The 115,343-nt window shown below is 46.8% G+C and carries 111 protein-coding genes, 1 tRNA gene and 3 pseudogenes (2 of these 115 running past the window's edge); 95 read left to right on the top strand and 20 right to left on the bottom strand.

Annotation, left to right across the window (positions count from 1 at the left end; genetic code table 11):
* The 39 genes from AC5W14_RS00890 to hfq form a co-directional block, all read left to right on the top strand.
* Window positions 1-4,149, top strand: partial view of a PolC-type DNA polymerase III gene (locus tag AC5W14_RS00890; protein WP_496059478.1) — the 3' portion only. 150 nt of this gene lie to the left of the window's left edge; only the last 4,149 of its 4,299 coding nucleotides appear in the window; its start codon lies beyond the left edge, outside the window; its stop codon occupies window positions 4,147-4,149.
* Between the two features lie 260 nt (window positions 4,150-4,409).
* Window positions 4,410-4,880 carry a ribosome maturation factor RimP gene (gene rimP, locus AC5W14_RS00885; protein WP_496059479.1) on the top strand — a complete coding sequence of 157 codons (471 nt, stop codon included), beginning with the start codon at window positions 4,410-4,412 and terminating at the stop codon, window positions 4,878-4,880.
* A gap of 31 nt (window positions 4,881-4,911) precedes the next feature.
* Window positions 4,912-6,015 (top strand): transcription termination factor NusA, encoded by a 1,104-nt coding sequence (gene nusA / locus AC5W14_RS00880; protein WP_496059480.1) that lies wholly within the window; start codon window positions 4,912-4,914, stop codon window positions 6,013-6,015.
* A gap of 26 nt (window positions 6,016-6,041) precedes the next feature.
* Window positions 6,042-6,314 carry an RNase P modulator RnpM gene (rnpM, locus tag AC5W14_RS00875; protein WP_496059481.1) on the top strand — a complete coding sequence of 91 codons (273 nt, stop codon included), beginning with the start codon at window positions 6,042-6,044 and terminating at the stop codon, window positions 6,312-6,314.
* Window positions 6,311-6,613 carry a YlxQ family RNA-binding protein gene (locus AC5W14_RS00870; RefSeq protein WP_496059482.1) on the top strand — a complete coding sequence of 101 codons (303 nt, stop codon included), beginning with the start codon at window positions 6,311-6,313 and terminating at the stop codon, window positions 6,611-6,613. Before rnpM ends, AC5W14_RS00870 begins: the two co-directional genes overlap by 4 nt.
* Before the next feature lie 18 nt (window positions 6,614-6,631).
* Window positions 6,632-8,734: a translation initiation factor IF-2 gene (gene infB, locus AC5W14_RS00865; RefSeq protein WP_496059483.1), complete on the top strand. Its 2,103-nt coding sequence runs from the start codon at window positions 6,632-6,634 to the stop codon at window positions 8,732-8,734.
* Window positions 8,731-9,009, top strand: a complete 279-nt coding sequence (locus tag AC5W14_RS00860) for a DUF503 domain-containing protein (protein WP_496059484.1) — start codon at window positions 8,731-8,733, stop codon at window positions 9,007-9,009. The genes infB and AC5W14_RS00860 overlap by 4 nt, the downstream gene beginning before the upstream one ends.
* A gap of 15 nt (window positions 9,010-9,024) precedes the next feature.
* Entirely contained in the window at window positions 9,025-9,378 is a 354-nt protein-coding gene (gene rbfA / locus AC5W14_RS00855; protein WP_496059485.1) for a 30S ribosome-binding factor RbfA, read from the top strand.
* Between the two features lie 141 nt (window positions 9,379-9,519).
* Window positions 9,520-10,434: a tRNA pseudouridine(55) synthase TruB gene (gene truB / locus AC5W14_RS00850; RefSeq protein WP_496059486.1), complete on the top strand. Its 915-nt coding sequence runs from the start codon at window positions 9,520-9,522 to the stop codon at window positions 10,432-10,434.
* A 31-nt stretch (window positions 10,435-10,465) separates the two neighbouring features.
* A complete protein-coding gene (locus AC5W14_RS00845) occupies window positions 10,466-11,443 on the top strand; it encodes a bifunctional riboflavin kinase/FAD synthetase (RefSeq protein ID WP_496059487.1) in 978 nt (325 codons plus the stop codon).
* 137 nt (window positions 11,444-11,580) lie between these two features.
* Window positions 11,581-11,850 (top strand): 30S ribosomal protein S15, encoded by a 270-nt coding sequence (rpsO, locus tag AC5W14_RS00840; RefSeq protein WP_252313781.1) that lies wholly within the window; start codon window positions 11,581-11,583, stop codon window positions 11,848-11,850.
* A 154-nt stretch (window positions 11,851-12,004) separates the two neighbouring features.
* Window positions 12,005-14,101, top strand: a complete 2,097-nt coding sequence (locus AC5W14_RS00835; RefSeq protein WP_496193491.1) for a polyribonucleotide nucleotidyltransferase — start codon at window positions 12,005-12,007, stop codon at window positions 14,099-14,101.
* A 119-nt stretch (window positions 14,102-14,220) separates the two neighbouring features.
* Window positions 14,221-15,483, top strand: a complete 1,263-nt coding sequence (locus tag AC5W14_RS00830) for a M16 family metallopeptidase (protein WP_496059489.1) — start codon at window positions 14,221-14,223, stop codon at window positions 15,481-15,483.
* A gap of 98 nt (window positions 15,484-15,581) precedes the next feature.
* Complete coding sequence (gene asd, locus AC5W14_RS00825; protein WP_496193490.1) at window positions 15,582-16,637, top strand: aspartate-semialdehyde dehydrogenase; 1,056 nt, start codon at window positions 15,582-15,584, stop codon at window positions 16,635-16,637.
* 20 nt (window positions 16,638-16,657) lie between these two features.
* Window positions 16,658-17,881 carry an aspartate kinase gene (gene dapG / locus AC5W14_RS00820; protein ID WP_496059491.1) on the top strand — a complete coding sequence of 408 codons (1,224 nt, stop codon included), beginning with the start codon at window positions 16,658-16,660 and terminating at the stop codon, window positions 17,879-17,881.
* A gap of 68 nt (window positions 17,882-17,949) precedes the next feature.
* Complete coding sequence (gene dapA / locus AC5W14_RS00815) at window positions 17,950-18,819, top strand: 4-hydroxy-tetrahydrodipicolinate synthase (protein ID WP_496059492.1); 870 nt, start codon at window positions 17,950-17,952, stop codon at window positions 18,817-18,819.
* A 216-nt stretch (window positions 18,820-19,035) separates the two neighbouring features.
* Entirely contained in the window at window positions 19,036-20,703 is a 1,668-nt protein-coding gene (locus AC5W14_RS00810) for a ribonuclease J (protein ID WP_496193489.1), read from the top strand.
* Window positions 20,704-20,895: 192 nt separating this feature from the next.
* A complete protein-coding gene (locus tag AC5W14_RS00805) occupies window positions 20,896-23,247 on the top strand; it encodes an FtsK/SpoIIIE family DNA translocase (RefSeq protein WP_496193488.1) in 2,352 nt (783 codons plus the stop codon).
* A gap of 18 nt (window positions 23,248-23,265) precedes the next feature.
* A complete protein-coding gene (yfmF, locus tag AC5W14_RS00800; protein ID WP_496059495.1) occupies window positions 23,266-24,540 on the top strand; it encodes an EF-P 5-aminopentanol modification-associated protein YfmF in 1,275 nt (424 codons plus the stop codon).
* The gene (gene yfmH / locus AC5W14_RS00795) at window positions 24,541-25,830 is read left to right on the top strand and encodes an EF-P 5-aminopentanol modification-associated protein YfmH (RefSeq protein WP_496193487.1); all 1,290 of its coding nucleotides are present in this window, start codon (window positions 24,541-24,543) and stop codon (window positions 25,828-25,830) included.
* Entirely contained in the window at window positions 25,823-26,554 is a 732-nt protein-coding gene (gene ymfI, locus AC5W14_RS00790; protein WP_496193486.1) for an elongation factor P 5-aminopentanone reductase, read from the top strand. Before yfmH ends, ymfI begins: the two co-directional genes overlap by 8 nt.
* Window positions 26,555-26,636: 82 nt before the next feature.
* Window positions 26,637-27,410 carry a DUF3388 domain-containing protein gene (locus AC5W14_RS00785; RefSeq protein ID WP_252313772.1) on the top strand — a complete coding sequence of 258 codons (774 nt, stop codon included), beginning with the start codon at window positions 26,637-26,639 and terminating at the stop codon, window positions 27,408-27,410.
* Between the two features lie 17 nt (window positions 27,411-27,427).
* Window positions 27,428-28,273, top strand: a complete 846-nt coding sequence (locus AC5W14_RS00780; RefSeq protein WP_496059498.1) for a helix-turn-helix domain-containing protein — start codon at window positions 27,428-27,430, stop codon at window positions 28,271-28,273.
* Window positions 28,274-28,523: 250 nt separating this feature from the next.
* On the top strand, window positions 28,524-29,102 hold the full coding sequence (gene pgsA, locus AC5W14_RS00775) for a CDP-diacylglycerol--glycerol-3-phosphate 3-phosphatidyltransferase (RefSeq protein ID WP_496193485.1): 579 nt from the start codon (window positions 28,524-28,526) through the stop codon (window positions 29,100-29,102).
* Between the two features lie 20 nt (window positions 29,103-29,122).
* Window positions 29,123-30,373 carry a competence/damage-inducible protein A gene (locus tag AC5W14_RS00770; protein ID WP_496193484.1) on the top strand — a complete coding sequence of 417 codons (1,251 nt, stop codon included), beginning with the start codon at window positions 29,123-29,125 and terminating at the stop codon, window positions 30,371-30,373.
* Window positions 30,360-31,976: a DEAD/DEAH box helicase gene (locus AC5W14_RS00765; RefSeq protein ID WP_496059501.1), complete on the top strand. Its 1,617-nt coding sequence runs from the start codon at window positions 30,360-30,362 to the stop codon at window positions 31,974-31,976. Before AC5W14_RS00770 ends, AC5W14_RS00765 begins: the two co-directional genes overlap by 14 nt.
* 241 nt (window positions 31,977-32,217) lie before the next feature.
* Window positions 32,218-33,264, top strand: coding sequence for a recombinase RecA (recA, locus tag AC5W14_RS00760; protein ID WP_496059502.1), 1,047 nt, complete (start codon window positions 32,218-32,220; stop codon window positions 33,262-33,264).
* 135 nt (window positions 33,265-33,399) lie between these two features.
* Window positions 33,400-34,449, top strand: coding sequence for a 2,3-butanediol dehydrogenase (locus tag AC5W14_RS00755; protein WP_496193483.1), 1,050 nt, complete (start codon window positions 33,400-33,402; stop codon window positions 34,447-34,449).
* A 450-nt stretch (window positions 34,450-34,899) separates the two neighbouring features.
* Window positions 34,900-36,465, top strand: a complete 1,566-nt coding sequence (gene rny, locus AC5W14_RS00750) for a ribonuclease Y (protein ID WP_496059504.1) — start codon at window positions 34,900-34,902, stop codon at window positions 36,463-36,465.
* Window positions 36,466-36,539: 74 nt separating this feature from the next.
* On the top strand, window positions 36,540-37,334 hold the full coding sequence (locus AC5W14_RS00745) for a TIGR00282 family metallophosphoesterase (RefSeq protein ID WP_496059505.1): 795 nt from the start codon (window positions 36,540-36,542) through the stop codon (window positions 37,332-37,334).
* Between the two features lie 152 nt (window positions 37,335-37,486).
* Window positions 37,487-37,747 (top strand): stage V sporulation protein S, encoded by a 261-nt coding sequence (locus AC5W14_RS00740; RefSeq protein WP_496059506.1) that lies wholly within the window; start codon window positions 37,487-37,489, stop codon window positions 37,745-37,747.
* Between the two features lie 219 nt (window positions 37,748-37,966).
* The gene (locus AC5W14_RS00735) at window positions 37,967-39,640 is read left to right on the top strand and encodes an ABC-ATPase domain-containing protein (RefSeq protein WP_496193482.1); all 1,674 of its coding nucleotides are present in this window, start codon (window positions 37,967-37,969) and stop codon (window positions 39,638-39,640) included.
* Between the two features lie 98 nt (window positions 39,641-39,738).
* Complete coding sequence (miaB, locus tag AC5W14_RS00730; RefSeq protein ID WP_496193481.1) at window positions 39,739-41,340, top strand: tRNA (N6-isopentenyl adenosine(37)-C2)-methylthiotransferase MiaB; 1,602 nt, start codon at window positions 39,739-39,741, stop codon at window positions 41,338-41,340.
* Window positions 41,341-41,342: 2 nt separating this feature from the next.
* Entirely contained in the window at window positions 41,343-41,771 is a 429-nt protein-coding gene (locus AC5W14_RS00725) for a YlbF/YmcA family competence regulator (RefSeq protein ID WP_496193480.1), read from the top strand.
* 198 nt (window positions 41,772-41,969) lie between these two features.
* Window positions 41,970-44,570 (top strand): DNA mismatch repair protein MutS, encoded by a 2,601-nt coding sequence (mutS, locus tag AC5W14_RS00720; RefSeq protein WP_496059510.1) that lies wholly within the window; start codon window positions 41,970-41,972, stop codon window positions 44,568-44,570.
* An 18-nt stretch (window positions 44,571-44,588) separates the two neighbouring features.
* Window positions 44,589-46,430, top strand: coding sequence for a DNA mismatch repair endonuclease MutL (gene mutL, locus AC5W14_RS00715; RefSeq protein ID WP_496059511.1), 1,842 nt, complete (start codon window positions 44,589-44,591; stop codon window positions 46,428-46,430).
* 248 nt (window positions 46,431-46,678) lie between these two features.
* Window positions 46,679-47,458 (top strand): class I SAM-dependent methyltransferase, encoded by a 780-nt coding sequence (locus tag AC5W14_RS00710; protein WP_496193479.1) that lies wholly within the window; start codon window positions 46,679-46,681, stop codon window positions 47,456-47,458.
* Between the two features lie 3 nt (window positions 47,459-47,461).
* Window positions 47,462-48,457: a tRNA (adenosine(37)-N6)-dimethylallyltransferase MiaA gene (gene miaA, locus AC5W14_RS00705; RefSeq protein ID WP_496193478.1), complete on the top strand. Its 996-nt coding sequence runs from the start codon at window positions 47,462-47,464 to the stop codon at window positions 48,455-48,457.
* Window positions 48,444-48,683, top strand: a complete 240-nt coding sequence (gene hfq, locus AC5W14_RS00700) for an RNA chaperone Hfq (RefSeq protein WP_496059514.1) — start codon at window positions 48,444-48,446, stop codon at window positions 48,681-48,683. Before miaA ends, hfq begins: the two co-directional genes overlap by 14 nt.
* A gap of 40 nt (window positions 48,684-48,723) precedes the next feature.
* Here the strand turns inward: hfq and AC5W14_RS00695 are convergent, their stop codons facing one another.
* Window positions 48,724-49,701, bottom strand: a complete 978-nt coding sequence (locus AC5W14_RS00695; protein ID WP_496193477.1) for a tyrosine-type recombinase/integrase — start codon at window positions 49,699-49,701, stop codon at window positions 48,724-48,726.
* 53 nt (window positions 49,702-49,754) lie between these two features.
* Between AC5W14_RS00695 and hflX the strand changes: the two genes are divergently transcribed.
* From hflX to glnA, 4 genes are all read left to right on the top strand, one after another.
* Complete coding sequence (gene hflX / locus AC5W14_RS00690; protein ID WP_496059516.1) at window positions 49,755-51,008, top strand: GTPase HflX; 1,254 nt, start codon at window positions 49,755-49,757, stop codon at window positions 51,006-51,008.
* A gap of 15 nt (window positions 51,009-51,023) precedes the next feature.
* Complete coding sequence (locus AC5W14_RS00685) at window positions 51,024-52,289, top strand: methionine gamma-lyase family protein (RefSeq protein ID WP_496193476.1); 1,266 nt, start codon at window positions 51,024-51,026, stop codon at window positions 52,287-52,289.
* Window positions 52,290-52,398: 109 nt separating this feature from the next.
* Window positions 52,399-52,788, top strand: coding sequence for a MerR family transcriptional regulator (locus AC5W14_RS00680; RefSeq protein WP_496059518.1), 390 nt, complete (start codon window positions 52,399-52,401; stop codon window positions 52,786-52,788).
* A gap of 74 nt (window positions 52,789-52,862) precedes the next feature.
* A complete protein-coding gene (glnA, locus tag AC5W14_RS00675) occupies window positions 52,863-54,215 on the top strand; it encodes a type I glutamate--ammonia ligase (RefSeq protein ID WP_496059519.1) in 1,353 nt (450 codons plus the stop codon).
* 50 nt (window positions 54,216-54,265) lie between these two features.
* Here glnA and AC5W14_RS00670 read toward each other — a convergent pair whose 3' ends face one another.
* On the bottom strand, window positions 54,266-54,388 hold the full coding sequence (locus AC5W14_RS00670; RefSeq protein WP_496193475.1) for a hypothetical protein: 123 nt from the start codon (window positions 54,386-54,388) through the stop codon (window positions 54,266-54,268).
* Between the two features lie 240 nt (window positions 54,389-54,628).
* Entirely contained in the window at window positions 54,629-55,087 is a 459-nt protein-coding gene (locus tag AC5W14_RS00665; RefSeq protein ID WP_496059521.1) for a hypothetical protein, read from the bottom strand.
* A 291-nt stretch (window positions 55,088-55,378) separates the two neighbouring features.
* On the opposite strand from AC5W14_RS00665, the gene AC5W14_RS00660 reads away from it, so the two are divergent.
* The 7 genes from AC5W14_RS00660 (at window position 55,379) to AC5W14_RS00630 (ending at window position 59,569) form a co-directional block, all read left to right on the top strand.
* The gene (locus AC5W14_RS00660; protein ID WP_496059522.1) at window positions 55,379-55,639 is read left to right on the top strand and encodes a metal-sensitive transcriptional regulator; all 261 of its coding nucleotides are present in this window, start codon (window positions 55,379-55,381) and stop codon (window positions 55,637-55,639) included.
* Window positions 55,640-55,708: 69 nt separating this feature from the next.
* On the top strand, window positions 55,709-56,491 hold the full coding sequence (locus tag AC5W14_RS00655; RefSeq protein ID WP_496193680.1) for a sulfite exporter TauE/SafE family protein: 783 nt from the start codon (window positions 55,709-55,711) through the stop codon (window positions 56,489-56,491).
* 103 nt (window positions 56,492-56,594) lie between these two features.
* Entirely contained in the window at window positions 56,595-57,155 is a 561-nt protein-coding gene (locus AC5W14_RS00650) for a sulfurtransferase TusA family protein (RefSeq protein ID WP_496193474.1), read from the top strand.
* A 14-nt stretch (window positions 57,156-57,169) separates the two neighbouring features.
* Window positions 57,170-58,300 (top strand): MBL fold metallo-hydrolase, encoded by a 1,131-nt coding sequence (locus AC5W14_RS00645; RefSeq protein WP_496193473.1) that lies wholly within the window; start codon window positions 57,170-57,172, stop codon window positions 58,298-58,300.
* A 19-nt stretch (window positions 58,301-58,319) separates the two neighbouring features.
* Window positions 58,320-58,547 (top strand): sulfurtransferase TusA family protein, encoded by a 228-nt coding sequence (locus AC5W14_RS00640; RefSeq protein ID WP_496059525.1) that lies wholly within the window; start codon window positions 58,320-58,322, stop codon window positions 58,545-58,547.
* Window positions 58,548-58,563: 16 nt separating this feature from the next.
* A complete protein-coding gene (locus AC5W14_RS00635) occupies window positions 58,564-59,049 on the top strand; it encodes a DsrE/DsrF/DrsH-like family protein (protein WP_496059526.1) in 486 nt (161 codons plus the stop codon).
* Between the two features lie 349 nt (window positions 59,050-59,398).
* Window positions 59,399-59,569, top strand: coding sequence for a hypothetical protein (locus AC5W14_RS00630; RefSeq protein ID WP_496059527.1), 171 nt, complete (start codon window positions 59,399-59,401; stop codon window positions 59,567-59,569).
* A 31-nt stretch (window positions 59,570-59,600) separates the two neighbouring features.
* Here the strand turns inward: AC5W14_RS00630 and AC5W14_RS00625 are convergent, their stop codons facing one another.
* Window positions 59,601-59,846, bottom strand: a complete 246-nt coding sequence (locus AC5W14_RS00625) for a hypothetical protein (RefSeq protein WP_496059528.1) — start codon at window positions 59,844-59,846, stop codon at window positions 59,601-59,603.
* A gap of 205 nt (window positions 59,847-60,051) precedes the next feature.
* Between AC5W14_RS00625 and AC5W14_RS00620 the strand changes: the two genes are divergently transcribed.
* A complete protein-coding gene (locus AC5W14_RS00620; protein ID WP_496059529.1) occupies window positions 60,052-60,297 on the top strand; it encodes a hypothetical protein in 246 nt (81 codons plus the stop codon).
* A gap of 30 nt (window positions 60,298-60,327) precedes the next feature.
* Here the strand turns inward: AC5W14_RS00620 and AC5W14_RS00615 are convergent, their stop codons facing one another.
* The 3 genes from AC5W14_RS00615 to lexA all read right to left on the bottom strand — a co-directional run bounded on the left by AC5W14_RS00615 (window position 60,328) and on the right by lexA (window position 61,649).
* The gene (locus AC5W14_RS00615; protein WP_496059530.1) at window positions 60,328-60,540 is read right to left on the bottom strand and encodes a hypothetical protein; all 213 of its coding nucleotides are present in this window, start codon (window positions 60,538-60,540) and stop codon (window positions 60,328-60,330) included.
* A 189-nt stretch (window positions 60,541-60,729) separates the two neighbouring features.
* Window positions 60,730-60,891 (bottom strand): hypothetical protein, encoded by a 162-nt coding sequence (locus tag AC5W14_RS00610; protein WP_496059531.1) that lies wholly within the window; start codon window positions 60,889-60,891, stop codon window positions 60,730-60,732.
* A 128-nt stretch (window positions 60,892-61,019) separates the two neighbouring features.
* A complete protein-coding gene (gene lexA / locus AC5W14_RS00605; RefSeq protein WP_120192174.1) occupies window positions 61,020-61,649 on the bottom strand; it encodes a transcriptional repressor LexA in 630 nt (209 codons plus the stop codon).
* 160 nt (window positions 61,650-61,809) lie between these two features.
* On the opposite strand from lexA, the gene AC5W14_RS00600 reads away from it, so the two are divergent.
* The 8 genes from AC5W14_RS00600 (at window position 61,810) to AC5W14_RS00565 (ending at window position 70,193) form a co-directional block, all read left to right on the top strand.
* Window positions 61,810-62,025: a hypothetical protein gene (locus AC5W14_RS00600; protein WP_496059532.1), complete on the top strand. Its 216-nt coding sequence runs from the start codon at window positions 61,810-61,812 to the stop codon at window positions 62,023-62,025.
* Between the two features lie 29 nt (window positions 62,026-62,054).
* Entirely contained in the window at window positions 62,055-62,708 is a 654-nt protein-coding gene (locus tag AC5W14_RS00595; protein ID WP_496059533.1) for a YneB family resolvase-like protein, read from the top strand.
* Between the two features lie 143 nt (window positions 62,709-62,851).
* Window positions 62,852-63,094 (top strand): DUF896 domain-containing protein, encoded by a 243-nt coding sequence (locus tag AC5W14_RS00590; RefSeq protein WP_496059534.1) that lies wholly within the window; start codon window positions 62,852-62,854, stop codon window positions 63,092-63,094.
* Window positions 63,095-63,413: 319 nt separating this feature from the next.
* Window positions 63,414-65,417 (top strand): transketolase, encoded by a 2,004-nt coding sequence (gene tkt, locus AC5W14_RS00585; protein ID WP_496059535.1) that lies wholly within the window; start codon window positions 63,414-63,416, stop codon window positions 65,415-65,417.
* Window positions 65,418-65,592: 175 nt separating this feature from the next.
* Window positions 65,593-65,862, top strand: a complete 270-nt coding sequence (locus AC5W14_RS00580) for a YneF family protein (protein ID WP_120192169.1) — start codon at window positions 65,593-65,595, stop codon at window positions 65,860-65,862.
* 137 nt (window positions 65,863-65,999) lie between these two features.
* Entirely contained in the window at window positions 66,000-67,766 is a 1,767-nt protein-coding gene (locus AC5W14_RS00575) for an ABC transporter transmembrane domain-containing protein (RefSeq protein WP_496193472.1), read from the top strand.
* On the top strand, window positions 67,750-69,555 hold the full coding sequence (locus tag AC5W14_RS00570) for an ABC transporter ATP-binding protein (RefSeq protein WP_496193471.1): 1,806 nt from the start codon (window positions 67,750-67,752) through the stop codon (window positions 69,553-69,555). The genes AC5W14_RS00575 and AC5W14_RS00570 overlap by 17 nt, the downstream gene beginning before the upstream one ends.
* Window positions 69,556-69,677: 122 nt before the next feature.
* On the top strand, window positions 69,678-70,193 hold the full coding sequence (locus AC5W14_RS00565; RefSeq protein WP_496059538.1) for a CcdC family protein: 516 nt from the start codon (window positions 69,678-69,680) through the stop codon (window positions 70,191-70,193).
* Between the two features lie 15 nt (window positions 70,194-70,208).
* On the opposite strand, the gene AC5W14_RS00560 is transcribed toward AC5W14_RS00565, so the two are convergent.
* Window positions 70,209-70,673, bottom strand: coding sequence for a DUF2621 family protein (locus AC5W14_RS00560; RefSeq protein WP_496193470.1), 465 nt, complete (start codon window positions 70,671-70,673; stop codon window positions 70,209-70,211).
* Between the two features lie 108 nt (window positions 70,674-70,781).
* Between AC5W14_RS00560 and AC5W14_RS00555 the strand changes: the two genes are divergently transcribed.
* From AC5W14_RS00555 to ppc, 3 genes are all read left to right on the top strand, one after another.
* Complete coding sequence (locus AC5W14_RS00555; protein ID WP_496193469.1) at window positions 70,782-71,207, top strand: DUF1694 domain-containing protein; 426 nt, start codon at window positions 70,782-70,784, stop codon at window positions 71,205-71,207.
* 44 nt (window positions 71,208-71,251) lie between these two features.
* Window positions 71,252-71,443, top strand: coding sequence for a hypothetical protein (locus tag AC5W14_RS00550; protein WP_496059541.1), 192 nt, complete (start codon window positions 71,252-71,254; stop codon window positions 71,441-71,443).
* A 214-nt stretch (window positions 71,444-71,657) separates the two neighbouring features.
* On the top strand, window positions 71,658-74,411 hold the full coding sequence (gene ppc, locus AC5W14_RS00545) for a phosphoenolpyruvate carboxylase (protein WP_496193468.1): 2,754 nt from the start codon (window positions 71,658-71,660) through the stop codon (window positions 74,409-74,411).
* 70 nt (window positions 74,412-74,481) lie between these two features.
* Here ppc and AC5W14_RS00540 read toward each other — a convergent pair whose 3' ends face one another.
* Window positions 74,482-74,679 (bottom strand): hypothetical protein, encoded by a 198-nt coding sequence (locus AC5W14_RS00540; protein WP_496059543.1) that lies wholly within the window; start codon window positions 74,677-74,679, stop codon window positions 74,482-74,484.
* A 229-nt stretch (window positions 74,680-74,908) separates the two neighbouring features.
* On the opposite strand from AC5W14_RS00540, the pseudogene AC5W14_RS00535 reads away from it, so the two are divergent.
* The 3 genes and pseudogenes from AC5W14_RS00535 to AC5W14_RS00525 all read left to right on the top strand — a co-directional run.
* Window positions 74,909-75,487 (top strand): annotated as a pseudogene (locus tag AC5W14_RS00535) (peptide-methionine (S)-S-oxide reductase MsrA); the annotation flags it as partial.
* Between the two features lie 198 nt (window positions 75,488-75,685).
* On the top strand, window positions 75,686-76,675 hold the full coding sequence (locus tag AC5W14_RS00530; protein ID WP_496059544.1) for an ATP-binding cassette domain-containing protein: 990 nt from the start codon (window positions 75,686-75,688) through the stop codon (window positions 76,673-76,675).
* Complete coding sequence (locus AC5W14_RS00525) at window positions 76,672-77,514, top strand: ABC transporter permease (protein ID WP_496059545.1); 843 nt, start codon at window positions 76,672-76,674, stop codon at window positions 77,512-77,514. The genes AC5W14_RS00530 and AC5W14_RS00525 overlap by 4 nt, the downstream gene beginning before the upstream one ends.
* A gap of 70 nt (window positions 77,515-77,584) precedes the next feature.
* On the opposite strand, the gene AC5W14_RS00520 is transcribed toward AC5W14_RS00525, so the two are convergent.
* Window positions 77,585-78,958: a glycoside hydrolase family 30 protein gene (locus AC5W14_RS00520; protein ID WP_496193467.1), complete on the bottom strand. Its 1,374-nt coding sequence runs from the start codon at window positions 78,956-78,958 to the stop codon at window positions 77,585-77,587.
* 313 nt (window positions 78,959-79,271) lie between these two features.
* Complete coding sequence (locus AC5W14_RS00515) at window positions 79,272-80,384, bottom strand: N-acetylmuramoyl-L-alanine amidase family protein (protein ID WP_496193466.1); 1,113 nt, start codon at window positions 80,382-80,384, stop codon at window positions 79,272-79,274.
* A 322-nt stretch (window positions 80,385-80,706) separates the two neighbouring features.
* On the opposite strand from AC5W14_RS00515, the gene AC5W14_RS00510 reads away from it, so the two are divergent.
* Window positions 80,707-82,239 (top strand): FAD-dependent monooxygenase, encoded by a 1,533-nt coding sequence (locus AC5W14_RS00510; RefSeq protein WP_496059548.1) that lies wholly within the window; start codon window positions 80,707-80,709, stop codon window positions 82,237-82,239.
* 45 nt (window positions 82,240-82,284) lie between these two features.
* Window positions 82,285-82,497 (top strand): hypothetical protein, encoded by a 213-nt coding sequence (locus AC5W14_RS00505; protein ID WP_496059549.1) that lies wholly within the window; start codon window positions 82,285-82,287, stop codon window positions 82,495-82,497.
* 43 nt (window positions 82,498-82,540) lie between these two features.
* On the opposite strand, the gene AC5W14_RS00500 is transcribed toward AC5W14_RS00505, so the two are convergent.
* Window positions 82,541-82,927 (bottom strand): IDEAL domain-containing protein, encoded by a 387-nt coding sequence (locus AC5W14_RS00500; RefSeq protein ID WP_496059550.1) that lies wholly within the window; start codon window positions 82,925-82,927, stop codon window positions 82,541-82,543.
* Between the two features lie 118 nt (window positions 82,928-83,045).
* Window positions 83,046-83,459, bottom strand: a complete 414-nt coding sequence (locus AC5W14_RS00495) for an RrF2 family transcriptional regulator (protein WP_496059551.1) — start codon at window positions 83,457-83,459, stop codon at window positions 83,046-83,048.
* Window positions 83,460-83,550: 91 nt separating this feature from the next.
* Here AC5W14_RS00495 and AC5W14_RS00490 point away from each other — a divergent pair, with 91 nt between their 5' ends.
* The 4 genes from AC5W14_RS00490 (at window position 83,551) to AC5W14_RS00475 (ending at window position 85,321) form a co-directional block, all read left to right on the top strand.
* Window positions 83,551-83,727, top strand: a complete 177-nt coding sequence (locus AC5W14_RS00490; RefSeq protein WP_496059552.1) for a hypothetical protein — start codon at window positions 83,551-83,553, stop codon at window positions 83,725-83,727.
* A gap of 9 nt (window positions 83,728-83,736) precedes the next feature.
* Window positions 83,737-84,141 carry a hypothetical protein gene (locus AC5W14_RS00485; RefSeq protein WP_496193465.1) on the top strand — a complete coding sequence of 135 codons (405 nt, stop codon included), beginning with the start codon at window positions 83,737-83,739 and terminating at the stop codon, window positions 84,139-84,141.
* The gene (locus AC5W14_RS00480; protein ID WP_496193464.1) at window positions 84,086-84,457 is read left to right on the top strand and encodes an energy-coupling factor transporter transmembrane component T family protein; all 372 of its coding nucleotides are present in this window, start codon (window positions 84,086-84,088) and stop codon (window positions 84,455-84,457) included. The genes AC5W14_RS00485 and AC5W14_RS00480 overlap by 56 nt, the downstream gene beginning before the upstream one ends.
* Before the next feature lie 207 nt (window positions 84,458-84,664).
* The gene (locus AC5W14_RS00475; RefSeq protein WP_496059555.1) at window positions 84,665-85,321 is read left to right on the top strand and encodes a DUF4352 domain-containing protein; all 657 of its coding nucleotides are present in this window, start codon (window positions 84,665-84,667) and stop codon (window positions 85,319-85,321) included.
* Between the two features lie 86 nt (window positions 85,322-85,407).
* Here the strand turns inward: AC5W14_RS00475 and AC5W14_RS00470 are convergent.
* A tRNA-Sec gene (locus AC5W14_RS00470) sits at window positions 85,408-85,504 on the bottom strand.
* Between the two features lie 211 nt (window positions 85,505-85,715).
* Between AC5W14_RS00470 and selB the strand changes: the two genes are divergently transcribed.
* Together selB and AC5W14_RS00460 are read left to right on the top strand one after the other, a co-directional pair.
* Window positions 85,716-87,617, top strand: coding sequence for a selenocysteine-specific translation elongation factor (selB, locus tag AC5W14_RS00465; protein WP_496193463.1), 1,902 nt, complete (start codon window positions 85,716-85,718; stop codon window positions 87,615-87,617).
* Complete coding sequence (locus tag AC5W14_RS00460; protein WP_496193462.1) at window positions 87,614-88,651, top strand: glycosyltransferase family 4 protein; 1,038 nt, start codon at window positions 87,614-87,616, stop codon at window positions 88,649-88,651. Before selB ends, AC5W14_RS00460 begins: the two co-directional genes overlap by 4 nt.
* A gap of 65 nt (window positions 88,652-88,716) precedes the next feature.
* Here the strand turns inward: AC5W14_RS00460 and AC5W14_RS00455 are convergent, their stop codons facing one another.
* A complete protein-coding gene (locus AC5W14_RS00455) occupies window positions 88,717-89,607 on the bottom strand; it encodes a selenium metabolism-associated LysR family transcriptional regulator (RefSeq protein WP_496193461.1) in 891 nt (296 codons plus the stop codon).
* A 126-nt stretch (window positions 89,608-89,733) separates the two neighbouring features.
* Between AC5W14_RS00455 and phnD the strand changes: the two genes are divergently transcribed.
* The 3 genes from phnD to phnC are packed head-to-tail and all read left to right on the top strand — an operon-like array spanning window position 89,734 to window position 92,224.
* On the top strand, window positions 89,734-90,639 hold the full coding sequence (phnD, locus tag AC5W14_RS00450; protein WP_496193460.1) for a phosphate/phosphite/phosphonate ABC transporter substrate-binding protein: 906 nt from the start codon (window positions 89,734-89,736) through the stop codon (window positions 90,637-90,639).
* Window positions 90,640-90,672: 33 nt separating this feature from the next.
* The gene (gene phnE / locus AC5W14_RS00445; RefSeq protein WP_496059560.1) at window positions 90,673-91,434 is read left to right on the top strand and encodes a phosphonate ABC transporter, permease protein PhnE; all 762 of its coding nucleotides are present in this window, start codon (window positions 90,673-90,675) and stop codon (window positions 91,432-91,434) included.
* A 16-nt stretch (window positions 91,435-91,450) separates the two neighbouring features.
* Window positions 91,451-92,224 (top strand): phosphonate ABC transporter ATP-binding protein, encoded by a 774-nt coding sequence (gene phnC / locus AC5W14_RS00440; RefSeq protein WP_496193459.1) that lies wholly within the window; start codon window positions 91,451-91,453, stop codon window positions 92,222-92,224.
* An 18-nt stretch (window positions 92,225-92,242) separates the two neighbouring features.
* On the opposite strand, the gene selD is transcribed toward phnC, so the two are convergent.
* A complete protein-coding gene (selD, locus tag AC5W14_RS00435) occupies window positions 92,243-93,295 on the bottom strand; it encodes a selenide, water dikinase SelD (RefSeq protein ID WP_496193458.1) in 1,053 nt (350 codons plus the stop codon).
* Window positions 93,296-93,447: 152 nt separating this feature from the next.
* Here selD and AC5W14_RS00430 point away from each other — a divergent pair.
* From AC5W14_RS00430 to AC5W14_RS00365, 14 genes and pseudogenes are all read left to right on the top strand, one after another.
* Window positions 93,448-93,642, top strand: a pseudogene (locus AC5W14_RS00430) (Rdx family protein); the annotation flags it as partial.
* Window positions 93,643-93,659: 17 nt separating this feature from the next.
* Window positions 93,660-95,063 carry an L-seryl-tRNA(Sec) selenium transferase gene (gene selA, locus AC5W14_RS00425; RefSeq protein WP_496193457.1) on the top strand — a complete coding sequence of 468 codons (1,404 nt, stop codon included), beginning with the start codon at window positions 93,660-93,662 and terminating at the stop codon, window positions 95,061-95,063.
* Window positions 95,064-95,260: 197 nt separating this feature from the next.
* A complete protein-coding gene (acnA, locus tag AC5W14_RS00420; protein ID WP_496059564.1) occupies window positions 95,261-97,999 on the top strand; it encodes an aconitate hydratase AcnA in 2,739 nt (912 codons plus the stop codon).
* Window positions 98,000-98,157: 158 nt separating this feature from the next.
* Window positions 98,158-98,649 carry a VanZ family protein gene (locus tag AC5W14_RS00415; RefSeq protein WP_496059565.1) on the top strand — a complete coding sequence of 164 codons (492 nt, stop codon included), beginning with the start codon at window positions 98,158-98,160 and terminating at the stop codon, window positions 98,647-98,649.
* 99 nt (window positions 98,650-98,748) lie between these two features.
* Window positions 98,749-101,085, top strand: a complete 2,337-nt coding sequence (locus AC5W14_RS00410; RefSeq protein ID WP_496193456.1) for an AAA family ATPase — start codon at window positions 98,749-98,751, stop codon at window positions 101,083-101,085.
* Entirely contained in the window at window positions 101,086-101,511 is a 426-nt protein-coding gene (locus tag AC5W14_RS00405; RefSeq protein WP_496059567.1) for an acyl-CoA thioesterase, read from the top strand.
* Window positions 101,512-101,520: 9 nt separating this feature from the next.
* Window positions 101,521-101,835 carry a hypothetical protein gene (locus tag AC5W14_RS00400; protein ID WP_496059568.1) on the top strand — a complete coding sequence of 105 codons (315 nt, stop codon included), beginning with the start codon at window positions 101,521-101,523 and terminating at the stop codon, window positions 101,833-101,835.
* Window positions 101,836-101,881: 46 nt separating this feature from the next.
* Window positions 101,882-102,706: an NAD(+) synthase gene (nadE, locus tag AC5W14_RS00395; protein ID WP_496193455.1), complete on the top strand. Its 825-nt coding sequence runs from the start codon at window positions 101,882-101,884 to the stop codon at window positions 102,704-102,706.
* 176 nt (window positions 102,707-102,882) lie between these two features.
* On the top strand, window positions 102,883-103,791 hold the full coding sequence (gene metA, locus AC5W14_RS00390; protein ID WP_496059570.1) for a homoserine O-acetyltransferase MetA: 909 nt from the start codon (window positions 102,883-102,885) through the stop codon (window positions 103,789-103,791).
* 55 nt (window positions 103,792-103,846) lie between these two features.
* Window positions 103,847-105,064 (top strand): EAL domain-containing protein, encoded by a 1,218-nt coding sequence (locus tag AC5W14_RS00385; RefSeq protein ID WP_496193454.1) that lies wholly within the window; start codon window positions 103,847-103,849, stop codon window positions 105,062-105,064.
* 97 nt (window positions 105,065-105,161) lie between these two features.
* Entirely contained in the window at window positions 105,162-108,848 is a 3,687-nt protein-coding gene (locus AC5W14_RS00380) for a dynamin family protein (RefSeq protein WP_496193453.1), read from the top strand.
* Between the two features lie 90 nt (window positions 108,849-108,938).
* On the top strand, window positions 108,939-109,289 hold the full coding sequence (locus AC5W14_RS00375; protein WP_496059573.1) for a cyclic-phosphate processing receiver domain-containing protein: 351 nt from the start codon (window positions 108,939-108,941) through the stop codon (window positions 109,287-109,289).
* 239 nt (window positions 109,290-109,528) lie between these two features.
* Window positions 109,529-109,699 (top strand): hypothetical protein, encoded by a 171-nt coding sequence (locus tag AC5W14_RS00370; protein ID WP_496059574.1) that lies wholly within the window; start codon window positions 109,529-109,531, stop codon window positions 109,697-109,699.
* A 48-nt stretch (window positions 109,700-109,747) separates the two neighbouring features.
* The gene (locus AC5W14_RS00365) at window positions 109,748-110,038 is read left to right on the top strand and encodes an iron-sulfur cluster biosynthesis family protein (RefSeq protein ID WP_496193452.1); all 291 of its coding nucleotides are present in this window, start codon (window positions 109,748-109,750) and stop codon (window positions 110,036-110,038) included.
* Between the two features lie 73 nt (window positions 110,039-110,111).
* On the opposite strand, the gene AC5W14_RS00360 is transcribed toward AC5W14_RS00365, so the two are convergent.
* The 3 genes from AC5W14_RS00360 to AC5W14_RS00350 form a co-directional block, all read right to left on the bottom strand.
* Window positions 110,112-111,107 carry a tyrosine-type recombinase/integrase gene (locus AC5W14_RS00360; RefSeq protein WP_496193451.1) on the bottom strand — a complete coding sequence of 332 codons (996 nt, stop codon included), beginning with the start codon at window positions 111,105-111,107 and terminating at the stop codon, window positions 110,112-110,114.
* A gap of 385 nt (window positions 111,108-111,492) precedes the next feature.
* Complete coding sequence (locus tag AC5W14_RS00355) at window positions 111,493-112,254, bottom strand: hypothetical protein (RefSeq protein ID WP_496193450.1); 762 nt, start codon at window positions 112,252-112,254, stop codon at window positions 111,493-111,495.
* Window positions 112,255-112,410: 156 nt separating this feature from the next.
* Window positions 112,411-112,686, bottom strand: coding sequence for a hypothetical protein (locus tag AC5W14_RS00350; protein ID WP_496193691.1), 276 nt, complete (start codon window positions 112,684-112,686; stop codon window positions 112,411-112,413).
* On the opposite strand from AC5W14_RS00350, the gene AC5W14_RS00345 reads away from it, so the two are divergent.
* Window positions 112,639-112,803 carry a peptidoglycan-binding domain-containing protein gene (locus AC5W14_RS00345; protein ID WP_496193449.1) on the top strand — a complete coding sequence of 55 codons (165 nt, stop codon included), beginning with the start codon at window positions 112,639-112,641 and terminating at the stop codon, window positions 112,801-112,803. The two genes, AC5W14_RS00350 and AC5W14_RS00345, sit on opposite strands and share 48 nt — an antisense overlap.
* Before the next feature lie 524 nt (window positions 112,804-113,327).
* A complete protein-coding gene (locus tag AC5W14_RS00340; protein ID WP_496193448.1) occupies window positions 113,328-113,585 on the top strand; it encodes a hypothetical protein in 258 nt (85 codons plus the stop codon).
* 23 nt (window positions 113,586-113,608) lie between these two features.
* Here the strand turns inward: AC5W14_RS00340 and AC5W14_RS00335 are convergent.
* Window positions 113,609-113,803: pseudogene (locus AC5W14_RS00335) on the bottom strand (YolD-like family protein); the annotation flags it as partial.
* Between the two features lie 689 nt (window positions 113,804-114,492).
* Here AC5W14_RS00335 and AC5W14_RS00330 point away from each other — a divergent pair.
* The 3 genes from AC5W14_RS00330 to AC5W14_RS00320 form a co-directional block, all read left to right on the top strand.
* Window positions 114,493-114,696, top strand: coding sequence for a hypothetical protein (locus tag AC5W14_RS00330; protein ID WP_496193447.1), 204 nt, complete (start codon window positions 114,493-114,495; stop codon window positions 114,694-114,696).
* A 246-nt stretch (window positions 114,697-114,942) separates the two neighbouring features.
* Entirely contained in the window at window positions 114,943-115,149 is a 207-nt protein-coding gene (locus AC5W14_RS00325) for a hypothetical protein (protein ID WP_496193446.1), read from the top strand.
* A 36-nt stretch (window positions 115,150-115,185) separates the two neighbouring features.
* Window positions 115,186-115,343, top strand: the 5' portion of a protein-coding gene (locus AC5W14_RS00320) for a hypothetical protein (RefSeq protein WP_496193445.1). 58 nt of this gene lie beyond the right edge of the window; 158 of the gene's 216 nt are visible here — the first part of the coding sequence; it begins with the start codon at window positions 115,186-115,188; the stop codon falls past the right edge of the window.

Here is a 115,343-nt window from a genome sequence, read left to right as displayed (position 1 = left end):
TTCTACCTTCCTGTGCCGCTTCCCTATGACATATTCGAACTAATTGAAACGAAAATGAATGCAGCATTTACTCATGTAGCATCCACTGCTTTTTCGATTCAATATAAAGAAGAACAGCCATTTGACCGCCTGCCTTCCTATTGGCCGGCCGTAATTAACCGAATCGATGGCATGGCTCCTCATTTACGCCAGCGCTTGAACGGCGGCAGTCCGGTGATTGAAAACAACACCATTACGCTTGCCTGTAAAAATGAAGCGGAAGCGTCCATGATGGAGCGTAAGCTCTCGGATTCCCTTCAGGAAATTATGCCGGGGCTTGGATTTGGCAAGTGCATAGTTAAAGGAGAAGTCAAGAATTCAGAGGAAGAACGGGAAGCATTTGAGGAAAAAAAGAAAGAAGAAGATCACTCCAAAGTAGTAGAAGCCATGATGGAGCGTAAAAAACAAGAAGACCGTTCTAAAAAAGCCGGCGATTCCGGTTCACTGCGTATCGGCTATCCTATTAAAGAAGAGCCCGTGCCGATTGAAACAATCCAGGATGAAGAACGACGGATTGCGATTCAGGGGTATATTTTCGAAGCGGAAACAAGGGAGCTGCGGAGCGGACGGACGCTTTTAACATTTAAAATTACCGATTATACCGATTCCATCAGCGTGAAAATGTTTTCCAGAGACAAAGAGGATCTGCCGATGTACATGGCTCTCAAAAAAGGAATGTGGGTAAAAGTAAGAGGCGGCGTGCAGAACGATACATTTGTACGCGACCTTGTAATGATCGGAAACGATGTCACACAGATTCAGCCGGCAGTAAGAACGGATAAAGCAGATCCTGAAGAAACAAGAGTCGAGCTTCATGCCCACACCAATATGAGCCAGATGGATGCGACAACTACGGCCTCCGCCTATGTAGCAAAAGCAGCCGAATGGGGACATAAGGCTGTGGCTATTACGGATCACGGTGTAGCTCAGTCCTTTCCGGATGCCTACAACGCTTCGAAAAAACATGGTGTTAAAATTCTTTACGGACTCGAAGCCAACCTGGTGGATGACGGAGTGCCCATTGCGTACAACGAAGCAGACCGGGATCTGGCTTCCGGCACGTATATCGTGTTTGACGTTGAAACCACAGGGCTCAGCGTTGTATACGACACGATTATTGAACTGGCTGCCGTGAAAATTATTGACGGAGAAATTGTCGACCGGTTTGAGCGCTTTGCCAACCCGCACCAGAAGCTCTCCGACACGATTATTGATTTAACCGGTATTACAGACGATATGCTTGAAGGCGCACCGGAATTAAGGGACGTGCTTACGGATTTTGAAACATTCATGGGGGACAATATTCTTGTTGCCCATAATGCAAGCTTTGATATGGGATTTTTAAATGAAGGCTACCGGAAAATGGAGCAGGGCAAAGTAGGAAACCCTGTAATAGATACACTGGAGCTGGGACGTTTTTTATACCCGCATTTGAAAAATCACCGTCTGAACTCATTATGTAAGGCATTCGATATTGAATTAGTCAGCCATCACCGGGCGATTTATGATGCGGAAGCCACGGGGTATCTGTTGTGGAAAATGCTCAAAGATGCCATGAATAAAGACATTGCCAACCATAATCAGCTGAACCAGAACATGGGCCAGGGTGACTTTTACCGGCTTCGTCCTTCGCACTGCACGCTGATTGCCCAGACCCAGGAAGGGCTGAAAAATCTCTATACGCTCATTTCCAAGTCCCATCTGGAGTATTTCTTCCGCAACCCGCGGATTCCAAGATCGGTCCTGGAGAAGCACCGGACCGGGCTGATTGTCGGTTCCGGCTGTGACAAAGGGGAAGTATTTGAAACGATGATGCAGAAGTCGGCGGAAGAAGCGAAAGCGGCCGCAGAATTTTATGATTATCTTGAAATACAGCCGCCCGGAAACTACGCGCACCTCGTGGAAAAAGAGCTGCTGAAAGACCAGAATGCGATCTATGACATCACCAAAAAAATAGCCGCTCTCGGTGAAGAACTAGGGAAGCCTGTTATTGCTACGGGAAATGCCCATTATATTGAGCCGGAAGACAGCGTGTACCGGAAAATACTTGTAGCCTCCCAGGGAGGTGCGAATCCTTTGAACCGCCAGACGCTGCCTGCCGTGCATTTCCGGACGACCGATGAAATGCTGGAGGAGTTTTCGTTTCTTGGGGAAGACCTGGCAAAGAAAGTAGTCGTGACGGAATCAAGAGCCCTTGCCGATTCAGTGGAGGAAATCCATCCGATTCCCGACAAGCTGTATACGCCGACGATTGAAGGCTCGGATAAAGAAATCAGGGATATGTGCTATACGAAAGCATCGGAGCTTTACGGCTCGCCGCTTCCTGAAATTGTCGAAAGCAGATTGGAAAAAGAGTTGGCCAGTATTATCGGGCACGGGTTTGATGTTATTTATCTTATCTCCCAGAAGCTTGTTAAAAAATCACTGGATGACGGTTACCTCGTCGGTTCCAGAGGATCGGTCGGCTCTTCGTTTGTAGCCACGATGACCGAAATCACGGAAGTGAATCCGCTGCCGCCCCACTATGTATGTCCATCCTGCAAGCATTCTTATTTCTTTAACGACGGCTCCGTGATGTCGGGCTATGACCTGCCTGACAAAGCGTGTGAAAAGTGCGGGAGCACGTACATTAAAGAAGGGCAGGATATTCCCTTTGAAACGTTTCTGGGATTTAAAGGGGATAAGGTTCCTGATATTGACTTGAATTTCTCCGGTGACTATCAACCGAGAGCCCACCACTACACGAAAGAACTCTTCGGCGAAAAGAATGTCTACCGGGCGGGAACGATAGGAACCGTTGCTGATAAGACGGCCTACGGGTATGTAAAAGGCTACCAAAGCGATCATGACATGCACCTGCGCGGAGCGGAAATTGACCGGCTTGTGTCCGGATGCACCGGTGTCAAGCGGACAACAGGCCAGCACCCGGGAGGTATTATTGTTGTACCAGAGGAATATGATATTCACGATTTCAGCCCGGTGCAGTTTCCAGCGGATGATAAAACGTCGGAGTGGCGCACGACTCACTTTGACTTCCATTCTATTCATGATAATCTGCTGAAACTTGATATTCTGGGACACGATGACCCTACTGTGATCCGTATGCTCCAGGATCTAAGCGGTATTGATCCGAAGACGATTCCGGTGGATGACAAAGAAGTAATGAAAATATTCAGTTCGCCGGAAGTTCTCGGCGTGACACCGGAGCAGATTATGTGTAAAACCGGCACCTATGGCATTCCTGAATTCGGTACAAGGTTCGTCCGGCAGATGCTTGAGGAAACGAACCCAACCACGTTTTCAGAGCTGCTGCAGATTTCCGGACTTTCCCACGGCGCGGACGTGTGGCTAGGAAATGCACAGGAACTGATTCAAAGCGGCACGTGCCAGCTAAAAGATGTAATCGGCTGTCGTGATGATATTATGGTTTACCTGATTTACAAAGGGGTGGACGATGCCCTGGCATTTAAAATTATGGAGTTTGTCCGTAAAGGAAAAGGCCTCCAGGAAGAATGGGTCGAGGAAATGAAAAAGCATGGCGTGCCGGACTGGTATGTGGAATCATGCTTGAAAATTAAATATATGTTCCCGAAAGCCCACGCTTCTGCTTATGTATTGATGGCTGTACGGATAGCTTATTTTAAAGTGCATCACCCAATGTTTTTCTATGCTGCTTATTTCACTGTCCGGGCCGATGACTTTGATTTGAATACGATGATCAAAGGCGGTACGTCCATTAAAAGCCGGATTCAGGAAATACAGGCAAAGGGGTTTGATGCCACGCCAAAAGAAAAAAACATCGTCACCGTGCTCGAACTTGCCCTTGAGATGGTGGAACGGGGTTATTCCTTCCAGAAAGCCGACCTCTACCGCTCCAAGGCATCAGAGTTTATCGTGGAAGGAGATACGCTGATTCCTCCGTTCAACGCATTGGACGGCGTCGGCACAAACGCCGCTGCCAGCATTGTAAAAGCGAGAGAAGGCGGTGAATTCCTTTCCAAGGAAGACCTGCAGCAGCGCAGTAAAGCAACCAAGACGGTGATTGAAAATCTCGATCTGCACGGCTGCCTCCAGGGGCTTCCGGATTCCAACCAGCTGTCTTTATTTTAAAAACAAGCCTGAACGAACAACAGCCGGGTGATAAAACGAACAATAGAAGCTTGTAAGTCGCATGAAAACAAGCTTTGGTTGCATTTCCGGCTGTTTTATGGTAATCTTTTATTCGAAAGCAATGGATATGAAGCGTCGGGAGAAGAGTGGGTAAATACCCACTCTTTCGTTTGTAAAAAAGGGTATTTTGCACTTATTTCATACATGAACAGGCGTAGCGTAAAATAAACAGCTTATCATATAAATCAAGGAGGATGGTTATGAGCGAGCGGGTCAAAGATACCGCCAAACGACTTGTTCAGCCCATCTTGGAAGATTTAGGGCTAGAACTAGTTGAAGTGGAATATAAAAAAGAAGGAAAAAATTGGTTTCTGCGTGTGTATATAGATAGTCCAAAAGGAATAGCTATTGAAGACTGTGGGACCGTAAGTGAAAAACTGAGTGAAAAACTTGATGAACAGGATCCAGTAAACGAAAATTATTACCTTGAAGTATCTTCGCCGGGTGCCGAGCGTCCGCTTAAATCGGAAGAAGATATTAAGCGTGCAGTAGGGAAGTATATTAACATTACGACCTACAAGCCTTTAAATGGTGATAAAGTCTTCGAAGGAACGCTTCTCTCTTTTCAGGATGGCATTCTTGAAATCAGCCAGAAAGAAAAGCAGAAGAAAGTCCGAATGGAAGTTCCTTATAAAAAAGTAGCAAAAGCAAGACTGGCCATCGAATTTTAAGAGGTACCGATAACAAGGGGGAGGATAATTCGTGAATACAGATTTTATGGATGCACTAAATTCACTGGAAAAAGATAAAGGTATTGAAAAAGAAATCATTCTGGAAGCGATTGAAGCTGCATTAATTTCAGCGTATAAGCGTAACTTTAACCAGGCCCAGAATGTACGGGTGGATGTAAGCCGTGATAACGGAAGCATCCGCGTGTTCGCAAGAAAAGAAATAGTCGAAGAGGTATTTGATCCAAGACTGGAGATTTCGCTTGCAGAGGCCCGGGAAATGTACTCGGAATATGAGCTGGACGACGTCGTAGAACTTGAAGTGACACCAAAAAACTTCGGTCGTATCGCGGCGCAGACAGCAAAACAGGTCGTGACCCAGCGGGTACGTGAGGCAGAAAGAAGCATTATTTATTCTGATTTCATCGACCGTGAAGAAGACATCATGACAGGTATCGTTCAGCGTCAGGATCACCGGTTTATTTACGTGGATCTTGGAAAAGTAGAGGCGCTTCTTCCCCAGGGAGAGCAGATGCCCAATGAAAATTATAAGCACAACGACCGGATTAAAGCATATATTACGAAAGTGGAAAAAACGACAAAAGGTCCGCAGATCGTTATTTCCAGAACCCATCCCGGTTTGTTAAAAAGACTATTTGAATTAGAAGTGCCGGAAATATATGATGGTACTGTAGAGATCATTTCGGTTGCACGAGAAGCTGGAGACCGTTCGAAAATATCGGTTCATGCAGAAGACCCGGAAGTAGATCCGGTAGGTTCCTGTGTCGGCCAGCGCGGCCAGCGTGTGCAGGCTATTGTTGATGAATTAAAAGGCGAAAAAATTGATATTGTCGAATGGTCCACGGATCCATTTGAATATGTAGCAAACGCCTTGAGTCCTTCTAAAGTTCTTGATGTGCAGGTGGATGATGATAACAAAAGCACGCTCGTTATTGTGCCTGATTATCAATTATCGCTTGCGATCGGCAAAAGAGGACAGAACGCCCGTCTTGCTGCAAAGCTGACTGGATGGAAAATAGATATTAAAAGCCAGACAGAAGCAGAAGAGCTCGGCCTTTACACCCCGAAAGAAGAAACAGCAGAAGAAGCCTGGGACGACAGCTTCGAAGAGTCATGACAGCACGTTAAAAGGAGCGAGAAGAGTTGAAACGCAAACCTCCTATTAGAAAATGCATCGTAAGCGGAGAATCCGGCACAAAAAAAGAGCTCGTCCGCATTGTGCGTGATAAAGAAGGCTGGGTAAGTGTTGATTTCAGCGGCAAAAAAAACGGCCGCGGCGCTTATTTGACGAATGAGGAATCCGTGTTTATGGAAGCAAAGAAACGCGATGCTGTCTCCCGTCACCTGAAAGTCTCTCTTACGCCGGATGACTATGACCGCTTACTGCAGGAAAGAAACAAAGGGAAAAAAGTATGAATGATAAATTTTATTCACTGCTCGGACTTGCTGCGAGAGCCGGGAAAGTAAAAACCGGTGACACAGCTGTCTTAAAAGATATCCGCAGCCAAACGCTCCGGCTTGTCATTGTAGCCGGAGATGCGTCGGAAAACACGCAGAAGAAATTCAACGACAAATCCAGCTATTATCGTGTGCCGTACAGAATTGCCGGAACCCGCGAAACACTGGGACATGCGCTCGGCAAAGGGGAACGGGTAACCGTAGGGATTACCGATGAAGGATTCGCGAAAAAGCTAATCTCATTGCTGGATAATTAGAAGGTGGAGGTTAGGCTTATGAGCAAAATGAGGGTGTACGAATATGCCAAGCAGGTGGACAAGTCCAGTAAAGACATTGTCCAGGCTCTTAAAAGCAAAGGCGTAGAAGTTACTAACCATATGTCGATTATTAGCGATGAGGATATTAAAAAAATCCAGGCACCGGCAAAGCCGGCTGCAGAAGCCCCAAAAGCTTCTACTAATAAAAAAACAGAAAATGAGGGAAAGAAAAATACAAATATGAATAATACTAAAAATAACTCGAAACCAAATAACCGAGGCAACCAATCCAATCCACGAGGCAGAGGAAAAAGAAGAGGCAGCTCCCGTCAGCAGAGCAAGTCGCCACACCAGATTCTGGCTCTTCCTAAAAAAATTACGTTTATCGAATCTTTAACGGTAGGAGAACTGGCTGAAAAACTGCACCGGGACTCTTCCGAAGTCATTAAAAAACTGATGAAGCTTGGTGTAATGGCAACAAAAAACGAATCGCTTGATAAAGAAACAATTGAAATGATCACCGCTGATTACGGCGTGGAAGCGGAAGAAGAAGAAGTAATCGACAAGCTTGACATTGATATTTATACCGACGAAAACGACAGCGAAGAAAACCGCACAGAACGTCCGCCGGTAGTCACTATCATGGGTCACGTCGACCACGGTAAAACAACGCTTCTTGACTCGATCCGCCATACTAAAGTAACAGCCGGCGAAGCAGGCGGCATTACGCAGCATATCGGTGCCTACCAGATCGAAGAAAACAACAAAAAAATTACGTTCCTTGATACCCCTGGTCACGCCGCTTTTACTACAATGAGAGCGCGCGGGGCGCAGGTAACAGATATCACTATTCTTGTCGTTGCCGCAGATGACGGTGTTATGCCGCAGACAAAAGAGGCGATTGCCCACGCGAAAGCTGCGGGAGTGCCGATTATTGTAGCGGTAAACAAAATGGATAAAGAAGGAGCCAACCCGGATCGCGTCATGCAGGAACTGACAGAATTTGAACTGGTTCCGGAAGCATGGGGCGGCGAAACAATCTTTGTTAACGTCTCCGCGATTAAAGGCGAAGGCATTAACGAGCTCGTGGAAATGATCCTTCTTGTAGCAGAAGTAGAAGAGTATAAAGCGAACCCGGATAAACGCGCAACGGGTACGGTTATCGAAGCAGAACTTGATAAAGGAAAAGGACCGGTTGCCACCCTTCTTGTTCAGGATGGAACGATGCACGTCGGCGATCCAATCGTAGTAGGAAACACATTCGGTCGAATCCGCGCTATGGTCAATGACATCGGCCGCCGCGTTAAATCAGCAGCGCCATCCACACCGGTTGAAATCACGGGTCTAAGTGACGTACCGCAGGCAGGCGATCAGTTTGTTGTATTCGAAGACGAGAAAAAAGCCCGCAGCGTTGGGGAACAAAGAGCTGCCAGAGCAAAAGACGAAGAGCGTAACTTAACGAACCGCGTCAGCATTGATGATCTGTTCAGCCAGATTCAGGACGGCAACATGAAAGAGATCAATGTTATTGTGAAAGCAGACGTACAGGGTTCTGTAGAAGCAGTAAAAGGCTCGTTGGAGAAAATTGACGTAGAAGGCGTGAAGATTAATATTATTCATGCTGGAGCAGGTGCCATCGCAGAATCAGACGTTATTTTAGCCTCCGCTTCGAATGCTATTATTATCGGATTTAACGTGCGTCCTGACGTAAATGCCAAGCGTACGGCTGATGTAGAAAAAGTAGACATCCGCCAGCACCGTGTCATTTATGATGCGATCGAAGAAATTGAAGCGGCAATGAAAGGCATGCTTGACCCGATATTCGAAGAAAAAGTTATCGGTCAGGTGGAAATCCGCCAGCTCTTTAAAGTTTCAAAAATCGGTACAATTGCAGGAAGCTATGTAACCGAAGGTAAAATTACAAGAGATTCTACAGTCCGTCTTATCCGTGACGGCATTGTTATCTATGAAGGTGCGATTAACGCATTGAAACGTTTTAAAGATGATGCAAAAGAAGTAAGTGCCGGCTATGAGTGCGGTGTTACATTAACTAAGTTTAATGATCTTCGAGAAGGCGACGTTATTGAAGCGTATGTCATGGAAGAAATTAAACGCACATGATCGGAGCCGTTCATTTTGAATGCCTGATACACAGCGCTTATTCCTTAAAGGATAAGCGCTCTGTGCTTTTGCGGCTGAAAAATAAAATCCGGAAGCACTGCAATGTATCCATTGCGGAAATGGACTATCATGACACATGGAACCTCGCAGCCCTCTCTGCTGTTACCGTAGCCAACTCAAAAAAAGCAGCCGAAAAAGAGCTGGCACACGTTTTAGAATGGGCAGACAGGGAAATGGAGATAGAACGAACAATCACTACGTATGAGTGGCTGTAAGAAGGAGGAAGAACGATGAGTAATATTCGTGCCAATCGGGTCGGGGAGCAGATGAAAAAAGAATTAGCTTCCATGTTTACGAGAGACCTTAAAGACCCAAGAATTGAATTTATTACAGTAACCGGTGTGGACGTGACCGGAGACCTGCAGCAGGCTAAAGTGTTTATTACCGTACTCGGTGACGATGAAAAGAAAAATGACGCACTTCAGGCTTTGACGAAAGCAAAAGGATACATCCGCAGCGAAATCGGCAAGCGGATCCAGCTTCGCAAAACACCGGAGATTATGTTTGAATTTGATGAATCGATCGATTACGGAAATAGAATTGAATCCCTTCTTAAGGAAATCCATCACGAAGAGGATAAATAGAAGATATAAATAGGAAAGAACTGTCCATAAGAAGGATTATTTTCTCAAGAAAATAGAACTTCATTTATGGACAGTTCTTTTTGTTTTACGCTAGTATAGATAAGAAGAGCGAATTGATAATAGATAAGAGGGGCCGTCATTATGAGTATAGAAGGTATTATTCCCGTTTGGAAACCCGCAGGCATCACGTCACATGACTGCGTATATAAGATGAGAAAAATCGCACGCACCAAAAAGGTCGGCCATACCGGCACACTGGATCCAGCGGTAGAAGGCGTGCTGCCGATCTGTATCGAACGTGCGACGAAAATCTCCGATTACATGATGGACCTTCCTAAAAGCTACCGGTGTGTGATGTCACTTGGAAGCAGCACTACAACCGAAGACGCGGAAGGCGAGCTCGTCGAGACGCTCGACCCGGGCGAAGTATCACAACGGGATATCGAAGACACGCTAAAGCAGTTTACCGGGGAGCTGGTGCAGATTCCGCCTATGTATTCAGCGGTAAAAGTGAATGGCAGAAAGTTGTATGAGTATGCCCGCGAAGGAAAAACCGTAGAGAGACCTTCCAAAAATGTAACGATTTATTCCATTACGCTGAACAAAGACAGCCTGTCTTATGATAACGGCGCATTTACATTTGAATGCGACATTGTCTGCAGTAAAGGTACCTACATACGGACGCTGGCTGTTGATATAGGCCGGGCTCTTTCTGTGCCCGCGCATATGAAAAACCTTGTACGCACAGGATCAGGGCCCTTTAGGGAACAGGACAGCTGGACGCTGGAGGAGCTGGCACAGCTGCAGGAGGAACACATGCTTGAAAAGGCTGTTATTCCCATCACCAAAGCACTGGCCCATATTGACAGGCGGGAGGCGGCTGAGGAGGAGCTGGCGCTGATTAAAAACGGGGCTGTACTTCCTTATCAGGAAGACATGCCTTCCCCTTTTATATTTATGACCGGTTCTATACCGCTGGCTGTATACGAAAGACATCCTTCAAAACCGGATAAAATAAAGCCAAAAACTATGCTCTACATCGAAGCCAGATCATAGCAGAAACCGAGGCGATTGGAAAGGTGAGACGATGAAAACTATTTATGTATATCACGACAATATACCAAAGGCCGATGATTTTCCGCCTTTAGTAATGGCCTTGGGTTATTTTGACGGGGTTCACCGCGGCCATCAGGAGGTCATCCGCACGGCAGGAGAAATAGCGGCAAAAAAACAGGCCAAACTTGCAGTAATGACGTTCAGTCCCCACCCTAAAACGGTGCTGTCCCCGGATTATTCCGAGGAAACGATGCGCTACATTACTCCGCTTCCGGTTAAAGAAGAACAAATGAAGAAGCTGGACGTTGACTACCTGTTTGTGGTCCACTTTGACCAGCAGTTTGCAGAGCTGGAGCCTCAGGAATTTGTGGACGCTTATTTAATTGGATCGCGAACGGTCCATGTCGTGGCAGGTTTCGATTTTTCCTACGGCCGGCTCGGGAAAGGCACGATGGAAACACTCCCTTTTCATGCCCGGGGCAAGCTGGACTACACGACGGTAGGAAAAAAAGAATGGGAAAACGAAAAAATCAGTTCTACATTAATCAAACAGTGTATTTTAGACGGGGATGTGGAAAAAGCCTCCGTGCTGCTCGGAAGATTATATGCTGTGAGCGGACTGGTCGTTAAAGGCGAGCAGCGGGGACGTACGATCGGCTTTCCAACCGCCAATGTACTGATAAAAGACCCATATATGGTTCCGGAAACCGGGGTTTATGCCGTATGGTTTACAGTGCAGGGCAGACGCTGGAAAGGGGTCTGTAATATCGGCTACAAGCCTACTTTCCATGATATAAAAGCAGAACGGCCGGAAGTGGAAGTGCACGTATTTGAGATGAATGAGTCCATTTACGGGAAAAAAGTGGAGGTGGAATGGGTCCAGCGCCTGCGCGGGGAAAAGAAATTTTCTTCGGTGGACGACCTTATCGCTCAGCTGCACCTCGACAAAAAGCAGGCGGAAGAAGTACTTGCAGCCGGAGAGCCGCAGAGCCGGTTGGAGGAATTGTGAAAAGTAAGAGGAATGCCTTGCTTTTTCTATGAAAAAAGCGTATTCTATTGAATGTAATCAAGCCGTTGCTTGGCATGCACGTTCCTCCGACGTCCTGCTAGGGAATTGGCGTTAACTAATTGAAGGAGGTGCTTTGGATGGCTTTAACATTAGAAAGAAAAACTGAAATTGTTGAGCAGTACAAAACGCACGAAAATGATACGGGTTCACCAGAAGTACAGGTAGCAATTTTAACGGAGCAGATCAACACACTTAACGAACATTTGCGTACACACAAGAAAGATCACCACTCACGCCGCGGTTTGTTAAAAATGGTTGGTAAGCGTCGTAACCTGCTTACGTACCTTCGTAACAAAGATATTACGCGTTACCGTGAACTAATCAAAAGTCTTGGATTGCGTAGATAAATGTAAGAGAAGCGGGAGGGCAACTCCCGCTTTTTTTGCCATTTTTAAGAAATTATTACAGCCTGCGGGCTGAACTATATAATTGTTTTACATGAACATATGTACGAAGGCAGCACTCTGGCAGTGCGCACTATAGAAACAGGAGGATACCCTATTGAGCACAGAACAAGAAAGCAAATCGTTTAGTATAGATTGGGCAGGACGGGAATTAACGATTGAAACAGGGAAATATGCAAAGCAGGCCAACGGAGCGGTAATGGTTCGTTACGGCGATACGGTTGTACTGTCTACGGCTACAGCATCGAAAGAACCGAAAGATCTACCGTTCTTCCCACTGACGGTAAACTATGAAGAGCGTCTTTACGCCGCCGGTAAAATTCCGGGCGGGTTTATTAAACGCGAAGGACGTCCAAGCGAGAACGCTATTTTAACGAGCCGCTTAATTGACCGTCCGATCCGTCCATTGTTTCCGGATGGCTTTCGTAATGATCTTCAGGTTATCAGCATTGTAATGAGCATCGATAAAGACTGCTCGCCGGAAATGGCCGCTATGATCGGTTCTTCAATGGCGCTGAGCGTGTCTGACATTCCTTTTGGCGGGCCGATTGCAGGCGTCCGTGTAGGACGTGTGAACGAAGAATTTGTCATAAATCCTACAATGAAGCAGCTTGAGGAAAGTGACATTGACCTTACGGTTGCCGGTACGAAGAATGCAATTAACATGGTAGAAGCAGGAGCAAAGCAGGTTACAGAAGATGTGATGCTTGAAGCGATTATGTTCGGCCATGAAGAAATTAAAAAGCTGGTCACGTTCCAGGAAAAAATCGTTTCTGAAATGAACGTGAAAAAGCGCGACATTCCATTACGCACGCCTGACGAAGCGCTGACTGTACGAGTGAAAGAAACAGCAGGCACGGACCTGCGCGAGGCTGTAATGGTTAGAGAAAAGCAGGCCCGCGATGTAGCAACTAAAGAAGTATCCGACCGGATTCTTGAATCCTTTACTGAAGAAGAGCATGGTGAAGTCAAAGAAATCATTCAGGGACTTGTAAAAAAAGAGTTCAGAAAATTAATCACAAAAGATAAAATCCGTCCGGACGGCCGGACGTCGGATGAAATCCGTCCATTGACATCAGAAGTTAAGCTGTTATCAAGAACGCACGGTTCCGGTCTGTTCACACGCGGCCAGACACAGGCGCTAAGCGTATGTACACTGGGGCCGCTCGGTGATGTTCAGATTCTGGACGGTATCGGTGAAGAAGAATCCAAGCGCTTTATGCATCACTATAACTTTCCTTCGTTCAGCGTAGGGGAAACAGGCCCGATCCGCGGACCAGGCAGAAGAGAAATCGGCCACGGCGCCCTTGGTGAGAGAGCGCTGGAAGCTATAATTCCGGACGAAAAAGATTTTCCATATACGATTCGTCTTGTGTCTGAAGTGCTCGAATCCAACGGTTCGACTTCACAGGCAAGTATCTGCGCAAGCGCCCTTGCCATGATGGATGCAGGTGTTCCTATTAAAGCACCGGTAGCCGGTATTGCCATGGGTCTTGTAAAAGAAGACGAAGATGTTACAGTACTCACAGATATCCAGGGAATGGAAGATGCTCTCGGCGATATGGACTTTAAAGTAGCAGGCTCTGAAAAAGGCGTTACAGCACTGCAGATGGATATTAAAATTGACGGTATTGACCGTGAAATATTGAAATTTGCACTAGAGCAGGCAAGACAGGCAAGACTGCACGTACTGGACAATATGCTTTCCGCTATCGGCGGATCAAGAGAAGAGCTGTCCACCTATGCACCGAAAATCCTGACCCTTCATATTAAACCGGAAAAAATCCGCGACGTTATTGGACCGAGTGGAAAAACGATCAACCAGATTATTGACGACACCGGCGTGAAAATTGATATTGAGCAGGATGGAACCGTCTATATTTCTTCTACGGATTCCAGTGCCAATGCCGCCGCAAAAAAACGAATCGAAGATCTTGTGCGTGAAGTACAGGTCGGTGAAACGTACCTTGGTAAAGTAAAACGCATTGAAAAGTTCGGTGCCTTTGTTGAACTGTTCAAAGGAAAAGACGGTCTGGTTCACATTTCACAGCTTGCTGAAGAACGCGTGAATAAAGTGGAAGACATTGTTAAGCTCGATGACGAGATTATGGTTAAAGTTACAGAAATTGATAACCAGGGCCGCGTTAACTTATCGAGAAAAGTATTGTTAAAAGAAGAAAGCAGCAATAAATAAGAAAATAAAATCGGATTCCGGCTGGATATACCAATTGAATAGGCACGAATCCGAAAAGCTTGGCTTAGGCCAAGTTTTTCTTATATATGAGGATAAAAGAGGCAAAAAGGAGGAAGCTGTTGATAAACAAAAAAGAACTGGACAACGGAGTGCGTGTTGTAACCGAACATATCCCTTTTGTACGCTCCATCACGATCGGTATTTGGGTCGGCACCGGCTCCCGTTATGAAAAAGCAGAAGAAAATGGAATTTCACACTTTCTGGAACACATGTTTTTTAAGGGAACCAATACAAGAACACCCGCGGATATCGCGGAAAACTTCGACCGAATCGGCGGCCAGGTGAATGCGTTCACGGCAAAAGAATATACATGCTTTTATGCCAAAGTACTTGATGACCACGCCGGGCAGGCACTGGATATTCTCTCCGATATGTTTTTTCATTCAACTTTTGACGAAGAAGAACTGGAAAAAGAGCGAAGTGTTATTTTTGAAGAAATAAAAATGGTTGATGATACACCCGATGATATCGTACACGACTATTTAGAAGCAGTTTCCTACGGAGCCCACTCGCTGGGACGCCCGATCCTGGGCACTACGGATACGGTCGGTTCGTTTACTTCCGAATCGCTGAAAGCCTATATGGACAAGTATTATACAGGCAGCAATATCGTCATTTCAGTAGCTGGAAATACGAACGAAGTGCTTCTGGAAAAAGTAGAAGAAACGTTTTCCGCTCTAAGCCGCCGGGGATCTGAGAATAAATCGGAGAGCCCTGTATTTCTGCCGGGGGAAAGTGTGCATACCAAACCGGCAGAACAAGCCCACCTCTGTCTGGGATTTCCGGGCCTGGAGGCAGGACACGATGATTCGTTTGCACTCGTCCTGTTAAATAATGCCCTCGGAGGAAGCATGAGCAGCAGGCTTTTTCAGGAAATTAGGGAAAAGCGCGGACTTGCCTACTCCGTGTACTCCTATCAATCCGCCTATCGTGACAGCGGTATGCTGACTATATATGGAGGCACAGGATCGGAGCACCTGGATGAAATGTTTGATTCTATGCAGGCTGTTATTAAAGAGCTGGCCCAAAATGGAATCAGCCGGAAAGAATGGGAGAACGGTAAAGAACAGCTTAAAGGAAGTTTAATGCTTGGATTGGAGAGCACGAGCAGCCGTATGAACCGCAACGGCCGCAATGAACTTCTGCTCGGCTACCACCAAAGTCTGGATGATATTGTAGAAAAAATAGAAGCGATTACGCTTGAGGATACAGCACGTACCGCGGACGCACTTTTAGGACAGGATTATTCCATTTCGCTTATCAGCCCTGAAGGCAGCCTGCCGGAAAATCATCTGAAAAAAACAGAAATTTCCCGCCGTTAGGCATTTCCACTGAAATATCTGCAGGCGGCTCGGGATCATTTATGTTAATATAGGTAGAGATAAAATGAATTTGTTATTTTGAAAGGGAGTATAACTCAATGTCAAATGAAACAGGATTCACGGTAGCAGTAGTAGGAGCAACAGGAGCGGTTGGTCAGCAGATGCTGAAAACGCTCGCAGATAAGAATTTTCCCATTAAGGAATTAAAGCTTCTTTCCTCAAGCAGGTCAGCAGGCAAAAAAGTAGACTTTCAAGGAACCGAATATACGCTGGAGGAAGCAAAGCCGGAATCATTCGAAGGCGTTCAGATTGCCCTGTTCTCTGCAGGAGGTTCAGTATCAAAAGAATTAGCTCCGGAAGCAGTAAAACGCGGAGCCATCTGTATCGACAACACTAGCGCATACCGGATGGATAAAGATGTTCCGCTTGTTGTTCCGGAAGTGAACGAAGCCGATCTTCATAACCATAACGGCATTATTGCAAACCCGAACTGTTCAACGATTCAAATGGTTGTCGCTCTAGAGCCCATCCGTAAAAAGCATGGTCTGAAAAAAGTGATCGTTTCTACGTATCAGGCTGTTTCAGGCGCCGGCTGGGCCGCTGTAGAAGAAATGAAAAATCAGTCCCGGGATGTTTTGGACGGAAAAGATGCCGATCCGGAAATTCTTCCTGTCGGCGGAGACAAAAAACATTTTCCGATTGCTTTTAATGCGATCCCGCAGATTGATAAGTTTCAGGACAACGGCTATACCTTTGAAGAGATCAAAATGATGAATGAAACAAAAAAGATTCTGCATCAGGACGAGCTTGAAGTAGCTGCAACCTGCGTGCGCCTTCCGGTTGAAACCGGTCATTCTGAATCAGTATATATTGAAACAGAAAACGGAAATCCAGGCGTGGAAGAGTTAAAGGCGCTTCTCAAAGATTCTGCAGGAATTACACTTAAAGATGATCCTGCCAACCAGGAGTATCCAATGGCACTTGACAGTGTCGGTCTGCCGGACGTATTTGTCGGCCGCATCAGAAAAGACCTGGATCGTGCAAACGCTTATCATTTCTGGGTTGTTTCTGACAACCTTTTAAAAGGAGCTGCCTACAACTCCGTACAGATTGCAGAAAGCTTACTCAAACTTGGGCTTGTAAAGCCATCGTAAAATGATGAACGAGGTGCAGCATGAAAGTTATTGTACAAAAATTCGGTGGAACATCCGTTAAAGATGAAGCAACTAGAGAGCTTGCGGCCGCTCATGTAGCACGTGCGGTAGAAGAGGGGTATAAAGTCGTTGCCGTCGTTTCGGCAATGGGACGGCAGGGAGACCCTTATGCGACCGATACACTGCTTGGGCTGTTGAACCAGAACGGTTCCCAGATCAGCACAAGGGAAAAAGATATGCTTGTAAGTGTAGGAGAGACGATTTCTTCGGTTATTTTTACGGAGCTGCTGCAGTCCAAAAAGCTAAAAGCTTCTGCTATGACCGGCGCACAAGCTGGTTTCCGCACAGATGGACAGTACGGGGCAGCCCGTATTGTCGATATGCAGACGGAGGCACTTGTTAAGCGTCTCGAAGAAACAGATGTCGTCGTAGTCGCCGGTTTTCAAGGGGTATCCGGAGACGGCGAGCTTACTACGCTCGGCCGCGGAGGCAGCGATACGTCCGCGACAGCGATCGGCGCAGCGCTCCAGGCAGAGTACGTAGATATTTTTACAGATGTAGAAGGCATTATGACGGCGGATCCCCGTGTCGTGGAGGAGGCGGAAATTCTTCCGTCCGCTACGTATCAGGAGATATGCAATATGGCTTATCAGGGAGCCAAAGTCATCCACCCCCGTGCTGTGGAAATTGCGATGCAGGGAAAAGTACCAATCCGCATCCGTTCAACGGCATCCGATGCACCAGGAACACTTATATCAGCGATTATCGGCGGTACGGCAGGGTCTGACCGTGTTGAGCGCCAGGTAACAGGGATTGCCCATATTTCCGGCGTCACACAGGTTACCGTGGAGCATGCAGAAGGTGTGGCGCAGCAGGCAGCTGTATTCAAAGAACTGGCTGAAAATGATATATCGGTCGACTTTATTACGATTCAGCCGCAGCGCCTCATCTTTACGGTACCTGATGATAGAAGCCCGGAAGTGAAGATTCTGCTTGATACAAAGCAGCTGGAAGGCACCTTTATTCATAACTGCGCCAAAATATCCGCAGTAGGTGCCGGCATGACGGGGGTGCCGGGCGTGGTGTCCAAAATCGTCGGCGCACTGGCAGAAAAAGAAATATCTATTCTGCAGTCGGCGGATTCGCATACAACGATTTGGACGCTCGTTCACGGGGAAGATATGAATAAAGCCGTACTGGCGCTTCATCAGATGTTTGAATTAGGCCGGCGGGTGAAACAGTAATACAATACAGCATTCTCCATTTTCCTATATGAAAAAAACAAAGTAAAAAGGAAAGGGGGAGGGAGAGCTTGGAATTTGGCCGAATATTGACCGCCATGGTTACTCCCTTCGACAACGAGGGGAAGATTGACTGGCAGGGTGTAGAAAAAGTAGTGGAGCATTTGATTCTGACCGGAAGTGAAGGGTTGGTTATCGCCGGAACGACCGGCGAATCACCGACGCTTACGACCGATGAAAAGTTAAAGCTATTCCAGCGCACAGCTGAAATCAGCGGACGACGCGTGCCGGTTATCGCAGGTACGGGTACAAATGATACCGGGTATTCCACCGCGCTGACGGAAAAAGCCTCGAAACTCGGTATTGATGGAATTATGGCGGTCACGCCATACTATAATAAACCGAGCCAGGAAGGTATGTATGAACATTTTAAAGCGATCGCGTCAGCGACGACCCTTCCTGTCATGGTGTATAACATACCGGGCCGCTGCATCATCAATCTGCAGGCGGAAACGATGATTAAACTCGCGGGCATTCCAAACATTACGTCCGTAAAAGAAGCAAGCGGAAGCCTGGATCAGATTTCGCATATTATTGCTTCAACTCCGGAGAACTTCGCTGTGTACAGCGGGGATGATTCGATGACGCTTCCGATCATGAGTGTAGGCGGATACGGTGTTGTATCGGTTGCGGCTCATATTGCAGGGCACGAGCTCAGAGAAATGGTCCAGGCCTTCTCTGAAGGGTCTGTGGAGCACGCCTCGGCAATTCACCGGTCGCTGCTTCCGAAAATGAAAGCTTGCTTTATTGCCCCGAACCCGGCGCCTGTTAAAGCAATGCTCGAACAGCAGGGAATTATCTCGCGCGATACGAGACTGCCGATGCTGCCGCTGACAGATGCAGAAATTAAACAATTGGAGCAATGGTTCAGCCTGGCCTGATGGCCGGGCTTTTCTTTTTATGAGAGCCGGCTGTTATAACTTGAATACATAAAGAAATGGAACAGAGCCCCTTTTCCGATAGTAAAGAGACCTTGTATTCTTATTTCGACTTGCGTTATACTACAATCAAGTGCTGGACCGGGTATGCAAAGTAAATAGATGACTGCTTCGATCACACTACTACAGAAGAATATAGACTATATAGGAGGAAACACATTGTCAAATCAAAATACAGACAGCATTCGTATTTTTGCCTTGGGCGGCGTAGGCGAAATTGGTAAAAATATGTATGTTGTGGAAACAGAAGAAGATATTCTTATTATTGAAGCGGGGTTAATGTTTCCGGAAGATGATATGCTCGGCGTAGACATCGTTATTCCGGATATCTCGTATCTCGTGCAGAATAAAGAAAAAATCCGCGGGATTATCGTGACACACGGGCACGAAGACCATATAGGAGCTCTTCCTTATATTCTGCGTAAAATTAATGCGCCTGTTTATGGAACAAAGCTTACTATTGCTATCGTGGAAGACCATATTAAAGAAAATGGACTCCGCAAGAAAACGGATCTCCGCTCGTTTGATCCGAAATCACGCCTCACAATTGGCAGTTTGCCTGTAAGCTTTTTCAGAACGACGCACAGCCTGCCGGATTCTATCGGCGTATGCATCGACACCCCGCAGGGTTTGATTGTGCACACCGGTGATTTCAAATTCGACCAGACGCCGATCGACGGCCAGCTCACTGAAATAGGCAAGTTGACCAACTACGGCAAAAAAGGCGTACTCTGCCTGCTTTCGGATAGTATTAATGCCGAAGTGCCGGGAACGACTCCATCCGAAGCAGTGGCCGGTGAGCAGATGATGGATGCCTTTATTGAAACAAAAGGCCGCATTGTCGTTACGACGTTTGCTTCCAACATTCACCGTATTCAGCAGGTTATTAATGCGTCGGAAAAAGAAGGCCGTAAAATTGCGGTAGTCGGGCACAGTATGCTCAAAGCAATCGAAATTTCGCATAAACTCGGCTATCTTCAGCGCCACGAGGATACGTTTATTGAAGCGAACGAAGTGGAAAGCTATGCGCCTCATCAAATAACGATTTTGTGTGCCGGAAGCCAGGGAGAACCAATGTCTGCACTGACCCGTCTTGTAAAAGGCGCAAACCGTCAGCTGTCCATTCAGGAAGGCGATAAAGTCCTGATTGCAGCCAATCCTATCCCCGGCCATGAAAAAACGGTCAGCCGTACGATTGATGCGATCTACCAAGTAGGCGCGGAAGTGGTCTACGGAAAAAACAGCATTCACACGTCCGGCCATGCCAGCCAGCAGGAATTAATGACCATGCTTAATATCGTCAAGCCGAAGTATTTCATTCCGATTCACGGAGAGTACCGGATGCAGTCCGCCCATGGCGAACTCGCTGAAAAAGCCGGCGTTAATCCGGCCAATATCTTTTTAGTCGATAAAGGCGAAGTCGTGGAATTCACGAAACGCAAAGCCCGCCGCGCTGGAAAAGTAGCTTCCGGAAACGTCTTAATAGACGGACTCGGGGTAGGAGACGTGGGAAACATTGTGCTTCGGGACAGACGCCTGTTATCGGAAGACGGTATTCTAGTCGTTGTCGTCACCCTTAACAAAAAAACAGGAACGATTGCTTCCGGTCCCGATATTATTTCGAGAGGATTCGTGTATGTACGCGAATCGGAAGAACTGCTTGAAGAAGCAAACAAAAAAGTGACGGCCACTTTGGAAAAATGCATTGCAGAAAAAGAAAAAGAATGGTCCACGCTAAAAAGCAGCGTCCGCGACGTGCTGAGTCGTTTTCTATACGAAAAAACGAAGCGCCGCCCGATGATCCTGCCTATTATTATGGAAGTGTAATATAAAAATGAAGAAAAGCCCTGCTGATTGGAATCTATGATTCTTCAGCAGGCTTTTTGCATCCGGAAAACGGAAAAATACACGGTGCTGCGCCTTAGCAGCAGAGCCATATGCTATAATAACAACAGGCATACAAGAACAGAGAACGGCTTTAATACAACAGGTGAGAACAGATAATGAGGTGGACAAGAAGTGGCAAAAAAACGGAAACGGACAAAAAAATGGACCAAAAAACGAAAAAGCGAAATGAAAATAGAATGGACGGGACTGGTTCTGCTTACCCTTGCTTTAACAGCGCTGTTTCAGTTCGGGCTGGTAGGCGAACTGCTCGTTTCTTTTCTGCGTTTCTTTGCAGGAGATTTTCACATCGTATTAAATCTAGGCGTTATAGCTGTTGCGGCAGCGTTTATTTTCAAGAAAAAATGGCCGCGTATCAATAAGCGTATCGGCGCCGGCGTATGTATGGGCGGATTGTCTGTGCTGATATTCAGCCATATCGCCTTTATGAATGAGGCCTCCGGACAGGACGAAGCCGGAGGAAGTCTGGCTGTTACATGGAATGCGTTCACGGAGCAGGCGACTGGAGCGGCCAACGCATCGATTGGCGGAGGAATGACGGGAGCTCTTCTTTACGCAGGTACATACACCCTGTTCGGGGTGCCGGGCTCTTATTTGATTGCTGTTCTGCTGGCCATCGTGGCGCTGATGATTATTACCGGCGTAACGCTGCAGGATTTGGCCAATGGTACGAAAACAAAAACAGCACCGGCTGTGAAAAAGACCCAGGCCGTGCTGAACGAGAAATATCAGGCTTCCAAAGCGCAGCGGGAACAGAAAAGACAGGCACGCGCTGCCGAACCGAAAGAGGCAAAAAAGAAACCAGTAGCAAAGACGAAAGAGCCGGTATATGAGCAGCAGGAGCTGGTGGAACAAGAGCCGGAAACGCCGCTTATCTATAATTTCGCTGAAAACGCTTATGAAAAACAGGAGGGACCGGAAAAAACAGAAGCAGCTTCAACGAAAAAAACCGTCGAACCGCCTGTTGAAACCGATGGAACCTCTGAAGGAACAGAAGAAGCCGTACTGGCCTCGTCGGCAGAAGAAGAAAATAAAAATTATATCCTGCCTTCACTCGATTTATTAAATGCACCGGAGCGCAACACCCAGCATGTAGAAAAACGCATGCTGAGCTCGAATGCAAGAAAACTTGAAGAAACTTTGTTAAGCTTTGGTGTGAAAGCAAAAGTAAACGAAGTGCACCTTGGTCCTGCCGTGACTAAATACGAAGTGCAGCCGGATACAGGAGTGAAAGTGAGCAGAATTGTCAATTTAACCGATGATTTAGCGCTGGCTCTGGCTGCGCGTGATATTCGTATAGAAGCACCTATCCCCGGGAAATCAGCCGTCGGCATTGAAATACCGAATCAGGAAGTAGCAATGGTGACGGTCCGGGAAGTACTGGAAACAGGAATGAAGAAAGACAACCATCCACTTGCAGTAGCACTCGGCCGTGATATATCAGGCGAACCCGTGCTGGCCGCCTTAAATAAGATGCCTCATCTGCTCGTAGCAGGGGCTACGGGAAGCGGAAAAAGTGTCTGTATTAATGGCATTATTACGAGCATTCTAATGAAAGCAAAACCGCATGAAGTAAAGCTGATGATGATTGATCCTAAAATGGTGGAACTTAATGTATATAACGGGATTCCCCACCTGCTCGCACCGGTGGTAACAGAGCCGAAGCGGGCCGCACAGGCGCTTAAAAAAGTAGTGGCGGAAATGGAACGGCGCTATGACCTGTTTTCCCATACAGGGACGCGGAACATGGAAGGCTACAATCAGTACGTTAAAAAAGAAAACGAAAAAAGCGGGGACAAACAGCTGGAACTGCCTTACATCGTTGTGATTGTCGATGAGCTGGCTGATTTAATGATGGTCGCTTCAAGCGATGTGGAAGATGCGATCACCAGACTTGCCCAAATGGCAAGAGCCGCAGGGATTCATATGATTATCGCAACCCAGCGTCCGTCTGTTAATGTAATAACAGGAGTAATCAAAGCAAACATTCCTTCACGGATTGCATTTGGGGTTACAAGCCAGATTGACTCCCGCACCATTTTGGACAGCGGCGGCGCTGAAAAGCTTCTTGGAAAAGGAGATATGCTTTTTTCTCCGGTAGGATCCAATAAATCAACGCGTATCCAAGGCGCCTTTATTTCCGATGGAGAAGTCGAAGCAATTGTCGCTTCAGTAATCGCCCAGCAGAAAGCCAATTACCAGGAGGAAATGATTCCTGATGACAAAGTAGAACAAGTTGAAGAAATAGATGACTCTTTATACGATGAAGCAGTAGCTTTTGTCGTAGAAAGACAAAGTGCGTCTGTTTCCATGCTGCAGCGGAAATTCCGCGTAGGATACACGAGGGCTGCACGTCTGATTGATGCCATGGAAGAACGCGGCATTGTAGGACCATACGGCGGAAGCAAGCCAAGAGACGTGATCTCCGCCCCTCCGGCAGCTGAAGAAGAAGCACCAAGGTATTAAGAAAGGGGCTCAAAGCCAATGGTAGAGAAAGAACAGATTAATACAGGGGCAGCGCTTCATCTGCTGCCGACAAAAAAATTCAAAACAACAACGATTCTGCTGCAGATGCTCGCACCGCTTGAAGCGGAAACAGCTACAGAACGTTCCCTGCTTGCCCAGGTGTTAAAAAGCGCCACATCCGACTACCCTTCCCGTAAAAGCATCCGTTCCCACCTGGATTATTTATACGGTGCGGTATTTACAACGGATGTAGCCAAAAAAGGCGATTATCATCTGCTTACCTTCCGGCTCGATATTGCCAATGAGCGGTATATTGAGCATGCAGAACCGCTTTTGGAAGAAGGACTTGCTTTTCTAAAAGGTGCCGTTCTGGCGCCTTATCTGGAAAACGGTGTGTTCTCTGAAAAAATTATGCTGGAAGAAAAACGAAACCTTCAGCAGCGGATGGAAGCTGTGTATGACGATAAAATCCGCTATGCCAACAACCGGATGCTTCAGCATATGTTTCCCGATGATCCTTACAGATTGCAGGCACAGGGAGAACTGGAGCGCCTGGAAGCCATTACGGCAGACAGACTCATGGTGATCTATAACTCTATGATTCAAGAAGACAAAGTGGACATGTATATTATTGGAGATGTGGAAGAAGAACAAGCCGTTAAAGCAGCCTCGGCATTTTCTATTTTTGAAGACAATCTGCAGGTAAAAGAAACAGCGGGCACCGCTTATTCAGTAAGAGAGACCCCTAATTATATAAAAGAAACCGATGATATCCAGCAGGGGAAACTTCATATCGGCTGCCGGGTGCCGGTCTATTTTAAAGATTCTTCATTTGCTGCCATGCAGGTAGCCAATGCGCTGCTCGGTGGATTTCCTCATTCGAAGCTGTTTTTAAACGTGAGGGAAAAAGAAAGTCTCGCTTATTATGCAGCATCCAGATACGACAGCTTAAAAGGCTTTGTCACGATTATGGCCGGGATCGAAACGTCCCAGTACGATAAAGCGCTCGCTATTATTACAGAACAGATTGAGGACATGAAAATCGGACGGTTCACCGAAGACGAAGTAGAACAGACAAAAGGTATGCTTGTAAATCAGCTGCTCGAAACAGCAGATTCTGCCAAAGGCACCGCCGATCTGCTTTATCAGGGTATTGTCGGGGAACGTCAGGTATCTATGGATGAATGGATCAGCCAGGTGAAAGCCGTTACGCTTGAAGAAGTAGCCGACTGCGCAGCAGATATTGTGATAGATACTGTATTTTTTCTTCATGGAGAGAAGGAGGACCAATAAATGAACACGCTCGAAAAAAACACAATTGATGAAACGCTTTACTACGAAGTGCTTGATAATGGCCTGCAGGTATATATTCTGCCGAAAAAAGGCTTCCATAAAACATTTGCAACATTTACAACCAACTACGGATCCATCGATAACCACTTTACGCCGATTGGAAAAAGCGAGCCGGTAAAAGTGCCGGATGGCATTGCTCATTTTCTGGAGCATAAAATGTTTGAAGATGAAGAAGGGGACGTGTTCCAGACATTTGGTAAACAGGGGGCATCGTCAAACGCTTTTACGAGCTTTACGAAAACGGCCTATTTGTTTTCCAGCACGGCCCAGACGGAAAAAAATATCAGCACGCTGCTTGATTTTGTCCAGCACCCGTATTTTACAGAAGAAAGCGTAGAGAAAGAAAAAGGCATTATTGAGCAGGAAATCCGCATGTATGAAGACCAGGCAGACTGGCTTGCCTTTTTCCAGCTTCTCGGCGGCATGTACCATGAACACCCGGCTAAGATTGATATCGCCGGTACGGTAGCATCTATTTATGATATTACAAAAGAAGATTTGTATACGTGCTATGAAACGTTTTACCACCCTTCCAATATGGCGCTGTTTATTGCAGGCGATGCCGATCCGGAAGCATTAATGGCATTAGTTAAAGAAAATCAGGCAGGCAAGGACTTTCCCCCTGCACCCGAGCTGAAGCGTATTCTTCCGGAAGAGCCGGCAGAAGCCGCCTCTCCAAAAAAAATTCTGGAAATGAGCGTTAATACACCAAAAGTTTTGGTGGGCTATAAAGTGCTCCAGGAGAGAACAGGCGAAGAGTTAATGCGCTACGAACTCGCCATGGATCTGCTGATGGATACATTAATTGGTCCCGGGACCACCTTTTACGAATCTCTGTATGAAGAAGGTTTGATTGATGATTCATTTTCCGGTGAGTTTCAGGTAGACCGCTCCTTTACCTTTTTTGTAGCAGGCGGGGATACGGCCGATCCGGATAAACTGCAGAACCGAATCACGAATCTGCTGGAGTCCAAAGATCCATCGGCATTTGATACAGATATGTTTGAGCGCATCAAGCGCCGCAACATCGGCACGTTTCTGCGCCAGTTAAACAGCCTCGAATTTATGGCCAGCCAATATACGAGCTATGCTTTTGCAGGAATGGATATGTTTGATACAGCGGCTGTGCTGGAGTCAATTACGGCAGAAGAATGTCTGGCATTATGGAAACAGCATTTTCACGGACCGGAACGTTCGGTTTCCCAAGTCGTAAAAAAGACTAATGAGTAGCAGACCTTTCGTATTAGTGACAGGGGCAAGCGGAGCAATCGGAAGCGCCGCTGCCGTGAAGCTTGCTGAAGAAGGATATTCCTTGTTTCTGCACTGTCACGAAGCCTCAGACAGCAGGATGAACCAGCTCGCCAACAGATGCCGCGAACTTGGAGGCAAAGCATATATTCTGCGCGCCGACCTATCAAAAGAAAACGGGGCGGAAGTATTACTCCGGCAGGTGCACTCCCCGGTCAGCGGCCTCGTATATGCAGCAGGGGCTTCCCTGTACGGCCTGCTGCAGGATGCACAGCCTGAAGAAATAATGAGCCAGTTTCACTCTCATTTAATTCAGGCAGTGTTTACATGCCAAAAGCTGCTTCCTTATATGATTCAGGAAAAGCAGGGAACCATCGTATTGATTTCTTCTATATGGGCGAGCAGCGGGACCGCGATGGAAACTGTCTATTCTGCGGCAAAAGGGGGAATGGAAGCATTCGTCCGTTCTCTTGCCAAAGAGGCAGCCCCAAGCGGTATCAACGTGAATGCGATCGCTCCTGGAGTTATCGATACACCAATGAACGGTATTTTTTCAACAGAAGAGCAGGAGGACCTGGTGGCACAGATTCCAGCCGGAAGAATGGGCAGGCCGGAAGAAGTGGCAGAAGCAGTTGCTTTTTTGTTTTCCAGCCGCTCTTCGTACATGAATGGACATACTTTACAAATAGACGGCGGTTTTTCGTAAAAAAGCTTTGTGCCGCTTTTAGACAAACGTTACAATAATAGTAACTAATCTATAGGCAGCACAGGAAAGGCAGGCGGAGACAATGGAGCCCAAAGAATGGTATATGGAATATGAAATTCACGAAAACAGACCCGGCCTTCTCGGGGACATTTCTTCCCTGCTCGGTATGCTTTCGATTAACATCGTCACGATCAATGGAGTAGAGCACAGCAGGCGCGGGATGCTGATCCGCAGCCGGCATGATGATTCGGTCGTCAGGCTGCGCAGCATTATGGAAACCATCGATACAATTACGCTGCGGAAAATCCGGGAGCCAAGGCTTCGGGACCGGCTTGCTGTTATGCACGGCCGTTACATTGAACGGGATGCCGATGATAAAAAAACGTTCCGGTTCGTCCGCGATGAATTAGGGCTGCTCGTCGACTTTATTGCCGAACTTTTTAAAAAAGACCGCCATTATTTAGTAGGCATCCGGGGGATGCCGCGTGTTGGAAAAACAGAATCCCTGGTAGCAGCCAGCGTATGCGCCAATAAGCGCTGGACGTTTATCTCGTCCACCCTTCTGCGCCAGACGGTAAGAAGCCATCTGGGGGAAGATGAAAAGGGAGAAGGACACATTTATATTATTGATGGTATTGTCAGCATGATGCGGGCGCCCCAGAAACACAGGGACCTTGTCGATCAGGTTATGAAGCTGCCCTCTGTTAAAGTAGTTGAGCACCCGGATATTTTTATCCGTGAGTCCCATTACACCATCCAGGATTTTGATTGTATTATTGAACTGCGTAATGATGACAGCCAGGTTATTACGTATGATGTAGTGGATTCCGGCTTTTCTTCGTTTGATATTAGTTAGATGGTAGGTGGTACAGCATGTCAGAATTAGGGGCTTTTCTACGTAACAAACGGTTGGATCAAAACATGTCTCTTGATTATCTCCAGGAAGCAACAAAGATTCAAAAGCGTTATCTGCTGGCGATTGAAAACGGCCAGTATGAAGCGCTGCCGGGCGCTTTTTATGCGAAAGCGTTCGTAAAAAGCTACTCCGAAGCACTCGGTCTTGATCCGGACCAGGTTATAGATCAGTATGGAGCGGAGCTTCCAGAAATTCACCACCCGGAAAGCAGGCGTAATTCCCGGATCGATCGTCTCCAGCGCCGCCGGAACTCCTCCAGGAAGTCTTCGGGCAGAACAACGCTTCTGCCTGTATTTGCAGGAATCCTGTTTTTAGGTATTGTCGGCTTCGGCCTGTTTTTAGCTATTCAGGGCCTAAGCGACAGCGGGGATCAGTCGTCCTCTCCCGGGGAAGATCCGGGAGTACAGGTCGAATCGAATGAAGATCCCGGCGAACCGGCTCCTCCGCAGCAGGAAGAAGAACAAGAGGAGCCTGCAGAAACGGACAATGAAAACCAGCCCGAGGAAATATCAAGCGAAGGCATGGTAACCACGTACGACATCTCGGATATGGAATCCCTTGAATTCGAACTGGCATTTACAGGAGACGCTTATATTGATACTCAGGACGAGAGCGGCAGTATTATTGATCAGTATGACGCCACTGCTGATATGGATCCGGTCACGCTTGATTACAGTGACAGGGATTATGTTCTCTTTAACATCGGGAATACGTCCGGTGTGGAAGTAACCATTAACGGTGAGGCATTTGAATGGCCAAGCGATTCCATTCACCAGAACGTTATATTTGAAAGAGCAGAGTAAAAAGCGCCGCAGTTCCGGCGCTTTTTTTCAACTATTGCTTTAGAGGAAGTTACTGAACTTCGAAAAACAGATGAAAAGGGTCTGAGCTTTTCTGAACAAAAAGCGGGAACAAGAGAAAAAAGCCCGGTAAGGCAGTGAAAATCTCCTGGTGTCCGCCGCGGAAAAGTAGAATTATGGTACAATAACAACTAACATCATTTTTTGAGGATGTGCGCTGTTTAGAAAGAAAAAGAAAAGGGGTAAGCGCCTGATGAACCTTCCAAATAAAATCACATTGGCACGAATAGCATTGATTCCCCTGTTTGTGTTCTTTATGTTAATTCCTCCCTGGCTTGGCATGATCGGCTCAGGGACGTACAGTATCCCGGTGTCCCATGTAATAGGCGGCATTATTTTCATCATAGCTGCAGCTACAGACTGGCTTGACGGCTACATTGCCCGCAAGCGTCAGCTGATTACAAGCTTTGGTAAATTCCTTGATCCGCTTGCAGACAAACTGCTTGTGACTGCAGCACTGCTTGTTTTAATTGACCTGCAGCTTCTGCCATCCTGGATGGCGATTGTTATTTTAAGCCGTGAATTTGCTGTAACCGGCATCCGGCTCGTCGCTGCTGCAGAAGGCGACGTTATCGCTGCGAGCGGCCTCGGTAAATGGAAAACCGTTTTTCAAATGGCGGCTATTACCGTGCTGTTATTTCACAACCTGCCGTTTAGTCTTATCGGACTGCCGGTTGGTATGGGACTAATGTGGATTGCCGTTCTGCTGACTATTGTGTCCGGTGTTGATTACTTTATGAAAAACAAGCATGTGATGCTGAAATCCACCTAACAGAAAGAAGGACTGTCTTTATGAACGCAGAAATCATCGCAGTAGGTTCGGAGCTTCTTCTCGGCCAGATAGCAAACACGAACGGACAGCACCTTTCCAAGGAACTGGCGGCGCTCGGGATCAGTATTTTCAGGCATACAGTTATCGGTGATAACACAGCACGGCTTCACGAAGCGATAGCCGAAGCTGAAAAGCGGGCGGATCTCGTTGTACTGACCGGAGGACTCGGGCCTACAGAGGATGACCTTACAAAAGATGTCGTCGCGGAGCATGCTGGACGCAGATTATTGGAACATCCCCCATCTATGCAGAAGCTGACGGCATTTTTTGAGGAGCGGGGCATGGCGCTGACAGAAGCCAATAAACGCCAGGCTCTATACTTAGAAGACAGTTTTGTGCTGCAAAATCACAACGGGCTTGCCTGCGGAGTGGCATTTGCACATAATGATACACATTATATGCTGCTTCCCGGCCCGCCGCATGAAATGAAAATGATGTTTGAAAAAGAAGGAAAGTCATATCTCCTACAGAACAGGAAAGAAAACAAAGTCATCGAATCAAAAATCTTCCGTTTTACGGAAATTGGCGAATCGACGCTCGAAGAAAAGCTGAAGGATATTATCGGTTTTCAATCCAATCCGACTATTGCCCCGCTTGCCTCAGAAGGGGAAGTGATCATCCGTGTGACAGCAGGAGCATCTACGATAGAGGAAGCCCATAAGCTGATCGCTGAAACCGAGCAGCAAATTCTAGAGCGTGCCGGTGAATACTGTTACGCTTTTGGAGAACAGCCTTTGATTGAGCTGACGCTCGACCGGCTCAGAAAAGCGGGCAAAACGATCGCAGCGGCAGAAAGCCTGACCGGCGGATGGTTTGCTAAAAAAGCAATAGACGTAAAAGGTGCCTCCGACGTATATGCCGGGGGAGCCGTCACGTACTCGGCCGCAGCCAAACAAAAACTGCTCGGCGTAAAAGCTGAAACGATCGCCTCTTATGGCACAGTGAGCCGGGAGTGTGCAGAAGAGATGGCTCTTAATGTAAAAGAATACATGCAGGCAGACGTCGGCATTAGTTTTACAGGGGTAGCCGGACCGGATGCGCTTGAAGGATATCCCCCGGGTACTGTCTGGATTGGACTCGCCGTGGACGGCGGTGTCAAAGCCTTTCCGCTGCATTTAAAAGGAAGCAGAAAATTAATCAGACATTCTGCCGTGTTTCACGGCTATCGACTGTTATGGAAAGAAAAGGTGATAAGCAATGACGTTTTTTGATGATTTTTCGATTCGCAGTGAAATAAAGCAGGCCGTAAAAGAAATGGGATTTGAAGAACCTTCTCCTATTCAGGAAAAAGCCATCCCGAAAATCCTGGAAAAGATTGATTTAATCGGGCAGGCACAGACAGGGACAGGAAAAACCGCTGCTTTTGGCATTCCCATTATTAACAGCGTGACAACAGACAAGCATGTTCAGGCAATTATCCTGACGCCGACAAGAGAGCTCGCCATTCAGGTGTCCGGAGAAATACAAAAGCTGTCCCGCCATATAGGTATCCGCACGATGCCTATCTACGGCGGCCAGTCCATAGGCCATCAGATCCGTGCCTTAAAAGAAGGCGTTCAGATTGTAATTGGAACACCGGGCCGCGTACAGGACCATCTCCGCCGCGGCACGCTTGCGCTCGATCAGGTTAAAACAGTAGTTCTGGACGAAGCCGACGAAATGCTTGACATGGGATTTGTAGAGGACATTGAAACTATTTTAAAGAGAGTAAATAAAGATAGGCAGACCCTGCTGTTTTCTGCAACAATGCCTCCGGCAATAAAGAAGCTCTCCCAGAAATACATGGTCAAGCCTCAGGTGGTCTCTATCAATAAAGGTGAAGTAACGGCTCCATCCATTGCACAGGTGTATTATAAAGTATTGGAAAAAAACAAGCAGGATTCTCTCTGCCGGATACTCGACAGCCAGGATCCGGAGCTCGGCATTATTTTCTGCCGTACGAAAAAAGGAGTAGCTGAATTAACAGAAGCGCTTCAGGCCCGCGGTTATCTGGCGGACGGCCTGCACGGAGATCTTAATCAGGCCCAGCGCGATACCGTCATGAAAAAATTCCGCGATGCGTCGATTGAGTTCCTCGTTGCAACCGACGTAGCTGCCCGCGGTATTGATGTACAGAACGTCAGCCACGTAATCAACTATGACATTCCCCAGGATCCGGAAAGCTATGTGCACCGTATTGGACGGACCGGACGTGCCGGTAAAAACGGGCAGGCGCTTACAATTGTAACCCCAAGGGAAATGAAGCACCTGCGCTCGATCGAAGCAGAAATCAAAATGACGATTCCTGCAAACGAAGTGCCTTCCATTGAAGAAGTGGTCGAAAAACAGCAGGAGTCCTGGAAAAAGATGATTACAGATCAGTTCAGCGAAGAGGAGCATTTAAATTTATTTGATGACCTGACCGATGAATTATTAAAAGAATCCGATCCGAAAGACATTATTCGTGCCTTAATGAAAATGAACTTCTCGGGTTCGCTCGGCGGAAACGATGACGCATATAACTTCGGGGAAACCGGCGGAGCTAAAGGAATGACACGTTTCTTTATTAATGTAGGACGAAATGTCAACATGAGTGCTAAAATTTTGATTGAAGAAATATCCGATGCAGTCGGCATCGCCGGAAAAGCGGTCGGACGCATTGATATTTTTGAAAACTTTACGTTTGTAGAGGTACCGGATGATGTGGCGCCGTTCGTGTATGAATCCCTGCGCTATTCCAGAATCAATGGAGCCAGAGTAAATCTGGAGCCGGCAAAGCCGCGCCCAAAACGAACGAATCCATCTCCCCGCCCGCCTGCACGTCAGACAAAATAATACACCAGGCTGCCTGTTTTAAGCGGGCAGCTTTTCTATTGCTGCGCCTTTTTGATTCCTTCTGAAAAAATAATAAAAAAAGCGAATGGATGTTCGCAAATTAGTTGGCAAACAGAAGAAAAAAGGGTATGATGTATTTAGCGATAAAGTGCAGCAGCGATTCACCAGCGTTCCTTCTTTTTTCCGATAAATCGGGGGAGGCATTGGAAAAAAACAGCATTTAATAAAAAGGAGAGATCATATGAATGATAGAAAAGCCGCGCTCGACCAGGCGTTGAAAAATATTGAAAAGCAGTTTGGAAAAGGATCCATAATGAAAATGGGGGAGCAGACAGACCGCCGCGTTTCCACTATTTCAAGTGGTACGCTGGCAGTTGATATTGCTCTTGGAGTCGGCGGGTATCCGCGCGGACGTGTTATCGAAATTTACGGACCGGAATCTTCAGGTAAGACGACCGTTGCCCTTCATGCGATTGCAGAAGTACAGCGCGGCGGAGGCCAGGCGGCATTTATAGATGCAGAGCACGCGCTCGATCCGGCATATGCAGCCAAGCTCGGCGTCGATATTGATGAACTTCTTCTATCCCAGCCGGACACAGGCGAACAGGCGCTGGAAATTGCAGAAGCACTTGTACGAAGCGGAGCGGTCGAGATGATCGTTGTTGACTCCGTGGCAGCACTTGTACCGAAAGCGGAAATTGAAGGGGAAATGGGCGATACCCACGTTGGTCTTCAGGCCCGCTTAATGTCCCAGGCGCTCCGTAAATTATCCGGTGCGATCAGTAAATCGAACTCGATCTGTGTATTTATTAACCAGATCCGTGAGAAAGTCGGCGTGATGTTCGGAAGCCCGGAAACAACTCCAGGTGGACGTGCGCTTAAGTTCTACTCTTCTGTCCGCCTTGACGTAAGACGTGCGGAAACATTAAAGCAGGGAAATGAAATGATTGGTAATAAAACGAGAATCAAAGTAGTAAAAAATAAAGTTGCGCCGCCGTTTAAAGTAGCAGAAGTCGATATTATGTACGGAGAAGGAATTTCCCGTGAAGGATCAGTGCTTGATATTGCAGCCGAACTGGATATCGTTTTGAAAAGTGGTGCCTGGTATTCGTACGAAGGCGAGCGCCTCGGCCAGGGACGCGAAAATTCCAAGCAGTATTTAAAAGAACATCCGGAAATATTGAATGCAATTGAGCGACGTGTTCGAGAACACCACAATCTAACAATAACACCAGAAGAAGATGTGAAAAAAGAAACAGAACCGGCTCTTTCTCTTGAAGACGAGTAACTATATGTTTTTCAAACACTGTCCACGCCGGACAGTGTTTTTTTCATGAGTGTGACCTCCCTCACAGGCAGCAGGCCCCGTATCGGCTACACTAGTAGAAGAACCACTATTTTTATTTCGACAAGGAGGAATAAAATGAAAGCAGCGTTATGGCATAAAGCAAAAAACGTTACAGTGGAAGATGTAGAAGAGCCGACGGCTGGTGCGTATGAAGTTAAAATTAAGGTGAAATGGTGCGGAATCTGCGGCAGTGATCTGCATGAATACCTGGCAGGACCTATTTTTATTCCTGTGGGGGAGCCGCATCCTATCAGCGGAGACAGGGCACCTATTATAATGGGCCATGAATTTGCCGGTGAAGTTATAGAAGTTGGGGAAGGCGTTACCAAAGTAGTCCCGGGCGATCGGATAGCGGTTGAACCTATCCTGGCGCCTCATGAAAAAGGGGCTTATACAGACGAAAAATACAACCTATCTCCTTTATTAGGCTTTCACGGCCTGTCCGGGGGCGGGGGAGGTTTTTCAGAATACACGGTAGTAGGAGAACATATGGTTCACAAACTGCCTGAAGAACTTTCCTACGAACAGGGAGCACTTGTAGAACCGGCGGCGGTAGCGCTCCATGCTGTCCGTCAGAGCAGTTTGAAAGCCGGCGACACGGCCGCTGTATTCGGCACCGGACCTATTGGCCTGCTTGTGCTGGAAGCACTGCGTGCGGCTGGCGTGTCCAAAGTGTTCGCAGTAGAAGTCTCTGAATCCAGAAAAAATATGGCCGCGGACCTCGGGGCCTATGTGATCGATCCGACAGAAACGGACCCTGCCGAAGAAATTCAGCGGCTGACAAACGGAGGTGTAGACGTTTCTTTTGAAGTAACAGGAATACCTAAAGTGTTAAATCAATGCATTAACAGCAGTCACCGTGGCGGGGAAACCGTTATCGTCAGCATCTGGGAATCAGAAGCCTCTATCTCCCCGAATGATCTCGTCATACAAGAAAAAACAGTAAAAGGCATCATAGCTTACCGTCATGTGTATCCAGCTGTGATGGAATTAATGAAGCAGGGATATTTCAGTGGTGAAACAATGATCACAAACAAAATTACGCTTCCCGACGTCGTCGAGGAAGGATTTGAGAAGCTGGCACACGACAAAAGCCAGATTAAAATTTTAGTCAGCCCTGAATAACTGCTGCCGGTTTGGAAAAAAAGGATGCCTCCAGATAAAGGAAGCATCCTTTTTGTACGGTTGTAGGAGAACGTACGATCCTTTTGTCCTTTCATGCATGAAAGAATGATATGGCATACATAAAGGCACGGGTATCGTAAAAACCGTCTGAAATCCTTATAAGATAAGGGTTTCAACGATTACAATATCTTGACATGTATCTTTCATAAGGATACAATTGAGTAGCAGATACCAGATTTAGTAATCTGAAGATGTCTGGTATACATCTTCTGGAAGATTTTTGGTATCTTATCGTTTCATGCAAAAAAGTACGATGAAACGCTTTTTTCTTTTCTGGATAAAAAACAGTAAGAGCATGTCTTTTCGGCATGCGGGGATTGAAATGAAGAAAAGGGCATCCTCCTGGATGTAACAGGAGACAAAACTAGATAGCAAGAGGAGGTGACAAGTATGGATAATATCTTACTCATCTCCATTTTGCTTATTGTCGTTGCAGCTTTAAGTGGATTTGCCGGCTATTTTGTTCGTCGTTCCATTGCAGAAGCTAAGATTTCTAGCGCAGAACAGGCTGCTAAAAATATAGTGGAAGATGCAGAACGAAAAGCAGAAGCCAGCAAAAAAGAGGCTGTATTAGAAGCGAAGGATAAGGCTCATCAGCTTCGCGCTGAGGCGGAACAGGATGTAAGAGACCGACGGAATGAAGTACAGAAACAAGAATCGCGTCTGTTGCATAAAGAAGAAACTCTGGACCGTAAAAGTGAAACCCTGGATAAAAAAGAAGAATCGTTGGAAAGAAGAGAGGAAACTCTCGCTGATAAACAACGACAGGTGGACGATAAAAACAGCAAAGTGGAGGAGATTTTATCTCAACAGCAGGAAGAATTAAATAGAATTTCCGGCTTAACACGTGAAGAAGCGCAGGACATCATACGGCGCGATGTGGAGAAGGAACTGCAGCATGACCTGGCCGTACTCGTCAAAGAGGAAACGGCCCGTGCGAAAGAGGAAGCGAATAAGAAATCCAAGGAAATATTATCGCTTGCCATTCAGCGCTGTGCCGCAGACCATGTCGCAGAAACTACCGTATCCGTTGTGAACCTTCCCAACGATGAAATGAAGGGACGGATCATTGGCCGTGAAGGCCGTAACATCCGTGCTCTTGAAACACTTACAGGAATTGATCTTATTATTGACGATACACCTGAAGCTGTTATTTTATCCGGATTTGATCCTATTCGAAGAGAAATTGCCCGTACGGCGCTGGATAAGCTCGTACAGGACGGGCGTATTCATCCGGCTCGTATTGAAGAAACGGTAGAGAAATCCCGCCGTGAAATTGATGAAATGATCCGGGAGTATGGAGAGCAGGCTACCTTTGAAATGGGTATTCATAACCTGCATCCGGATTTAATAAAAATTCTCGGGCGCCTGCGCTACCGCACAAGCTACGGACAGAATGTGCTCAAGCACTCCATGGAAGTAGCCCATTTAACGGCTATGATGGCTGCAGAGCTCGGAGAAGACGAGCATCTGGCACGCCGTGCCGGCCTGCTTCATGATATTGGTAAAGCGATTGATCATGAAGTAGAAGGAAGCCACGTGGAAATTGGCGTAGAGCTCGCCCAGAAATACCGGGAAAACAGCGTAGTGATTAACAGTATCGCTTCCCACCACGGTGACACGGAAGCTACTTCTGTTATTGCCACGCTCGTAGCCGCAGCCGATGCGCTGTCGGCCGCACGTCCCGGGGCAAGACGCGAGACACTTGAAACGTATATCCGCCGTCTGGAGAAACTCGAGGAAATTTCCGAGTCCTTTGAAGGCGTGGAAAAAACGTACGCTATTCAAGCCGGACGTGAAGTCCGCATCATGGTAAAACCAGATATTGTAGATGATGTGGTAGCCCACCGTCTGGCGCGGGATATAACGAAACGAATTGAAAATGAACTGGATTATCCGGGCCATATCCGGGTAACCGTTATCCGGGAAACAAGAGCAGTAGAGTATGCTAAGTAAAGCGGCGACAGCGCCGCTTTATTTTTTTCGTTAAATCATAACCTGACAGTTTGAAAGAAAAGAGGACGCTTATTATGAAAATATTGTTTGTAGGAGACGTAGTCGGCTCCCCCGGCCGCAAAATGATTACGGAGTACCTGCCGAAATTAAAGAAAAAATTTAAGCCTGCCGTAACAATCGTCAATGGGGAAAACGCCGCCGGCGGCCGCGGAATTACAGAAAAAATATACAAAGGTTTTCTGGAAAGCGGAGCCCAGGCCATTACGATGGGAAACCATACATGGGACAACCGGGAGATTTTTGAATTTATTGCAAACGCACCGAATCTGGTCCGGCCTGCCAATCTGCCGGCGGGAGTACCAGGGATCGGATGCACGTATGTAAAAGTAAACACGCTCGAAGTAGCGGTTATTAATTTAATAGGCCGCACCTTTATGCAGACAAGCGATGATCCTTTTCAAAAAGCAGAAGAGCTGATTGAAGAAGCGAGAGCGAGAACGCCATTTGTATTTGTTGATTTCCACGCGGAAGCAACGAGTGAAAAGCAGGCGATGGGCTGGACGCTTGATGGCAGGGCAACGGCTGTCGTCGGTACGCACACGCACGTGCAGACCGCCGATGAACGAATTCTGCCGGAAGGTACTGCCTATCTAAGCGACGTAGGTATGACCGGTCCGCGCGACGGCATTCTTGGAATGGGCCGGGAAAGCGTTTTGTATAAGTTTAAGACCGGACTCCCAGCAAGGTTTGAAGTGGCAGAGGGACGGGAACAATTAAGTGCAGTCCTTATTGATGCAGACGACAAAACCGGCCGCGCCAAATCGATTAAACGTATTCAAATAGACGAAGATCATCCATTCTTTGAATAAAGCACCTGGGGGGATTTTCCCTCTAGAACAAATTGTCAAAATTATTTGATTTCTAAAAACTATTTCCAGAAAAAGGAGGATTATTCAGCTCTTCTCTTGAATAGTATAACAACAATAGTCCAGGCTATAATTTACACAAGGAGGTACTATTAATGGAAGTATTAAAAGTATCAGCCAAGTCAACTCCAAACGCTGTAGCAGGTGCCTTAGCCGGTGTCATTAGAGAAAAAGGAGCAGCCGAAATCCAGGCCATTGGAGCAGGTGCCATTAACCAGTCGGTAAAAGCTATTGCGATAGCACGTGGATTTGTTGCACCGAGTGGAATTGATTTAGTTTGTGTTCCCGCCTTTACGGACATTGTAATAGACGGGGAAGAGCGGACAGCGATCAAACTTATAGTAGAACCGAGGTAACCAGGAAAACAGGGCGTTCGACGTCCTGTTTTTTTATGTGCCGGCCTTTCATCTGTTTATCATCTGTTGTACAAAAACGGGGAGTCTTGATTTTTTCTGTTCCGGGCTCTATGATGGAAGAACGAGCAAAGTCAGTAACGGAGCCGTATACAACAGGCAGGCACCTGGATATCAGGTGTCTTTTCTATGCCTCTTGTTATTTTAAGGAGGATATATTATATGCAGCAGCTTAAAAAACAGCTACAGCGAATTGATAAAAAAGGTTATAAAGCCTATAACGATATAAAAGGGTCGTACACGTTTGAAGGGTTTACGCTTAAGGTGGATCATGTACAGGCCGATCCTTATGCTTCCCCTTCCAAAGTACGGGTTATCTGCTCTCTGCAGGACCTTGGCATTGGAAAAGAAGAACAATCCACCCCGTCCCGTCAGACAGCGTTGATTGATTATTTCGCCGAGCGCATGATGAAGGAACTTCGCAACGGCAGAGATCAGGGCGGTATTCTGATCGACGGGCCGGGTCAGCAGGTGCTGGATCGAACGGCCGTTAAAATCAACGGCCGCGAACTGGAAGTACGGCTTTCCGTCCATCTTCCAGCCAAAGGACGCACGATTATGGGCAAGCAGGCGGAAGAACGATTAATTGGACGGCTGCCGGCCGCTGTGAAAAAAGCGGTCCACCAGTTTGAAAAGAGCGGTCTGCAGGACGCACTGGAGCTTGCAGACGAACAGGATGATATCCGCCGCTACCTCACAGAAAACCAAGCAGTCAGCTTTATCGCCAATGGGGCGGTACTGCCCCGGGAAAGCGGCATCAGCAGCCGGCCGATGAAACCTGACGAAGCCCGGACCTTTCAATCGCCGGCCTCTCTGGAAGTAACGATCCCCCTTTCCCACAGCACTCCGGTTTCAGGAATGCTTTTAAAAGAAGGCGTGACGCTGATTACCGGGGGCGGCTACCACGGGAAAAGCACCCTGCTGGAAGCGGTGGAAAGCGGAGTATATAACCACCGTAGAGGCGACGGCCGGGAGTATGTCATCACGGCAGCCGACGCAGCAAAAATCCGTGCAGAAGATGGACGCAGCGTGATCCGTACGGATATTTCGATGTTCATCTCCAACCTGCCGAACAAAAAAAATACTGCTCAATTTACGACGGAAAACGCAAGCGGAAGCACGTCCCAGGCCGCAAATATTATGGAAAGCCTGGAAGCGGGAAGCCGCTGTCTGCTGATTGACGAAGACACAAGTGCCACAAACTTCATGATTCGGGACAGCCGGATGCAGGAGCTGGTCCAAAGCAGCAAGGAACCGATTACGCCCTTCGTTTCAAGAGTCCGTCCGTTATATAAAGAACACGGCGTGTCTACTATATTAGTTGTCGGCGGCACGGGCGATTATTTCAGCAAAGCAGATACCGTTCTGATGATGGATGAATATATTCCGTACGATGTAACAGAAAAAGCGCACCGGATCGCAGCGGAAGACCCGAGGGAAGAACCGGCAGAGAGCGCCGCACCGCTTCCAACCGGACGGAAAATAAAGTGGGACAGCTTTGATGCCCGACGCGGCAAAAAGACGAAGGCTGGAGCAAAAGGACGCAGCACTATTTTATACGGAAAAGAAACAATTGATCTTTCCAGCGTGGAACAGATTGTAAATACGAGCCAGACGGAAGCGACCGCGCGGATCATTCAGGCACTCGAGAAGCATTTTGCTTCCAAGGCGGTTTCTTTTGAAGAAGCGTTCCGCTATATCGATAAAGTGTACAAAGAAAAAGGGCTGGATGGATTTTCCATTCATGAAGGTGTACATCCAGGAGAAATGGCAGCTCCGCGGACGATCGAAATTGCAGCAGCTGTTAACCGCTACCTCAGGCTGCGCACAGTGTAGCCTGCCGTTCTATACAGCGCGGCGTTAATATACTACAATGTATAAAGAAGAAAGCTTTAAGCCTTCCTTGAAGGAACAGAAAGAAAGGAGAGGGCGTAATGAACGAAGACCAGAGAAAACAACAGCTCAATGAATCCCCCTCATATAATCATGATAAGAAGGATAAACCGCAGAAAGACTACAGCACCTACTTTGATTTCTCAAGTGCTTCAATAGAGGAAAAAGAGGGGCGCCAGTATATGAAAATCGGCGGTCGAAGCATCCAGATTAATGAACAGCCTGATTTTAAAAAAGGGAAAAAACGAGGCAAAGAAGAAGTGGAAGTTCAGTACGGCTTTAACGTACCTGAAGAGCTCCGCCGCTTGGGCCAGGGCAAAAAATATTTAATCCGGACGTACGGATGCCAGATGAATGTGCATGATACAGAAAATATGTCAGGCATTCTCGAAGAAATGGGCTTTACGGAAACGTCGGAAACGACAGAAGCGGACGTGATCTTTTTAAATACGTGCGCGATCCGTGAAAACGCAGAGAATAAAGTATTTGGCGAACTGGGCCACTTAAAGCCGCTCAAGCTGGAAAAACCGGAACTCATCATCGGTGTCTGCGGCTGTATGTCCCAGGAAGAAACCGTCGTCAACCGGATCCTGCAAAAGCATAACCACGTAGATCTTATTTTTGGTACGCATAACATTCACCGGGTGCCTGAGCTGCTTCAGGATGCTATTCTCGGAAAAGAAATGGTCGTTGAAGTGTGGTCCAAAGAAGGCGATGTAGTGGAAAACATGCCCCGCAAACGTGCCGGGAAAACACAGGCATGGGTTAATATTATGTACGGTTGTGACAAGTTCTGTACATACTGTATTGTGCCTTACACGAGAGGCAAAGAGCGGAGCCGGATGCCGGAGGACATTATTCATGAAGTCCGTGATCTGGCAAGACAGGGGTACAAAGAAATTACGCTTCTCGGCCAGAACGTAAATGCCTACGGAAAAGATCTGGAAGGAAACTACCGTCTCGGTCATTTAATGGACGACCTGCATAAAATTGATATTCCGAGAATCCGCTTTACGACAAGCCATCCCCGCGACTTTGATGACCATTTAATTGAAGTGCTTGCCAAAGGCGGAAACCTCGTCGAGCACATTCATCTTCCTGTGCAGTCCGGAAGCAGTGAAGTGCTGAAGCTAATGGCCCGTAAGTACACGAGAGAACAGTACGTGGAGCTTGCCGGCAAAATTAAGGCGGCTATTCCGCACGCATCGTTTACAACAGATATTATTGTAGGCTTTCCAAATGAAACGGACGCACAGTTTGAAGAAACGATGTCGCTTGTAGAAGAAATGGACTATGATATCGCCTATACGTATATTTATTCGCCAAGGGATAATACGCCGGCTGCAAAAATGGAAGATAACGTACCGATGGAAGTAAAAAAACAGCGGCTGGCCCGCTTAAATAAACTCGTCAACGATATCTCCGCCCGCCGCAACGCCGAGCTTGAGGGCCGGGTAGTCGAAGTGTTAATTGAAGGCGTCAGCAAGAAAAATGAAAACGTCCTTTCCGGACGGACGAGAACGAATAAAATGGTCAATGTAGCCGCTCCGGCCAGCTGTATCGGTCAGGTGATCTACACGAAAATCACAGAAGCAAAAACCTGGTCCCTTAACGGGGAATTAGTAGAAATGGCGGAGGTGTAAACATGGGACAGAACGCAACGAAGGCAGAGGTGCTCGCGAAAGCTAAAGAACTAGGAGCAATGATTGCGGAAACCGAAGAGGTTGATTTTTTCAAACGGGCGGAAGCCCAGATCAATAAAAACCTGCGCGTGCAGGAGCTGATTGGAAAAATAAAAGCAAAACAAAAAGAAGCAGTCAATCTGCAGCACTACCAAAAGCATGAGGCGCTGAAAGAGACAGAGCGCCAGATTGATGAACTGAACGCAGAAATTGAGAGCATTCCGCTCGTCGTGGAATTCCAGCAGAGCCAGACAGAAGTAAACCATCTGCTCCAGCTCGTGTCCACATCTATATCCAATACGGTGACAGATACGATTATTGAGTCAACCGGTGGAGATAAGCTGCAGGGAACGACCAACCATAATCCGTTTATGAATATTACAAAAAAATAACTTTTCCCCATTATAGACAGCAGGCGCCGCGGTAAAAAGCAGCGTCTGTTTTTTTTGCTGCAGAAACACTTTAAGGTATTCAGGTCTTTATAATTTCACAAACCACATTAATTTATAATAAGAGATTCAACCCGTTTAGGAGAAGGAATCAGCTATGCTATAATAAAACAGATACAAAGCGATAGAAGAGCTGGAGGAATGATTTTTGTGACTCAGGAAACACCAATGATGCAGCAATATAAACGAATTAAAGCGGAATATACCGATGCTTTTTTATTTTACCGATTGGGTGACTTTTATGAATTGTTTTTTGACGACGCCGTCCAGGCTGCGCAGGAGCTGGAAATTACGCTCACCAAAAGAGGCAGTAAGGGCGACCACGATATTCCAATGTGCGGGGTACCGCATCATTCAGCAGAAGGGTATATCTCTACGCTGATTGAAAAAGGATACAAAATTGCGGTCTGCGAACAGGTGGAAGACCCAAAAACTGCCAAAGGGGTTGTAAAAAGAGAAGTTGTCAACTTAATTACTCCGGGGACCGTCATGGAAGGGCGCGCCATCCACGAAAAAGAAAATAATTTTATAGCGGCTCATTACCAGGATAAAGACGGGAGTGCCGGCTTTGTTAAAGCGGATTTAACGACCGGGGAAATATACGGAGCCCGGCTGGAAGCAGACCGGCCTGCATGGGAACAGGAAGCATCCAAAGCAAATGTGAAAGAGCTTATCCTGCAGGAATCCCCAAAAGACGGGGAGTGGACGACTTTTCCCGGCACATTTTCCGTCCAGCAGTCAGCTGACATCCCGGAAGAGTTTGCTGTACTCTGCACCCATATAAGCAGTGCTCCGGTTCTGGGGGCATTTGGGCTGTTAAGCAGCTACCTGTCCCGGACACAGAAGCGTTCACTTGATCATCTACAGCCGATTCACCTGTATGAGCCCCGCCAGAAAATGCAGCTGGACCGAAATTCGCGTCGGAATCTGGAGCTTACCGAAACGATCCGGGACCATAAGAAAAAAGGATCCCTTCTCTGGCTGATGGACCAGACGATGACAGCAATGGGAGCCCGCCGGGTGAAAAGCTGGATGGAAGAGCCTCTGCTGCAGGAAAAAGAAATAACGGACCGACAGAGCATTGTACAGTCCCTGCTTGACCATTTTTTCGAACGTGGAGACCTGCGCGACCGGCTTAAGTTTGTGTATGACCTGGAGCGGCTCGCGGGGAAAGCAGCTTTTGGTAATGTGAACGCCCGGGAGCTTGTGCAAATGCGCCGCACGCTGCAGGAACTGCCTGAAATTATTTCGATTTTAAAGCAGATTGATAATTCTCTTCTGCAGAAATGGACCACCCCGCTGGATCAATTTCATGACCTGCTCGAACTGCTGGAAGACGGTCTCGTGGAAGAGCCGCCTGGCCTCATTACTGAAGGCGGGATGTTCCGGCAGGGTTTCCATGACAAACTAGATGAATACAGGGAAGCGAGTACGAACGGCCGGCAGTGGATTTCCGAGCTGGAACGTGATGAGAAGCAGACGACCGGAATTAAATCCCTGAAAGTCGGATTTAACCGTGTGTTTGGTTATTATATCGAAGTGACAAAAGCAAATATTCCTCTTCTGCCTGAAGGCAGGTATGACCGTAAGCAGACGCTGACGAATGCCGAACGCTTCACGACGCCGGAACTGAAAGAGAAAGAAGCATTGATTTTAGGAGCCCAGGAAAAAAGTGTAGAGCTGGAACATACGCTCTTTTTAGAATTAAGGGAAAAAGTAAAAACGTACCTTCGTCCGCTGCAGGAAGCAGCGCTCGTAATCAGCCAGATTGACGTGCTGCAGGGATTTGCGGAACTGAGCGACCGGCAGGGCTATGTCCGGCCGGAAATGAGCAGGGATGGCAGCGTCCATATTAAAAACGGCAGACATCCGGTCGTGGAAAAAATCGTTGGTGCCGGTGAATACGTAGCAAACGATGTCCACATGGAACAAGGCCGAAACATGCTGCTTATTACAGGGCCGAATATGTCCGGTAAAAGTACATTTATGAGACAGGCTGCTCTAATTTCCATCATGTCCCAGACGGGCTGCTTCGTGCCGGCGGAAGAGGCAAAACTGCCTATTTTTGACCAGGTGTTTACAAGAATCGGTGCGGCTGACGACCTGGCTTCCGGACAGAGTACCTTTATGGTGGAAATGCTGGAAACCAACTACGCGCTCTCCCATGCCTCAAAGAACAGTTTGATTCTTCTTGATGAGATTGGCAGAGGTACGTCCACTTACGACGGGATGGCGCTCGCTCAGGCCATTATTGAACACATACATGAAAGCATTGGTGCCAAAACGATGTTTTCGACGCATTACCACGAGTTAACGACGATCGCCGATTCCCTGCCAAACCTTCAAAACGTCCACGTACGGGCGATTGAAGAAGAAGGCCGGATTGTCTTTCTGCATAAAGTTGAAGAAGGCAGCGCGGACGAGAGCTACGGCATTCATGTGGCGAAGCTGGCCGATCTTCCGGATCCCCTGTTAAGCAGAGCAGGGGAGCTGTTAAAGCAGCTGGAACAAAAAGATAAAAATCGCGAAACGGCTGAAGCATCGTCTGTTCGGGAGGCGGCGCCTGCAAAAGAAGAGCCGACCCAGCTGACACTGTTTCAGGAAGAAGAGCAGGCGGCGGCCAAAACAAAAAATGGGAAACTTCATCCCATTCTGGATGATATTCGTAAAACAGATGTACTGCATTTATCGCCAATGGAGGCGCTTGAGAAGCTTTACCGAATGCAGCAGAGACTCCGCTGATGGGGAAAGGAGAAAACGATGGCTAAAATTACGAAACTGCCGGACGATTTATCCAATAAGATCGCAGCGGGTGAAGTGGTGGAGCGTCCGAGTTCTGTCGTGAAAGAGCTGGTAGAAAATGCGATTGATGCGGGCGGCAGCCGAATCCAGGTGGACCTGGAGGAAGGCGGCCTCTCTTTAATCCGTGTGGTCGACAATGGAAGCGGCATGGACCGGGAAGACGCCGACCTTGCTTTTTACCGGCATGCGACGAGTAAAATTACTTCCGAAAAGGATTTGTTTGATATTCATACACTCGGCTTCCGAGGAGAGGCACTGCCAAGTATTGCGGCTGTGTCCCAGCTGGAAATGGAAACCGGCAACGGTCGTGACGCGGGCACGCTTCTTCGCTACCAGGGAGGAAAAAGAATTACGTTGACCTCTTCCAAAAGCCGGAAAGGAACGGATATCAGCGTACGCGATTTGTTTTTTAATACGCCGGCACGACTTAAATATATGAAAACCGTTCACACGGAGGTAGGCAAAGTCAGCGATATTATTAATCGTCTGGCAATGTCGCGCCCTGATATTTCATTCCGGCTGGCTCATAATGGCAAGCAGATGCTTCATACAAACGGGGACGGCCGGCTGCTGACGGTTATTGCCTCCATTTATGGCAGACAGACGGCCAAGTCATTTCTGCCGATTCATCACGAATCCAACGATTATACCGTGACGGGTTATATAGCTAAGCCGGAAATCAACCGGGCCTCCCGTCATTATATGTCTACGTTTTTAAATGAGCGGTTTATTCGGCATTTTCCGCTGGTCAAAGCAATAGAGCAGGCCTATCATACCCTGCTTCCGATCGGCCGTCATCCGATGGCCGTGCTGCATGTTAAGCTTCATCCCACGTTAATGGATGTAAACGTGCACCCATCAAAAATGGAAGTTCGTCTCAGCAAAGAAAAAGAAATGCTGCAGGATGTCGAAAATACGATAAAACAGGCGCTGCAGCAGTTATCCCTTATTCCGGAAGCCGATACGGCGCGGGCGAAGCGCATGCAGTCAGAGGCGCTGGAACTTCCTCTGCAGCAGGAAAAGCAGGAGGTGGCCTCTAAAACGGCTCCCCCGGAGTTTCAACAGGAGCAGGCGGACTGGCAGCGGGCAGAGGCCGTAGCAGAACCGTGGCCGGAACCATCTCAGGAGCCGCCGTCTTTCCAGGAAGAGCCGCCTGCGGTACCGGAAGAAACAGCCATGCCCATGTCTGAGAAAGAGCCGGAACCATATCGGCACAGGGAGCTGTTGGAGCTGGAGCCGATCGGCCAGCTGCATGGCACATATTTGTTGACCCAGAGCCGGGACGGCCTGTATATTATCGATCAGCATGCTGCCCAGGAAAGGATCTTTTATGAATTTTTCCGAGAAAAAATCGGCAGTGTAAACACTGAGATGCAGGATCTGCTGATTCCGATGACGTTTGAAGTAACCAGCCAGGAAAAGCTGGTTATTGCCAACTCCCGCGAGGAACTGGAACAGGCCGGGGTGTACCTGGAAGAGTTTGGAGAAAATACATTCCGCATCCGTTCCCAGCCTACATGGTTTCCGGCTCAGGAGGCGGAATCGGTAATCCGGGAGCTGCTGGAGCAGCTGCAGCAGGAAAAAAATATCAGCATTCATAAAGTCCGGGAAGAAGCAGCAATTTTGATGTCCTGCAAGGCAGCCATCAAAGCGAACCGGCATCTGCGCAAAGATGAGATAGCGGCGCTTATCGAAAAACTCGGCACGTGCAGGGAGCCGTATACGTGTCCGCACGGGCGTCCGATCGTCATTCATTTTTCTTCGTATGATATGGAAAAGATGTTTAAACGGGTGCAGTAAAAAAGCGCTCTCATTTTTTCCCTGTTCTCCGGCTCATGTATGCTATAATAAAAGCAAATATTACATAGCGGGGGGAATCAGTTCATGTCAGCACTTGATGTAGTAGCTATTGGCGGTATTTCATTTTTTATCATTGTAGTAAGTGTCATCATGGCGTATTACTTTTTGAAACGGTCACAGTCCGACAACTAAAAGCGCCGATCCGGCGCTTTTTTCACGTTTAAATAGACAGGCAGGCGACATACAGTATGATTATAACGACAACAAAAGCCGCCGGAAGCAATGCCCGGGAAGAGGCAGGAGCACTTGCTGCCCGCTGGGGAGCAGCTTTTGCGGAACGAAAAAAACAATCCATACAAAAATGGCTGGTTGAAACCGGGGACGCCATTTATGTAGTGGGGGATCAGGCCGACACTTTCCATCCGCCCAACAGCAGCAATGGCTTTTTCTTTCACCCGAGCATGGCAAAACTCAGGGGAAAGAGAGTACTGGACGGAGGCAGGGATCCGCTGATTGAAGCCGGCGGCATTGCTGAAGGTACGAGCGTCCTGGACTGTACGCTGGGACTCGGTTCAGACAGCATTGTTTTGAGCGCTGCGGCAGGGGAAACAGGTCAGGTTCAGGCGCTGGAAAAAACAAAAGAGATTGAAGCCGTCGTAAAAAAGGGCCTGCAGCACTGGAATCTGCAGGAGGCGTTATTAAACGAGGCGATGCAGCGAATTCAAACCGTTCATGCAGATTATTCTGAATGGCTCCGTGAGGCTCCTACAGCTTCATGGGATGTTGTGTACTTTGATCCGATGTTTCATGAAGCCTTGGCTGATTCATCTTCTATGGAGCCTCTGAGAGCGGCTGCAAGCTACGGTGGACTGCAGGCAGTGGATGTTCAGGAAGCGCTTCGGGTGTGCCGGAAGAGAGTCGTGTTTAAAGAGCACAGCAGAAGTCCGGTGTGGAAAGCATTTCCAGAGGCCGGCAGAAAAAAGAGCCATGCAGCATTTGCTTACGGCGTACTGGAAAAGGACGTATAAATAATGACAAAGCAGGAAGTAATAATTATTGTTGGGCCGACCGCCTCGGGAAAAACAGAAGCCGGCCTGATGATCGCGCAGCAAATAGGCGGAGAAATCATAAGCGGCGATTCCATGCAGGCCTATCAAGGGCTTGATATTGGAACAGCTAAGGCATCCGAGGAAGAAAGACAGGCGGTGCCGCACCATGGCATTGACATAAAAACGATTCATGAGGCGTACACTGCGGCAGATTTTAAGGAGAGGGCCGCCGGATGGATTGAAGACATCAGCCGCCGGGGGAAGGTGCCTGTCGTAGTAGGCGGAACCGGCCTTTATATACGGGCTCTGACAAGAAACTTTGATTTTCAAAAAAGCGAAGCCAATCCAGAGTACCGGCTTATGCTGGAAAAGCAGCTGGAAGAACATGGGAAGCAGTGGCTGCACGAACAGCTCCGAATGCAGGACAATGCAGCGGCGGAAAGAATTCATCCGAATAACGCCCGGCGTGTCATCCGTGCACTGGAAATTTTAAAGCAGCAGGGCGGCCGGACGAAAGCATTTTCCGAGCAGGAAGAAGCGGAAAGTCCATATTCGGTCCGGATGATTGGCCTGGATATACAAAGAGAGGTTCTCTACAAGCGGATTAACGACCGGGTCGATCAGATGGCAGAAGCCGGCCTGATAGAAGAAGCGCAGTGGCTGCTGGAAAATGCGGGACCGGATGTTCAGGCAGCGCAGGCAATAGGATACAAAGAATTGTTTCCTTACCTTCGTCAGGAGTGTTCGCTTGAGCAGGCACTGGATACGTTAAAGCAGCATTCAAGAAATTATGCAAAAAGACAGCTGACCTGGTTTCGGAATAAAGAAGATGTGGAATGGATGGATATGACAGATACTTCCAATGCTGCAAAAGAAACAAAACTTCTTTCGTATCTTGAAGGAATCAGGGAGCCTCTGTCGAAAGGTATACAAGCAAGAAGAAAGCGGAGGGGAGATCCAGACGATGAAACATGTTAATATTCAAGACCAATACTTAAATACGCTCCGAAAAGACAAAATTCCCGTGACGGTATTTTTAACGAATGGATTTCAACTCAGGGGCCATATTAAAGCATTTGATAATTTCACCATCGTTCTGGACAGCGATGGCAAGCAGCAGCTTGTGTATAAGCATGCCATATCTACGTTTTCACCGCAGCGTAATGTACCGCTTCAGACGACTCCTGAAACGGATGAATCTTAAACACAAAAGAAGGTCCCCCATCTGCGGGGACCTTCTTTTTTTAGCTTGTTGCCTGATTTACAAAGGAAATATACTTGTTTAATGTTAGAATAGACTGCAGGCCGAGCGTTTCTTTCATACGCTCAGGGCTGGTGCCTTTTTTCAATTCATTCACAATATAGGTGTTCCGGAAATGTTTTGCAGAAAATGCCCGATCAATGCCCGCCCGGCGGCGTTCTTCACGCAGCATTTTCTGAATGGCGACTTCCGTCAGGTTTTTCGGCGCATCATTTTCATAACTCCAGCGGTAGGTTTGGCGCTGGAAATCAAAGGCAACAAATACAGGATGATGAGGATAAGAAGGGCGCACCGGCTCCGGAATCAGCTGGAAATATTGGAAAAACAGCTTTTTTTCAGCGGCGGAGAGCTGGACAATTCGGGGGTTGCCGGTAAATTCCGATATCGCAAGCTCTCCTTTTCCGAGATTAACCTGGCGGTAGGTAAGGGTCGACAGCTCCTGAAGCCGAAGACCGTGCTGCAGGAAAAGCTGAATCATTAACAGATTCCGCGGGGCAAGCATTGGGCGTACGGCAGCCTGCCGGGCAGAGAGTCCAGCGTCGGAGCGAAGCGATTGAAACAGCTTTTTCACTTCCGATGGATATACGAGGTCCTTTTCCTGAAGATGTTCCGTAATGGCCTCTTCAGCTGTAACATCGGCCATTGGATTAGCGGATATACGCTGCGAGCTGTGCAGAAATGAAAAATACCGGAGCAGCACCGTGTGAATCCGTTTGATTGTTTTTGCATGATAGTGTCTGCCCTCAGTAAGCAGGGAAAAGTACCCTTCGAGAAGAGACGGTGTAATTCGTCCGGAAGCGGCCGGGCTGTCCTCGTCAAGTTCAACAGAAATATAGGCATGAAAATCCTGAAGATCATAGCGGTAGCGCCGGATCGTGCTCTCCTTTCTTCCCCGGGAAGCGAGGTAATCCAGAAATAGCGTAACATCCGGTGGTTCAGTTAACAGCTGCTCATGAGCCATAGGGCAGGATCCTTTCTTTTTTATAAACGAATATAGACCAAGGAGGCTTTTCATTGAAAGAAGATGTAATTATTGTAGGTATTATTGATAAAAGCCGTAAAGATTCAAGGTTTGACGCTTCTATTGAAGAATTAAGAGCGCTGGTGGATACTGCAGGCGGTACGGTCGTTGAATTGTTCACCCAGGAACGGTACTCGCCCCACCGCTCCACCTATCTGGGAAAAGGAAAAGTAGAAGAGCTTTATGAAAGAGCCGAAGAACTAAATGTTGATACTATCATTTTTAATGACGAATTGTCTTCCAGTCAAGTTAAACATTTAACAGATGAGCTGGACCGCAAAGTAATGGACCGGACGCAGCTTATTTTAGATATCTTTGCCCGCCGGGCCCGGACGAAAGAAGGTATTATCCAAGTGGAGCTGGCCCAGATGTCCTACCTGCTGCCGCGTCTTTCCGGACAGGGGCAGATGATGTCACGGCTCGGAGGCGGAATCGGTACGAGAGGTCCCGGGGAAACCAAACTGGAAACCGACCGCCGCCACATTCAAAAGCGGATGGACGACCTGAAATCCCAATTAAAAGAGATGATCTCCCACAGAGAAGGCTATCGTAAGCAGCGGAAAAATAACTATGCGATTCAATATGCTCTGGTAGGTTACACAAATGCCGGGAAATCAACCATCATTAATAAATTGACCCAGGCAGACACGATGGAGAAAGATGAACTGTTTGCCACCCTGGACCCGTTGACCCGGAAAATGGACATTCCTTCCGGCCTTTCTGTGTTAATTACGGATACGGTTGGATTTATTGAAGACCTGCCAACAACGTTAATTGCTGCTTTCCGTTCCACATTGGAAGAGGTGAAAGAAGCAGATGTGCTGCTGCATGTCGTTGATGTTTCCCACCCGGACTACCATCAGCATATGAAAACAGTCGATAAACTGCTAAACGAGCTTGATGCCGGAGCGATCCCGGTTCTTACCATCTACAATAAAATAGACCAGGTAACAGACACAGAACTTCTTACCGGGGGGAACAGCCCGTCCATCCGAATTTCGGCACGCGAAGATGCAGACATTGAGCGGCTGCGGGAAGCAATGGAAGACATTTTAAAAGAACAGATGCAGTTTCATAAGATCCGTATTCCAATGTGGGAAGGAAAAGATTTATCCAGCCTGTATGAAAGTACGATCTTAAAGAAAGAAACGTTAATAGAAGAAGACAACATGCTGGAATGGGAAGGGTTTGCTCCGACCGATCACCCGGTAAACGGCATTATTAAAAAATATAAAATGACAGAATAAAGGCAGGGAACGAACGTGCAGGAAACAACAGAACAACTGGGCGGATGGAAAAGAAAAGCCCGGCAGAATATTGCATTGTACACTGAGGAAATAGACGAAACAACGGACCGGAATACAGAAAGGCTTCTTACGCTCTTCCGGGAGGAAAACGTGGGAGCGTTTCACTTTACGCCTTCCACGGGCTACGGATATGACGATATCGGCCGGGAGAAGCTTGACAGTCTTTACGCCGGCGTATTCGGTACGGAAACGGCTTTTGTACGCTCCCAATTTATTTCCGGCACGCACGCCATTACGGCGGCATTATTTGGGGTGCTGCGCCCGGGAGATGAGTTGCTGTATGCGACTGGCATGCCTTATGATACGCTGCGCACCGTGATCGGAATAGAAGGAGAAGCAGAAGGGACGCTTCAGGAGTGGGGCATTACGTATAAGGAATCTCCCTATGAAGCCGGCGAAGAGCTGTCAGCCGAGCGTATTCTTTCTCACGTAACGGAGGCAACAAAAGTCATTGCGATTCAGCGCTCGCGCGGCTATGCCGAGCGGGAATCTGTTTCGATGGACAAAATGGAGCAGGTTATAGCAGCTATCAAGCAGGCGGTACCTGACATGATCGTGTTTGTTGACAACTGCTACGGGGAATTCACTGAAATAAGCGAACCGGGCCATGCAGGCGCCGATCTGCTGGCGGGCTCGCTTATTAAAAACCCCGGCGGCGGCATTGTCAAAACAGGCGGTTATATAGCAGGTCGGCAGGATTTAATTGAAAAAGCGGCATCAAGATTTGCTGCTCCGGGTATAGGGATGGAGGGCGGTCCGACGCTGTACAGCCTGCAGGAAATGTTTCAGGGGCTTTTTCTTGCGCCTCATGTAGTAGGCGAAGCGTTGAAAGGCTCGTTGTATACAGCTGCCCTGCTGGAAGAAGCCGGCATGCAGACGACCCCGTCCTACACTAAGAAGCGTACCGATTTGATTCAGTCAGCAACGTTTGCTTCTAAAGAGCAGATGATCACGTTCTGCCAGGCGATTCAGGAAGCATCTCCGGTAGATGCCCGCGTCACCCCGCAGCCTGCCTACATGCCGGGGTATACATCAGACGTCATTATGGCAGCCGGAACGTTTATACAGGGGGCAAGCATCGAACTGAGCGCAGACGGACCGATCCGGCCTCCATATACGGCCTACGTGCAGGGCGGGCTGACATTTTCCCATGTGAAAATTGCTGTGGAGCATGCTCTGTCCACCCTGCTGGAGAAAGAACTTTTGGTGCTCAAAGACTAAAAGGCATACTTTCAGAAAATTTTGATGTGAAAAAAGCTTACATGGACTTGACTATAAAAGTAACATCAGTTAGGATGAGATTATCTTCCTTAGGGAAGGAGGCCTACTGATGAACGATCATATTAGAAGGAATATGCCTTTATTTCCCATTAGTATTGTCAAAAAACTGACGGAACTGTCCGCCAGGCAGATTCGTTATTACGAAGAATATGGATTGGTTTTTCCATCCAGAACAGAAGGAAATCAGCGCCTGTTCTCTTTTAATGACGTGGACCGTCTCCTTGAAATTAAAAGCCTGCTTGAACGGGGCGTAAATCTTCAAGGTATCCGGGAAATCTTTCTGCTCCGCGAGCACAAAGCGGCCGGAGCTCCTTTAAGAAAAGATGGAGACCTTACCGACCTGGAGCTGAGGCGTCATTTAAAAAATGAGCTTATGCACACAGGCAAGTACGGAAGGCCCTCCTTGATTCAGGGGCAGCTATCGAGGTTTTTTGACTAGCAGCACGGTTTTACCTTCTGCACTGCAGAAGATTATATAATTTTTTGTTCAAAGAAGGAGAGGAGTTTCTACAAATGGCTAACAGTTATTCGAAAAAAGATATCATGAAAATGGCAGACGACGAAAACGTAAAATTTATCCGCTTGCAGTTTACAGATTTACAGGGGATTATCAAGAACGTGGAGATTCCCGTGGATCAGCTTACAAAAGCACTAGACAACCAAATGATGTTTGATGGTTCTTCCATCGAAGGATTTGTACGCATCGAAGAATCCGATATGTACTTATACCCGGATCTGGACACATGGGTTATCTTCCCGTGGACACCGGAAAAAGGTAAAGTAGCGCGTCTTATCTGCGACATCTACGAGCCGGGTAAACCTGGCGACGAGCCAAAACCTTTCGCAGGTGACCCACGCGGTATTTTGAAGCGTGTACTTAAAGAAGCAGAGCAGCTTGGCTTTACTGACTTTAACATTGGGCCTGAGCCTGAGTTCTTCCTTTTCAGAAATGATGAAAAAGGCGAGCCGACGCTTGAGCTTAACGATAAAGGCGGTTACTTTGACCTTGCTCCAACGGATCTTGGTGAAAACTGCCGTCGTGATATCGTACTTGAACTGGAAGAAATGGGCTTTGAAATCGAAGCTTCCCACCACGAAGTGGCACCAGGACAGCACGAAATCGACTTTAAATATGCTGACGCCGTTACAACGTGTGACAACATCCAGACGTTTAAGCTTGTTGTAAAAACAATCGCCAGGAAGCACGGCCTGCATGCTACATTCATGCCTAAGCCGCTCTTTGGTGTAAACGGTTCTGGTATGCACTTGAACATGTCTCTTTTCAAAGGCAAAGACAATGTGTTCTTTGATAAGAAAACGGATTCCCAGCTAAGCGAAACTGCTATGCAGTTTATGTCAGGTATCCTTGAGCACGCACAGGGCTTTACAGCGTTAACGAATCCAATTGTTAACTCGTACAAGCGTCTTGTTCCTGGATTTGAAGCACCAGTTTACGTTGCATGGTCTGCACGTAACAGAAGCCCGCTTGTCCGTATCCCTTCTTCACGCGGCCTGAGCACGCGTATTGAAGTAAGAAGCCCGGACCCATCCGCGAACCCATACCTTGCTATCGCAGCAATGCTGGCTTCCGGCCTGGATGGTATCAAGCGCAAGCTTGTTGCACCAGAACCAACGGACCGCAACATTTATATCATGAACAAAGAAGAACGCAGACAGGAAGGTATCGAAGATCTTCCGGCTGACCTTAATGAGGCAGTAAACAGCCTTCTTGAAGATGATATTCTTGTTAATGCTATTGGACCACACGCAATCGAGCATTTCGCAGAAGCGAAAGAAATCGAGTGGGATATGTTCCGCACGCAGGTTCACCCATGGGAAAGAGATCAGTTCCTACAGACTTATTAATAAACAGAAAACCTACAGCCTCACTGGCTGTAGGTTTTTTTGTATTTTTATTATGCTTCTTCTTCGACTTCCGGGTTTTCAGGCGGTGGATCTTCCGGTGCTTCTTCTTCGCCGCAGGCAGCAGTGACCAATAATACAGTAAAAGCCAGTACCATCCATCCTGTTCGTTTCATTTTTATACCCCCCCTGGTGTGTATTTGTCATAACCAATAATAAATACGGGTGTCTGGGCCGAATATACAATACAAATTAAACGCTGCAGTACTACATTGTTTCCTTGTGGAAGCTAAAGTAAACGTCAAAGTATGCGTTGCGGCATAAAATGAATAAAAAAACCCGGCTGCACTGGTTCACAGCGCGACCGGGTTTTACTATCTATTTATAAACACTTTAAGTGGTACGAAACAAGCCTGTTAATCCATTTCTATATAAGGGGTGAGCATGTGCTCAAATACCGAGTCGGCCATTTCTTTTGTAAACTCGACTTTTCTGCTTGGATCTGCTGACCAGAAGCAGTTCGCGGTATCCACCAAATAAGCACTTTCGTATTTTGGCTGGCCCAGGCTGAAGTTTGCATCATCGATGTATACGGAAAAAGAGGCTTCTGCTTTTCGTCTTGGATTATTCGTCGTATCGATCCGGATTTTTAAAATGGTCTGATCGAAGGTGAAAGACGCTTCATAGTATTCCCGGAAATAGTTCACCTGTACATCTGTCTGTTCGTTAATATCATCTCGAACAGAATTAAAAATAGAGAATAAGTGATCGATACATTCTGTTAATTTTTCATCAGAAATCTCATTTTTTTCTTTGATTTTTTGAATATTTCGTTCCAGTGCGTCTTTTGATACGTGTTCTTTCCAGTCGCTCATATAACAAGACCCTCCTGATTTTACTGCCGGCTCAATGACTTGAGTACAGTAGTAGATGGTTAACAAGCAAAACAGCAGACGGTTAGTGATATACCGCTGTTTCTTTCCACTATATCATACTTAGAAGCTCTGTTAATACGTAGATACCTAAAGAAATCGTACAGGGAACGGCTTTTTTAAACAACGACTATAAAAAAAGAATGAATAAATAGTTGACGAAAAGAAAATAAGCGTTATATAATATACCCCGTAAGGTATTAAAAGAAAACAGTACAGAAAGGGTGCAGCTATATGGATTATTCAACAGAGATGAAGAACCGCCTGAAGCGGGTGGAAGGACAGGTAAGAGGCGTACAGCGCATGATGAGTGAAGAGAAAGACTGCAAAGACGTGGTTTATCAGCTGTCAGCAGCCAGATCTGCGATTGACCGGGCTATTTCTTTTATTGTAGCGGAAAATCTGGAGCAGTGTATTAGAGACCAAATTGAAAAAGGCGAAGATACAGCTGAATTTGTACAGGAAGCCGTTCAGTTATTAGGAAAAAGCAAATAAAAAAATTTTAGTCTTTTATATACCCATAGGGGTAATATAGAAATGGAAGAAGCGGATGAGGTGCTTTTCATGGAACTAACAGTATTTTTTATTTTCATTCTATTTTTAATCGGTTTTATCGGCTCTTTCGTGTCAGGCATGGTAGGAATAGGCGGCTCTATAATAAAGTATCCGATGCTGCTATACATCCCGCCACTATTGGGACTTACAGCATTTACCGCTCATGAAGTAGCCGGCATCAGTGCCGTCCAGGTGTTTTTTGCTACAATAGGCGGCGTCTGGGCGTATAGAAAAGGTGGGTATTTAAATAAATCCCTTATTTTCTATATGGGAATCAGTATTTTGACGGGAAGTTTGATCGGCGCGGTCGGCTCTAATTATATGAGTAATAACGGTGTGAATATGATATATGCCATTCTTGCGACACTGGCTGTAATCATGATGTTTCTTCCGAAAAAAGGAAAAGACGATACCCCGAATGACCTGGTAACGTTTAATAAGCCGGTCGCTGCAGGTTCTGCTTTTCTGGTTGGGATAGGAGCAGGGATTGTCGGTGCAGCCGGAGCGTTTATTCTGGTTCCTATCCTTCTCGTTGTACTGAAGATTCCAACGCGAATGACGATAGCAACGTCTCTGGCGATTACATTTATATCCTCCATCGGTGCGACCGTCGGAAAAATTGCCACTGATCAGGTGCTAATGGGTCCGGCCGCTGTGATGGTAGCTGCAAGTTTAATTGCTGCACCTCTTGGAGTAATGGTTGGAAAGCGTATGAACACGAAGATTCTTCAATGGATCCTTGCTTTACTCATTTTGGCAACAGCGATTAAAATCTGGATGGATATTTTATAGTAGGTTGACAACTTATTTTTTTATTGGTAATATACCCATACAGGTATAGGTTTATTTTTTTGGGATAAATAATACCCCGTAGAGTATAAGAGGAGGAAATGTAATGAAAGTAAATTTAGTAGTAGATGCAAAAGGGCTCGCTTGTCCCATGCCGATTGTAAAAACAAAAAAAGCGATGGATACGATTAATGCAGGTGAAGTAATGGAAGTTCAGGCTACAGACCGTGGCTCTTTAGCCGATATGAAAGGCTGGGCTAAAACGACAGGTCATGAATATATCGGATCCAAAGAAGAGGGAAAGGTACTTTTGCATTATGTTAGAAAAGCCAATCCTGCTGAAGTGAAAGAAACCAAGCCTTATCCGAACGAAGCAACTAATGAAAAACTCGAGGAAGCACTAAACAATGACAATATTACAGTACTGGACGTTAGAGAGCCGGCAGAGTATTCATTTGCTCATATCCCAAGAGCGGTTTCGATACCATTGGGAGAACTGGAACAAAGAACCGGCGAATTGAATCATTCGCATGAAATATATGTTGTGTGCCGAACCGGTAATAGAAGCAGCATGGCAGCATATACCCTGGAAGAAAAAGGATTTACTAAAGTACAAAACGTAAAACCGGGAATGAGCGGCTGGAATGGCCCGACCGAAGATAAATAGAGGAGGAAAAAGGCATGGCTATGAAAGCAATGACTGCTGCTGAACTGGCAGAAATAGTAATAAATAAAAAAGATATATTTATTTTAGATGTTCGCAACGAAGATGCGTTTAAAGATTGGAAAGTAGAAGGGAAAAACGTAGAAATAGTGAATACTCCTTATTTTGACCTTCTGGAAGGAGTTGAATCCATTCTTCCACAGATACCCGAGGACAAACCAGTTATTGTTGTCTGCGCAAAAGAAGGCTCCTCTAAATTTGTGGCTGAGCAGCTGGTGGAAGCTGCAGACCGGGAAGTGTATTACCTGGAGGGCGGAATGAAAACGTGGAGTGAACATCTGGAGCCGGTTAAAGTCGGCGATCTATCTGACGGCGGCGAGTTGTATCAGTTCGTACGGATTGGAAAAGGCTGCCTGTCCTACATGGTAGTTTCCGGAGGAGAAGCTGTGATTATTGATCCTGTGCGTCTAACTGATGTATACACTAATTTCCTGAAAGAAAAAAATGCGGTTCTTAAATATGCTGTAGACACCCATCTGCATGCCGATCATATTTCCGGCGGCAGGCTGCTGGCGGAACAAACGGGAGCGGTGTATTACCTCCCGGAAGCGGATGCTGGAGAAGTAACGTTTTCCTACCAGCCTCTGCACAATAACGATGTGCTGCGTGCAGGAAAAACAGAGGTAGCGGTACAAGCCCTGTATTCCCCCGGCCATACCATTGGCAGCACCTCTTTGATTATTGATAATCAGTACCTGCTTACAGGAGATATTTTATTCATAGATTCCATCGGCCGTCCGGATCTTGCCGGAAAAGCAGAGGACTGGGTAGGAGACCTGAGAAAATCACTTTATGAAACGTATCAGACATTAAAGGATGATCTTTGGGTACTGCCAGCCCACTTTTCAAAAAAAGAAGAGATGGATGATCACGGAAGAGTAATGGAACAGCTGCATGTGCTGTTCAAAGAGAATACCGGACTGCAGGTGACAGATGAGACCGCCTTCCGCAAAATGGTAACCGAAAACCTTCCTCCGCAGCCAAATGCCTACGAGGAGATTCGTCAGACAAACATGGGAAAAGTACAGCCGGAGCCGAAAGACCAGACAGAAATGGAAATTGGGCCGAACCGCTGCGCGGTATCATAAATTAGAAGGAGAGTTTATTATGAATGCAACTAAAACTGTAGACGCCAAAGGCTTGGCATGTCCAATGCCGGTTGTAAAAGCAAAAAAAGCAATGGATACCCTGCAGACAGGGGATGTGCTGGAAATCGTTTCAACAGATAAGGGAGCCAAAGCAGATCTGCCGGCGTGGACCAAATCATCGGGCCACGAGTTACTGGAGCAGGCAGAAGAAAACAATGAATTTACATTCTGGATCAAAAAAGGATAGAGGAGAGAATAAAAAAATGGAAGAAACAAAAAACGGAACAACAATGGTCGTATTTGATGGAGACCTGGATAAAGCAATTGCCAGCTTTATTATCGCTACAGGCGCTGCAGCAATGGGAAAGAACGTAACGATGTTTTTCACTTTCTGGGGATTGAACGTGCTTCGGAAAGATAACGTCATCAGCGGCAGTGATAAATCGATGATGGAAAAAATGTTCGGAAAAATGATGCCGCGCGGTCCGGAAAAACTGGCTATGTCGAAAATGAATTTTGGCGGTATGGGACCGAAAATGATGAAAAAAATGATGAAAAATCATAATGTGTCTTCTTTGAAAGAGATGATTGAAATGGCCCAGGACCTGGATGTAAAAATGGTGGCCTGCACAATGTCTATGGACGTCATGGGACTCAAAGAAGAAGAATTGATTGATGGACTGGATTACGCCGGTGTCGCTACTTACCTGGCAGAAGCAGAAGAGTCCAACATTAACCTGTTTATTTAATACGTATACTGCAGAAAAGAGCCTGTGCCCCTAAGGGAACAGGCTCTTTCTAATATGTAGGGTGGATACGGACTGAACGACAGGAAACCCGGCAGCTGTCAGGCGATGCCGCAGGAAGTGACAGCGCCCATAATACCGGCTATAGCAATTCCTACTATAAATTTTTTCACGTTAGTCCTCCTGTATCTATATATTCATAATTATGGTAAATAGTTTACTTTATTATAGTCGATATTTCCTAAAAAAGGTTGCATTTTATTAGCTTTTTCTATGTATCGGTTTAAAACCGCGAATATGAAGAAAAAATCTTTTATAATAGAAGAAGAAAACAAGAAAGCGGGGAGATAATATGACAGAAGAGTTATACCATGATCTTTTTTTAAAAGATGCGGGGTTTCTTCCAGTCGAAATAGAAAAGTTAATGTTGGAGTATGCCGAAGAATTCCAGCATGCGGAGATTCAGCAGGTTATAAAGCATACAGATGAGCATTATACCGTCGTTACAAAAGTAACAAAATAAAAAAGCTCTCAAGCGTGAGAGCTTTAGATGATTATTTTTTTTGGATTTCAACTGCTTTATGCTCAATTTCATCGTACGAGTTAGTGCCGTTAGCGTAATCTTTTACCATACTCTCAAATGACCGGAATAATCGTTCATCCGCCGGGTCCTGCAGGTTAAGGCCCAATGAATCAGCAACTTCCTTTTGGTCCCGTCGAAAAGCGTCATCGGCTTCAAACGTATTTCCTTCTTTATATTTGTCCATATGATGGTCAACAAACTTTTTAATAATATCCACATGTATCTCTCCTTTGTTTAAATGGTCTCTTTGTTCTCTTCCCGGTTCCCGGGATATCAAAACGATGAAGCAGGAAGAACCGATTTGAAGCACCTCCAGGCAGAAAGCGCACAATTTTAAGATGGAATACAAGGGACAAGGACTCTCCCTTGAAGGATACGGTATACTGTAGGATAATGGCATACGGAAAGGGGATGGAACGAATATGGTAAGTGGAAGAAATACAGAAGATATGATTATGGATTTAGCGAGTCAGCTTTCTATCGAGCAGGCAAGAAACAAAATTTTATGGGATCTTATTCTACGTCATAATGTACTTTCTCAAAAAGATGTTGATAAAGAAGTAGAAAAGCATTATGAAACCTATCGCACCACTTCTTATGAAGAATTAACCGGGTTTAACTTAAGAGAAGACACCAAGCCGGTAAAAGAACCAGAACCAGAAGAATAAAAAAAAGCGTTCCCTGCAGGGGACGCTTTTTTAATGCCTTACGACATCAAGAAATAGAAAAAAGATAGATTTTACTGCGGTAAATACAAGAAGAAAAATGAACACCAGAACCAGTATAGTAAGAGCGAGAGTCTCCTGAAAATGGAGAATATCGATCAAAATTAAGTTAGCAAGCACAGCGGAAATTACGCCGATAAATAATGTACTGTTAAATACACGTTCCATTATATTAGATGCAGCCATTTCAACATCTCCTGATTAGTATAGATTCCGCTCTTGTGAAATAGTGAGCGTTGTTTGCCTTATTCCTATTAAACCGCATTAGAGACGTGAAATCAATGTCTAAAAAGTGACAAAACAGCGAAAAAAATGACTAACTGGTGAACAATAGAAAAAAAGAAGCAAATAAAAATAGAATACCCAGTGGGCATTCTATTTTTCGTATATATCATCGGCAAGCAGCTTAATAGGACTGCCGCACTGAGGGCAATTCTGGTATTCCTGATCAATAGCAGCATCGCTTAGATCAGAAGCCGGCATCTGCACCTCTGCTTTTGTTTCTTTGCCGCATGAATGGCATTTAATATAGAGCAATGGCTTATCTCCTTTCCATGATCATAGCTGTATTTAATTATATATTTGTATACCACAACAGGTTTTTTCAAAACCTCTCAATGAAAAAACGGCTTTCTTCAATAATGAAGAAAGCCGTTTTCTATTCGTTAATGAATGGTGCGGAAAACGCCGATGACTTTACCAAGAACAGTACAGTCATCAAGAATAATAGGGTCCATGGCTGCATTTTCAGGCTGCAGGCGGATATAACCGCTCTCCCTGTAAAAACGCTTTACGGTCGCTTCGAGCTCTTCGGTCATTGCTACAATAATGTCTCCGTTGTTTGCTGTCTGCTGCTGTCTGACAATAACCAGGTCTTTATCGTAAATACCGGCTTCAATCATACTTTCCCCCTGAATAGTAAGGACAAAAACATTCTCATGTTCATTTGCCACCATACGTTCCGGAAGAGGAATGTATTCCTCTATGTTTTCGATAGCTGTAATGGGTTCACCGGCTGTAACTTTACCGAGCATCGGAACGTACACAGCAGAGCTTTCGGATATTTCAGGCGGTGCATCTTCAAAAGACAGCACCTCTATTGCTCTTGGTTTAGTAGGATCGCGTCGAATAAAACCTTTGCTTTCAAGCCTGGATAAATGTCCGTGCACGGTAGAACTGGAAGCGAGTCCCACAGCTTCTCCGATTTCCCGGACAGACGGGGGATAGCCTTTTAGACGTACTTCCCCTTTTATATAGTCAAGTATTTGTTCTTGTCGTTTTGATAATTTAGTCAAAGTCCCGGCACCTCCTGTGCGTGTAATGTTATTTTAAAAAATTGTATCATGAATAATACGAACATGCAAACATCCGTTCTAATTTTACTTGACGGGAACAGAAGTTCTTATTATACTTTTAAAAAAGGGAACGCACATTCTTAAAAACGGGGGAATTACAATGATTTCAAAAATAACGAATGTAACGATGCAGGAATGGATGATATTATTACTATTTGCAGCATCAATTTTATTTCTAATTATAGCCGTCCAGATTAATGCACCAGATGCAGAAGCAGGTTTTGTTTATGAAGACGATATAACGGAGGAAGCAGAAGAGCTTCAGATCGAACAGGAATTAACCGCCTATCAATGGGTGAATTATACCCTGGACTAATGAAAGTAATCAGAAGGTGAAGTGGGACGATGGAGAAGTGCATTATCTACTGCAGGGTGAGTACCGAAAAGAAAGAACAGCAGACTTCTCTGGAGCGGCAGGTGGAGGAATTGACATCTCTTGCCAAGAGAAACAATCTGCCTATTTATAAAACAATCAAAGAAGAACAGAGCGGCTATTCTATGGAAAGAGAAGGGCTGCTGGAGATGCTTGAAGACTTTTCGTCAGGAAAGGCTTCTATTTTGTGCGTGCAGGATGATACGAGACTTGGAAGAGGCCATGCAAAAGTAGCGGTCCTTCACGCCCTCCACAAAAGTGGAGTAACAATTTATTCAGTCCGGGAAAACGGCGTGCTTGAATTATCTGAGTCAGACAGTATGCTGATTGATATACTCTCCATCGTGGAGGAGCATCAGCGCAGGCTGCATAATTTTAAGATCAAGCGCGGAATGAAGCGGGCAGTAGAAAATGGCTACCGCCCCGATAAGAATTTAAAAAACCGGGGCCAGGGAGAGCGTGTAAAAAAAGAAGTGCCGATAGAAGAGATCATCAGGCTCCGTCAGCGGGACCTTCCCTTTTATGATATTGCCGCGACCCTGCGCGGACTCGGATACGATGTATCTAAAGCCACGGTGCACCGGCGCTACCGGGAGCATATGAAAAAAGAAGATGAACAGTCGTAGTGAAGGCTGAGCGCCTTTGATGAGGCCCTATACCTTCCTATCCCTCCAGAACAAAGATGGTTCCGTTTGCATAAAAGCGGGTATATAAGTACCATTAATATAGAAGGATATTCATGGAAACGAACATAAAAGGGGGGAATATCATGTTATCCCAAGACAAAATTGCACGCATTAATGAGCTGTCCCAGCGCGCGAAGACAACCGGCCTGACGGAGTCTGAGAGCATAGAACAGCACGAACTGAGAGAAGAATACCTGCAGAGTTTCCGTTCGTCATTTAAAGACCAGCTTCATTCGGTTAAAGTAGTGGATCCTGAAGGCGCTGACGTTACCCCCGATAAGCTGGACCGATCAAAGAAAGAACGTAAAGTGTACCGCTCCAGATAGCGTGGCACACAAATATATTCTTCATCTGGCGTAATGATATTATATTCGTATATGAGCCGCTGCCCGAAGAGCGGAATCCGGAAGACCATTTTCGTTAAAACAATAGAGGATGGTCTTTTTAACGTGGTTACAACTCCGTTAAACAAAAGGAATTAGAAACAGCGGAGATGGTAGATCCGGCCTGTCAAAAGAAAGCCGGCACGATTTAGAAAAATTCCACGTATTTCGCCGCGATTCTTGTATAATAAAAAGAAAGCGTTTATTATTTATTCATGGATGGACGTTAATTACTAAACAGAGACAAGGGGAGAATACGATTATGGCAGCGCAGACTACAGCGACGCAATTAGAAAATTTAGCTATTAATACGATTCGTACGTTATCGATCGATAGCATTGAACGGGCTAATTCCGGTCACCCGGGATTACCTATGGGAGCGGCACCAATGGCCTTTACTTTGTGGACAGAGTGCATGAATCATAATCCTGGCAACCCGGAATGGTTTAACCGCGACCGTTTTGTTCTATCCGCGGGACACGGCTCTATGCTTTTATACAGCCTGCTTCATCTTACCGGCTATGACCTTTCTCTGGAAGAGCTTCAGAACTTCAGACAGTGGGGAAGCAAAACTCCGGGACACCCGGAATACGGCCATACACCAGGCGTTGAAGCCACCACCGGTCCGCTTGGCCAGGGGCTTGCGATGGCAACAGGCATGGCTATGGCAGAGCGCCATATGGCAGCTACTTACAACAAAAGCAGCTTCCCGCTCGTAGATCATTATACATATGTTCTATGCGGCGATGGGGATATCATGGAAGGGGTCAGTTCAGAGTCCGCTTCTTTAGCCGGTCACCTGAACCTGGACCGCCTGATTGTGCTTTATGATTCCAACGATATTTCGCTCGATGGCGATCTGCACCAGTCATTTTCCGAAAATGTCATGCAGCGTTATGATGCATATGGCTGGCACACCATCCTCGTAAAAGATGGCAATGATACGAAAGCTATTAAAGAAGCAATTGAAGAAGCAAAGCAAGCAGGCAAGCCAACTTTAATCGAAGTCAAAACGACAATCGGTTACGGCTCTCCTAATAAAGGCGGTACCAACGCAGCACACGGTGCTCCGCTTGGCGCTGAAGAAATTACATTGGCCAAAGGAATGTACAAGTGGGAATACGAAGAAGAATTCCACGTACCGGCAGAAGTAACGGCCTTTTTCGCTGAGAAAAAAGCAGCAGGCGCCCGCAAAGAAAAAGAATGGAACGATTTGTTTACGGATTACCAGAAAAAGCACCCAAAAGATGCTGAACAATTCATTAAGGCGCTAAAAGGGGAGCTTCCTGAAGGATGGGAAAAAGAACTTCCCGCCTATACGAATGAAAAGGTAGCTACGCGTGCTGCTTCAGGCGATGCGCTTCAGGCCATTTCCAAGCACGTGCCATCGTTATTCGGCGGCTCGGCTGACCTGGCTTCTTCCAATAAGACATTAATTAAAGAAGAAACAGATTTTACAAAAGATAATTACAAAGGACGTAACATCTGGTTTGGCGTAAGAGAATTCGCCATGGCTTCTGCACTTAACGGTCTTAAGCTGCACGGCGGCGTACACCCATATGCATCCACGTTCCTGGTGTTCTCTGATTACCTTCGTCCGGCACTTCGCTTAAGTGCATTAATGAATCTGCCTGTAACGTATGTGTTCACACATGACAGCATTGCAGTCGGAGAAGACGGCCCAACACATGAACCCGTTGAACAAATCGCTGCTCTTCGTGCAATCCCGGGCGTTCACGTCATCCGTCCAGCCGACGGCAATGAAACATCCGCGGCCTGGAAAGTGGCATTGGAGAGCACAGGCGGCCCAACCGTTCTGTCTCTAACCAGACAAGGTCTTCCTACGCTGTCAACTTCTGCTGAAAGAGCGGAAGAGGGCGTAGCTAAAGGCGCATATATCGTAGAATCTGTTGGTTCACCAGAAGTGCAGCTTCTGGCTACCGGTTCGGAAGTGGCGCTGGCAGTGGATGCCAAAGCCGCACTTGAGCAGGAAGGAATTGCGGCTAACGTAGTAAGTATGCCCGATTTTCTTGCTTTTGACCGCCAGCCGCAAAGCTACAGAGACAGCGTGCTGTTAAAAGGAGTACCAGCTCTAGGTATGGAAATGGGATCAACAATGCCTTGGTACAAGTACGTAGGCACAGAAGGCGCCGTTCTCGGAATTGATGAATTTGGAGCTTCTGCTCCTGGAGATAAAATTATGGAAGAGTATGGCTTTACAACCGAAAATGTAGTATCTATTGTAAAAGACCTGCTTCAAAAATAAAAAGCAAAGCCTGGACGAGATCCAGGCTTCTTTTTTTACGGATCTGGAAATTGAAGCAAATCACTGGGAGGCTCTTTTCATCCGCCTGTTAGTAAGGTATAATGTTAGAGGTCCTTACAGTATCCACGAAGGATAAAAAGGATGTTCACTAGAAATAGAAGGAGGAAGTGCCGGAATGGATTGGCTTTGGTTTGTACTCGTCGGCGTACTGTGTTTAATCGCAGGGGCAGCGCTTGGTTTTTTTATCGCCAGAAAAACAATGATGAACTACTTAAAGAAAAACCCGCCTATTAATGAACAGATGCTGCGGGTTATGATGATGCAGATGGGGCAGAACCCTTCACAGAAGAAAATTAATCAGATGATGAAGGCTATGCAGCGTCAGCAGGATACAAAAGAATCAAAAAAGGAAACAAAAAAAGAGTTGAAAAATGCAAAAAAATAATAGCAGCGCTCTCTAATACAGAGAGCGTTTTTTTATGCTTTTTCTGCGCTTTACGCAGCTCCTTTCTTGAAGGCAAAAAGGGAAATGGCGTATGATAATAAACAATTAGACAAACGAACAAGAAAGCAGGGAGAGACATGCAGATCTTCTGGTCGCTGCGATGGTTTTTTAAAAAAGAATGGCTGGCATACAGCGTGGGGATCGGCATATTAATGCTCGTATCCGCTCTGTCTCTGCTTCCCCCCTACGCGGCAGGAAGGGTAGTAGACCAGATTGCCGAGGGCACGTTGACAGTTGGGGATTTACAGTACTGGGCAGTCCTGCTTCTCGGAGCAGGAGTGTTGATGTATATATTCCGCTACATATGGCGGATTATGATTTTTGGGGCGGCGATCCGCCTCGCCAGGCTTTTAAGAAGCCGGCTGTATAAACATTACACCAAAATGAGTGCTTCCTTCTACAACAGAAGGCGGACAGGTGATTTAATGGCCCACTCCACAAACGATATCAAGGCGGTGGAACAAACGGCCGGCATTGGCGTGTTAACGCTCGTTGATTCTGTTGCAATGGGCGGATTTGTCATAGCCGCGATGGCTTTTACGATCAGCTGGCAGCTGACGCTTTTATGTCTTCTGCCGATGCCGTTGATGGCGGCTGCTACGAGCATTTACGGCAATATTCTGCATCACCGCTTTGGCCAGGCCCAGGCAGCCTTTTCCGAGTTGAACAATAAAGTGCAGGAAAGCGTGTCCGGTATCCGGGTCACTAAAGCATTTGGACAGGAGAAAGCCGAAGTGGCGGCCTTTTCCCGGCAGTCCGATAAAGTTGTGCAAAAAAATGAAAACGTCGCAAGAGTGGATGCATTATTTGAACCGACAATATCACTTGTCGTAGGGGTTTCCTATTTTCTGGCCGTTTTTTTCGGAGCACGGTTTGTGATTGCAGGAGACCTGACGATCGGTGAATTAACAAGCTTTACCGTGTATCTTGGCATGCTGACGTGGCCCATGCTTGCGTTTGGACTGCTTTTTAATATCGTAGAGCGTGGCCGGGCAAGCTATGGACGGATTGAATCACTGCTGGCAGAAAAACAGGATATTACGGATGAACGTGCCGTTTATAACACGGTCCCTACAGGAAACATTGATGTAAATATAGAACGCTGCAGCTACCCGCAGGCCGAACAGCCGGCGCTCCAGCAGATTGCTTTTCATGCAGAGAAGGGAGACACCGTTGGCATTGCAGGGCGTACCGGAAGCGGGAAAACGACTCTTTTGAAACTACTGCTCCGGGAAATGGAGGATCCGTTAAGCCGGATAAATATAGATGGCGCACCGGCTTCCGCTTACCATCTGGATCAGTACCGGCAGGCATTCGGCTATGTGCCGCAGGATCATTTTCTCTTTTCGATTTCGATTGCCGACAACATATCATTTGCCAAGCCGGAAGCATCTCTGGAAGACATTATACATGCGGCGAAAACAGCGCATGTACACGATGATATTATGAGTATGGAATACGGGTATGACACGATCGTAGGCGAACGGGGCGTGACGCTCTCAGGCGGCCAGAAACAGCGGCTGGCGATTGCACGGGCATTAATCACAGACCCGGAAATTCTTATCCTCGATGATTCGCTTTCGGCGGTAGACGCCAAAACAGAAGAATCCATTCTCTCTCACCTGCAGCGGGAGCGGCAGAACAAAACAACGTGGATTGTATCGCACCGCATGAGTGCGATTAAACATGCCGATCAGATTGTAGTGCTTGAAAATGGCCGGCAGACAGAAAAGGGCACGCATCAGCAACTAATGAAGGACCGCCGCTGGTATGCTGATATGTATGACATGCAGCAGCTTGAAAGCTTAGTGGAGAAGGGAGGAAAAGATGGAGCACCAGGATAGAGTATTAAGCAGCAAAGAACAGTGGAGCATTTTTAAACGATTATTAAAAGCGGCTGTGCCGTATAAAAAACAACTGGCCGCTGCCGCTCTTTTCCTTCTGGTTGGCACAAGCGCTGACCTGGTTGGTCCTATATTAGTAAAAGTATTTATTGACGACTATTTGACCCAGAATACCTTTCCGGCCGGCCCTCTCGTAGTTCTGGGGGTAAGCTACGCCGTGCTTCACCTGCTCGGTGTCGTTCTCGGATACTACCAGATTTTCTGGTTTCAGCGGATTGCCCTGCAGATCATCCGGACGCTGCGGATTGACGTCTTTAAAAAATTAGAGCAATCCAGGCTGCGGTTTTTTGACCGGACCGCAGCCGGCGGTTTGATATCGAGGCTGACAAACGATACGGAATCGGTCAAGGAGATGTACGTCGAAGTGCTGGCCGTCATTATTCATAACGGAGTGTTTTTAATCGGCGTCTTTATAGCAATGGCCATTCTGGACGTTCAGCTGGCTCTTCTCTGCCTGGCACTGTTTCCCATCATATTCGTTTTAATATATTACTACCGGAAAAAAAGTGCTGTATTTTTTGGATCCATGAGCGGGCGGTTAAGCATGCTGAACGCAAAAATCAACGAATCCATTCAAGGAATGAATATCATTCAGGTGTTTCGCCAGGAAAAGCGGATGCGCGGTGAATTTGAAGAAATAAATGAAAAACACCGCCGGTCTTCCGTACAGACGATGAAGCTCGACGGTCTGCTGCTGCGTCCGGCAATTGACCTGATCAGTGTGGCCACCCTTGTCCTCGTACTGACATACTTCGGGCTGGCTTCTTTTGAGGGAAGCATACAGCTTGGGGTGCTGTATGCGTTTATTAATTACATTGACCGTTTGTTTGAGCCTGTTAACCAAATTATGCAGCAGCTCTCTAAACAGCAGCAGGCGATTGTATCGGCGGGCCGGGTATTTCAGATCCTGGACCGGACAGAGGATATGGAGCCGGCAGCAGATCATGCCCGGGAGGAAACGTTCATAAAAGAAGGCAGCGTGCGGTTTGACCATGTGTCATTTGGCTATGATCCGGGAAACCCGGTGCTCAAAGATATTTCCTTTCGGGTGAACAAAGGCGAAACGCTGGCTATTGTAGGACACACGGGAAGCGGGAAAAGTTCGATTGTACAGGTGCTCCTTCGTTTCTACGATACGCAGAAGGGATCGATCACCGTGGATGGAAGAAATATTCATGAATACGGAAATAAAGAAATCCGCAGAAATATCGGGCTCGTCCTGCAGGACCCGTTTCTATTCAGCGGTACGGTAAAGGATAATATTATGTTTCATGACCCGAACGTAAGCGAACAAGACATGAAGCGGGCGGCAGAAAAAGTAGAGGCGGCACCTTTTATTGAGAAGCTCCCGGCGGCATATGAAGAGCCGGTCGGAGAACGGGGCAGCTCTTTTTCCAACGGGGAAAAACAGCTGATTACGTTCGCGAGAACAATTGCGAAAGATCCGAAAATCCTTGTGCTGGATGAAGCGACGGCAAGTATTGATTCCGAAACGGAACAGGATATTCAAACGGCGCTGGATCGGATGAAACAGGGGCGGACGACGATTATGATTGCCCACCGGCTTTCCACGATAAAAGACGCAGACCATATTATTGTGCTGCACCAGGGGGAGATAAAAGAAGAGGGCAATCATGAATCCCTCCTTAAGCAAAATGGCTTGTACCGGACGATGTATGAGCTGCAGCAGGGAAAACTGCAGCAGGAAAAAGCCTACACCCCGAAATAGAAGAACAAACGTTGCAAGATAGCGTTTTCACGTTGTAAAATAGAAACATAGCTGTAAGCGCATCAGTGTTTACAGCTCGCCCCGGGCATCTTTAACAGGCTTCGGGGAGGGGAGTGAGTGCAATGAATATAGCTTTACTGGCAACAACCGTCGGCGCGGCCTGTATGGCAATGATAGCGCTCTTTATCCGAATGAGAGCGATAAAAAAGCCGGCCAGCATAAAGAAAATTATACTTCCGCCTTTTTTTATGTCTACAGGAATGCTGATGTTTGTCTATGAGCCGGCCCGGCTGGTGCCGCTTCAAATTATAGAAGCGCTTACCGTCGGTATTATTTTTTCTTTCCTGTTAATGCGTACGACGAGCTTCGAAATACGAAACAGCCGTATTTATATGAAACGATCGAAAGCTTTTGCATTTATTTTAATTGGGCTGTTGATTGCACGTGTTATATTCAAGCTGATTATCGGAGACTCGATTGAAGTAGCGGAGCTTGGAGGCATGTTTTACTTATTGGCTTTTGGAATGATTATTCCGTGGAGAATTTATATGCTGATCCGCTTTAAAGAAATAGAAAAGCGTTACCATGCTTCTATAGGTACGACGGGGCCTCCTTTATCCAAAAAACTGGTTAAATAAAAGCTGCTTTCTCTGTTATTCAGAGGAAGCAGCTTTTTGCTTAAATAAATGTTCATACTCGGTTAAATCGATATTTTTTTCGCGGCATTTTTTACGAAGGAATTTATGATCCCGCTTCGGGGTAGCAAGAATATATCCGCGGATAAGCAGAGGCTCGTCGATCGTTTCGGCTCGTTCTTCTAAAGCAATCCGGCCGATCTCGCCGGCAATCCGTTCTCTCGCTATGTCTCTGAATAATTCAGGGACTGGCTCTACAAGTTCTTCAAGCAGATTCTTCTTGGACTGTGGCCATAAATGACGCGTTTCTTTGAGGTAATAATCCTGCCAGTCCAAAATAGAGCGGCCGTCTTCTTTTGGAAAGCGCTTTAAAAATTTGCGGAACATAAAAAAGCCGCCTATGAACATAAAGACCGTTAAAAAAACCGACCATGCCATAATAAACCACATAAAAGCATCAGAAGGCATCTGAATCCCCTCCATTCATATCGACCATAAAAAATGGTGTCTCATCTTTCCTTATTTTATCATAGATTCAAGTATAGTAGTATAATGAAAAGAAGCGTATAGATAAAATAGGAGTGGTAGAATATGGCTGGAAAACAAGTTAATGAAATACTAAATGAAGGTATTTATGGAAAAAAAGAGCTGCGTCCTGATGAAAAGAGACAATATCTGGGTGTATATCGGGAGCGCATTCTGCTTGTACTAACTAAAAGTCAGGTTATGGAAAAGGGAACCCGGCCGGAAGTGGAAGCTGAAATGAAAAAGCATAAAGATGCAGCGCTTGTGTTAAATGGAAAAATGAGCTACCAGGCTCTTAAAGGCTATCAGCAGATTTCCCGTAAATACGGGGTGGAATACACCAATGTGTCTTCGCTGGAAAATGTGACGGAAGTCGGGCTGGTCCTTGCTAAACCGTATGCGATTCATAAAGAGGAAATTGAAGTGGATGACGAGCAGATCGAAGCCCCTGCTGCTGAAAAAAAACCATGGTGGAAAAGAATTTTCGCTTAATATTGGCCTGCAGTATGAAAAACAAAGGGAAGTGAGGGGAAAAAATGAAGCCTGCTTTTTTTATGATTACGTCCATTGTTATGTTATTTTTAATTGGACCGGAAGCGGCCGCGGCCGCTCCTCCAGCGGAAAACCAGGATATGACGGGTACGTTTATTTTAATAACGATTGCGATGTTTGCAGTCATTATCGCGGTATTCGTCTGGTTTTTAAACAAATACAAAAAAAACAAATAGGCCGGGCAGGCGTTGTTTCGCCGGCTGCCTACTGCTATCTTGTTTAATATGAACAAAAAGTTTTGATTATTTTGCATATTTGATGGTAGTATATATAGATACCTGCTGAAGCGGGTATCTTTTTATAAAAAACAAGGGTCGCAAAACGTCCTTGCGGGACATATAATGACCCAAAAACGATGTGAAGATCGTATCAACCAGGAGGAAATTGACCATGACACAGACAGATAATCAAAGCACCTTACTTCGAAATGATGTAAAGAAACTTGGTACCATTCTCGGGAAGATATTAAAGCATCACGGAGGAGACACACTGTTCAACCAGGTGGAAGAGATTAGAAAATCCACGATTGACCTCCGCCAGAATTTTGATGAAGAAGCGTATAACGAATTAAAACAAAAAATAAGCGGGTTAAAGCCGCCGATGCGCCAGCACGTTATCCGTGCATTTTCCACATACTTCAACCTCGTAAATATTGCTGAACAGAATCACCGGATCCGCAGAAGACGCCAGTATCAGCTCAAAGACGATGGGGTGGCTCAGCCTTTCTCCATTGAGGGAGCGGTAACTTCTATTAAGGACAACAACATTTCCACCGACGTGATTGAAGACGTTCTTCAAAAGCTTTCGTTGGAGCTTATTATTACAGCGCACCCGACAGAAGCAACGAAACGAACGGTGCTGGAAATCCAAAAGCGTATTTCGACTATTCTGCAGCAGCTGGACAGTCCTATCCTGACAAAGCGGGAGCGCAAAAATCTGGATGAGAGCCTGTTTAACGAAGTAACGGCATTGTGGCAGACTGATGAGCTGCGTCACCGCAAGCCTACTGTTATGGATGAAGTTCGAAACGGCCTTTATTATTTTGATCAGACACTATTTGAAGTCCTGCCGGACATTCACCAGGAGCTGGAAGAGCAGCTCGAAGAACATTATCCGGACCAACAGTGGAAAGTGCCTAACTTTCTTACGTTCGGCTCCTGGATCGGCGGAGACCGGGACGGCAATCCAAACGTAACGCCTGAAATTACGTGGGAAACCTTAACAAGACAGCGTGAGCTTGTATTGAAAAAGTACAAAAAAGTAATCGAAGAATCTATGAGACGCTTCAGCCATTCTACGACGCGTACAACGATTGATGAATCTCTCGTCCTGCAGGTAGGCAAAGAAGAAGATACCTATATGCAGCCGGAGGAAATCTGGCCGGTAGCGTCAGAAGTCTACCGCCGCAAGTTTGCCGTCATTTTAAAACGCCTGAGTGAAACAGGAGTATCTGAAGCAGGGTACGAGCATTCCGAAGAACTGGAAGCCGACCTGGACACAATTAAACAAAGCGTTGAAAAACACCAGCCATCGCACCACCGTCTGAAGATGATTAGAAAGCTGATCAGGCAGGTGCAGTTGTTTGGTTTTCACCTGGCCTCGCTTGATATTAGAAACCACAGCGGAGAGCATGAGTCGGCGCTGGCAGAAGTATTAAAAGCTGTTCACATCGCAGAGGATTATGCAGGACTCGAAGAAGCAGAGAAAACAGCAGTGCTGGAAAAGGCACTGAACGATCCGCGTCCGCTTCTGCTATCTAAAGACAGCTATTCCAAGGAAACACAGGAAGTGCTGAAAGTCTTCACAATGATCAAACAGGCCCACGAAGAATTCGGACCCCGTTCGGTTGAAGTATATCTCATCAGCATGGCAGAATCCGCAAGCGATATTCTGGAAGTACTTGTGCTCGCCAAAGAAGCCGGCATATATGCCCAGCTTCCGGACGGCACAGTAAGAAGCGGACTCCACGTGGCGCCGCTGCTGGAAACAATCGATGACCTGGTGGCCGGACCGGCCATCATGAAACAGATGTTTGAAATGGACGTTTACCGAAAGCATCTGGAAGTCAGAGGAAATCACCAGGAAGTAATGCTCGGGTACTCTGACGGAAGCAAAGACGGAGGAACGATGACAGCCAATTGGAAGTTGTTTAAAGCGCAGCAGGAGATCCATGATGTCGCTAAAGACTATGACATCGGCCTTAAGTTCTTCCATGGCCGCGGCGGTTCGCTAGGACGCGGAGGCGGCCCGTTAAACCGCAGTATTTTATCCCAGCCGGCAGAAACGTTGGGCGACGGAGTGAAAATTACAGAGCAGGGCGAAGTGCTGAGCTCGCGCTATCTGCTTGAAGACATTGCCTACAGAAGTCTGGAACAGGGTGCATCGGCGCTGCTGGAATCCACGGCAAAAACATCCCAGGCGTCAGAGCGGGCCAACCACAGAGACAGTACATGGGAGGATGCGATGGAACGCGTATCCAGCTACTCTTTGAAAAAATACCAGTCACTTGTCTTCGGCGATCCGGATTTTCTTACCTATTTCAACGAAGCCACTCCGCTTAACGGGCTTGGAGCCCTTAATATCGGATCCCGTCCCATGAGCCGGAAAAACAGCAGTAAATTTGAAGATCTCCGTGCCATTCCATGGGTATTCGCCTGGACGCAAAGCAGGCAGCTGATTCCGGCCTGGTACGCGGCAGGAACAGGTCTTCATGCATTCGCAGAAGAAAATGACGGTAATTTGGAGCTGCTGAAGAAAATGTATCAGGAATGGCCGTTTTTCCAATCAACGGTAAACAACCTGCAGATGGCATTAATGAAAGCTGATATTAATACAGCAAAAGAATATGCCAAGTTAGTAAACGACCAAAAAATTGCCGATCGAATTTTTAATGATATTACAGAAGAATACAATAAAACACGGCGCATTCTTCTTGAAATTACGAGCAAAGAGGAACTGCTTGACCATACGCCAAACATTCAAGAATCCGTTTGGAGAAGAAATCCGTATGTGGATCCCCTGAACTTCCTGCAGGTGGAGCTTATTAAGATCATGCGCGAAGAAGAGGAACAGTCGGAAGAACTGCTTACAGAAATGCTGCTGACTATCAGCGGTATTGCTGCAGGGCTGAGAAACACCGGCTGATGCCAAAAAGAACCGCCTTCCTGTTGGAGGGCGGTTCTCTGCGTCCTGCACTAAATACAGACGGTAAATGCTAACGGGTGCTCTTATGCTTCTGATAGCTGATAACACGGAGAATAAGATTTGTCAGCGGAAATAAAGCTGCAAGAATTAATAAACTTCCCCAGAGAATATTGCCGGCTATAAAATGAATAAAAGCCAACACAATACAAAGAATAAACAGCAGCACAAGCCAGACAATCTTAAGCTTAAAAGCTGTGGAACCTTTCATGGTAAACACCTCTTTTATAGAATCGTGCAATCTTATCAATTATAGCAAGAGTTCCCCTGGCTTGACCAGCGCCTTCCTTTTGCCCTGGGCCATTTTCTCGTTTACACTAAAAAGAAGATAAAAGAAAGAAGGTGTGGCACACATGCAGGAAAATAACCGATCACCGCAGGATCGATTGGGCCTTACGACGGAACAGGCGATTTTTGGCCTGGGCTGATTCTGGGGACCCGATGCCCAGTTTGGGCAGCTTAATGGAGTAGTTAAAACGAGAGCAGGCTATACCGGAGGCACAAAAGAAGAGCCAACCTACCGGAGGATGGGAGACCATACAGAATCACTGCTGATAGAATACGATCCTGCTTTTCTGAGCTATGAAGACCTGTTAAACATGTTCTGGAGCAGTCACAACCCGCGGAAAAAAAGTCTGTTCCGCGACCGCCAGTACATGTCCCTTTTGGTCTACAGCAGCCAACAACAGTATGAAACGGCGATGGCATCTAAAGATAAATGGGAAAAAAAGCTCGGAGGCCCCATAAAAACGGAATTTCAGAAGACCTCCACCTTTTATCAGGCAGAAGATTACCATCAAAAGTATTTTTTGAAGCGTTTTCCACGAGCCGTAAAAGCACTTGAAGCGGTGTATCCGACGGCTCAGCAGCTGACCGATTCCACCGTTGCCGCAAGAATGAATGGCATGGTGCGCGGCTCCGGGAAAACGGCTGAATTAAAAAAAGAGCTGATGACCTGGAACATTACCGAACAGGAAAAAACCGGACTGCTGCAGGCACTCGATAACGTGCGCTGGTAGGCAGGTTCAAAACAAATAACTATTTTAGACTTCTGTCCGCAGGAGTCTTTTTTATTTTTATAAAATAAACCTTGAAATCAAACGTATGTTCGTATAAAATAGATGTATAATATACTTAATCAGTAGCTGCAGAAGACTATAAAAGTAGACGTGGCGTTTTAATATTCAGAATATTAAAACTAAATAAGGAGGGTTACAATGAACCGGCAGGAAGCGGACAATGAGATTGCCATTAAAGCGAAAGGGCTGGTCAAACGTTTTGGCAGCAAGGCTGCGGTGGACGGCGTGGATTTGTCTATTCCAAAAGGGTCGGTATATGGTTTTCTCGGACCGAACGGAGCCGGAAAAACGACGACGATCCGGATGCTTGCTACACTGCTTGAACCAAGCAGCGGCTCTGCCTCCATTCTCGGATACGATCTAAAAAAAGACGCCCACCACATTCGCGGGAAAATCAGCCTGACCGGACAGTTTGCATCTGTAGACGAGGACCTCACCGGACTTGAAAACCTGGTCATGGTCGCGAGACTCCTTGGTTTCTCATGGAGAGAGGCAAAGAGCCGGGCGATGGAGCTGCTAACGGCATTTGGTCTCAAAGACGCTGCTAAACAACAGGTGAAAAATTATTCCGGCGGCATGCGCAGGCGTCTTGATGTGGCAGCGAGTATTATCGTGGCACCGGAAATATTGTTTCTTGATGAGCCAACGACCGGCCTGGACCCTAGAAGCAGAAACCAGGTATGGGATATTATCCGGACGCTCGCAGACAGCGGCACAACAGTTCTGTTGACCACGCAGTATTTAGATGAGGCCGATCAGCTTGCAGAACGGATTGCGGTTATTGACGAGGGGAAAATTATTGCAGAAGGAACAAGCAGAGAATTGAAAGCGTCTGTTGGAGCCGGAGCACTGACCATTCAGTTTTCTGATGAAGGGACGTGCATTAAAGGGGGACTGCTTATTAAAAAGCAGCTTCCAGCTGTCCTGCAGTCCCAGTCAGAGGCCGCATCTCTTACATTCAGAACATCTCATGCAAACGAGGGCATTGCTGTGCTGGAAATATTAGCACAGGCTGGCATTGAAGTTATTGATTTTTCCTTCGGTAATCCGACGCTTGATGAAGTATTTCTGGCGCTGACCGGAGAAGCAGTGGGTGATAAAACGAAGAAAGAAGGTATAAACCAATGAAAACGCCGGTTTCTTCTATTTCCTCTACCGCACAGGAGTCGCTCCGGGATTCTATTACGCAGGAAAAAAACCTGGACAGACGGGCGGGGGCCCTGTCTGCATCTATTACATTTGGATGGAGGGCGCTTTTAAAAATTAAGCACGTACCGGAACAATTGTTTGATGTAACCGCCTTTCCGGTTATCTTTCTATTAATGTTCACATATTTATTCGGAGGGGCTATTGCGGGCTCGACAGGAGACTACCTGCAGTTTCTGCTGCCGGGTATTCTCGTTATGACGGTTACAATGATTACCATGTATACCGGAATGGATCTGAACAAAGATATTGTGAAAGGGGTGTTCGACCGATTTCGGACACTCCCGATCTGGAGGCCGGCTCTGCTGGTAGGAGCGCTCGCGGTAGATATGGTTCGGTATTCAATGGCAGCATTCATTATGATCTCTCTTGGCCTGCTTCTTGGTTTCCGGCCTGAAGGCGGGCCTGTCGGAGTAATCGCTTCAGTAGGACTGCTGCTCGTATTTTCCTTCAGCTTTTCCTGGATATGGACCGCGCTCGGCATTATTATGAGGTCGGAAAAGTCCCTCATGATGATCAGCATGATGTTTTTGTTCCCGCTCACCTTTGTCAGCAACGTATTCGTGGATCCGCAGACTCTTCCAAGCTGGCTCCATGGATTTGTCGAGTGGAATCCTATCTCTCTTCTCGTTACAGCGATCAGGGGGCTTATGCACGGCTCTGCAACGATTCAGGACATTGGATGGGTACTGCTCGTTTCTCTTCTGCTGACGGCTGTTTTTGCCCCGCTCACGATGTATTTATTCCGTCACAAGAGATAATGCCGGGATATACAAAAGAAGACCCTCCCACATGTGGGAGGGTCTTCCTGTTTTACCGATTGATACACGGTTACCACGTAAACGTAACAGCTGATTCAGCAGGAAGGGAGTACATAAAGGATTCATCGCCTTCTTTTACTTTAAACTCCTGCTCCTCGGCGCTGAGATTGGCGGCAATTAAAACGTGTGAACCGTCCGGGTTTTCAAAGGCCACTGTTTCAATCTCATCGGCATAGTGAGTGGAATCGATGCGGACCGCTCCGGATTCGAGAAATTTACTGGCGTGGCCGAGCGTATAATATTCGACGTTTTCTGTCACTTCTCCCGTATCAGGGTCAATGGTAACAACCCCACGGCAGTCGGGGCACCCGCCGTTTTGTGGACCATCGGAAGGATCGAGCGCCAGGTTCCAGAACTGGACACTTTCGGCATAGTTTCTTGTGCCGCCGATCAGCATATTGGTCATGTTCCAACTGAGATTTTCTCCAAAATCCGTATTCCAGCCGCCGCCGCTGCATTCTGTTACATAAATGTGCTTATTCGGATATGCTTCGTGCACATCGGTCATTGCATCAGGCTCTCCGCCGTAGCAGTGAAAGGCAGTTCCGGCCGTGTAATTATTGGCCTGCTCATCGCCCAGTACTGCATTGGCATAATCAAGCCCGGTATCCCAGTTGTGGTCAAAGGCAATAATGTCTGTTTCAATATTACTTTCTTCAAAAGCAGGACCTAAGTGATCCATAATGAAATTACGCTGTTCGATGCCGTTCATGCTCATCGTCGGGTATTCCTCTGACGTATATTCCGGCTCATTCTGCACCGCCACCGCATCTATTTCGACGCCTTCCTCTTCATAGGCCTGAATGTACTGTACAAAATAATCGGCGTATGTCTCATATATGGCAGGATCCGTGTAATCAAGGAAAGACCCATTAAACGTGTATTCTTCTTTCATCCAAGGCGGGGCGGACCAGGGAGAACCGAGGATGAAGGTGTCTTCATTTTTCTCCTGAATTTCCCCAAGAAGAGACCATACTTCCCGGTCCGGTTCAATGGTGAAGTTGTCCAGGTCGTAATCGGTGCCGCCTTCCTCTATGTCATTGTAGGAATAGCTGAGAGGATCGCCGTTTTCGTCTACAGAATAGTCCGAGGCTCCGATGGAATGACGAATGAAATTCAGGTTGATGCCATCATCGGTAAAAATATCATCCAGCAGCTCGTCTTTTTGTTCCGGCGTCAGGACATTGTTAATTAAATAGGCAGACGACCCGGTTACAGCCATGCCAAAGCCTTCCATCTCCTGATAAGTTGTTTCCGGGTCTACTTCGACGGTTAGAGGAGCCTCCGGCATTTCTTCGTCCGGCTGGAATTCTTCTTCCGCCTGTTCATCAAGCAGGTTCTGCTCGTCGCCTGTAGTAAGCCATACCTCTGCGCTGTTATCCAAATAATCGGCAAGGCGGAAAACACCGATTACGGCAGCAAGCAGGGCAGCCAGAATGAGTCCTGTTCGTAACCATTTACTTTTAAGTATATAGACCGCTCCCTTGCTAGTTTAATGTAGCCGCTGATTAGGCACGCGTTCATTATATCTATTTTAACGAACAAAATACAATTAATAAAACCTTATATAGAACAAAAAGAATAAAAACTTTTTGGAAAACCATCTGAAAATAAAAAAACGCCTCTGACTATCAAAAGAGATAGTCAAAAGCGTTTGGTTAAAAAATGATGAAAGGGAAAGGCTGTATGGTGCTATGTTAGCTGTAGTAGCGTTCCAATCCTCTTACAATAGCGTTGGCTGCAGCTTCACGAAAAGCACTGGAACGAAGTTTCTCCGCATCAGACGGCTCATCGATGAAAGCTACTTCGGCAAGAACAGCCGGCATTGACGTGTTCCGGATAACAGAATAGTTTGCCTCTTTGCTGCCGCGGTCAGCTGTTCCCAGAGTCCTAACCATTTCTTCCTGAATCAGGGCGGCAAGCTCTGCACCATCCTGGCTGCCGGTATAATGGAATGTTTCCGTACCGGAAGCAGCACCGTTAAAGGCATTGGCATGAATGCTCACAAAACTGTCAGCACTTGCCGCGTTAGCGATACGGGCACGTTCTTCAAGTCCCACGTATACATCTGTACTTCTCGTCATGACAACGTTGGATCCGGCAGCATTTAATTTCTGCTGCACGCGCTGGCCGATATCAAGCACCACGTCTTTTTCCTGCAGGCCGTTTCCGACTGCGCCGGGATCACTACCGCCGTGACCAGGGTCAATGGCGATTGTCTCACCAGCAAGCGGGTTTCCGCTTCCAGCCGGAGGTGTAACGGGTGCAGGAGTGCTGCTTTCTACAACTGAAAGGTAATTGAGGCTCACATAGCCATACGTGTCATTAAAGTAGATAAGCGCCCAGTTGCCAACCGTGTCTTCTACCTCGACAGTTGTGCCGTTAGGCAGCGAACCGCGGATTTCAGAAGAGGCATTGGCGCCGGAGCGGACGTTCAGACTGTTGTTTACTCCAGTGACCGTGCCTTGATACTGGCCGGTACGGTCTCCAGAGCCGGCGGAAGGTTCATTTAGATCAACGTAGTTCATGCTGACATACCCATATGTATCGTTGAAATAAATAAGCGCCCAGTCTCCTACAATATCCTCAATTTCAATCGTAGTGCCATTAGGCAGCCATCCCCGTACCTCTGAGGAAGCATTAGCGCCGGAGCGGACATTCAGGCTGTTTTCTACTCCGCTGATAATTCCTGTCTGGCTTATTTCGTTTGCATCGGCTTCTCTTTGTTCCTGAAAAGGGGAAAAGAAAAGCAGCAGACTTGTAACAGCCAAAGCAAAAATCATAAAAGCGGCTGTCTGTTTTCTAGTCATACATCGCTCCTTTTTTGATGGTAGTTTCTTCTGATTCTCTGCGGTAGGATAATCTCCTGGGGCTGGAATAGCTTATGTATGCAGAGAAAGAAGGACCATGTGTAAAATACTACCTTTATATGAAGGAATTGAAAAGTCCCAGTCTGTAATTAGTGCTTATTTATTACAGAAAGAGGTAATTTTTCCCGGGCAGAAAGAGGTGCTTCTGAGGGAGGAAAGCAATCTTTTTAAAATGAATGCAGGATTATAGGCGCTGAAGGGTATAGTCGTAAAAAGGGCTGTATAAAAGACATCAGGAAGTACGGAAAGGAAGGGCATACTTATGGACAAGCAGGAAGTTATTATAATCGGGGCAGGGCCTACCGGACTCACGCTGGCGCTCGAGCTTTCCCGTTATCATATACCGTTTCGCATTATTGCAAAAGACAGCGGCCCCGGCCAGGCGTCCAGAGCGATGGCAGTTGTGCCGAGAACGCTGGAGTTTTACCGGCAGTTCGGCATTGACCAGGAAGTAATAGACAATGGGATTAAACTCGACAATATTCTCGTGCGGGTGGAAGGAGAAGAAAAAGCAGCGGTTAATTTTCAGTTACTGGGCGGAGATTTGAGCCCTTATCCATTTGTGCTGACCTATCCCCAGGATGACCATGAAGCATTTCTGATCAGCAAACTGAAAGCGCAGGGAGTGGAAATAGACTGGGAAACGGAACTCGTATCATTTTCCCATAATGAAACAGGGGCGATGGCTGTAGTCAAAAAAGAAGGCCGTACCGAAGAAATTCAAAGCTCTTATCTTGTCGGCTGTGACGGCGCATCCAGTATCGTGCGGACAGAACTGGATGTCGACTTTACAGGAGGCACCTACCCCCAGATCTTCTGTGTCATTGATATTGAAGGGGAGGGGGAAGCGATTAGTTCGAGAAGCATGAATATGTGCTTCAGCGGGGACGAGTTTGCCATTTTCATGCCGGTTCGAAGCAGTAAAACGACCAGATTAATCAGCATTATACCGAGGGACCTGCAAAATCAGGGAAAGACGTCGTTTGAAGATATTAAACCGTTTTTGGAATCTGCTTTTAAAGTACGGATTGATAAAGTGAACTGGTATTCGACGTACAGTGTTCATCATCGTGTGGCAGAACATTTTCAACAGGGGCGTGTGTTTCTGGCAGGGGATGCAGCGCACATACACAGTCCCGCCGGCGGCCAGGGCATGAATACCGGGATTGGCGATGCGGTCAATCTGGGCTGGAAGCTGGCCTCGGTGATTCAGGAGCGGGCGGATCCGTCTGTGCTGGATACGTACAGCCCGGAGCGGCGTGACTTTGCCAAAGTACTTGTAGCCAGCACGGATCGTGCGTTTACGCGGATCGTTGCGAAAGACAAACCAAGCAAACTGCTTCGTAAAAATATTATTCCGGCCGGCATTCCTTTATTGAATTATTCCAGCTTTATCCGGCGGGTGGTATTTAATATTCTTTCGCAGATTCGTGTGAATTATAAAAAAAGCGAACTGAGCTACGGCCAAAAAAACAGACTGTATGCAGGCCAGCGCCTGCCATATACGGGCTATAATTATGATGCGCTGAATGAAATGGACTGGCAGCTTCATATATACGGTGAAGCCAGTGCCTCCATGAAGGAATATGCGTCCCGGCATCACATTTCTTTGTTTGAATGGCCATGGGATAAACGCGCATCCAAGGCGGGGCTGGTCGAAGACGCGCTCTGCTTTATCCGACCCGACGGACATATCGGATTTTTAAGCGAATATCAGGATACCTATGAGCTGAATGCCTACATGAGAGAACATGGAATTGTGACAGAAGCGGCAAAAAGCCATACGGGAAAATAAGGAAAACGTGATATAGTAAAAGAAGCTCGGAACAAGGGGGGGCTTATGGAACTATCAAAAGCACGGTTTACAGCTGTATGTGTGTGTCATAGCATCCTGTTTCTTTTTTCCATTGTGCTGCTTGGTCTTCTGCTGAGCGGTATTCTTACAACAGAGAGAAACGCTCTCTATCTGGTATTGGGATCCGTTATTCTTTTTTCCAGCATCATTGGCATAGACAATATGCTAAAAATGCTGGAAGAACGAAAAAAAGCATAAAAAAGCTCCGTTTCTTTTCAAAAGAAACGGAGCTTTTATACGTCTATGAGTTATTGCTCTGCGTATTGTTATTTGGATTGGACTCAAGCAGCAGCAGGCCGGAAGAAGAAGGATCCCGCTGCTGGAGCTTGTAAAGAGAAGCGGTCAGCTCCATGAACCAGGGTTTGTCATTGGATTCGAGTGCCAGATCTATCATATTGAGCAGACCGGCTTCATAATCGAGGCCTGCGTTTTCGAGTTTCGTTACTTTCTGCTGAATGAGGGCTATCTTACGGCCGATGGATGCTTTGTTATCGGAAGATACAACAACAAGAGTTACCGTTTCATTTAATGAATTAACATGATCCACATATCCAAAAATCAGCTCATCGTTATTTGTAACAGCTTTTACCCAATCGCCATATTGAAGCGCATCTTTTCTTGTGAGCATTCTGTAAACCTCCTCAAAGGATATCTATAAAAATAGAGAGCGCCTTGTCTTCGGGTCCTTATAGGGAATGCGGTGAATCTTTACTCATTGTACCGTACTGGGGTAAGGCACCGTCAACTTATCTGCTTTTATCCAGCAGATCGGATAAATCAGCAATCGTATAATTTTTTAAGAAGTCTCCTAAATGCTCTTCGGCATCAATGAAAATGATGGAAAGAAGGGAATTCGTGGAGGAATGAAACGAGTAGGATACGTTTTCTTCTGCTCTCTTGAACCGCAGCGTGCCTTCGGCCGTTACTTGATAGATATCCCATAAATTGATCCGGCGCGGATCTCCTATTAAAGAAAAGCCGCCGCCGATACCTTCTTTGGATTCAACATATCCACAGTCTCTAAGAACGCTCAGTACTCTTCTTACCTGGACCGGATGAGCCTGGGCACTGGATGCTATTTCAGTACTTCTTGCATAGCGTTCCGGATTTGTATCGAGAAATAACAAACTATGCACAGCGAGCGAAAACTCTCTATTCACAGGCATCACCCTTTCCCGAAAAGCGATCCTTCTGTATACTGTAAGTATAATTGTTACAGAAAATTCTGTCAATTAAAAAGAAATATAAGAAGTGGGAGTATTGTTTCAGAATCCGGATACGCAGGTTTGCATGGCGACGGTCCGCGACGAACTAACGTTTACGATGGAGAATGGGTCTGTAAATCAGACAGAAATAGATGCCCGGATGCAGAGAGCGTTAAGAGCAGTGAAACTGGAAGCGCATATGAATACACCTATTCACGCTTGATCCGGAGGGATGAAACAAAGAGCGTTCATGGCCTCTCTGTGGTGCCGGGACTCCAATATATGGATTATTGATGAACCGATGTCCCAGCTTGATCCGGCAGGACGCCGCAGCCTGGCTGAATGCCTGCAGGCGGTTAAGATGGATCTAAAGAAAACACTGACAATGAATGAATATCAGCTAACGATAAAGCAGTGGCAGGAAGATACGGGGCATCTTTCCGCGGAGCTTGTAAACAGTGTGCTTCCCGTTCCGGCAGTGAGCAGAGAAACCGATGATCAGCATAAGTATGGAAATAGAAGCTTCCTGGCCACTATTATGTGTATTAACGACCAGCCCAACGGCTTTAGTGTTAAATTTAATGGAAAGACGGAAACTCACGACAGGTATAGGATACGGTTTAGTAGCAGCCTATAGGTTTCTCCTTCAGCTGTATGAGGAATTCAAACAGGTTAAAAAGGCGAATCGCATGAGCAGTATGGGAAACAAGAAAATTATATGGAGGTGGAAACAGTATGCCATTCCATTGATGGCTGGAGCGATCCGTAAAGCGGAAAGAACGGTTGTAGCTATGGAAGTAAAAGGATTCGACAGTTCCAGGAACCGCACACGTTATCAGACAATGCCTTACCATAAAGAGGATATTTACTTTGCGGCAGGAGTTCTTATCACAGCGGCGGGGGTTGATACGGGTGGCTGTCTAATTTGGAAAAACTCCTACAATATATTGTAGGGGTTTTTAATTAAAAAATAAAATTCTAATAAATGTATAATTAGTGAGTATAAAGACTAAAATTCAACCGGACTAAACTCTGATTTTGTGTTTATACATAGATTATATTAATAAATAGTTCTTTTATACTGTGAAAAAAGATATACATTAATGTAAAATTGTTATACTATAAATTTATTCTACATAATATAATAGGAGGAGTTTAAATTGTCAAAATTGGTTAACTGTAAAGTGTGTGAACATCAGATTGCAAAAGGTGTAAAAAAATGCCCTAGTTGTGGAAAGGATCAAAGAAACTTTTTCATGAAACATAAGATTATGACGTTTTTTGGTGGACTAATTGCACTTATTGTAATATTTAGTGCAGCTCCAGGGGGCGATGAAGAAGCTTCTGTGGCTACAGAAGCAACTTCAGATGCTGAAGCAAGCGATACGGAAGAAACAACTGAGGAAGTAGTTTATAGTGTTGGAGATACGATCCCGTTGGAACGAGTGGAAGTATCTGTAACGGAAGTAGAAGAGAGAGAAGAAGTTGGGGGTGAATATTCGTCTAAAGTTGCTTCAGACGGAGGGACGTTTGCTGCTGTTCAATGGACAATAAAAAACACCTCTGATGAACCAATAGGTTCTTTTTCCACTCCTACTGTTAATTTAATAGATGAGAATGGTGTTTCTTATGATACAGATTTTGATGCTTCCGTAGAATACTCTGTAGAAACAGATATCGATAATTCAAAAGTTTTAAGTGATTTAAATCCTGGTATTTCGGTAACAAGCGTTGATGTATTTGAAGTATCAAAAGAGCAATTCAGTGAAGGTGAATGGTTTATTGAGATTGATGGAGAAAAAGTCTCCATCAAATAAACGGCTATATTAATAAAGAAGCTCCTTACTGAAAAGTAAGGAGCTTCTTTTGTTATTCGAATTAATATTAAGACAGATTATATGTATGGCGGGACTGTGTGGGAATCGAACCCACCGGAGACGACACGCGCCTCCCTGAAGGTTTTGAAGACCTCGGTAAGCACCAGCTACACAACCAGCCCCATTTGTTTTATAGTGCACTTCGTTATTCTACTATTCCGGTACAGGAATTACAACTATTTAACGCAAGGGCCAGCTCTGCACTGTCAGCAGACACTAACTATTAACAAGTCCGCTGCCTTATCAGGCCGGGCTTGTTTTATTTGATTGGAGAGCCCTTGGAATAGTAAGATAGAACAGTAGAAAAGTGCGGATGAGAGAGGCAGGGACCAGCATGGCAAAACGAATGCTTACAGTAGGAATGGCCGGGCATATTGACCATGGCAAAACGACATTAACGAAAGCTCTAACCAATATAGATACCGATCGGCTGAAAGAAGAAAAGGATCGTAACATTTCCATCGAACCGGGATTTGCCCCGCTTACGCTGCGGGAGGATATGGATGTGTCCATCATTGATGTACCTGGACATGAGCGTTTTATCCGGCAGATGATTGCCGGCGTTGCGGGAATTGATGGGGTCATTCTGACCGTTGCCGCAGATGAAGGGGTTATGCCCCAGACAAAGGAACACCTGGAGATCCTTACGCTTCTCGGCATTCCGGGAAGTGTTATTGCTGTAACCAAGGCAGATAAGGTGGACGAGGAACTGCTGGAGCTTGCAGGAGAGGACATACGTGACGAAGTGCAGGGTACACCTTTTGCCGACGCGGAAATGGTCTTTATCGACAGTCTAAGCGGACGCGGACTGGAAGAGTTGAAGCAGCAGTTGATTCATATGCTGGAAAAAGTACCGGACCGCGATCCGCGCGGAGCTTTCCGTCTCCCGATAGACAATGTGTTCAGCGTACACGGGCAGGGTACCGTTGTCCGGGGCACGGTATATGAAGGAAGTGTTGCAGAAGGAGAAACGCTGCAGCTGCTTCCCCAGCAGACGTTTGTAAAAGTGCGACAGCTGCAGATTCATCATGAGCCGGTAAAGTCGGGGAGCGCCGGCCAAAGGCTTGCGCTTAATATCAGCGGCGTATCGAAACAGGATGTACACCGCGGTGATGTTCTTGTTGCAGCACAGCACTACACGACAACCGACCGGCTGGATGTTGTTCTGTACGGTTCATCAGCCGCCGCGTATGCTGTAAAACAGCGCGGCTACGTTATGCTTCACCTTGGCACGGCTGAAGTATACGGAAAAGTTATTTTCTTTGACCGCAACACTTTGGAACCCGGATTTGACGAGGTGATCTGCCAGCTGGAACTGGAAGAAAAAGTTGTTACAAAAAGAGGCGATGCGTTTATTCTGCGCCGGCCTTCTCCAGCCGAAACATTTGCGGGCGGGTGGGTGATCCAGGCACAGGCGGAAAAGCGCCGATTTGGCACGGATACAATTCAAGTGCTCGGGAAAATGATGGAAGATACACCGGAAGAGCAGCTGTTGGAAGCGATCAGAACACATGTATGGTTAACGAAGGAAGAAGCAGCCCTGGAGAGCGGCCTGCCCGAAGAAGATATAGAGCAGCTGATCGAGCAGGGAATGGAAAACGGCACCCTGGCAGCGATGGGAAAACAAAAAGTGACGTCGCGTCAGCAGCAGCAGAACATGCTCGCTGTTATTAAAGACCAGCTGGAGCAGTTTCACGAAGCCCATTCGCTGCGTTCCGGACAAAACCGGCAGGAAATTATTCAATCACACGTCCAGCGTGGGATTCCAAAAGAATTTATTGTGCAGCTTATTCAACAGGCACTCGATCAGGGAGAACTTGTTTCCCATCAGCAATTTATTGCTCTGGCAGAATTTTCTCCCGCCGCTCCAAAGGGATGGGAACGGAGAATTGAGAGCCTGCAGGAACAGTGGCAGACCGACGCCCTCCAGGTAAAAGCGTGGAAAGACTATACGGAAGCATCCGGCCTGCCTGAACACATTGGCGACGAACTGAAATGGTCGCTGTTGGAAAGACAGCTGGCTGTTAAAATGGATGACATTCACATTTGGAAGGCAGACATTTTTAAAGAAAAGGCAGCGTTATTAAAAGAAACCTTTCCAGAATCGTTTACGCTGCAGCAGGCAAAAGAAGTTCTGCCGCTCAGCCGCAAGTACATGGTCCCATATTTGGAAGCGCTGGATGCAGCCGGCTGGACCAAGCGCCGGGATGACGTGAGGGAGTGGCTGGAGCGATGACTATTCCTAACGTACTTTTTTTAACTCCCTATTACTATTCCAGGCGCGGCAATGCTACGACAGCGCGAAGACTGGAAGCTTCAATGAAAAGAACAGGCCAGCCCATCCATCTGTTTTCATATGAAGAAGAGCCCACCGCAAAAGGTGTCGCATTACTCGAAGAGGCGGACGTAGTTCATGCGCTTCATATCCGCCGTACGTATGAGTGGCTGCAACAGGCTGAGACCAGTCTCAAAGTGCCTTATGTGTTAACAAGCGGCGGGACCGATATTAATGTAGATATACAGCAAAAGCAGCAGGCAGCCAACTTGGAAACATTTATACGTCAGGCTGATAAAATTACTGTTTTCAGCCGCGACGGCGTAAAGAAGCTGGCCCGGGCCTATCCGGAGCTCGGACAAAGGATACAAATCGTCCCCCAGGGAGTGGATCCTTCAACAGCGGTGTATGAAAAAGAGCTCACCCGCTGGCTGCAGGACCACAGCGGCACGCCGAATATTTTAATTCCGGCCGGCCTGAGAAGCGTGAAAGATGTTCTGTTCGGATTGAAAGTATTGGAAGAGCTGAGAGTAAGTTTTCCGGCGATTCAGTTTTTAATCGTAGGAGAAGCGATGGAAGAGCAGGTAAAGCGGGAAGTCGTGCAGGCGGCAGCATCAAGAAGTTGGATGCACTACCATGAAGGCGTAGAAATAGAAGCGATGCCCGCGTTCTATGAATGGGCGGATGTCGTGATTAATACCTCCCTGTCCGAAGGCCAGCCAATGGCCGTGCTCGAAGCGATGATGCATGAGATTCCGGTGCTGGCCAGACGAAACGGCGGCAATGAGAGCGTAATCGAGGATAGCCGGAATGGACTGCTGTTTGGCGATGAGCAAACGTTTCATGCGAAGCTTGAGCAGCTTCTGGATAACCCCGATCTGAAAAAAAAGCTGACACAGCAGGCGAAAACAGATGTACTTGACCGGCATTCGAGTGACAAAGAAGCCCAGCAGTATCAGGCTATATATAAAGAAGTATGCAATAAAGATAACTAAAAAAAGAGGCGGCTTGGCGGAGCGGCCTTTTTTTTTATAAATAGAAGTAGTTTCTCTCTTTTTGATTAAGTCGTTGAAATAACCGGGGCCTGAAAAGAACGGGCCAGCTCCGAGAAGGCATGAATCATCGGCTCCTCGGTCCGGTCGCTTAAAATAGACAGGTGCAGGTGGCGGAAGCCGGGCAGGCGTCCTTTGTTCACACAGCCTCTCGAAAGGGCCGAGGCGAGGGCGTACTCGGAAATAATGCCATAGCCGATACCGGCCTGCACAAGGGACAGGACACTTTCTGTATTCGGCACCACAGCGGCGGTCTCGAGATCCAACAGCGACCCGCCCCACTGCTGCAGGCTCTGTTCGGCAGCCAAATACGTGCCGGATCCTTTTTTCCGCTTGATAAACGGATAGCGGCTGATGTCAGTAAAAGCACCCGCTGCCTCAATGGAAGAGCCGGGCGGCCCGATCAGCGTCAGATGATCTTTCCACAGTGGAACGGTCTGCACTCCGGGATGCTGAAACGCCTGGCCGATAATAACAGCATCCACTTCCCGCTGTAAAAGCAGATCGGTGATCGTGCTGGAGTCATCCACCTGCAGGTGAAATTTGGTACCTGGAAACTGGTCGTGGCATTTGGCACACAGCCCCGGCAGAAAATAGGTGCCCGGGGTTGTGCTTGCTCCTAACTTAAGCGTTTCAGCGTGCGGTTTGTTGTTCTTGTTAAACTGGCTGCGGAGTCTGGACCAGTCCTGAAGCCACTGTTCTGCCTGCGCATAAAGAGCGTCACCTTCATTTGTGAGCGTGACGGTTTTTCGTTCGATTAATAACACCTGTAATTCCCGTTCCAGGTGCTGTAAGTATTTTGTTACCGTAGACTGCGAGATATCAAGCTCCCGGGCAGCGATCGAAAAGCTGCGGGCTCTTGCCAGCACGACAAATACATGAAGCCATTTTTCATTCATCAGCGCATCCTCCATAGGGGCGTTTGTCTTTACTTTTATCATAATCAATGATAGCTTATTAACGCAATCACATTCGATATTTGCATAAATTGTATTACATATTGGAAAGCAGGGGAGAAAAGAAAAATGAAAAAGTGGCTGACAGCAGTATCCGCAGGAAGCGTTCTTGTACTGGGCGCATGCGGTGGCGGTGAAGAAGAAGAAAGCGGCGAAAGCCAGGAAACGCTGGAAGTAGCGGTTATTCCGGCCCAGTCTTCCGGTGAAATGGAAAGCGGCGTTCAAAGCCTCGAAGACTCCTTAAACGAGAGCCTGGACCAGGAGGTCTCCGTGGAGACCTATCCGAACTACAATGCGGTTGTGGAAGCATTAAACTATGGAGAGCTTGACCTTGCTTATCTTGGGCCGCTTACCTATGTGATCGCTCATGAAGAAAGCGGTGCGGAAGCCATTATCACACAGGAGATTGACGGAGAGCCTTACTACTATTCCTACATTATTACACATGTTGACCAGCCGTGGGAAACGTTAGATGACATGCTCGAAGACAGCGAAGAGGTGGATTTTGCCTTCGCGAGCATTTCTTCTACATCAGGCTCGCTTATTCCAGGCCTCGAGCTTCGGGAGCGCGGTGTATTTGAATCGGAAGAAGACAACGAGTTTGCTTCTGTCCGCTATACCGGATCCCATGACGTAACCGCGCAGGTCGTGCAGTCGCAGGACGTGGACGCCGGAGCGATTGACAGTGCCATTTACAATGAATTGGTGGAAGACGGCGCGATTGATGAAAGCCAGATCAAAACCATCTGGGAGTCCGATCAGCTTTACCAGTATCCGTGGGCGGTACCCGAAGACATGGATGAGGACTTGAAAGCCGATATTCAGGAAGCATTTATCAATATTGAAGACGAAGAAATACTCAATGTGTTCGGCGGGGCTTCTGGCTTTGTAGAAACCGACCACAGCTACTACGAAGACGTAACGCGTGCGGCAGAAGATTTCGGCATGCTTGATATGGATGCGATTGAGGACTAGGGCGTCTGCTTTAAAGAAAAAGGGGTTCGTTAAATGATTTGGTTTCGAAAAAGACTGATTATCTATACGATTATTATCATGATCGCTACGTGGTGGGCGATGGGAAAAACAGAATTTGAGTGGGGGAACTTCGCCAACTTTGCCAACGCCTTTTCTTTTATCGGCGATCGATTTCTCCCGCTTGACTGGAGTATTGCTCCTTCGTTGATTGACCCGATGCTCGTCACGCTGGCGATTGCATTTTTAGGGACATTTTTTGCCCTGCTGGTGGCCCTGCCGCTTGCGTTTGCGTCAGCAAAAAATACGAGCCGCAGTCCCATACTTTACTATATTAACCGCTTTTTTCTTTCCGGTCTCCGTTCGGTGCCGGAAATTGTATTTGGGCTTATTTTTGTCGTCGTACTGGGTCTCGGCCCGTTCCCTGCCGTGTTTGCGATTTTTCTTCATAACATAGGCGTATTGGGAAAACTGATCTCCGAGCTTATTGAAGCGTCGGACCGGGGACCGCAGGAAGCGATGGAGTCTGTCGGGTCCTCCAGAAAAGTCGGCAATCTGTTTGCAATTATTCCGCAGATCTGGCCTAATATTCTATCGCAGTATTTTTACCGGTTTGAAGTCGCGATCCGCACCTCGCTTGTCCTCGGGTTCATCGGCGGCGGGGGGATCGGCCAGCGCTTAATTAATGATTTTGAGAGCTTTAATTATCCGGCTGTCGGTGTGATCGTGCTGAGCATTATGGTGATGGTTATTCTGGTAGACCTGTTTGGTGCTTTTGTCCGTAAACGCGTTATATAGAGAGGAGAGAATCAGCATGATTGAATTAAAAAATGTTTCTGTTCAATACACGAAAGGCGGGGAACCTGCGCTGAAGAAGCTGAATCTCTCTTTAGAGCGCGGGGAGTTTGTCAGTGTACTCGGACCAAGCGGTGCCGGGAAGTCTACGATGATCCGCACGATTAATGCCCTGCAGCCTGTAACAGCAGGGGAAGTACTGATTGATGGAAGGTCTCTGGCGGGATTTACGCGCCGGGAGCAGCGGGAATGGCGCAGCCGTGCCGGGATGATTTTTCAGCATTTTCATCTTATTCCCAGGCTTACCGTGAAGCAGAATGTCCTATCCGGCTTGTTTGGAAAAAAAGCCCCGCTGGCGAATCTGGGCGGCATTTTCTCCACAGAAGAAAAAAAGCAGGCAGCTGTAGTGATTGAACAGGTCGGCCTTAAAGGGATGGAAGACCGCAGGATAGAGCAGTTGAGCGGCGGCCAGAAGCAGCGCGTTGGTGTAGCAAGGGCGCTGATTCAGGATCCTGATGTATTTCTCGGCGACGAGCCGGTAGCAAGTCTCGATCCGGGAACTTCCCGTTCGATTTTTTCCCTCATTGAAGAGATACACAAGCGAAACAATCTCATTACGATGATTAACGTTCATGATATAGAGCTGGCTAAAATATATTCCGACCGGATCATCGGTCTGTCCGAAGGCGAAGTGGTGTACGACGGACCGCCGGAGCAGGTCGACGATACCGTCATTGAGCGGATTTACGGCAAAAATATGATGGCAGAAAAAAAGACGCAGACCGTTAATTAACGGCCTGCGTCTTTTCAATTAGTCAATTTCCAGGTAATAATCGGATTTTTCTTCTACTTTTCCAATAACGGCAGCGTCGGTGATACCGGCTGCATGAAGATCAGCTACATAGCTTTCCGCCTGTTCCGGCGATACAGCGGCAAGCAGGCCTCCTGAAGTGATCGCGTCACATAACACCTGCTGCATGACGGCTGTTACATCCTCTGCACGATGAATGTGATCGATCAGGTAGGACTCATTGGATTTAGAGCCCCCCGGAATAATGCCTTGTTCCGCGAGCTCATATGAGCCTTCCAGAAGCGGGATGTCGTTCGACTGAAAACGGAACGTCACTTCACTGGCCGACGCCATTTCATATGAGTGGCCAAGGAGACCGAAGCCGGTAACATCGGTTACGGCATTTGGCTCGTAAGCGTGCAGCAGTTCTGCGGCTTCTTTGTTTAAAGAGGCCATTACTTTCGTGACTGCTGCTTCCTGCTCTTTTGTAACGGCTTGTCGTTTAATGCCGGTCGTCATAATACCAACGCCGAGCGGTTTGGTCAGCACAAGCACATCCCCGGGCTTTGCGCCTTTGTTCGCCCAGAATTTCTCCGGGTGCACAATGCCGGTAGCGGCGAGACCGAACTTAGGCTCGTCGTCATCAATTGAGTGGCCTCCGACGATAGTAGCTCCTGATTCCCTGACTTTGTCGGCAGCGCCTTTCATGATGCCGGCGAGAATGTAATCAGGCAGTTTCTTAATAGGGAACCCAACAATGTTTAACACTGTTTTCGGGGTTCCGCCCATCGCGTATATATCGCTTAGGGCATTTGCTGCGGCGATCTGTCCAAATTCGTAAGGATCATCGACAATCGGCGTAAAATAGTCCACAGACTGAACGAGAGCAATATCGTCGGTCAGCTTGTAAACGCCGCCGTCATCTGATGTGTCTGTTCCTACGAGAAGGGCAGGATCAGGGGCGGTTTTTGGTATATGGCGCAACACTTGCGCCAGGTCCTCGGGACCTATTTTGCAGCCTCAACCAGCTTTCGAGGAAAGTGTTGTGAGGCGTATTTGTTCTTCTTTCGTCATTCTCAAACCCTCCTTGTTTCTACTTTTCCAGTATAAGCGCTCTATTTGCGAGAACACAAATCATACACTACAATAATAATAGATAAAAGCAAAGGAGTGAGTCTCCAATGAAAATAACGATTGAATTCTGCATGCAGTGAAACTTTTCCCCAAAAGCCGTGAGTCTCACGGATGCATTGTACAAAGCCTATGGAGGAAAAATTAAAGAAGTGCAGCTGATTACTTCTTCCGGTGGTGTATTTGAAGTGTACGTTAATGAGGAAAAGGTGCATTCCAAAAAAGAAACGCGCCGGTTTCCGGACGAAGAACAGTTAATTGAAAAACTGAGAGGCTATGGGCCCTCATAAATAAAGGGGTCACGATCATGCCGGACGCAAGAAATATTCCTTCCGTTCATGCTCTGCTTCAGAACAGGCAGATCCGTCAGCTGATAGAAGAAGTACAGGACGAGCAGACGGTCACAAACCTCGTCCGGACGGAAACAGACAGACTCCGGGATGCAGTGCTGGACGGGATGGCGCTTGATTCCAAAGAAGAAGCGGAAAAAATAATTATTCAACACGCCGGGCAGCAGGTTCGGCGCTTTTTTGCGGAGCGGCTTCACAGCGTTATTAATGCGACGGGAACGATTCTACATACAAACCTCGGGCGCGCTCCATTGGGACCGAACGCTGTAAAAAAAGTAATCGAAGCCGCTTCCGGATACTCTAATTTAGAATACAATGTAGAGACCGGCAGACGCGGATCGAGGCACGATATTCTCGAGGACCTGCTTTGTGAAGTGACCGGAGCGGAGGCCGCGATGGCCGTCAATAATAATGCCGCTGCTGTGTATCTGGTCCTGCGGGCTTTAACGTCGGAAAAAGAAGTCGTAGTCTCCCGGGGCCAGCTTGTGGAGATCGGCGGTTCGTTCCGGGTCTCATCTATAATGGAAGAAAGCGGTGCCGTTCTTAAAGAAGTAGGAACCACAAACAAAACACATCCTTATGACTATGAGGACGCTGTTAACGAGCGGACGGCGATGCTGATGAAAGTGCACACGAGCAATTTTTCCATGCACGGGTTCACGAGTGACGTATCGACAAAAGAGATGAGCCGGATAGGAAAAAGCCATGACCTGCTCGTATACGAGGATCTGGGGAGCGGTGCGCTGTATGACTTCCGCACGCATGGGATTGGTGAAGAGCCGACGGTTAAAGAAACGCTTGAAGCGGGAGCCGATCTGGTTTCTTTTTCCGGTGATAAACTGCTCGGCGGTCCGCAGGCGGGTATTATTGCCGGACGAAAGGATTTAATCGACCGGCTGAAAAAACATCAGCTTGCCCGGGTGCTCCGCTGCGACAAAATGACGCTCGCGGCTCTTGAAGCAACGATAAAGGCTTATCTGCCCGGGCACCAGGGCACAGAAAACATTCCAGCGGTGCATATGCTGTTGATGGAAAAAGAAGAGCTGGAAGCAAAAGCAGATTTATTTTTAAGCGAATGCCGGCTCCGGAAATGGACGCTTCGCAAAGCAGGCGATGAGTCTAAGGTTGGAGGCGGAACGATGCCTGATGTCACACTGCCTACGACCGTTGTATGTCTTAATACAGAAACTATAACAGCAGAGCAGGCAGCACGGGCGCTGCGGGTAAAAGAGGGGCGTCCGGTTATTGCCCGGGTCAGCAGAGAACAGCTTTTGTTTGATATGCGCACTCTGCAGGACGCCGATATTATAGAAATTGCCGCCTTCTTGATGGACTTGGAAAAAGAAGGGTTGGGCGTTTAGAAAACGGGTAACGTTATGTGTAACCGATTAATTTTTTTGGAAAGCCATTTATATTTGTCCGGAATTTTGCTATTCTAAAGGGGTGGACGGAAATGGCATATCGACTAAAGCCAAGTTACGAAATCCAGGAGCAGGATATTTTTTTCGACATTTAACACCGTCTGTTATATGATACAACTAAAAGGAGGATGCTACATATGAGTGAAAACCACGATTTGTTCAATGCACGCAAAACGTTCTCATCGAGCGGCAAGTCATATCATTATTATGATTTAAAAGCTATTGAGGACGCAGGAGTAGGTAATGTAGCGAAGCTGCCTTATTCTATCCGGGTGCTGCTTGAGTCTGTTCTAAGACAGCTGGACGGAAAAGTAATCAAGAAGGAACATGTAGAAAGCCTTGCTAAATGGGGCACAGAAAATAACAACGAAGAGGATGTACCATTCAAACCTTCCCGTGTTATTCTTCAGGACTTTACCGGCGTACCGGCCGTAGTGGACCTGGCATCGCTTCGTAAAGCAATGGCAGACATCGGGGGAGACCCGCAGGAAATCAATCCGGCGATTCCGGTTGACCTTGTTGTTGACCACTCTGTTCAGGTAGACCGTTTTGGCGCGGAAGATTCCCTCCGCCGCAATATGGATCTTGAATTCGAAAGAAACGAAGAAAGATATAAACTCCTCAGCTGGGCAACGAAAGCATTTGACAACTATAGTGCTGTACCGCCCGCTACGGGTATCGTGCACCAGGTTAACCTGGAGTATCTTGCATCTGTCGTGCATGCTAAAGAATCAGACAACGGAGAAATTGAAACGTTCCCGGACACATTGGTTGGAACGGATTCCCACACTACGATGATCAACGGACTCGGCGTACTTGGCTGGGGCGTCGGCGGTATTGAGGCAGAAGCAGGAATGCTTCAGCAGCCTTCTTACTTCCCGGCACCGGAAGTAGTCGGTGTGAAACTTACAGGAGCCCTTCCTAACGGCGCAACAGCCACGGACCTTGCGCTTAAAGTAACACAGGTGCTTCGTGAAACGAACGTAGTTGGCAAGTTTGTGGAATTCTACGGCCCAGGCCTTAAGGAAATGCCGCTTGCAGACCGTGCAACGATCTCCAACATGGCTCCGGAGTATGGCGCAACTTGCGGCTTCTTCCCGGTAGATGAAGAGTCGTTAAACTACCTTCGCCTTACAGGCCGAGATGAAGATCACATCCAGCTTGTAAAGGATTACTGCCAGGCTAACCACCTTTTCTATGAAGATGGCAGCGAAGAGCCTAACTTTACGAGAGTGCTTGAAGTAAAGCTTGAAGATATTCTTCCAAGTCTTTCCGGCCCGAAACGTCCACAGGATCTTATCGAGCTGACCGACATGAAGAAGAAATTCAACGAAGCACTTACAGCTCCAGCAGGCAACCAGGGATTCGGCCTGGCTCCTGAAGATGTGAAGAAAGACGTAGAAGTAAAACATCCAAGCGGAAAAACAACAACGTTAAGCACCGGCGCTGTTACAATTGCAGCTATTACAAGCTGTACAAACACGTCCAACCCTTACGTTATGATCGGTGCAGGCCTTCTCGCGAAGAAAGCAATCGAGCGCGGACTTGAAGTGCCGGAATATGTAAAAACATCCCTTGCACCAGGTTCTAAAGTTGTAACGCGTTACCTTGAAGATGCCGGCCTCATGCCTTATCTGGACCAGCTCGGTTTCAACCTTGTTGGTTACGGCTGTACAACGTGTATCGGTAACAGCGGTCCGCTTCCAATTGAAGTAGAAGAAGCGATTGCCGATAACGACGTGCTTGTTTCCTCTGTATTAAGCGGAAACAGAAACTTCGAAGGACGTATTCACCCGCTTGTTAAAGCCAACTATCTTGCTTCTCCACCGCTTGTTGTAGCTTACGCACTTGCTGGAAATGTGAACTTCGATTTCTACAAGGACAGCTTCGGCAAGGACAAAGATGGAAACGATGTGTATTTTGAAGAACTGTGGCCTACTACAGAAGAAATCAAAAACACCGTGCACAATAACGTATCTCCTAAACTCTTTAAAGAAGAATACGAAAATGTATTCACGAACAACGAGCGCTGGAACGATCTTCAGTCTGATGAAAATGCTGCGCTTTACGATTTTGATGAGGAATCTACGTATATCCAGAATCCTCCATTCTTCGTAGACATGGCGAAAGATCCGGAAGACATTAAGCCGCTTAACAGCCTTCGTGTCATCGGTAAATTTGCCGACAGTGTGACAACAGACCACATTTCACCAGCCGGCGCGATTGCAAAAGACAGCCCGGCCGGCCGTTATTTAATCGAAAAAGGCCTGTCTCCTGCTCAATTTAACTCGTACGGTTCCCGTCGTGGTAACCACGAAGTGATGATGAGAGGAACATTTGCCAATATCCGTATTAAGAACCAGCTTGCGCCGGGTACAGAAGGCGGCTATACGACATACTGGCCGAATGGCGAAACAATGGCTATCTATGACGCTGCTATGAAGTACAAGGAAGACAAAACGGATCTTATGGTTATCGCCGGAAACGATTACGGTATGGGAAGCTCCAGAGACTGGGCAGCGAAAGGTACCAACCTTTTGGGCATCAAGACAGTACTTGCCCAGAGCTTTGAGCGTATCCACCGCAGTAACCTTGTGTTAATGGGAGTTCTTCCGCTTCAGTTTAAAGACGGAGACAGCCCGGAATCACTTGGACTAACCGGTAAAGAAGCATTTGATGTAAAAGTAACAAACAACGTGCGTCCACGTGACGTAATCGAAGTTGTGGCAACCGACGAAGATGGAAAAGTAACAACGTTCCAGGTTATTGCCCGCTTTGACAGCGAAATCGAGATGGACTACTACCGCCACGGCGGTATTCTGCAGATGGTACTTCGCAACAACCTTGCGAAAACAGAAGCAGCACGCGACAACTAATCATATAAGCAAAAGCCCTCCCGCCTTCCAGGTGCGGAGGGCTTTTCTTTTTCAGAAGCTCGTTGTGAAATAAAATAGTGTAAATATATCTATTGCTATAACTGCGGTAAAAAATGATAATATAGGAATGACCTTATCAGAAGAAAGCAGGTATAACCGTGACAGAGGAAGAATCAACAACAAGAGAACGCAGACAGTCACCGTTTCGTAAAGGGGTGGCTGCTGCCTTTATTCTCTATATGGCCGCCCTCCTTTACGTGACCCTTTTAGCGTGGAATTACGGTTCTTCTTACGGGGCGCAGGGACCGGGAAGCAGGAACTATAACCTGCATCCGTTTGAAAGCATTATGAATATTGCTTTGTACAGCGATAACGTTATCGACCCGTTGATTATTCTGGCGGGCAATGTCATTATGTTCATGCCGTTTGGCTTTCTGCTGGGGCTGCTTGTCTATTCCCGTGCCAAAGTCTTCTGGCTTGTGCCTCTGCTGGCGATGCTGCTTTCCATCGGAATCGAGTCAGCCCAGTTTATGTTTACGTACCGGGTATCCAATATTGATGACGTTATCTTAAATACAACAGGTGGCGTTTTAGGAGCATGGACGGCCTTATTTGTACGCAGGCTTACAGGCAAGTATAATAAGAAGTAGAAAAAACTCCAGGGTATTTTCCCCTGGAGTTTTGTTATAAAGGCAGAAGCGTAGGCTTTTTATTGAAAGGACGCTTTCGTATAAAAGGAGAGACCTGTTATGAGCATTTCAATCACTGACCAGCTCAAAGAAAAGATGGAAGCCTGGGAAAAACAGCCTTCCTCTCTTTCCATTGATGCGGTTCAGGAATTTATCGGGCAGATGAACACAACCGATACCGAGCAGCGCCATCTGGCAGCCAGAGCCTATGCGGTGCTGGCCAAGGAACGCTTCTCCAGAAGAGACCGCTTTGATCCGCTGATCCGCAGCTGGGTCGAGCAGGGATTGGAGTGGGACGATACCGAGAAAGACCTCTTGTTTTTAAAAGGGCTGGAAACGTTATTTGCAGTCCGTGACATGGCGTTTGGCCGTGCTATGGCTCCGATCCGGGAAACGGACCAGAGTTCTGCGAGAAAAAAAGCGGCCGAACAGTTAAAAGCAAGTGCGGACAGCGAACGCGAGCAGTTGAAGCAGGCAGAAGAAATTTTACAGCAGTCCACCGTGGACCCCGAGCTGTTTGACGGCCATCTGCCGGGAATACTAGAAGCCGTCCAAAAAGGAATGACGCTGTATAAAAAAGTGGCGGAAGAGGCAGAAGAATACCTGCAGACGGCGTCCGGTTCCTTTTATTCGCCGGAACAGGTGAAAAAGCTGAAGCTCTCGATCCAGGAGCTGCTGGAAGTAAAAAAAGAATGGGAAAGCCAATTTGCAGCTTTGGACCAATACACGGCCATGCTGCCGGGGGACCCATTAACCGAACTCGACCAGATGATAGGACTGGAGCAGGTCAAAGATAACGTGCACCGGATGTATCACTACCTGCAGTATCAAAAGCAGCGCAAGGACCAGGGATATCAGTGGAAAGACGAGCGGAGCCTTCATATGATTTTAACCGGAAACCCGGGAACCGGAAAAACGATGCTCGCCCGGATGCTGGCAAAAATTTATCATCACCTCGGCATTCTTCCCCGTGATGAAGTGCTGGAAGCAGATCGTTCCCAGCTTGTCGGCGCCTATGTGGGACAGACCGAAGAAAAAACGATGCACTTAATAAAGGAAGCCGTCGGCGGCGTGCTCTTTATCGATGAAGCTTACAGCCTCAGACGTGAAGGGATGTCCGGCAATGATTTCGGCCAGACCGCGGTCGACACGCTCGTTTCCGCCATGACGAGCGGCGAGTATGCCGGTTCTTTTGCGATTATTCTTGCCGGATACCCGGAGGAAATGCGCCAGTTTCTGCATTCCAACCCGGGGCTGCGCAGCCGCTTTCCGGAGAGCAATCATATCCACCTTCCGGATTATTCCATGAAAGAGCTTACCCAGATTGCCGAAAAAACCGCGATCGATAACGACTTTATGCTGAATGAGGCGAGCCGCCGCGTCCTGCAGGAGCGCTTGGAAAAAGAGCAGGTCGACGAAACATTTGGAAACGGACGGACCGCTAAAAACATTATTATGGATGCGATTTTTCAAAAAGGATCCAAAATTGGGGAAAAAACTGACGGAAGCGTTGAAGACTATTCCATTCTGACCCCCGAAGACATGAGCGGGTCAGCTTTTTCATTAGATGAAGACGCCCGTAAAGAACCTATGATAAAATTAGAGGAAATGATTGGCTTACAGGAAGTAAAAAATGAACTTAAAAAGCTTGCCAGTTTTATTTCTGTGCAGAAAAAAAGAAAAGAAGAAGGGGCGCCGAGCGTTCCCCTGCAGCTGCACACCGTGTTTACGGGAGAGGCAGGAACAGGAAAAACAACGGTAGCGAAGCTTTATGCCGGTATCCTGAAAGAGATGGGCTTTCTAAAACGCGGACATACTATTGTGTGCGGTCGAAGCGACCTGGTTGCTGAATACACCGGCCAGACCGCAGCCAAAACGAGGAAAAAAATCCGTGAAGCATTAGGCGGCGTGCTGTTTATTGATGAAGCCTATGCGCTAGCGACAGGAAGCCGGTCGGATTTCGGCAAAGAAGCCCTCGATACGCTCGTAGAAGAAATGACTAAGCATGACGAAAATTTGGTTGTGATTTTATCCGGCTACGCCGGTCCGATGGAGCAGCTGTTTGAGATCAATCCCGGCCTGCGCTCCCGTTTTAAAAAGACATTTTATTTTCCGCCGTACAGCGCCGATGAACTTCTGGAAATCACCCGCTTGAAAACGAAAGAATACGGCTATACGTGTACAAAACCCGCTCTGGAAGTGCTTAAAGGCGCCTACGGGCGTATGGATACTTCCGGCAATGCCCGCTTCGCTGAAGATATGGCCGAAGAAATGTTTCAGCAGCAGGCCGGACGGGTGATGGACGGCGCAGCGGAAAACCTGCACGAACTCAATGAAACAGATGCACAAAAGGCAGCAGCCTATAAAGAAAAAGAGAGCATTAAAGGAGACCGTTAAATGACACGCACAACTGCTTCTACATCGGTGCCGGTCCGCTACGCAGAAACAGACCAGATGGGCATTGTCCATCATTCGGTCTATGTGATCTGGTGCGAACTTGGACGAACAGAGCTTATTAAAAAGCTGGGGTTCCGCTACAATGAACTGGAAAAACAGGGCTACCTGTCCCCGGTGACCGGCATCAACCTGCAGTATAAAAAATCCTCGGTATACGACGAAACAATCACAATCGAGACCTGGGTGAAAGACTACAGCGGTGTCCGTATTGAATACGGCTACCGGATCAGCAATGAAAGCGGGGAAACGTGTGTGGAAGGCTCCTCCGAGCATGTCTGCGTATTAAAGGACAGCTTCCGCCCGCTTTCCATCAAAAAACATCTTCCGGAGTGGCATGATATGTATACAAGGGAAGTGTCGCATTAGGAGGCCGTTATGGCATTTGGAATATCGAAACAAGAATTGGCTGACTGGAAAAACAGCGCTGCTTCAGGCGAAATTGCGCTTTTAACCCATTACTGGTACGACCCGCGTTATCCGCAGTTTCATACGGTGACAAAAGCCGCCTGCGGGGATCATGATAAACTGCTGGAGTGGGGAGCTCAGTTCGGCTTTCAGCCTCACTGGATTCACTACCGCGAAGAATACTCCCACTTCGATATCCGCGGGCCTAAACAGGTGGAAGTACTGGAAGCCTGCGGACGTTCCAAAGACATTACCCGCTTCCGTCTTCCTTCCAGCAAGGTTTAAAGATGAATGAAATAAGGAAAATAGGATAAAAAGAAAGGGGACTACTATGACTATCACACAGCAGCATATTATAGACGAGCTCGAAGTACACCCCTCTGTGCAGGCCGAAGAGGAAATCACCCACCGGAAAGAGTTCATAAAAAATTACCTGCTTCACGCGGGAGCAAAAGGCTTTGTCCTGGGTATTTCCGGAGGGCAGGACTCAACGCTTGCCGGCAAAATTGCCCAGATGGCGGTGGATGAGCTGAACGAAACCGGAGAAGGCTACGAATTTATAGCGCTCCGCCTGCCGTACGGCGTCCAGCATGATGAAGAGGACGCCCAGCTGGCCCTTTCTTTTATTAATCCTTCCCGGACGATTACCGTCAATATTCAAAAAGCAGTGGATGCATCGGAAAGTGATTTTGTAGAAGGCACCGGAGAAAAGATGACGGATTTTAATAAAGGAAACACGAAAGCACGCGAGCGCATGAAAGTTCATTATGATATCGCGGCCCATTATCAACTGCTTGTGATCGGAACCGATCATGCTGCAGAAGCCATTACCGGTTTCTATACAAAACACGGCGACGGCGCGTGTGACATCGCACCGCTGTTCGGTCTGAACAAGCGTCAGGGCAAAGAGATGCTTAGGGAGCTGGGAGCACCGGCAGAAACGTTTGAAAAAGTACCAACGGCTGACCTGGAGTCTGACAAGCCCGGCCTCTCGGATGAAGAAGCGCTCGGCCTGACCTACGACCAGATTGACGACTTTCTGGAAGGCAAAGAAATAGAAACTGAAGCTTCGGAGAAATTAATCGAATATTTTACAAAAACGAGACACAAACGAACCGAGCCGGTTACCTTTCATGACCACTGGTGGAAAGAATAGCAGACACTTCGTGCGGCAGGTGCTTATGCCGTACGGTTTTTTAAAAACTTACGCTTCTTCTTAAAAGGAGAGGCATACATACAGTTGCGTTCTATGTCTATTCGTGATACTTTTCTATCATTATCTACCGCGTATTCGTGACATACTTAAATAGAGACAAAGGAGCAGGAGAGTTCATGCCAATTAGAGTGCCCGACCATTTACCGGCTAAGGATATTCTTACAAAAGAAGATATTTTTATCATGAACGAAAGCAGAGCCTACAACCAGGACATCCGTCCCTTGAATATACTCATTTTAAATTTAATGCCGCTGAAAAAAGCGACAGAAACCCAGATTCTTCGTATGCTCGGGAACACGCCGCTGCAGCTGAATGTGTCTTTTCTTCATCCTGACACCCATTCGTCCAAAAACACCCCGCATGAGCATCTGGCTGCTTTTTATAAAACAATCGATGAAGTCAGCGGCAGAAAGTTTGACGGCATGATTATTACCGGGGCACCGGTGGAAAAGCTGCCGTTTGAAGAGGTGGATTACTGGGAGGAAATGACTGATATTTTGGAATGGAGCCGGTCGCATGTGACGTCCACGCTGCATATCTGCTGGGGCGCCCAGGCCGGCCTGTATCACCATTTCGGTATTCCAAAACACCCGATGGAAAAGAAAAAATTCGGCGTGTACGAGCATACGGTGCAGATGCCGGAAGAAAAGCTGCTGCGCGGCTTTGATGAAGTGTTCTGGGCTCCGCATTCACGCTATACGGAAACCCGGCGCGAAGATGTGGAAAAAGTAGACGCGCTCGATATCTTGTCCGAGTCCGGTGACGCCGGCCTGTATCTGCTCGCGACCAAAGACCGCAAGCAGATCTTTATGACCGGCCACGGCGAATACGACCGCGAAACGCTCCGCGAGGAATTCGAGCGGGACAGCCGCCGCGGCATTTCCACGGCGCTTCCGGAAAATTATTTTCCGAAAGGCAATCACCTGCTCAATCCGCCGATGCGCTGGCGGGCCCATTCGAACCTGCTGTTTACGAACTGGCTGAACTATTACGTGTATCAGGAAACACCATTTGATTTGACCTAAAAATAACAAGAGCGTGAAGCTCTATAGAAAAGGGCTGAAAAAGAAGGTGATACATGTGGATGCGTTAGATATTGTTATGCAGAAAGAAAAAGTCGTAGCCCATTTTCAACCGATTGTCAGCGCCGATACCCTGGAAATTACCGGGTATGAAGTGATGGGACGGTTCCATGAAAACGACACCGAAAGCATGAGCCTGCGCGCTTTTTTCCAGGATCACACTATTCCGGATGAGTACCGCCAGGAGGTCGAGGACCATATTCATGACCAGGCATTGAACGCCTACCTGGAAGAGGGACGCGACGAAGTCCTGTTTTTAAATGTAGATGTGAATCTGCTCGTACAGGACGGCGGCGAAAGCTTTGTCGAACGGTTGAAGGAATTTCAGGAAAAAGGACTGACTTTCGACAAAATCGTGCTCGAGCTTAAGGAACACCATTTTATTGGAGACCAGTCACAGCTCAAGCATTTCGTGCAGTATGTGCAGAGCCTCGGCATAAAAGTGGCACTCGATGACGTTGGGAAAAACACAACCAATCTGGACCAGATTGCCTACCTGATGCCCAATATTATTAAAGTTGATTTAGCCTTTACGGAGGAAAATTCCATTCCGAGTATGTTCCGGGATGTGCTGCATTCGTTATCGATGCTGTCGAGGAAAATCGGCTCCTCGCTTTTATTCGAGGAAGTAAACGGCTTTAACCAGCTCAACTATGCCTGGAGAAACGGTGCGCGCTACTTTCAGGGCGATTACCTGCGCAGGCCGAGAAATACGTTCAGTGAAAAGCAGATCCTGACTGAAGCGCTCCGCAAAGATTTTCATCATTTTATTACGCTTGAGCGTAAAAAGATGGAAGCCCAGATTGAATTAATGACGTCGATGAACAAACGGCTGGGAGCGATTCTGAAAAAGGAAGGCCAGTGGACCGATGTGGACGCTCTTACAATGAATATTGCGAACGCGCTGGAGGATATCTCCTTTCGGGTCTATATCTGCGACCACGAGGGCTTCCAGAAGTCAGGAAACGCCTTAAAGGAAACCGAGGGCTGGACATATCATCCGGAAGGAAGGAACCGCAACTGGAGCTGGCGTCCGTATTTTCTGGAAAACATCGTCCGCATGAATTTTGAAAAACGCGGTATTTTATCCGACCTGTATTCAGATATTCATCAGAACGAGATGATCCGGACTTATTCGCATCCGCTTACCGATGACATGTACGTGTTTATTGATATTCCGTACGAGTATTTATTTGAAAAAGACCATTTAATTTAGGGGCCTCCTGCAGGCCTCTTTTTTTAGAATATACGCGAAAGCGTTTGCTGTCAGACTGCAGCAGGAACAGCAGTCTGTAGAAAGGAGTTCTGGTTGTATGAAAATGCCCTCCGTCCAGGATGTGCTGCTTTCCAGGGAGGAAACAGAAACGTTCTGGATCCGCCATCAATTTGTAAAAGAGCCGCTTCTCGATGTTAAGCGCCAGCTGATCGAGTGGACCGATCCGGACACGCACCATGCACTCGACGGCATTGAAGAAAAATGGCGTGCCGGCCGCCGGACGATTTTATGCTGCGGCGTGTTTTCGGCAGGCAAGTCGACGTTCATTAACCGATTGATCGGCGAAGCCCATCTGCCGTCCCATCCGATTCCAACAAGCGCCAACGTCGTCCATTTCCAAAAAGGAGAGCCCGGCATTACGCTCGTGCACGAAGATGGGCGTCCGGATACCGTATATTCGGATCTGAACGCCTGGGATGCAAACTGGTTTCAGCAGGGAGCCGATGTGAAAGAAGTGTACCTGCAGGACGCCGGCACGAAGCTTCCCGCCGGCGTGGAGCTGATTGATACACCCGGGATTGATTCAACGATCGAAGCCCACCAGCTTGCCGCCGAGTCGCGGCTGCCGGAAGCCGATATCGTCTGTTATGTGATGGACTACCAGCAGGTGGAATCCGAGGAGAACATTGCTTTTTTAAGCAAGCTGAACCATATGGGCATCCGGCCGTTTTTAGTTGTGAACCAGGCTGATAAACATAATCCGGCCCAGGGAACGATCGAAGCGTTCCGGGAGCGGATGGAAGCATCGTTTCAAAAACGGGATATCCGCTATGACGACGTGTGCTTTATTTCATCGCGTTTTCCCGAACTGACCCCGGCGGAATGGGACAAGCTGATGCAGTACTTATTTTCGTCCGCCGTGCCGGCCGAAGTCCAGGTATCACAAACCGCCGCAAAAAGTCTCTACCGGGTGATGGCAGACGTGGCCCGGCAGAACGAAAAGCAGCAGCATCCGCCAAAGGATATTCACCGGGACCTTGATGCATATGCGAGCCTGAACGATCTGCACGACGTGCAGCAGCAGGCCGCGCAGAAGCAGAAGGACATGGCGGAATGGCAGGATACGATGGAAAAAAGAATGTTCGCCACGGTGGATTTAGTATTTACAAATGCCAAACTGACGCCGTATCATACCCGCAATGCCGCAAGAGACTACCTGGAATCGCGGCAGACAGCCTACCGCATCAAAGGACTGTTCGGGAAAAATAAAACCCGGCGCTCGCGTGAAGAAAGGCTGGAAGCGCTGAAAAGCAGCCTTACAGAAAACGCCCGCAACTATATCGATATCCCGCTGCGCGAACAAATGACAAGCCTGTTGGCCTCGTACCGCGTTGAGGATCAGAATCTGCAGCGAAAGCTCCTCGACATGAGCATTACTATCGATGACGAATTAATCGGGAAGGCCGAGCGCTCTGGAGCCGCTTTTACCCAGGGGTATGTGCTCAGCTTCAGCCGCTGGCTTACCGAAGAAATCAAGCGGGTCTACAAGCAGCAGTTGATTCACCTGCTGCCGCAAATCAAAACGCTGCTCGCCGCCGAGCAGAAAAAAGAAGCTGCCCGCCTGGAAAGCCGGCGCGCCCGAACTGCAACGCTGTTGGAAGAGGCATCTGCCTGGCAGGAGCGCCAGGAACAGTGGATGGCGACGGTTAGCGAGTGGATGCATGCATTTCGGGAGGCGGCTGTACCCTTTGAACCTGCAGCATCGTCCGTGTCCGGTGTGTACCGGATAGAAGCTGCCGTGGCCCGCCAGCAGCTGTCGTTTCCGATCCGGGAATGGTATGAGCGACATGGAAGCACTCAAAAAGAACAGCCGCCCCGCGAAGAGGCGCCGCATGAACTGCGGGAGGCCGCGGATGTGATGAGAGGCTTCCGGGCACTTGAAGCGACGGCTGCTTCACTGGAAAGCAAAGCAGAACGCCTTGAGCAGGCCGCGTACCGGGTCGCTTTGTTTGGGGCGTTCAGCTCCGGCAAAACAACATTTGCCAATGCGCTTATCGGCGATCCGCTGCTGCCCGTATCGTCGCACCCGACGACGGCGTTTGTAACAACGATTCGCCCGGGCGCCCCGGAAACACACGGCACGGTATCGGTTGTGTATAAAACCGAAGCACGGGTGATTGAAGAAATGAACGAGCTTTTGTTTCAAACGAACACTTCTGTCGGCTCTATGGATGAATGGGCCGTTTTGAAAACCGAACGTAGTGAAAAGCTTGCCGAACAAATAGAAAAGCAGGAAAAACAAAAGCTAAAAGATGATAAAGAAAGCAGAAAAGAGGAATGGATTGATCCGCTGCTATTACTGGATGACGAAGAGAAGAACCGTCTTGATGAATACGAAGCCTCATTTCGAAACTATGAAGACAGGCAGGGTACGCGGACGCCTATGAAGCTCGAAGCGTTCCAGCAGCTGACCGGCAATGCAGAAGAAGCGATGATGATTGACCGGGCCGACGTGGATGCTGCCGGTGTTTTTACGTCCAAAGGCTATACGCTCACCGACACGCCCGGCGTTCACAGTATTTATAAGCGCCATACGCTGTTGGCATTTGAAGAAATGAAAAAAGCCGATGCGATCTTTTTTGCAACGTATTACAATCATGCTTTTTCACGCGCCGATGTGATGTTTCTCACGCAGCTCGGCCGCCTAACGCAGTATTTCTCCTATAATAAAATCTTTTTCCTTGTGAATGCAGCTGACCTGGCAGAAGACACGGAGGAGCTGGAGAGTGTCATTCATTATGTTAAACGGGAGCTCGAGTCCTTTGGGCTGGAGAATCCGCCGGTATATCCGGTGTCGAGCCTGCAGGCCGGAGGAGAAAACCGTGCGGTCTCCGGGATGGATAACTTTATGGAGGCCTTTGAGCAGTTTTCCTACGAGCAGCTGCAGGGGCTTGTGCTGGAAGAAGGACGGGGCGAAATTCGCCAGGCCATCCGCACTTTGGACGACATCATTGAAACAGCGGCGCTGGACGCGTCCCTTCAGCAGGAAAAAAAGCAGCAGCGCCTCTATTCTCTTACGGAAGCTGAAAAACAGCTGCAGACGTATTCCTTTGCGCTCGAACTCGATATGATGCACCGGGAGATGGAAGAGCTGCTTTTTTATGTAAAGCAGCGCGTGTTTTACCGCTATTATGACTTGTTTAAAGACTATTTTACCCCATATGCATTTCAAAAAGAACGCTCCTTTGCCGAGCAGATGAAGCGGCAGGCCAATGGTCTCGTGCAGGAAGTGTTTTTAGAATTTGATAAAGAACTGCAGGCGACGGGCTACCGGATGGAACAATATATGAAAGAGCGCAGCCGCCGCACGGCGGACACCCTGGCCGGGCACATTCCTGAGTCAATGCTGTCTGCCTTTCACTGGGAGGTGCCGGCATTTGACAGCTTCATCTCCAACGACATGCCGCCGTCCGACCAGATGTCATTTTCCTTTTTCAGCCGCTATACGTCCTACAGCGCGTTTTTTATGGAGCAGCAGATCAAACCATTTAAAGACGAGCTGGAAGAGGAGCTGCGTCCGCCGGCAGATGAAATGCTGGAAAAAGAGTGGGAGAGGATGCGCGCTCACTTCACCGGACAGTGGGAGGCATGGTGGGTGGATTTCACCGCCGGATGGAAGCAAAGTATCAATACCAGTCGTAGGATGGAGGAAGCGGCAGAAATTACGTATACGATAAAGGATGTAGTACAGGCACGGGACCAGCTGCGGGAACGATTTGGATAATAGGTGGAATTAATGCATGTTTTTTGTTATACTATAGTTTAATGGCATTAAGACATAAACACACATTTCTCATATTATAAAGGAGGATGTATGGAAAACGTACAAAAGTACAATATTTTCCTGGATGATGTGAGACCTTGTCCAAGCGGGTATATTCTAGTAGAAACGGTAGCAGAATGTATTGCCATGATCCGATCCAAAAAAATGGTATCTCACTTATCACTGGATCACGACTTAGGAATTTACGCAAAGAACGGATTTGAAGTCGTGCTGCACTTACTGGAACATAAGATTTTTCCTGACTGCATTACGATTCACTCAGCCAATGCCGTAGGCGGCAAACGAATGTACGACCGGTTAGTCGAAGCAAAACGGAGCGGGCATGTCCCTTCCTACGTGAAAATTTTTCACCAACCCTTACCGATAGGCTTCGCATTGTAATAGTATATGTGTTTAATAAAGAGGCTTCCTAACGGGAGCCTCTTTTCTTGCTTTCCGCCCGTCCTGAATCTACAATAATCAGTAGGACAAAGGAGGCACGGCTCATGCATACGATCAGATTAACCGAAAGAGCGGAACAGGCAATGCAGGGACTGCCCAACAGCAGCAATCCGGCCTTTCGTCTGGAATCAAAGCTTACCGGCGGCTGACAAGGGATTCGGGAGTATTCCCTGGTTCCGGTGGAATCAGCTGATGACGCATATACCGTAACAACCGACGAAGACACGTTTGAAGCTATTAAGCCGTCGCCGGTGCTGGACAATCATCCTTCCCTCGGATGGATGCTCAAAAACAGCAGCGAAACGATAGCTTATGCAATAAAGGTAAAAAAAGAGGATCATCCGGTTTAAACCGTAGAAAAAATCCCTTATACTAAAGGGTAGAAAAGGAGAGATACTATGAATATTACCGATCAGGCAAAAGAATTTATTCACGGCGTGATGAAAGAACACAGTGCCGCCAACATCCGCGTTGTCTTTTCAGGCATGGGCTGAGGAGGCCCTAAATTGGGTCTGGCTCTGGATGAGCCGGCAGAAGATGACGAACGACGCGAAATCAACGGCATTGACGTAGCGATTGAGAAGCAGGTGCTTCCGCACGTCGAAAATATCACATTGGACGTACAAACCAATAGTGAAGGGCAGTCCGGGCTTGTGATGGACGGCGGCTCCGACAGCGACTGCTGTTAATATGTATAAAAATCCAGTGCTTTTTCTCTTCGGAGAAAGTACTGGATTTTTGCTTTTGGTCACTAATTGGTCACTAAAATTTTTCTTTGTTTAATTGCTTGGCATTTTCATAGGATTGAATAGCTGCTTGCTGGGTGTCTGGTAACACATGACCATAGATATCCATTGTCACCGTAATGGAGGAGTGACCGGCTCGTTCTTGTATTGCTTTAATATTTACGCCCAAAGCAAGTAACGTACTAATATGCGTATGTCGGAAATCATGGAAGCGTAAAGGGGAGAGGGAATGCTTTTTGATGATTGTTCTTAAACAGCGACCTAACCACCCTGGACTGATCGGAGATCCATCCTGCTGTGTACATAACAAGTCATATTCTTTGAATATCTCTCTATTTTTTAAGCGCCATTCGTTTTGCTTTGCCCGGTGCTGCTTAAGTTCTTTTACGGTATCGGTATCTAATCGTATATCTCGTCGGGAAGTAGCTGTCTTCACACCTTCAAAGAAGAATACTTCGGAAGACTCGTGATAAAGAGAGTGTCGAACATGAATAATATGATTGTCTAAATCAATGTCATTCCAACGGAGCCCTAATATTTCTGATCGTCTCATGCCGGTATTAATGGCCAAAATAAAAGCAATAGCTGTATCTGGATATTTTTCCTTAATAAGACGGATAAAGGAACGGCACTCATCCATGGTCCATATACTATACGCACGCTTTTTTACTTTAGGTCGATCCACATAATCTAATACATTAGAAGTGATTAATTTCTGTTTAAGCGCATGGTTGAAAACCCGTTTTAATAGTGATAGCAGCGTGTGGACATACTGCGCGGAGAACTCTTCCAACATATCATCCCGAAATGTTTCAAAATGATGCGCTTGTACTTTGTTTAACGGGATCCGGCCAATAGCCGGGATGATTCTCTTTCTGATTTTAGAAGCAGCTGCGGTGTATGTGCTGCGTGCAACCTTGTTTTTGTATTGTGAAAGCCAATGCTCCAGGTATTCATTCATGAACCACTGCTGCTTTACGGTTGTTTTATGAACATCCGGCGAAGTAACCATTTCCTCATATGCTTTCTGTGCTTCTTTTTTGGTCTTAAAGCCGCCTACTTTTTTTGCCTTCGTTTGCTGGTAGCTGGATCAGGCTCCAATTTAAACACATAGATCCAGCCTTTTCCACGCTTTTGAAAAGATGCCACCTCATTCACCTCCTAGTAATGGGAAATACATTTCTGTTCAAACATTTCTAAACGCTGAGAGGCAAACCTCTTGGTCACACCATACTTTGTTTACCACATGTAAAACAGCTCGTTCTTTACAAAAAAGCAAGGTTCCTTATAAAAGTATATGAATTATGTAGTATAGATAATAAGGTGCTACTAATTATAGAAAGGGAATGTATGTTCTATTTATGAGTTTAAGAAAAGCCCTAAAGAATAGGGCTTATTTAATAATTGTCTTGCAAACTGCCAAATGTTTTTGTTTCTACTTCAGCTATATTTTCTATTAGATCATATGGTACGTATTGATCTGTTATTTCAAATCCTGTTTTCTGTCCATTTTTTAAAGTTGAGTCATTAGATGTAGTAGCAAATCCTAAGAAATCGCCGTTTTCATCCTTAAAGATGCTATATATAGCCGTATGATAAATTTCTGTACCAGAATCATTAACGACTTCTCCTAATACTTCCATAGTAGGTACGCCATCTTGGTCTTTTCCAGTTTGATAGTTAGTATTTTCCACGGTTAATTCCTCATCATAAGATTCAGCGTATTCCGGAGTAATAAGAAGCTCTGCATCCGTAATAGTGTCTTTTTCTGACGTATTGAAATCCCAAAGACTAACGTACGCCGTATCGCCAGGAGCTATAATTTCTGGATAAGTGAAGATTCCGGCATTCGTAACCTTAGCAACACCGCCATTATCGTCATACCAAGTAATACTTAAGTTCGATGCGTTTAGTGAATCATCGCCCTCATTTGTTATTTCGGCATAATAGTTTAATGTAGGGATATGTCCATCTTCCCAGATATACACTTTTTCGCTTGCTACAGATATATCATCTAAATTAGACGTCTCCTCGTATTCAAAATCAGCAAGGGAAACAAAATCCTCTGGAGGTTCTACTTCTTCAAGAGAGACGCCTCCGCCTAAATTGCCAAGGACTCCAATAATACTAAAGAAGTAAAACAAACTTGCTGTAACCATCTTCCACTTGGTACCACTCCTAAATCTCGGTAAGCGTTGATACCATTTTTTTTTTTTATTCTGTGTAGAAAGTCCCCACTTTTGTTTATGACTATTATAACAACTATAGTGAATAATTTGTACATAAAAATAGCCTCTTTATAGAAGAGACTAGGATTATTTTTGTTTTCGATCCCGCGATTCCAGGAGTCTTATTTTCATTTCAGCAATTTCCCTTGGGCTTTGTGCTGCGATTTTATTTAAATTATAGGCCGCGAAATCCATGTTTTGCATTCCATGTTCAATCATAAAGGTACGTAGATCAACGAGAGCGTCATAGTTGAACGTATCTGCATCTGGAGAGATATAATCTTCTACATATTCTTTTTTAGGAGTAATGGTCATTTGGGTTCTGAGACGCTCCAAGCTGTTCAGTCTTTCCAACGTAAGCATGGAATTTCTAATCCTAACAGTAATCATTATGGGGTTCCAGGACCACAAACGATGAAAGCACTGGATCAAGCAGCTGCCAAGCCTTCTTATGTTGGTAAAAGAGTAAAACCCACTTAATTTTTATAATAGGAAGACGTGGAGCAATCCAATTGGAACTGTGAGAAAAGGCTTTGGTTTCCCTACGATCGTGGCCAAACATAAAGTAGGCAAAGGTGAACAGTACGAAGTGAAGAACAGCAACGGACAAACCTTCTATATTACGGCTTCTTCTAAATATGTAAGGGTGGTGAGATAATGGCGCAGAAAACAGATAGTAAAAAGCAAAGCTTTATCCGTTATCTCATTCAAGGATTACCGCTGTTGCTTATCATTTTAAAAGTGGAGTTCGATATCGTAGTAGCACAACATTAGATAGACCTTGTGATCTTATCCATTCCGGCTGTCTGGGGTATTTGGGATAATCACTTCACCACAGACGAAGGACAGAAAGATTTGGATGCGTTAAAACAAGCTGGACGGTATAAGTGATGAACCAAGTGCCTGCCTCCGGGCGGGTGCTTTTTTTGTTTACATATAAAAAGAGAGGGGAACTCTCTTCATATAGCAATAGTACAACAACCAAATAGAGGAGGTTTTATAAAATGGAAGAATTAGAATTCGATACCACTTATGTTACGGAAGACGAAGAGGGAAACATTATTGATATTTTTATTCTGACTGGTAGTACGAAAAATACAGATAGATACGAATACATTGTAGAAGGCGCAAAGTATGATGAATCTAAAGAAAAGTGGGTAAAATACTCAGGCACAGCTGTTAGTCAAAATGTAAAAGCAAATCGAATTGCTACAGAACAAGAAATAGATATAAAAAATAATGCGGAAAGTCAATCACCATAATAAAAAGAGAGGAGTGGCCCTCTCTACATAGCTTGTATATCTTTAAGTGTATCGAACTTAATATAACAAATTGCTTCATCATTCCTCACATGAAACTGTTTATCCATCATGTTAATGTAAACACATTCCCCAGTGAAAGTTATAAAGTGTCCACCCTCCCAGAAAGTAAACTCCAAAGAGATTCTGTGCTCGAGCGCTTCATGCAGCAACAACTCTAACTCATCCCATTTGTGACATTAAACGAAGTATTTGGCTGAATAGGTTCATAAATGTTAGATGGACTATGATCTACTCACTGAGATTGCAAGGGTACCGTGTAAGTTGTATGATAGTAATTACTGTGTGCAGTGAGAGTATGAGATGTTGATTTTTTAGTGAGTACGCAGAGTTAATGATAAATGATGGTGAATAAAGTGAAAAGGAACAGATTGAATTTTCGTAAAATTGTTCTATATTTGTTATTAGGTGCTGTATATTTGTTTATGATAGGTATCGGCGGTTATTTACTATTTGGGTTTGGGTCCCTTATGTATGATTTAATAGTAAAGGAAGTTGCCGCTGTCAACATGTCACAAGTGAGGTTTATGATGGTTATTGTAATACTATTAGGGTTGCAGACTACATATACAGGAGTAGTAAGATTAAACTATTGGTCCAAAGTATATAGAAAAGACTACTCTTACTACAAAGAATAAGTCTAATTATCCACAGTTTTTGCCAATGTCTTCAATAAAATTACCAAAGAAAATATTGCAAATCCAGGCAGTGAGTCAGTCCAGCTCCTTAGTAATGACGAACCAAAATGAGATGAGGCTGGGTAATGGCTGCTTATATTGATAAACAGATTATTAGCTTTTTACCATGCTTAGTTACAGAATGGTGATACGCTGTACATTTAGGAGGTACTATGAAGGGACAATCAAGGGCATCAGAGAGACGGGCTAAAGAAGTCGAAGCTATTACCCTGCACAATCGAGAGGCATTAATAGATGCCATTAAAAGTGTAGAAGTGCTGAAAGATTTACTGATAGAAGAAGGATTAACTACCGAAGAGAGTTTTAATAAGCGCAAAGAGGAAGCGGATGTATCGATAGACAAGTATCTTAAATAATGAAAACACTCTCAAAAGGGAGTGTTTTTTAATTGCCTAAAAAAGAGTGTGAAGTATAAAGAGTCGAAAAAGATGACCAGGCAGACAATTTGAGATGAATATGAAATAACCTGTATTACATTAAGGTCCTATTCGAGAAAATCAACAAAGAGGTTAACATATAAGGGGATAATTGGTAATTTCGAAAGAGAAATTGTGATTAAGAAAAACTTTTGAATTCTATTTATAGAAAAGGCGGAAATGTAGATGACAAGGCTACAGATTATTATGCGAATCTTTACTGGAATATTTGGGTTGGGAATTCTTTTCACAGACTACTTTCTATTTGTTAATCTTACTATGATCTCGTTCATTCTTGTCTGTTTAGTAGACTATCAAACAGACCAAAAATGGTATAATCTTTTGACGGCTGCTTTGTTTATGGTGGCTTTGCCAATTATATGGACACTCTAATCGATCAAAACTTTGTACTGACATAGGAAGGCACTTATGACAACAACACAGATTGCGATGCGCATTATTATTGGCATCCTGGCTTTAGGCTTCTTTTTTGCGGACTTTTCCATTGTTGCTCCTATCATTCTAGCAGCTTTTATCATTCTTTTTTTGACTATCGAGTCGAGAGAAAATCTATACCTTATTCATAG

It is taken from the genome of Sinobaca sp. TMA16-18 (genome assembly GCF_059510535.1).
The sequence above is the reverse complement of the archived record's forward strand: the minus strand, read 5'-3'. Positions and strand labels throughout refer to the sequence as shown.

Excerpts from the sequence above, each read along its gene's own strand:
- rimP (WP_496059479.1), top strand. The coding sequence starts at position 4,410 with ATGAGCGAGCGGGTCAAAGATACCGCCAAACGACTTGTTCAGCCCATC.
- AC5W14_RS00870 (WP_496059482.1), top strand. The coding sequence starts at position 6,311 with ATGAATGATAAATTTTATTCACTGCTCGGACTTGCTGCGAGAGCCGGG.
- infB (WP_496059483.1), top strand. The coding sequence starts at position 6,632 with ATGAGCAAAATGAGGGTGTACGAATATGCCAAGCAGGTGGACAAGTCC.
- AC5W14_RS00860 (WP_496059484.1), top strand. The coding sequence starts at position 8,731 with ATGATCGGAGCCGTTCATTTTGAATGCCTGATACACAGCGCTTATTCC.
- rbfA (WP_496059485.1), top strand. The coding sequence starts at position 9,025 with ATGAGTAATATTCGTGCCAATCGGGTCGGGGAGCAGATGAAAAAAGAA.
- truB (WP_496059486.1), top strand. The coding sequence starts at position 9,520 with ATGAGTATAGAAGGTATTATTCCCGTTTGGAAACCCGCAGGCATCACG.
- AC5W14_RS00845 (WP_496059487.1), top strand. The coding sequence starts at position 10,466 with ATGAAAACTATTTATGTATATCACGACAATATACCAAAGGCCGATGAT.
- rpsO (WP_252313781.1), top strand. The coding sequence starts at position 11,581 with ATGGCTTTAACATTAGAAAGAAAAACTGAAATTGTTGAGCAGTACAAA.
- asd (WP_496193490.1), top strand. The coding sequence starts at position 15,582 with ATGTCAAATGAAACAGGATTCACGGTAGCAGTAGTAGGAGCAACAGGA.
- dapG (WP_496059491.1), top strand. The coding sequence starts at position 16,658 with ATGAAAGTTATTGTACAAAAATTCGGTGGAACATCCGTTAAAGATGAA.
- yfmF (WP_496059495.1), top strand. The coding sequence starts at position 23,266 with ATGGTAGAGAAAGAACAGATTAATACAGGGGCAGCGCTTCATCTGCTG.
- yfmH (WP_496193487.1), top strand. The coding sequence starts at position 24,541 with ATGAACACGCTCGAAAAAAACACAATTGATGAAACGCTTTACTACGAA.
- ymfI (WP_496193486.1), top strand. The coding sequence starts at position 25,823 with ATGAGTAGCAGACCTTTCGTATTAGTGACAGGGGCAAGCGGAGCAATC.
- AC5W14_RS00785 (WP_252313772.1), top strand. The coding sequence starts at position 26,637 with ATGGAGCCCAAAGAATGGTATATGGAATATGAAATTCACGAAAACAGA.
- AC5W14_RS00780 (WP_496059498.1), top strand. The coding sequence starts at position 27,428 with ATGTCAGAATTAGGGGCTTTTCTACGTAACAAACGGTTGGATCAAAAC.
- pgsA (WP_496193485.1), top strand. The coding sequence starts at position 28,524 with ATGAACCTTCCAAATAAAATCACATTGGCACGAATAGCATTGATTCCC.
- AC5W14_RS00770 (WP_496193484.1), top strand. The coding sequence starts at position 29,123 with ATGAACGCAGAAATCATCGCAGTAGGTTCGGAGCTTCTTCTCGGCCAG.
- AC5W14_RS00765 (WP_496059501.1), top strand. The coding sequence starts at position 30,360 with ATGACGTTTTTTGATGATTTTTCGATTCGCAGTGAAATAAAGCAGGCC.
- recA (WP_496059502.1), top strand. The coding sequence starts at position 32,218 with ATGAATGATAGAAAAGCCGCGCTCGACCAGGCGTTGAAAAATATTGAA.
- AC5W14_RS00755 (WP_496193483.1), top strand. The coding sequence starts at position 33,400 with ATGAAAGCAGCGTTATGGCATAAAGCAAAAAACGTTACAGTGGAAGAT.
- rny (WP_496059504.1), top strand. The coding sequence starts at position 34,900 with ATGGATAATATCTTACTCATCTCCATTTTGCTTATTGTCGTTGCAGCT.
- AC5W14_RS00745 (WP_496059505.1), top strand. The coding sequence starts at position 36,540 with ATGAAAATATTGTTTGTAGGAGACGTAGTCGGCTCCCCCGGCCGCAAA.
- AC5W14_RS00740 (WP_496059506.1), top strand. The coding sequence starts at position 37,487 with ATGGAAGTATTAAAAGTATCAGCCAAGTCAACTCCAAACGCTGTAGCA.
- AC5W14_RS00735 (WP_496193482.1), top strand. The coding sequence starts at position 37,967 with ATGCAGCAGCTTAAAAAACAGCTACAGCGAATTGATAAAAAAGGTTAT.
- miaB (WP_496193481.1), top strand. The coding sequence starts at position 39,739 with ATGAACGAAGACCAGAGAAAACAACAGCTCAATGAATCCCCCTCATAT.
- AC5W14_RS00725 (WP_496193480.1), top strand. The coding sequence starts at position 41,343 with ATGGGACAGAACGCAACGAAGGCAGAGGTGCTCGCGAAAGCTAAAGAA.
- mutS (WP_496059510.1), top strand. The coding sequence starts at position 41,970 with ATGATTTTTGTGACTCAGGAAACACCAATGATGCAGCAATATAAACGA.
- mutL (WP_496059511.1), top strand. The coding sequence starts at position 44,589 with ATGGCTAAAATTACGAAACTGCCGGACGATTTATCCAATAAGATCGCA.
- AC5W14_RS00710 (WP_496193479.1), top strand. The coding sequence starts at position 46,679 with ATGATTATAACGACAACAAAAGCCGCCGGAAGCAATGCCCGGGAAGAG.
- miaA (WP_496193478.1), top strand. The coding sequence starts at position 47,462 with ATGACAAAGCAGGAAGTAATAATTATTGTTGGGCCGACCGCCTCGGGA.
- hfq (WP_496059514.1), top strand. The coding sequence starts at position 48,444 with ATGAAACATGTTAATATTCAAGACCAATACTTAAATACGCTCCGAAAA.
- AC5W14_RS00695 (WP_496193477.1), bottom strand. The coding sequence starts at position 49,701 with ATGGCTCATGAGCAGCTGTTAACTGAACCACCGGATGTTACGCTATTT.
- AC5W14_RS00680 (WP_496059518.1), top strand. The coding sequence starts at position 52,399 with ATGAACGATCATATTAGAAGGAATATGCCTTTATTTCCCATTAGTATT.
- glnA (WP_496059519.1), top strand. The coding sequence starts at position 52,863 with ATGGCTAACAGTTATTCGAAAAAAGATATCATGAAAATGGCAGACGAC.
- AC5W14_RS00670 (WP_496193475.1), bottom strand. The coding sequence starts at position 54,388 with ATGAAACGAACAGGATGGATGGTACTGGCTTTTACTGTATTATTGGTC.
- AC5W14_RS00665 (WP_496059521.1), bottom strand. The coding sequence starts at position 55,087 with ATGAGCGACTGGAAAGAACACGTATCAAAAGACGCACTGGAACGAAAT.
- AC5W14_RS00660 (WP_496059522.1), top strand. The coding sequence starts at position 55,379 with ATGGATTATTCAACAGAGATGAAGAACCGCCTGAAGCGGGTGGAAGGA.
- AC5W14_RS00655 (WP_496193680.1), top strand. The coding sequence starts at position 55,709 with ATGGAACTAACAGTATTTTTTATTTTCATTCTATTTTTAATCGGTTTT.
- AC5W14_RS00650 (WP_496193474.1), top strand. The coding sequence starts at position 56,595 with ATGAAAGTAAATTTAGTAGTAGATGCAAAAGGGCTCGCTTGTCCCATG.
- AC5W14_RS00645 (WP_496193473.1), top strand. The coding sequence starts at position 57,170 with ATGGCTATGAAAGCAATGACTGCTGCTGAACTGGCAGAAATAGTAATA.
- AC5W14_RS00640 (WP_496059525.1), top strand. The coding sequence starts at position 58,320 with ATGAATGCAACTAAAACTGTAGACGCCAAAGGCTTGGCATGTCCAATG.
- AC5W14_RS00635 (WP_496059526.1), top strand. The coding sequence starts at position 58,564 with ATGGAAGAAACAAAAAACGGAACAACAATGGTCGTATTTGATGGAGAC.
- AC5W14_RS00630 (WP_496059527.1), top strand. The coding sequence starts at position 59,399 with ATGACAGAAGAGTTATACCATGATCTTTTTTTAAAAGATGCGGGGTTT.
- AC5W14_RS00620 (WP_496059529.1), top strand. The coding sequence starts at position 60,052 with ATGGTAAGTGGAAGAAATACAGAAGATATGATTATGGATTTAGCGAGT.
- AC5W14_RS00615 (WP_496059530.1), bottom strand. The coding sequence starts at position 60,540 with ATGGCTGCATCTAATATAATGGAACGTGTATTTAACAGTACATTATTT.
- AC5W14_RS00600 (WP_496059532.1), top strand. The coding sequence starts at position 61,810 with ATGATTTCAAAAATAACGAATGTAACGATGCAGGAATGGATGATATTA.
- AC5W14_RS00595 (WP_496059533.1), top strand. The coding sequence starts at position 62,055 with ATGGAGAAGTGCATTATCTACTGCAGGGTGAGTACCGAAAAGAAAGAA.
- AC5W14_RS00590 (WP_496059534.1), top strand. The coding sequence starts at position 62,852 with ATGTTATCCCAAGACAAAATTGCACGCATTAATGAGCTGTCCCAGCGC.
- tkt (WP_496059535.1), top strand. The coding sequence starts at position 63,414 with ATGGCAGCGCAGACTACAGCGACGCAATTAGAAAATTTAGCTATTAAT.
- AC5W14_RS00580 (WP_120192169.1), top strand. The coding sequence starts at position 65,593 with ATGGATTGGCTTTGGTTTGTACTCGTCGGCGTACTGTGTTTAATCGCA.
- AC5W14_RS00575 (WP_496193472.1), top strand. The coding sequence starts at position 66,000 with ATGCAGATCTTCTGGTCGCTGCGATGGTTTTTTAAAAAAGAATGGCTG.
- AC5W14_RS00570 (WP_496193471.1), top strand. The coding sequence starts at position 67,750 with ATGGAGCACCAGGATAGAGTATTAAGCAGCAAAGAACAGTGGAGCATT.
- AC5W14_RS00565 (WP_496059538.1), top strand. The coding sequence starts at position 69,678 with ATGAATATAGCTTTACTGGCAACAACCGTCGGCGCGGCCTGTATGGCA.
- AC5W14_RS00560 (WP_496193470.1), bottom strand. The coding sequence starts at position 70,673 with ATGGAGGGGATTCAGATGCCTTCTGATGCTTTTATGTGGTTTATTATG.
- AC5W14_RS00555 (WP_496193469.1), top strand. The coding sequence starts at position 70,782 with ATGGCTGGAAAACAAGTTAATGAAATACTAAATGAAGGTATTTATGGA.
- AC5W14_RS00550 (WP_496059541.1), top strand. The coding sequence starts at position 71,252 with ATGAAGCCTGCTTTTTTTATGATTACGTCCATTGTTATGTTATTTTTA.
- ppc (WP_496193468.1), top strand. The coding sequence starts at position 71,658 with ATGACACAGACAGATAATCAAAGCACCTTACTTCGAAATGATGTAAAG.
- AC5W14_RS00540 (WP_496059543.1), bottom strand. The coding sequence starts at position 74,679 with ATGAAAGGTTCCACAGCTTTTAAGCTTAAGATTGTCTGGCTTGTGCTG.
- AC5W14_RS00530 (WP_496059544.1), top strand. The coding sequence starts at position 75,686 with ATGAACCGGCAGGAAGCGGACAATGAGATTGCCATTAAAGCGAAAGGG.
- AC5W14_RS00525 (WP_496059545.1), top strand. The coding sequence starts at position 76,672 with ATGAAAACGCCGGTTTCTTCTATTTCCTCTACCGCACAGGAGTCGCTC.
- AC5W14_RS00515 (WP_496193466.1), bottom strand. The coding sequence starts at position 80,384 with ATGACTAGAAAACAGACAGCCGCTTTTATGATTTTTGCTTTGGCTGTT.
- AC5W14_RS00510 (WP_496059548.1), top strand. The coding sequence starts at position 80,707 with ATGGACAAGCAGGAAGTTATTATAATCGGGGCAGGGCCTACCGGACTC.
- AC5W14_RS00505 (WP_496059549.1), top strand. The coding sequence starts at position 82,285 with ATGGAACTATCAAAAGCACGGTTTACAGCTGTATGTGTGTGTCATAGC.
- AC5W14_RS00500 (WP_496059550.1), bottom strand. The coding sequence starts at position 82,927 with ATGCTCACAAGAAAAGATGCGCTTCAATATGGCGATTGGGTAAAAGCT.
- AC5W14_RS00485 (WP_496193465.1), top strand. The coding sequence starts at position 83,737 with ATGAAACAAAGAGCGTTCATGGCCTCTCTGTGGTGCCGGGACTCCAAT.
- AC5W14_RS00480 (WP_496193464.1), top strand. The coding sequence starts at position 84,086 with ATGGAAAGACGGAAACTCACGACAGGTATAGGATACGGTTTAGTAGCA.
- selB (WP_496193463.1), top strand. The coding sequence starts at position 85,716 with ATGGCAAAACGAATGCTTACAGTAGGAATGGCCGGGCATATTGACCAT.
- AC5W14_RS00460 (WP_496193462.1), top strand. The coding sequence starts at position 87,614 with ATGACTATTCCTAACGTACTTTTTTTAACTCCCTATTACTATTCCAGG.
- AC5W14_RS00455 (WP_496193461.1), bottom strand. The coding sequence starts at position 89,607 with ATGAATGAAAAATGGCTTCATGTATTTGTCGTGCTGGCAAGAGCCCGC.
- phnD (WP_496193460.1), top strand. The coding sequence starts at position 89,734 with ATGAAAAAGTGGCTGACAGCAGTATCCGCAGGAAGCGTTCTTGTACTG.
- phnE (WP_496059560.1), top strand. The coding sequence starts at position 90,673 with ATGATTTGGTTTCGAAAAAGACTGATTATCTATACGATTATTATCATG.
- phnC (WP_496193459.1), top strand. The coding sequence starts at position 91,451 with ATGATTGAATTAAAAAATGTTTCTGTTCAATACACGAAAGGCGGGGAA.
- selA (WP_496193457.1), top strand. The coding sequence starts at position 93,660 with ATGCCGGACGCAAGAAATATTCCTTCCGTTCATGCTCTGCTTCAGAAC.
- acnA (WP_496059564.1), top strand. The coding sequence starts at position 95,261 with ATGAGTGAAAACCACGATTTGTTCAATGCACGCAAAACGTTCTCATCG.
- AC5W14_RS00410 (WP_496193456.1), top strand. The coding sequence starts at position 98,749 with ATGAGCATTTCAATCACTGACCAGCTCAAAGAAAAGATGGAAGCCTGG.
- AC5W14_RS00405 (WP_496059567.1), top strand. The coding sequence starts at position 101,086 with ATGACACGCACAACTGCTTCTACATCGGTGCCGGTCCGCTACGCAGAA.
- AC5W14_RS00400 (WP_496059568.1), top strand. The coding sequence starts at position 101,521 with ATGGCATTTGGAATATCGAAACAAGAATTGGCTGACTGGAAAAACAGC.
- nadE (WP_496193455.1), top strand. The coding sequence starts at position 101,882 with ATGACTATCACACAGCAGCATATTATAGACGAGCTCGAAGTACACCCC.
- metA (WP_496059570.1), top strand. The coding sequence starts at position 102,883 with ATGCCAATTAGAGTGCCCGACCATTTACCGGCTAAGGATATTCTTACA.
- AC5W14_RS00380 (WP_496193453.1), top strand. The coding sequence starts at position 105,162 with ATGAAAATGCCCTCCGTCCAGGATGTGCTGCTTTCCAGGGAGGAAACA.
- AC5W14_RS00375 (WP_496059573.1), top strand. The coding sequence starts at position 108,939 with ATGGAAAACGTACAAAAGTACAATATTTTCCTGGATGATGTGAGACCT.
- AC5W14_RS00360 (WP_496193451.1), bottom strand. The coding sequence starts at position 111,107 with ATGGTTACTTCGCCGGATGTTCATAAAACAACCGTAAAGCAGCAGTGG.
- AC5W14_RS00355 (WP_496193450.1), bottom strand. The coding sequence starts at position 112,254 with ATGGTTACAGCAAGTTTGTTTTACTTCTTTAGTATTATTGGAGTCCTT.
- AC5W14_RS00350 (WP_496193691.1), bottom strand. The coding sequence starts at position 112,686 with ATGCTTACGTTGGAAAGACTGAACAGCTTGGAGCGTCTCAGAACCCAA.
- AC5W14_RS00340 (WP_496193448.1), top strand. The coding sequence starts at position 113,328 with ATGGAAGAATTAGAATTCGATACCACTTATGTTACGGAAGACGAAGAG.
- AC5W14_RS00330 (WP_496193447.1), top strand. The coding sequence starts at position 114,493 with ATGAAGGGACAATCAAGGGCATCAGAGAGACGGGCTAAAGAAGTCGAA.
- AC5W14_RS00325 (WP_496193446.1), top strand. The coding sequence starts at position 114,943 with ATGACAAGGCTACAGATTATTATGCGAATCTTTACTGGAATATTTGGG.